We start from the raw sequence: 115,343 nt of genomic DNA on the forward strand, positions 1-115,343 counted from the left end.
TTCTGGATGCCTACCAGTCAGCATTAGAAGCGTGTTAATTATCATGCCAATTGTTTTACTAACTCTGGCCTGATAGATTGCAAAATATCCAAGGCTCCCTGATAGCTCCCGATCCATTGATCCATTTCCGGATGCGTCAAAACCACGGGCATCCGGTTATGGATTTCCTGCATGGACTCATTTGGCGCAGTCGTAAGAATAACAAATCGACGATCACCATCAAAGTCATTATAAAGACCGGCCATGTATAAAGCACTTTCTCCTGGCAGATTAAATTGATACTTTGTTTTCTGACCATGATGTGACCACTCGAAAAATCCGCAAGAAGGAATGATGCAGCGTCTTGTTTCGAAGCTTTTACGAAACATCGGTTTTTCGGGCGCGGTTTCCCCGCGAGCATTAATAATAACACCTTTGCTGCGAAAATCAGGAAACCCCCACTTTACAGCATGCGGCGTAAGTTTTCCATCTTCCTGCAGCAACACAGGTGCGCTATTGGTCGGAAAAATTTCTCCGGTTTTTATCACCGGATTGTTTTTCTGAACCTCTTCAATAATTTCGCGAATTTCGGCCATCTCGGGATCGGAAAAAAGGACATACCGCCCACACATCCTTATCACCCCTGTATTTATTCTTCCCTATTTAGCATCAACAAACCACTTATCTTCTTCGAGCCAAATAAAACGTTCTTTACCTTGTATTCGACAGAGATAGCGGATACCTGTACCACCTGCCTTGAGTGATGCTGCCTGACGCACATCCAACACTTTGTCAATTTCAAAGAGCTGCTCTGCTGACCAGCGCACGGCCAATGGAATAATCTGGCCGTCCTGAGTGTACCGAACAATCATGTCAACATAATGCTTCATAGCATACCTCAAAAAAATCCGACTGGGTGAATTGTGTGCTCACGCTTGGGGTCAAAACCGGACAGTTCCGTATCTTGTAACAAAATCGCAGGACGCACAGCATTGGTACCAAAGCGCTTTTTCAAGCCATCCACAGTGGTGTCAAGTCGTTCCCTCCGTAGCTGCTCTTGCCCTGCACCAAACAGATCCATCTGCAGCGGCGCCACATCGCTTACCAGATCGGATATGCTGATTCCCAGGCTACGGATAGGCCGCTGCCAATGATAGTGCTGCATAAACAGTTCCATTCCCGCTTGGGCGATTTCGGCGGTAATGTTAGTGTACTGGCTTGAAGTGTGCTGCCGGACAAAACTCATGAGCTGATTATCGCGGACGCTGATGCTTATGGTTCGCCCCTTATAGCCGTGTTCTCGCAGCCGACGGGCAACACTGTCGGCCAGCACATATACGATGATTTTAACATCTTCATTGTTGAGCAAATCACGCGGCGTGGTGGTGCTGTTTCCGATGCTCTTTACATCATCGTGATCCTCATATCGAGCGACTGGCGTACTATCAAAGCCATTTGCAAACGAGTATAACACGCTGCCCCATTTACCGAACCAACCTTTAAGTGTTTTTTCCGGTGTGTTGGCCAGGTCACCTATTGTGCGCTTACAATAAGATTCCAGTTTTCGTTGTGTGGCTCGACCGACATACAGTAAATCTCCAACCGGCAGCGGCCAGGCAATTTGCTTGTAGTTATCCCGGCGGATCTCCGTAACTGCATCGGGCTTTTTATAGTCAGATCCCAGCTTTGCAAAAATTTTATTATAAGATACACCGATGCTCACAGTGATTCCAAGCTCACTCTTGATCCGCTGGCTGATCTCCTGCGCAAGTAGCGCGCCGTTGGCATCCTTTGCTGTAACCTGGACCCAACATTCATCCAAGCCAAACGGCTCCACTCGATCTGAGTAATCTAAATAGATCTTGTGACAAAGCTTTGAAAAACGCTGGTACAATTCAAAGTGTGGAGGGACAATCACTAAGTCTGGACACTTCTGCCGAGCTTGCCAGAGAGCCTCGCCTGTCTTAATGTTGTACTTTTTGGCCAGCTCATTTTTGGCCAAAATGATGCCGTGACGCTGCTCCACGTCCCCACCTACCGCTACCGGCTTATCCCGTATTTCAGGCCGGTGCAGACATTCCACCGATGCGTAAAAAGAGTTGCAGTCTGAATGCAAAATTGTTCGTTCCATTCTAACACCACCAAACACTTGTTCTATATATTATGGAACAAGTGTTCTATATATGCAAGAGGAAATTAAAGGCATCTGATTCGTTTTTTGAATCAGGTGCCTTTTTTGTTACATCGAAAGGAGGAATCTACACGGAAATCAAGAAAGTTGTTGTTACACCCAACCAGCTATTGTCTTTAGCACAATGCAGCCAGCGCATGACAGGCTATGTCACACCAGATGATACGCTACTGATCGTGCGCTTATCCAGCACTGACGGTACGCCGATAAATCTGTATTTGGACAGGCGCTGCATCTGCTCCCGGGATCCACCGTAGATTGAGGCGTTACCTACTGTATTCAAAATCATTTTAAAGGAGAATTGAAATGAAAAACAAAATCAGTTTGGCATTCCGTAAAACAGTTGGATTATTAAAAAGCGAAAAGGGTGCATCCGCAATTGAAATTGCCGGTGCAGCAATCATTGCAATTGTATTGGCTATGATTATTTTAAACGCATACACCGGAATCTTTTCCGACACGATAATTCCTGGCATCAAGTCAAAAATCGCCGAAATGTTTGCTGTCAAATGACACAGATAATTAGGATTTTCAGGACATCCAGATCCACAGAAAGGATTCTTCTTTTCGCTCTCTTATTGCTCTGCACGGGTATTCTTTTGAAGATGCAGACGGAAACATGGATGCTGTTTAAGGGTGTTCTGTTTACTATCAGTCTGCTAATTATCAGCTTTACTGATTTCAAGCTACAAATTATCCCTAATATTTTATTGATTCCAGTTATCTGCTCCGGCTTTATCGGTGTAACATGGAATTCAGTTGCAGGATTGCTTTTCCCTTCTGCTTTGTTTTTGATGATGGCTTATTTCAAAAACGGCATTGGTGGCGGGGATATAAAGCTGATGTCAGCCTGCGGTTTTGCTTTGGGCATATACGGCGCGATACTCGCGGCGCTTATAGGTCTACTCTTATTTCTCATCGTACATCTACCAACATATCTGAAACACAAGAATAAAGTTTATGCGCTTGCACCCTGCCTTAGTGTAGGGTGCTTTGTCGTATTTAACATGATCGGAGGCTAAAATGAAAAAGTTTTTTAAAGACAGAAAGGTGCTGGGCAGTGTCTGCATCGTACTGGCATTAATCCTTTCTTTTGTAGTTGCTCCTGCGTTCAGCAACATTAAAAGTAAACAGACCGAGATTGTCCGGGTAAAAAGTCAGATCGAAGAAAACACGCTGATTACGAAGGACATGGTAGAAACCGTAAAAGTGGGAGGATATAACCTGCCGAGTAATACTGTGACTGATCCGAGTACCGTAATTGGCAAATATGCTCTGGCCACGTTAATGCCCGGTGACAGCATTCTGGATACAAAAATTGCTGCTGAATCCCCAAATGCTTATCTGTCCCAGCTCGACGGGAAACAGGTAGCAGTTTCGATTTCCATCAAAAGTTTTGCATCGGGTATGTCCGGAAAGCTACGTGCTGGGGATATTATTTCACTTTCCGTTGCCGACTACGGTGACTTAAAACAAACCCTGATGCCGGAGGAGCTGCGATATGTGCGACTGATTGCAGCCACCAACAACACCGGTGTGGATAGATCTGCCGATCAAAAAGATACCAGTTCAGACGATATGCCGTCCACTCTAACGGTAATAGTGACGCCGAAACAGGAACTAAAGCTTGTGGAATATGAGAACCAAGGGAAACTTCATGCTGCCTTAGTTTATCGAGGATCTGAGGCAAACGCACAGAAGTTTCTTGAATTGCAGAGCGAATATTTAAATGGAGGTACAGTAAGCAATGCAGGATAATCGTTTGATTGCAATTTGGGGAAGTGTAGCCAGTGGCAAAACCACTTTGACCATAAAAATTGCGAAAGAACTGGCTGCACTGAAAAAGAATGTCTTAGTAATCTATTGCGATAACGAAACTCCAATGTTACCGCTATTGCTTCCGGTGGAAGAAAGAGTTTCTACACTTGGAGATGTGCTATCTTTACCAGAACCGACCGTAAATGATCTTTTGAAGCATTGCCACGTCTACGGCGGCAGCGGCTATCTCAGTATCTTAGGGTATAAGCTTGGAGATAACCTGATTACCTACCATGAGTACCTTGATCCGGAAATCAGATTCTTCTACCGGCTTTGTCGTCAAATACCGGACATTGACTATATTTTGGTAGATTGTTCACACCACACCAGCGAAATACTTACAGCCACAGCGCTGGAGATTGCCGATCAGGTGTTACAAGTTTCCACCGCTACACTGAAGAGTGCCGTGTACAACGAATCACAAAAGAGGTTGCTGCAGGGGGCCAGGTACCATTACAAGCAGCATTTGCAAATCTTGAATGATGTATTCCCAAAACAGGATACCTATTCCTTTCGGGAAGCCTTGGGAGGTGCAGACTATATCTTCCCTCACTGCCCCGCCATTACTCAACAGACCGAAGAAAAAAAATTGCTTGATGCTGTTTATGGCAAAGAGGGAAAAGTTTTTCAGTCAGCTATGAATGATTTGATCAAGGAGGCCTTTCAGAAATGAGTAGAAATCTATTCCAAACCCAGCAAAAATGCCTCAGTTTTGCGGAGGTCTTTAACCATACACAAAACTTCATGTTTCAGAAGTATAAGGAGCTACTCTCCGGTGATGCAGAAAAGAGCAAGAATCAACTGGAGGCATATACCAAGCAATACCTGACGGAACAAGGATATGAGGTAGAAGGATACAGCTTTGATGATCTGGTCGACAAGTTAATCGATGAAATGACTGGGTTTTCTTTTCTCTCTCAATATCTGGATTTTCGAATTAAAGATGTGGAAGAAATTAATATCAACTCATGGAATGACATCAAGGTCACTTTCAGTGATGGACGGGTGGAACCGGCAGTAGGAAGATTTTATTCGCCTAATCATGCTCTAAATACTGTTCGTCGATTACTGAGCAGATCGAGAATCGTTTTAGATGACAAAACGCCTTGCGTTCGAGGACATCTGAATAAGAAAATTCGTATTACCGTAAACGGATTTGGAGTCATTGACGAAGATGTTGGCGTAACGGCATCTATTCGATTCATCAACCCTCAGAAGCTAGGTAAAGAAGATTTTATCAGCTTCGGCACAGCCACAGAAGAAATGCTAGATTTTCTCAGCATTCTGTATCGGTATGGTATTTCCATGTGCTTGGCCGGACCAACAGGCACTGGAAAAACCACCATCATGAGCTGGATCATGTCTACCATTCCCAATGACAAGCGACTCTACACTGTAGAAAACGGTACAAGAGAGTTTGACTTGCCCAAAAAGGATGATGATGGCAATGTTATAAATAATGTAATTCACACCTGCACCCGTTACTCCGACGATCCTGCTCTTAGCATCACACAGCAGATGTTGCTGGAGCAAGGGCTTACATTTAATCCAGACTACTTCTGCTTAGCCGAAATGAAAGGCTCAGAAGCCTATGAAACACAGGAAGCCGCCCGCACCGGTCATGCTGTCATTTCCACAGTACACGCTATCAGCTGCGATAAAATATACGACCGTATTCTTGATCTGTGCAGCTTAAAAGGAAATCTCAGCGATAAATTGTTGTCTCGTTTTGTTGTGGACGCTTTTCCCATCACCTTTTTCATCAAAAAAATGGAGGATAATGTTAGAAGGATAACCGAAGTTTGCGAATGCTCTATAGATAGCGACGGCACTCGAAAATTAAACCGACTGTATCAATATCACACACTCCACAATGATATTGTAGACGGCAAAACTGTTATTACCGGAAAATTTGAGCGTGTAGGTGTTATCTCTACAAAGCTGCAGCAAACGCTTCGGGATAACGGAATACCCGAAGCGCTCCTGCAAAACTTCATTGGTGGAGGTGAGCATACTTGACATTCTTATTCACATTGGGTTTTTTACTGTTAATTGCAGGCGTTTTCTTACTTCTCCAGTTATCGCCTTTGGATTTAGTAGATCAAGTAAACACTTTTATGGCTAAAAGAAAAACCAAATTGAAAAAAAGTGTCGCACTTAGCAAAAAGCCAGTTAAACTTCGAGGAATTAGAAGAATTGTGAAGGAAGCTCAAGATGTACTGGCACAGGAAAATGATAAACAGAAATGGCCAAAATTAGTTCTTGCCTCTATGGGGCTTGCGGCGCTAGGACTTTTAATTTCCAGTGCGTTGAATAACGCCTTTCTTGCACCGGTGCTGGCAGGCGGCTTAGGTTTGATGCCATTTCTTCTGATTTCGTTCTCCTATATACGCAAGAAAAAAGGGTTGAATGCTGCATTGGAAACAGCCCTTTCCACGATCACATCTTCATATTTGCGTACAGAATCCATTGTGACAGCCGTTCGCGAAAATATAGATCACTTGGATCCGATTATCCGCCCAACCTTTGAAAGATTTATGGTACAAGCAGATCTCATCAGTTCCGATCTGATGGCAGGATTGGAAACCATGAAGCGAGGGATCGACAGTCCTGTTTTTCACGAATGGATTGATGCTATGAAGCTGTGCCAGAAGGACAGAAACCTAAAATCTACATTATTGCCAATTGTCAATAAGATGTCCGATATGCGTGTGGTATCCGGCGAGCTTAATATTCTTCTATATCAGCCTCTAAAAGTATACGTAATAATGGCTCTGTTCTTGGTTTTAGAGATTCCTTTCCTTCGCGTTTTGAATGAAGAATGGTATCTGCTGCTGATGAACACCGTCGCAGGCAAAATTGTTATAACCATCGACGTGGTCATTTTATTGGTGTCTTTCGTAAACGTCATACGCAGCACTAGGCCCATTGAATACAGGAGGTAACAATATGCTGATTTATATTTTGTGCTTTTGTTTTCTATCAAGCGGCATTTACCTGCTGCTGTGCGATATGTTACACATTCCGACGTTGGCCAGCTCTCAAGCAGCAATGGAAATTGCCAGAGGCGGTAAAGCAAAAGTTTGGAAAACCGACACTTTATTGATGGCATTGGCCTCCAAACTCAGCCCGTATATTAAACTAAACCCTCAGCAAAAGAAAAACCTGGCAGCCTCGCTGCTATATGCCGGAATCAATATGCAGCCAGAAACATACTTGGCAAATGCGATTATTAAGTTGCTGCTAAAAATGTTACTGCTGATCCCGTTTACCGTAACACTTCCGGCTATGGATCTGGTTGTTATCTGGTGGGCTGTGAACAGTTTTTTTGCAGACATTGGATCTGCACAAAAAATGGTCAAAGAGAAAAGAGAACAAATTGAACGTGAACTGCCAAGGTTCGTGGAAACAATTGAACAACAGCTGCATTCGAACCGCAATATCTTAGTTATACTGATCGGGTATAAAAGCATCGCCGGAGAAGCGTTTCGAAATGAGTTGGAGTTGACAATTGCCGATATGCAGTCAGGTATTCCTGAGCAAGCTCTGGTGCGTATGGAAGCACGAGTAAACAGTATCATGATGAGCGAAATCGTTCGAGGCCTGTTAGCCGTAATGCGCGGGGATAATGGGGTCATGCACTTTTCTATGTTGGCTATTGATTTTAAAAAGCAAGAACGACAGCAGCTGAATATGATTGCAGTGAAACGACCTGATGGTTTAAAAGTATTCAATTATCTGGTTCTGGCTGGTTTCTTTATTACGCTGGTTGTTCCTATCGCAATGTATTTAATGGATCTATTACATCAAATGGCGGGGTGAAAAATGAGAAAGGCAAAAGACATATTGACTTCCTCTCGCGGAAGTATTTTATTTGAATCTCCTGTTATGGTGGTATTAGTCGTTATGGTTCTGATGCTGTTTTTGACTGTAGCTCCAGCCTTCATCGACAAGCAGCAGCTCGATGTCTACGCATCAGAGTTGAAGCGCACCGCCGAGCTATCTGGACAAGTTGGAGAAGAAACCTCTGAAATGGAAAGTAAGCTGAATGATCGTACCGGTCTGGAGCCGAAAGTTTCTTGGTCTAAGACTGGTAAAATCCAGCTTGGCGAGGAAATCATTGTGACATGTACGATTCAAAAGGATCTTGGTTTCGGCAACCTAGGCTCTTTTCCAGTTACCTTACAGTCTCGACAAACAGGAAGATCGGAGGTCTATTGGAAATGAAAAGACTCCGAATTATCCTTAAAAGTCATAACGGCAGCTCTGTCTTTTTGACGGCTGCCGTTATTTTCTCCTTACTGATTGCTTCGTCCGCAGGATTCGAATTTCTGCGTCTACAGGTCATTGCATATGGCACACGCAATGCAATGGAATCCGTTGTAACGCAGTCCTGCACAGCCAACTATGATAGGCTGTTTAACGGTCTGCGTGAGGGATATAGCGGAGCTTATCAGCTCACCGGATCTGACTGGTCGGAAAACGTAGATGATCAATCTATCTATGGATTTGTGAATGACCAGCTGGGGACTAAGTACAGCGGCGGTGAATATACCAAATCGATCAGCAGTGGCTATGAATATAAAATAACCGGTTTGAAGATCAAGATGACAAACACTCCATTCACCTCTAGCGGAAGCGATCAACAATTTACCGGCATTGCTTCCTATACCGTCATTATACCGATGTCTTTTGGTTGGCAACAAAGCCCACCCTTAGAAATACCCATAGAGGTAAAAGCTGGCTATCAGTCTAAATTCTAGAAACACCTGTAAGATTTCATCTTACAGGTGTTTCTATGTTAAGGAGAGAAAACATGAAAAGAGATCGAAAAACCTCGTTCATTTTGACTCTGATGTTATTATTTATGTTCTCGATTTTTGGTGGAGGCACCATTCTTAATGCTTTAGGTATCATTCAAATACCACTATTCTCTTCATCTGAAAATACAACTGTTTCGTCAGATACAATTAATAACAATAATTCCGAATCACCGGGAATAAACATTCCGACTGGTATTCGGATTTATGATCCTCAAAGTCCTGTATCTTCTCAAATCGGTGATCCCGATACCGAAAGCTCGATTTCAGGAGATATCAGGGATACAAGCACTGAAAAAGATTATTCCTATGTCGCGGAGCTTGCCGGTGGTACTGGTACTTCCGGTAGCTCTTCGGCAGATACGTCTTCTATAACCGGACAGGAAGCCGGGAACTCTTCGAGCAGCTCGGCTCCTGCTCCGGCTGACCCTGGCACCAGCAGCGGAAGTGCTTCTGATAATTCCAGTTCCAGCAGTTCAAGTTCTGGTGGAACGGTCATTCCCGGAAACCGGCCAAAACCATCCGGTGGGGGCGGTTCTCACGCCGTTGATGTGCAATCTATTGTACTTGATCAAAGTGATGTTACCATCAATCGCAAAAACACATTACAGCTTACAGCAACTATTGCCCCTCAGAACGCAACAACCAAAACGGTAACCTGGACAACATCAAACAAAGATGTGGCCGATGTTGACAGCAGCGGCAAGGTAACCGGCATTGGAGCCGGTACTGTCACGATCACGGCCACAGCAGGTCAAAAGTCAGCTACATGCCAAGTTACCGTGGTAGTGCTGATGGACGGCATCAGTTTAAACCACACGGAGCTGTCAATCGACAAGGGCAGCACCGAGCAGCTCACGGCCAAGATCACCCCGGAGGATACTACGGATGATAAGACCATTACGTGGACATCCTCAGATTCCGAAATTGTAAGCGTGGATGATGCTGGCAAGGTAACGGCTTTAAAGCCTGGTAAAGCAACGGTTAAGGCTTCGGCAGTCGGCGCTTCGGCCAGCTGCGAAGTCACGGTTTTGTCACCGATGACCGGCATCGAGCTGGACAAATCCACTCTTACTCTTAATCGCAACACCACGGATAAGCTGACAATCAGCTTTTTACCGGATGATACTACATCAGGTCGGGAAGTTGCATGGAGCAGCAGCGCTCCCGAAGTGGCCAACGTTGACCAGCAGGGCAATGTTGTAGGTTACAGCATTGGTACGACAACTGTAACAGCCCGCTGCGGAGAATTCACGGCCACATGCAACGTGACGGTGAATGCCTTAATTGATGGTGTTTATTTAGACCAGTCAGAAATGACACTTGATCGCGGCACTGATGGCCAACTCAAAGCTTCTATCGTTCCTCTGGACACGACGGAGGATAAAACAGTGACCTGGTCTTCCAATGATCCAAACGTGGCCGCAGTAGACGATAGCGGAAAGGTGACCGGTGTAAAGATCGGTTCGGCCACCATTACGGCTAAGGTTGGTGAGCATACCGCATCGTGCAAAATTAATGTTGTGGCGCTGATTCACAGCATCGCCCTGGATAAAACAGAGCTTACCCTCGACCGTGGTACCGGCGATCAGCTAACAGTCAACATCGACCCGCCTGATACTACTGAGGATAAGACGGTTACATGGTCTTCCACTGATCCCGACGTGGCTACGGTGGACAGCTCTGGAATAGTGTTCGGTGTGAAAATCGGTACAGCAACTATCACAGCTAAGGTAGGGACGCATACTGCATCGTGCAGTGTTACTGTTGTAGCTTTGATTCACAGCATCGCCCTGGATAAAACAGAGCTTACCCTTGACCGTGGTACCGGCGATCAGCTAACAGTCAACATCGACCCGCCTGATACTACTGAGGATAAAACGATTACTTGGACATCAAGCAATCCCGACGTTGCCATTGTAGACGCAGCCGGTAAGGTGACCGGGGTTAAGATTGGCTCGGCCACCATCACCGCACAGGTGGGGACGCATACCGCCAGATGCACAATAAATGTTGTGGCTTTGATTCACAACATTGCACTGGATAAAACCGAGCTGACCCTTAATCGAGGCACTACCGGGCAGCTAATAGTAGGCATCGATCCGCCGGATACCACCGAAAATAAAACAGTAACCTGGTCTTCGAGTGATCCGACTGTTGCCACCGTGGATGCATCCGGTAAGGTGACGGCTGTGCAGATCGGTTCGGCTACCATTACGGCCACTGTCGGAACTCATGCTTGCAGCTGCAATATTAATGTTGTGGCACTGATCAAAAGCATTGCACTGGATCAATCCGCTCTGATAGTTGATCGAGGTACCAGTAACTTAATTGCAGTTCTATATGACCCCGCAGACACCACCGAAGATAAAACCGTTGCCTGGTCTTCCAGCGATCCGGACGTGGCCACGGTCGACAGCACCGGCAAAGTTACCGGGGTTAAAATCGGTACAGCTACTATCACGGCTAAGGTAGGGACGCATACTGCATCGTGCAGTGTTACTGTTGTAGCTTTGATTCACAGCATCACGCTTGATAAAACAGAGCTTACCCTTGACCGTGGTACCGGCGATCAGCTAACAGTCAACATCGACCCGCCCGATACCACCGAGGATAAGACTGTTGTTTGGTCTTCCAGCGATCCGAGCGTAGCCACCGTGGACAGCTCCGGCAAAGTTACCGGGGTTAAAATCGGCTCGGCTATTATCACAGCCAAGGTCGGCGCACATACAGCATTGTGCAATGTTAATGTAGTAGCCTTGATTCACAATATTTCGTTGGATAAGAGCTATCTCAATCCTGATAAAGGTGCTACCGATCAGCTGACAGTTTCTTTTGATCCCGTTGATACGACAGAAAGCAAGGTGGTCATCTGGACATCCAGTAATCCGGCCATTGCCACCGTAGACGCGACAGGCAAAGTTACTGCGGGCATTTCACAGGTAGGTGAAACCATCATCACCGCTCGAGTTGGTACACATACCGCAACGTGTGTAGTTGGCGTAGGCGTAAAATTCACAGTCACGACAGAAGAGAAGTGGACATCTTCCGGAATGGACATGAGGTTCTATGGGGACGGTTCTGGTAGATTTGCAGCATGGGAGAACGACAAAAAAGAAAAACATGGGTACGGCGAATTAAAAATCACTTTCTCCAGAGCCATTACAATTCCTACTAACAACCAAGATATTACAATTACATTGCGAGAATACGATGAAGATGGTTCTGCTAGCTCAGGCGGGCATGTCAATTTGTATTATCCTGGAACGAATACCAGCTCGTTTTCGTTATCTAATAATACAAGATCATGGAGGACAACAGCGAAGGACACAACTTATGTTCACTTGCATTTCTCTTCGACGGTAAGGGCAAACAGCAAAGAATCCGGGTATGTTGGTGTTACTTGGCAACCCGGTGATCTTGTTATCTTTGGCATTCCTATCACCAGCTCTTCTGGCTATTTAGATTTATAAGGAGGCAGAAAAATGTTAAATGTTGCTGTTCTTATGGGGCGGCTGGTCGATACTCCAGAGCTACGGCATACACCTCAAGATTTGGCTGTGACGAGCTTTACACTTGCTGTTGATCGGCCGAAATTTTCGGGCAAAGATTCTCAAGCTGATTTTATCGATTTTGTTGCCTGGCGCTCGACGGCAGAATTCATTTGCAAATATTTTCGTAAAGGGCAACTAATCGCCGTTGAAGGATTGATTCAGACGCGAATCTATCGCGATCGAGACGGAAATAAAAGGAAGGCCTTTGAAATACTGGTAGATAATGCCCACTTCACAGGAGAACAAAAGGAAAAGGATTCGGCAACAACGCCGAATCCTTCTCCTGACTTTTTAGATGATGATGGAGGAATTCCAGATGGCAAGTGATGAAAAATACAAAGAAATCACCGACAAATTATTGGACGGCGTCACAGAAGTTTTTCATGGCGATCGATTCAAGCAGTACCTCCAAACCATGTCTAAATTTCATTCCTATTCGTTTCGAAACAGCTTGTTGATTCATTTGCAGATGCCCGAAGCGAAAAGGGTTGCGGGATTCGAGTCTTGGAAAAAACTCAATCGGTATGTTAAAAGAGGTCAAAAGGGAATTGCGATCTTTGCCCCGTACCTTATCAAGAAAAAAATTCAGCTGGAGAGTGAGAATCCTGCAAAAGAAGGAGAGGAAACAGAGCAGTCTGTAGTGAAATTTAAGATCGCTTACGTATGGGATGTATCGCAGACCGAAGGCGATCCCCTTCCCTCTTTTTGTAATGAATTGACCGGCAAGATAGATCGTTTTGATCAGATTTTTTCTATGCTGAAAGATATCTCCCCTTACAATATCTGCTTCGAACAGATACCTGGAAATACAAAAGGCTATTGCAACTCAGAGAACAAAAAAATTGCGATTAAGATCAGTATGAGCGATGAACAGACGATAAAAACTCTGATTCACGAAATTGCACACTCGTTGCTTCATGAAGATTCTAAAAAATCCAGAGAGCAGGAAGAGGTGGAAGCTGAAAGCGTCGCTTTCATTATTTCTGACTTTCTAGGGGTAGATACATCAAGCTACAGTTTTGATTATGTTGCTATCTGGAGCAGCAAGATGGAAGCCTCAGAACTTCAAGATATTCTGGCAAACATCCAGCAGCAGGCCAGCGCAATTGTAAGTCAGCTTTCAGAAAAATTTGAAGCTTTAGCTCAAGAAAAAGAAAAGGTGGAACCGATCACAGAATGCGGACTCGATGAAAAATTGCACCAGGCGGAGCAGAAAATCGCCAGAAGCAATCAGCAGCAGGAGGTTATGAAATATGGAAAAAATCTATTTCAATGACGAGGAACTCGCGATTCTTGAATCAATTTCTGATTTAAGCGATGAGGAAAAGTTGAAAACTTTGGAATCCTCGTTGCGCGACGAAAATGAAAATACCAATCAGACCGCGCTGCGGCATCTCATTCTAAAGCTTTCGCGGCGTAGCCAAAAATAGGTAGGGTTTCCCTACGGGCGAGCACTGCATGTGGCTATCCACATGCCAATTTTGCAAAATCTTCCGTTCCGGAGTTTTTGCAAAATCGCTCGTTAGGGTGTCCCCTAAAACCCCTTAATAATTATCCTTAGAATAAAATGATGAAGCAGGAGGCGCAACAGTTGGAAAAAAACCGAGTCAGGAAGCGGTCTATGATGATCCGCTTTACAGATGACGAGTTACAATTTCTCAAAGAGAAGATGGAGGATGCCGGTTTCTCTAACAATAGAGAAGCATATCTTCGAAAAATGGCACTGGATGGATACGTCATCAAGCAGGATTTTGCAGGTCTATCCGATGTTGTTTATCAACTATCTCGCATCGGCAACAACCTGAACCAGATGACTCGAATTGCAAACACACACGGAGATATTGAATTGTCCGAGTTGAAAGAAATTAAGAAGGGCATCGATCAAATATGGCAACTACTTACATCGAAGGCATAGCAATTCGACCAGGGCGAACCGCCTTGCAAACGGCCTTTGACTCCATTTCCTATATTACTAATCCGCAAAAAACTCGCGATGGTAAATGGGTAACAGGATATAAATGTTCACCGGACAGCGCTCATTACGAAATACTTATGCAGCACCGGCTATCCGAACAGATCACAGGCAGAAGCGTCATTCAAGATTATCAAGGTAAAAAAAAGTCTTATATGCTTATGACCATGCGCCAGTCATTTGCACCCGGTGAAGTAAATGAAAAAACTGCTCACGAACTAGGGTGCAGATTGGCAGAGCAATTTCTTGGGGGCAAATATCAATATGTTGTTGCAACACATATCAATACGCGTTGTATCCACAATCATATCATTTTTAATATTGTTGGGGACGATTATAAAAAATTCCATCAAACAAAATTCACACCGAAACGGTTGGCCGAATGCAGTGATTCTCTTTGTGATGCTTACGGCCTATCTGTTGTGGTTCCCTCTCAGTCGCGCAGCAAAAGAACATATACAAATACCAAGGTTACACCGTTCCGCACAATTCTTAAAAATGACATTGATCGTTGCGTTCAAGCTGCGAAAAGTTATGAAGAGTTTCTTACCCTGCTGGAGCAGGACTATTATGTGAAAAGCTCTGGTAAATACCTCACTGTACGCAATCGTACAAATGGTCAGCAACGGAATATTCGTGTTTACACTTTAGGAGGAGATTACAAAGAAAGCAGTATTAAAAAGAGAATTGTCGATGAATATGGTTTTGCTGAAATCGGAAGTACTTCCGCTATTCCACAAGCTTGTCAGGAAGAAACTCTGATCGAAAACATTTCTTATTCTCAGCGGCTTAGAAACATTCAGTCAATGTTTCAAGCCTCTGGTGTTCTTTCCGATTATGATGTTCGTAATTATGGGGATATACAGCAAAACATTCAGTCTCTTTATGATTTTGCTGCTGCTGCCAAAAACAAAATATTTCAGGCAGAAAGTGAATTGGACAAGGCTGAACAACTACTCAACGCTATGAATATTTTGGAAAAATATGATGATGTTGCACGAGAGTACGAGCAAGCTTTACTGAAAGACCGATTCTATCAAACTCACAGAAATGAGCTTGACTTATATTTAAATGCCGAGGAAATACTGTCCGGTATTCCCATCACGACTGAATCGAAATGGGATTTGGAGCAGTCTGTGAAAGAGAGCAGAAAGGAACTGGATGATCTGCAAAGTAAATATTTTGACCTGCAAGATAAGCTGGAACAAATCAACAGCGCAAAGCGAGTGATTGATAAAGTCCATCGAGAAAAAGGAGGATATGATTATGGTCGGTGATGAACTTAGTGAAAAGATGGTTGTCTACTCTTTTCGAACTTCCGGTAAACTTACCGGTAAAATGCTTAAAGCTTTTTTCAGGGCTTTAAAGAAAAAGGGTGAAAAGATTATTAATAACCGAACACCCAATCAGATTAAAATGGATCGGCTTTCTCAAGACGGTAACATTCAGGTGCAGGGAATGGAGGTCAGCAAGGAGCAGCTGGCCGGCTTCGATCAATACGCAAAAAAATATGGTTTGGAGTATTCTCTCATTCAAGAGCAGAACGATCCAAACCATTATTTTTTTGTGTTTCGAGCTAAAGACATTTCAAAGGTAGAAATGGCAGCCGAAGATTTTTTGAAAGACAAGACGATAGATCGCGGCGATCTGAATGAGCGTTTTGAAAAAGCTCATGAAGCAGCTCTTCAATTTAACAAGGCACAGGAAAAGGAAAAATCCCGTGTTAAATCTCGTGGAAAAACAAAGGAGGTAGCAAGGTAGTGCAGACATGGAAAGAAAAATGGCTTCAACTGATTATCAATTTTTGGTTAATCTTTTTTATCTGCTTTCTATCAGCTCGTTTGGTGTTAAAACAATTTAATATGTTCGACGAAATAATCACCGCAGAGATTTCTGCGGTGATTTCTTTTATCATGCTTTTGCCACACATTATAAATGGAAAAAAGAAACGTGAATACGCTAACAAAGAGCATGGTTCTTCCCGTTGGGGAAGAAAGGCTGATATAAAGCCGTTAATAGACAAAGACTTCTTCAAAAATATCATCTTATCGGCAACCGAATACCTATCCATGAACATGCGGCAAACAATGCTGAATTGTCATGTGTTTATCATCGGCGGCTCGGGCGCTGGTAAATCCCGATTTTATGCGAAGCCCAACATTATGCAAATGAATGCCAGCTACGTTGTTACGGATCCCAGCGGTGAGCATTTACATGATGAGGGAAAAATGCTGGAACAGAATGGCTATAAAGTGAAGGTGTTTAATGTTGTGGATATGGCCAGAAGCATGCACTTCAATCCTTTAAACTATTTTGTGGAAACGGAAGACATTCTGCGATTCGTAGAACTTTTAATTGCCAATACCAATGGCGGCAATGGTTCTGCAAACAACTCAGCGCGTGATCCTTTCTGGACTAACGCTGAAAAGCTCTGGCTGATGGCTCATATCTCTTTCGTGCAGGAAACCTGCCTGGAGCATGAAAAGACTCTAAATTCCGTGGTGTTCCTTTTGAACCACTCCGAAGTCAAAGAAGAAGATGAGTCCTACAAATCGGCCGTAGATATTCTTTTCGAGGAGCTGGAACAAAAAAATCCTGACAGTTTTTCAGTAAAGCAATATAAAAAGTATAAGCTTGCCGCAGGTAAGACCGCAAAATCCATTTTGATTAGCGTCGGTGTCCGTTTGTCATGCTTCGATATTCCTAAGGTATCTGCACTTGTTGCAGATGACGAAATGGTACTAGACAGAATGGGCGATGAAAAAACCGCCCTTTTTCTGATAATCAATGACAAGGACCCTACCTACAATTTCTTGGTTGCCATCCTTCTGGATGTTCTGTTTAATACCCTTTGCCGACGGGCAACAAAACAGCCAGATATACACTTGAAAATACCTGTGCGATGCATCCTCGATGAGATTGCCAACATCGGGTATTTTCCAAACCTGCACATTTTAGTGGCTGTCTTAAGAAAGCACTGGATTTCGTTGGAATTCCTGTTTCAAAATGTTAATCAGGCAAAGGCTCTCTATAAAGATCACTGGGCGACAATTGAAGGAAACTGCGACACCACGGTATTCCTGGGCGGCAAGGGTGAGGACACCACAAAATATGTTTCCAAGGATCTGCTGGGTTCGGCTACGATTGATACCGTTTCATATGGCGGCAGCGGCGCTTCGGGGAGCATGGGTCTGAACAGTTATAATTCCACGGAGCAGAAAGCCGGAAGGTTTCTTTTGGACGAAACTGAGGTGTCCAGACTCGACAAAGATAGCTGCATTGTCAGCATCCGTGGTCTTCCTCCGTTCAAAAGCGCAAAGTATGATCCCCGGCAGCATCCGAATTACAAGCAGCTGGCAGATTACGATGAAGCGAACGCTTATGTATTTCATAGAGGACTTGATCTTCAACACGCCAGCATTCAATACTATACTGTCGATTTACAGGAGGAATAAAGTATGCAAAGCACAACAATTTTAACTCTCTTACGGATTTTTCTGATTGTCATGGGCGCTTTCTCGGTGATATGGGGAATCAACGATATGTTCGGCGATGGCCAACAGAGCAGCGTCGGTACCAAAAAAATTGTAGGCGGCATTGCCTTTGCAGCCATCTCCGGTTTCATTATGACCTGGGCGATCAAAGAGGTAGGTGCTGCGGAAGCACAGGCAGGCATCGGAGCCGTGCTGATGTCTCCCCTATTCAGCCCTTTTCTCAACCTGTAAGGTAGGTGAGTACCTTTGAATGATATTCTGCGCGACAGTATAGCAAACATCTTTTCAGGAATCTCTAAAAATCTGGTTGACATCACTCACCAGGTTACAATGTCGCCATCAGAGGCTTTCGGTGCTTCCTTTTGGACAACTCTATTGAATCTTGGAACCACCATTGTTATGCCCTTTGCAATTGCCATTCTCTCCTACTTTATGGCAGCAGAACTCTATCAAGTTTACTGCAAGGCAAATGGAGAAATGGATTTGCAGCTGGTTTCGACGACTGTATTCAAATTTATTCTCCCCTTTCTCCTGATCAACAGGACATACGATTTGCTCAAAATTCTATTTATACAAATAAACGGAGTGATTGTTCAAATTGGAGATAAAGTCGGATTGGCAGCACAAAACGGTTCTGACGAATATGTTACTTGGTATAACCAAATTAGCGGGATGTCTTTTCTCGACAAGATGGCATATTTGCTTCAGCTTCTCCCCCTTGCATTTATCATGAAAGGAATGGGCGTTGTCATAATGGTAATTGTATATGGCCGCCTTTTTGAAATCATGCTGTACTGGATTTTTGCTCCCATTCCTTTTGCCACTCTAATTCATAGTGAGTTTAGCCAAATCGGGAAGAACTTTATAAAACTGTTTGCAGCCGTCCTCTTGCAGGGCGGCTTTATCATTTTGTGTGTTGTCTTGTACACCCAGCTGATTCAAACCGTCGCAATTAAAGCAGATATGGAGGGGGCTTGGCAGATGATTGGATATTCTCTGCTTTTGATCTTCATGCTTACTAAAACCGGGACAATGTCCAAAAAACTTTTAGCGACCTATTAGGAGGTTTCTATGATTGTAAAGATACCCGAGGATGTCTACAAATATGAGAACAAAGTATGGGGGAATTTTTCTGGCAGAATGCTAATTTTCATTCTAGCAGCTCTCGCAATTATTTTTGTGGTTTTTGCTGCAATATTCTGGCCCACCGGCAGTATTGATCTTGCCGGTGGAGTTTCGACAACCTGTGGCCTGATTGTAATGTGGTTTGGCATCTACAGCAAAGATGGCCAGCATCTGGAACGGATACTGAAATACAAGTACCAAGCAAAGCACAAATACTTGCAAAAGCGAAAGTTTTCCATGAAAAATCTATATGAAATCATTCAAGGCAATCAAAAGGAGTGGAGAAACGCAAATGATCAGCTTGAAAGACTTGAAAAAGAAGCCTCAGAAGAAAGTAAAAAAGCAAATGGCAAGAAAATCTCTGCCCTGGGAAAAAAGAGACACTGCTCAAAATAGCATCCCTTTTGATGTTATATTTGATAACGGAATCTGCTTTCTTGGAAATGGCCGATACAGCGCCACTTTTTCATTTGAAGATACCAATTACAGCAATACACAGGAATCCTCTCGAATCGAAACCTTTGAAAAATACTGTGATTTTCTAAACGCATTTGATGACACAATGCAGTTTCAGATTCACATTCTAACTAAACAGCTTTCACGCACGAACGTTGACCTATACATCAGTTCCCCGAAAGGGGCCTCCAATGATTTACGGCAATGTGTGGACGAATACAACCAAATGCTCACTAGCAGGATGAATGGAAACAACTCTTACGTTCAGCAGAAGTACATCACCATTACCATTCAGGATGATGATATTTCTAACGCAGTTGTTCGCTTTGACCGCATTGACAGTGAAATCCTGCAACAACTGCGTATGCTTGGCTGCGCGACCAAACGTCTGAACAAGCTGGAGCGACTGTCCCTTTTGAGAGAAGTCTATCGTCCGGACGATACATCTGCCTTAAGCTTTCAGCAAATGGCTGCAAGTGGAGTCATAGACAAGGACATCATTGCTCCGTATTCTATGGATACCAGCCACGACGACTACATTCAACTAGGGGATTATTATACACAAACTTTTTTTCTGGCAGAACTACCGCAGGATTTGTCTGATGAGCTGGTAAAAGAGATTACTACCATCGATAACAGCATTTTGCTTACCATTAATGTGCTACCCCAAAACCCCAGAGAATCCATTGATGAAGTTCGAACAAGGTTACGTCATCTGGAAAAAGAAAAGGAGGACAACCGCAGCCGACAGCTCACGTATGGAATTCTAATCCCGGAACCGCCACGGGATTTAAAAAAGGCCATCGAGAACACAGAATCTTTTTTGTCTGATCTGGAAACCAGAAATGAGAAAATGTTTCTGGCTAACGTTCTGATTCATATTCGGGCAAAATCGCTGCAGGAGCTTTCTGTTATCGCAGAAAACATCGACAGCAAGGTTTATAAAAACGGATGCACACTGCGGCCCTTTACCTTTGCCCAGGAAGATGGTTTCAATTCCGTTCTTCCTTTAGGGCGCAATGATACTTTTATAAAAAGAATTTTCACCACTTCTTCGCTGGCCGTATTCATTCCTTTCAATGTGGTGGAAATTGTTCACACTGGTGGACTATTTTACGGAAAAAACAAGCTCAGTAATAATGTGATCATTATGAATCGAAAGCTGTACAACAATGCTCATGGCTTCTATTTTGGCGCATCCGGCTCCGGAAAATCCATGGGCGCTAAGATGGAAGTTTGGGAGTGCTTTTTTAGGACTAAGGATGACATTCTCATCATTGATCCGGATGGCGAATTCACAAAGGTAGTAGAACTGCTGGGCGGCCAGGTGATTGAAGTATCCAACAACTCTAAGACCAAATTTAACCCATTCGACATCAATGAGTTTTATGGCGGCGAGGATGAACCAAATCCAATTCCCTTCAAATCTGATTTTATTATTTCCCTTATCGAAGTTACCCTGAACTACAGTAACGGAATTCCAGACATTACGCGCTCCATTATTGACCGCTGCGTTCGTAATATTTACAAAAATTATCAAGGCGAGCCTTGTTTGGAAAATATTCCGACATTCATGGATTTCTATGAGAACCTGAAAAAGCAGCCGGAGAAGGAGGCACGGGATTTGGTCAGCGCTTTGGAAATATACATTGTCGGTACCCTGAACATTTTTGCCGGAAAAACCAATATCGACGTTAACAACAGAGTACTGTGCTTTAACACGAAGAAGCTGGGCAAGCAGCTGAAAACAATGGGTATGACCATTATTCAGGATTTCTGCTGGAACCTGATTACCAAGAATCAGGCGCTGAATCAAACCACCTGGCTTTGGAATGACGAAATTCATCACAGCCTGAAGAATCCAAGCACGGGTGACTGGCTAATCAACACCTGGAAGCGCGGCAGAAAGTACGGTCTGATTGCCACCGGCATGACACAGGAGGTGCGGGATGTCTGCCGAAGCGAAGAAGCAAAGGCCCTGCTTTCCAACTCAGAATTTGTCATGCTTTTCCGACAAAAAAATGATATGATCGGCGACGTTGCACAGGTCATGAACTTGTCAGATCAGCAAATACACAAGTTACTGACCTGTGACAAAGGCACCGGCTTGTTTAAGGCCGGAAACAGCATCGTCGAATTCAATAACGTGATTGAGCAAGGCAAGCTTTTTGAAGTATTCATGACCGATGTCGGAAAACCACAGGCCGGGTGATAGATGATGCTGGATAAGGAAGTCATCAAACATACCCGCAACGGCATTCAAAAGCAAAATCTTACGACCGGTGCCACAAAAATGCTTACACAGAGTGACTTTGCAAAGGAAATTCATTACCAGCGCCCCGGTACGACTGAATACACCCACACAAAAACGCCGGTGCCGACTGATAAACGAGTTCATCCAGCATATCAGCGCCCCAGCAAACCACAATCTTTCAAATCGACAGCTGTCTCTCCCTCTGCATTACGCGCCGGTGACAAAACAAAAGCTTCTGCCGCCGCAGCTCCACCCGTCACTGCTTTACCGCGCACCGGCGGACAGATAAAAGGCACCGCAATTATCCGCTATCCACAATCATCCATATCCACGCAAATTGCACTTCAGCAAGCACCTTATATTTCTATTCCCTACCTGCAACGCTTTCAGAATGCCAATGGCCGAAAATCCATTCAAAGATTTGGACGCTATGTTGTCAGGGATACCGCCAGAGAATTAAAAGAGAGTGACAGTATCGGCCTGCAGGCAGTCGGTGAGTATACGCAGGATGTGCAGAGCGCAGTTCAAGCCTACCGGGATATTCACCGATTTTATAAGAGTAGATCCTATCGCGTCAAATCCAAGACAGCAGTTTCAAATGAAATCCAGATAACAGCTGCAAGAAATTCAGCTGTATTAAGGGCTGCCCGGGTAAAGGCCAGAAGTATTCTTCCGCAGGTTCAAAGCTCTTCTGTCCATAGCAATATTATTAAGGTTATATTGCAGGGCGTGAAAGAAGTTTTAGTCGGCCCTGGTACAAAGTTGTTTCTAATTGGAGGTTTACTGGTAATATTGTCAGTTATGCTTCTGAATCAAGCTGTCGGTGCCTTTGTCAACTCTTTTGTCGGTTCTACCATTGATCACCCAGAGCTGACTGAATACGTAGCACAGCTGGATCAGGATTTTCAGCAGGAAATAAACGATGAGAAAGAAAAGTACAGCGATAAGCCAAATACGACTGTCAAAATTGAATGGAATGGATTTGTGGACACGGATGCAAACGTACTGGCGATCCTGGCCACAAAAGACTGGACTGTTCTTGATTTGACTGAGGAAAATAAAGCAGCACTGAAAAAATATCATTCCATACTTAATACCTATACCGTCGAGAAGAAAAGTAATACGGAGCAGAAGGTAACTGAAGACGCAAAGGTTAAGGAGGAAAGTTCACGCGAAATAACGATTCGTGTACACATTTATACAGCAGAAGAAATCATTGATTCTTTGGGCTTTACTGAAACGGAAAAGAATCATATGCTCGAAATGCTTGATGTATTAACGCAGATTTCCGATCCATCTTCGCCAACTACCGGTATTATTGTTACGGATGGCGATGGTTTATTCATCTGGCCGACTCCAGGGGTAATAACAATCACCAGCCCATTTGGAGAACGCTGGGGTAAGATGCACAAAGGCATCGACATCTCCGGTTATGAAGCATACGGTAAGGCAATTGTTGCTACCGCTGACGGTGTTGTTACCCAGGCCGTTCACAGCGGCTGGGGCGGCGGGTATGGCTTATGTGTCTATATTGACCACGGCAACGGTTACTCATCACGGTATGGCCATTGCAGTAAAATTCTGGTCAACAAGGGAGATCGTGTCCAAAAAGGACAAATCATTGCTTACATTGGTTCTAGTGGAGATTCTACTGGCCCTCATCTTCATTTCGAGATTCGAAAGAATGGTGTTCCGATAAATCCACAACAGTTTTTTAAAAAGTAGGCAGGTAGGGTATAATCCTTTCCTGCCTACAATAATTTCAGGAGGTTAATATGAGCGAACGAATTGAAAAGTTGAAACAATCGATTCAAAACGATCGGGATCGGCTGCAAAAGTTGCAACAGCATCTTAAAGAGAAAGAAGATAAGTTGCAGGAATTAGAACAATCTGAACTGCTCTGCAACTTAAACAGCATTGTTGTTGAAGGATTTGACGCCACTGAAATCATTCAGGCAATCAAAAACAAAGATACTGAGCGCCTGTATGCTTTAATCAATCATCAAAAGGAGGAAGAAAAATGAATGTTTTAGAGGCACTGTCAAAATCAGGTTATGAAGTTAATAGCATTGGAAGTGATGTCTTCCCTGCCGCGCTGGTATTCGAAGGAAATCCATGCGGGTTTATCCTACCGGATCTCTCCGTAAGCCTGATTCCAGAGCATGAAGCAAAACGCCCTGCTCTGGATCAGGTAATCTTGCACGCTGTCAACATTCAGGGATTGGAAGAAATCGGCGGCGAAGCAAAGCTCTCCCAATATGAAAATACCGTTCTGACCGTAGTCTATGATTTCTACGACAATCGAGAGATCTATCACATCAGCGCTCTGGAAGAGGATGGTCAGCTGGTATTAATGGAAACCTGCTACGAAAAGGTTGAGGCTACGCAAAAATTCGCAGCCCGTTCCGGCCTTGTCGGCAATATGCCCACTTCCGCATATCAGAAGACTCGAATTCAGCGCTTTATGGACATTATTCGGAAACGCGGATATTCCTCAATCGCTGCCAGTCAAAAAGACTCTTTCCGCGCGTATGACATAACCGATACGGACGGAAAGATCGTAGGATACATTGGAAAAAATGATTTTGTCACCATCACAAGCGATGACCGGAGACATAACAATGATTTGCGCAGCGCTTACCAGCAGACCAGTAACCAAACACCTGCATTTCCTGCTTTTTTTGATAAATTGAAAGAGCTGTTAAAGGAAATTGGCCTGGCACTGAAAGTTTCCTTCACTCCCTCCGGTCGGCACTACGCGATCCAGGACCAGCACGTTCAGGTTGCCACTGTGAATGAAAAACAAGAAGTCACCTATACTCAGCAGGCCACGGAATCCCATAAGCGTAAGATCAATGCAGCCGTTATGCAGGCTCAGGAAGAGTATACGAGCGATACCAGTAGAGATCAGGAGCAGCACCAAGAAGTTCATTATCTTTCTCCTTTGGTTGATGAGAGCAAAGAAATCGGAAGCGCTTCCGATTTTGTAGAGAACAGAGAGGAAAGGAACGACCGTAAGATCGAGCCTGAATTAACTGTTTCTGAAATAAAAGAATTGGCCACGGCAGTTCTTTCAGATAAGGCCCTAAGTTCTCAGCTCAACAAAGATCTGCTGGGAAAAATCGCTTCGCTCTCTCAAAAACAGAATTCAATCGTAACAGATACATTCTCTCCTACCCCAAATCAGGAACTCTTAATACAGGATTTCACCGAATACATTGATCTGCTGCAAACACTGGATGGTTTTAACCCGGAAGAAAAAGAAAATCTACAACAGGAGATCATTGCAAAATTCGGCACCGACTCTCTGGATGAATTTATGGCCAACATGAAATCAGGAAAATACGACGGGTCGGAAACCATCGAGAGTAGATTGGAACAATCGCAGAAGCAAGCAGCTGTGCAGAACTCCGGCAGGGACAAGCAGCAGCGTGAACAGGGAAAGGAAATGGTGGAATAAATGGAAAAGTTGGTTTCTTATCTGGAAACATTAGGCTACACCGTGGAAGAGCAAGGTAAAATCCAGAGATTCCTAATTGTCTTTTACCAGGGACTTCCCGTAGGATTCATTCTCCCAGATTTCTCTGTTCGTCTGGTAACTGATGCGGATGGAGTGCAAAAAGAATCTCTCGGAAAAATCGTTGCTTTCTTTCAGGAGCATAACAACCTGCCCTCCGTTGGCTCTGGTGAATTCATGATTCTTAATTATCGCGGCAGCCAGCTCACCGTGTTTTTTAATCCGAAACATCAAAGGATGCAATATGCCTCCTATACTGTTTCTCCCGAAACTGGTGAAATTCAAAGAAATCTCTATATGAACTACGATACTGCTATTCACCATTTTGTTGAACAAACCCATATGATTAATTTGCATGAGCTTCATTCACTTCCTCAGAAAACCCTAGGTGAACGATTTAGCGAATGGCTGCTGCAATACCTGTTGAAAAAATCCCAAGAGAAACTGGAACAGAAGTAATCTGTTCCAGTTTCTTCTTTTCTGAAAGGATGTGTTCATTATATGGCTACCAAAAAACAGCGACTTTATGTAGACATGGATGGAACCCTAGCAGTATTCTCTCCCATTCTCGAAATGGAAACTCTATATGAAAAAGGATACTTCTTAAATCTCTCTCCGCAAACCAACGTCGTTGAAGCTATCCGGGTAATCATTCGTGATTACCCGGATATAGAAGTGAATATCCTTTCGGCTTATCTCACTGATAGCCACTACGCATTACAAGAAAAAAACGCCTGGCTTGATCAGTATTTGCCCGAAATCGATCAGGCCCACCGGACTTTTTTGCCATGTGGAAGCGATAAAAAGGATTACATCGAGGGAGGTGTAAGGCCAAATGATTTTCTTCTGGACGACTACACTAAGAATCTTACCGACTGGCAGCCACCGGCAAAAGGGATCAAACTACTAAACGATATCAATCACACCCGGGGAACCTGGGCATTTGACCGCCTTAGATTTGACAAATCCCCCACCGTTCTTGCAGAAAACATAGTTGATATTATGCGCCATGGAATAGAGATTTGTGATGATGCCCCAAAAAGAAGGTCTGTCCAGGTAGAGCATAGCTCAGCCTCATTACAGAATCGGTACAGCGAGGCTCTTCAAAATTCGTCACCATCCAGAACATCACCCACCCGAGATAAGGAGCGATAAGAAAGGAAGTGAAAACATGTCAGTTAGCAGAAGCGGAGAATTGTATTATACGGATGAAGAAAAAGAAGCTGCTTTAAATAACAACAATGCGTTGCAATACGCCTTATCCAGAGGTTACCACTTGGTACGTACCGGCAATGAGTTCCACCTAAAAGAGCATGACAGCATGGTTTTTAAGGCTGATGGCCGCTGGTACTGGAATTCTCAATCACTCAAAGGAAGAGCACTGGATTTTATTCAGCACTATGAGAACAGGGAGTACAAAGAGGCCATCTGCATTCTCGCTGGTACGATCAATCAATCTGCTCCAATAGGACCTGTAAAACACGTTGAGTTTCCCGTTGAAGAAAAGAAAGAGATGATCCTACCCGAAAGAGCAGAAAAATACAATTCTCTTTTTTTCTACTTGTGCAAATTTAGAGGATTGGATGAGTTGCTTGTAAAACGAATGGTTGCAGAGCGTAAAGTGTACCAAGCAATTACGTACAACAAAATCAAAATTGCCGGTTACGACAAAGACGGCCACGCCCAGTATAAAGTAAAAGAAAAGTTCAAAGATGAGCTTCAAAACATCCCAGCGGAAACGACATCTCTCAGCATCGACGGCAAGCCAGGCTCCCCTATCTTTCAAGAAAAATGCCTGACATCGGACTCCATTCAACAATTGATAAAGGAGAAAAAGATTTTCAAATTCAACGTCGTGTGCATGGTAGGATATGGAGAAAATGGAAAGGCAAAATACGCTTCGATTCGATCTATGAATACTAAGGAGGGTTCGAAGTCTCTAAAAGTGGATGTTGAAGGCTCCGATAAAAGCTACCCATTTCTTATTGAGGGATCTCCGGATTCAAATACCGTTTGCGTCCTTGAAAGTCCAATTGAGGGGATGAGCTACTGGAGCGTGTGCCAGGAAACAAAAAGTGATCGCCAGGATTGCTACATGCTTGGCCTTGGCGGGGCTTCCGTATTACAGGCTCTTGATCGATTTCTTAAAGATCACCCACAAATAGATACAATAGTCAGCGGCTTAAATAATGATGATGAACAGTCTGGTCATAGAATAAATGCTGGTCTGAACGGTACAAATCGCATTATTGAAAAATACAGTAAGCAGTACACGATTATCGTTCATAAGCCACATTTAAACGACTGGAACAACGTACTGACAAATTACCGGCAGCACCTGCAGAAAAAAATGACATTACGCCAACCTGAAAAACAGATAGTTAATAATCGTAGCATAAAAGCACCTGCAATCGCACTATAAATTTCATCAGGAGAAGAATATGCAAAGCAAAATACAATCTTATTTCCAATTATCCGAACAAACTCTTCAAAACGTCTGCTCAAGCAAACGTAACTGGACAAGCTTTCTTTCAACTATCGCACAGCTATACAAATACTCTTTCGATGAGCAACTGTTGATCTATGCCCAAAGGCCAGAGGCAACAGCCTGCGCGGATTTCAAGCTATGGAACGAAACCATGCACCGTTACATCCGGCGCGGTGCAAAGGGAATCGCACTAATTGACGCCTCTGGAGATAAACCCAAAATTCGGTATGTCTTTGACATTTCGGATACTATTAGCAGACACCATTCTCATCCTTTTCTGCTTTGGGGCTATCGCTCGGAACATGAGGAAATGGTCAGAGATTCTCTTATCCACGAATTTAAAATACCTGATAAAATCAATTTTACTGAATTCATAGAAAAAGTTGCAGGGCAAGTGGTGGAAGAATATTGGCAGGAATACCGGACGGATCTTCTCCAAATCATTGACGATAATGTCGAGGAAGGATATAATAGAGATCAATATAAGTCAAGCTTTCGAAATATAGCTGCTGCAAGCGTTTCTTATGTGATTTTATCTCGTTGCAGCTTAAATCCAGTTGACTATTTTGAAGGCAACGAAAACTGGAGTATTTTTGATTCTATTACGCCAGAGATTTCGACCGCACTTGGCACGGTATTAAGTAACGCCAGCGAAAAAATTCTTAGACAAATTGAAACTACAATTAAAGTATATGATCGCAATCTTATCTCTGAAAGGAGCGCTACACATGGAGAGCAATCTGAAATACAACCGGAACGGGGACTATCTGATTCCCAACTTGGCAATCACAGAGCCAGCAGAGAGCCTTGGCAAATACGGGAGAATGCGAAAGAATTACCTGAAAGAGCATCGTCCGGTGTTGTACAACAGTCTACTTCTGAGCGAGAAACTGTATCCGCACCTCTTGGAGATCGATCAAACAGCGACGGCGCGAATGGAACGTATGATGCCCGAACTGATGAAGTCAGAGGGCGTGACAGAGAGTATGAAAGCATCCAATCCGATGCGTTGGGTCGGACTGATGAACAACTTGAAGGCGCAAGCCGAGGAAACGATCCTGACGGAGCTTATTCACAGCTAAGTTTCTTCCCTACAGTACAAGAACAAATTCAAAGAATTGACGAAGCGGAGAGCAACCAGCTCTCCGCTTTTTCTATGTCTATTTACCCCTCTTCTCAGCACCACAACATTAGCCAAGCTGACATTGACTCTGTCCTCCAGGAATGGAACGGCGACATTAAGAGTAAGCATGCTGTTGTTCGTTATATGCAGGTACATCCCCACAACAAGGATGCCACTGCATTCTTACGCGCAGAGTTTGGCGATAACCTACCGGCTTTTCCGGTAACCATGGGCAATTCGATAACAGATCTATCCTGGGCAAAAGTAAAGCGACGCATAGCACAGTTAATTCAAGACGATCGTTTCTATACACAGGAAGAATATGATAATTACGATAGTATTGATCCGGTGGCTATTCGCGAGCGTCTGGCACAGTCCGGCATCGTAGACGGTAGGATCGTCGACGAAGAAAAGCTAAACCTTGATCCTTTTATTCGACAGGTAACCTCCGATGTGGAGCGAATTTCTCAGCAAAAACATGCTGAATTCCCCGATTTAAGCGGTCAGACGATCATTCGTAACGGAGATACAATTACCATCGGTGACACAGAAAGCGCCCATGAGATAGAAGTTACTATCCCAGATAAAGAATGGAAACTAATCGAGCAGAGTATCCCTAATTCGTCCTCAACCTGCAATCATCTGGTCCCAAATCAACAGACGACTGATCAGGTAGTAGGCCGCGATCTTATTGAGAAAAGTATTCCTCGAGATGATCGCGACGATGCTTTGATAACATCGGAGCAGGCCCCACTCAAAAACTTTAGAATCACTGACGATCATTTAGGCAATGGTGGTGCAAAGACCAAATATCGAAACAATCTCGCAGCTATTCGGACTCTTCGAGCTATTGAAGCTGAAGGCCGCGCAGCAACGTCAGAGGAACAGGAGATTCTCTCCCGTTATGTCGGCTGGGGCGGCATCCCGCAAGCCTTTGATAGTAATAACCCTAATTGGACAAAAGAGTTCATTGAACTTCACAATATACTTCATCGTGAAGAATATGAATCAGCAAGAGCTTCCACTCTAAATGCACACTATACCAGCCCCACCGTTATCAAGGCCATCTATGAAGCAGTAGGAAATATGGGCTTTGAAACCGGCAACATTCTGGAGCCAGCCTGCGGCGTAGGCAATTTTTTCGGCCTGCTTCCGGAAGAAATGGCAGCCTCTAATCTATACGGCGTTGAACTTGACAGTATCACAGGGCGAATTGCAAACCAGCTATACCCGGATGCGAATATTACTATTGCTGGTTTTGAAACCACTGATCGACGTGACTTTTTCGATCTCGCAGTGGGCAACGTACCGTTCGGCAACTATAAAGTGATTGACCGGGCATATGATAAACTTGGGTTTCCCATTCATGACTATTTCTTTGCAAAGACACTTGATCAGGTACGCCCTGGTGGCTTGATCGTTTTCATTACCAGTCATTATACGATGGACAAGAAATCCCCTGAGGTGCGGCGCTACATCGCTCAGCGTGCTGAACTGCTAGGTGCTATACGGCTCCCAAGCAGTGCATTTAAGGCCAACGCTGGTACGGAAGTCTCTACAGACATTCTTTTCCTGCAGAAGCGCAATCGTCCTCTCGATATTGACACAGACTGGATTCATTTGGGACTGACTCAGGATAACATCCCCGTTAACAGCTACTTTGCTGATCACCCTGAGATGGTATTGGGAACCATTAAATGGGATAACAAAATGTACGGCGACAAAAAGGAAACGACCTGCGAACCAATCCCAGACTCAAATTTAACGGAACAGCTTCATGTTGCCGTTTCTTATATCCAAGGAAAAATTACCGAAGCAGAATTACCGGAGCTTAGTGAGAGTACAGAAGCTGATGATTCCATACCGGCAAATCCTGACGTTAAAAACTATTCCTACACAATCGTAAAAGGCAATGTGTATTACCGAGAGAATAGCCTTATGGTTCGTCCTAATCTCAACGAGACGGCAAAAGAACGCATATGTGGGATGGTGGAGCTGCGCAACTGCGTGTATCAGCTCATAAATCTCCAATTGGATGAACACGCCACAGATGACGAGATCCTCAAAAAACAAGCCGAGTTAAACCAGCTCTATGATGCCTTCTACGCTCAACACGGTCTTATCAATGACCGGAGCAATCGCCTTGCGTTTTCAGACGATTCATCCTATTATCTCCTCTGCTCACTAGAGATACTGGACGATGACGGCCATCTGAAACGCAAGGCGGATATGTTCACCAAACGTACCATAAAGCAGCACACTGTCGTGACAAGTGTTGACACCGCCAGCGAAGCCCTTGCAGTTTCTATCGGTGAACGCGCGAAAGTAGATTTGCCTTTTATGGCGGAGCTATCAGGCAAGACTGAAGAGCAGGTTATTTCCGATCTCACCGGCGTAATCTTCAAAGATCCTGTTAAGGAGATCTGGCAAACATCTGATGAGTACCTATCCGGTAATGTCCGACAAAAGCTCCGGGAGGCTCACCGTGAGGCGGATCGTGATCCTGCGTTCAAAGTCAACGTAGAAGCATTGGAAAAAGCACAGCCCAGGAATTTAGACGCTTCAGAAATAGGAGTCAGGCTCGGCGCAACATGGATTGATAAAGCGTATATTCAGCAATTCATGGAGGAGACCTTCAATATACCTTTCTATTTGCGCAACAATATTCAGGTCAAATATGTAGAATATACCGCCGAATGGCGGATTACCAGCAAAACTCAGATTTCTCACAATGATGTAGCTGCCTACACCACCTACGGTACGGATAGGGCAAATGCCTATCGTATTTTGGAAGACAGCCTGAACCTGCGCGATGTCCGTATTTACGACACTGTAGAGGACGCCGACGGCAAGGAACGCCGTGTCCTCAATTCCAAGGAAACGACCCTCGCATCACAGAAACAACAGGCCATCCGGGATGCTTTCCGCGACTGGATCTGGAAAGACCCAGAACGTCGTCAAGCTCTTGTTTATCAATACAATGAGGTTATGAACAGCACACGCCCGCGTGAATACGACGGCAGCCACATTACCTTCTCCGGAATGAATCCAGAAATCACTTTGCGCAAACATCAGAAAAACGCCGTCGCCCATGTACTTTATGGCGGTAATACGATGCTTGCGCATGAAGTAGGTGCGGGCAAAACTTTTGAGATGGTAGCTGCATGTATGGAAAGCAAACGCCTCGGACTTTCGCAGAAGAGCATTTTTGTTGTTCCTAACCATCTGACGGAACAGTGGGCATCTGAGTTTCTTCGTCTGTATCCATCTGCAAATTTACTAGTGACAAAGAAAAAGGATTTTGAAACCCATAATCGCAAGAAGTTCTGTGCCCGCATCGTCACCGGCGATTACGATGCCGTAATTATCGGACACACCCAATTTGAAAAAATCCCAATCAGTCCGGAACGGCAGAAACAATTATTACAAGATCAGATTTTTGAGATCACCGAGGGAATTTCCGAGGTACAAGCAAGCGGCGGCGAACAATTTACAATTAAGCAATTAGAACGTACCCGCAAAGGACTGGAGGCGCGACTGCAAAAGCTGCAAGCCGACAATCGTAAGGACGATGTTATTTCCTTTGAGCAGCTCGGCTGTGATCGAATGTTTGTAGATGAGTCGGACAATTACAAAAACCTTTTTCTTTACACAAAAATGCGAAATGTCGCCGGGCTTTCCACTACAGATGCGCAGAAGTCATCGGATATGTTTTCCAAGTGCCGTTATATGGATGAGCTGACAGGAAACCGAGGTGTGATATTTGCTACCGGCACACCCATTAGCAATTCCATGACCGAACTTTATACCATTCATCGCTACTTACAGTACGATCGCTTGAAAGAATTGCACATGATGCACTTTGACTGCTGGGCCAGCCGATTTGGAGAAACCACCACCGCGTTGGAGCTAGCCCCTGAAGGTACAGGTTACCGTGCGCGAACACGCTTTGCTAAGTTTTTCAACCTTCCGGAGTTAATGAATCTCTTTAAGGAAGTTGCGGACATCAAAACCGCAGATCAGCTTAACCTTCCTACGCCAGAGGTTGAGTATCACACATTCGTATCCAGACCTACAGAACATCAGAAGGAGATAGTCCAAACGCTCTCTGAGCGAGCCACAGAGGTTCATTTTGGAAATGTTGATCCATCCATAGATAATATGCTGAAAATCACATCAGACGGACGCAAGCTGGGTCTCGACCAGCGAATCATCAACGATATGCTTCCGGATGAGCCAGAAACGAAAGTCAACAGCTGCGTAGACAACATCATTCACTTCTGGCGAGAAGGACAGGCCGACAAACTGACACAGCTTGTTTTCTGCGATATCTCTACGCCAAAGGCAACACCTGCGAAGCAATTAAGAGAGATAGCAAACACAAGTCAAGATAACCCGGAGCTACACGCTCTAGAAATTTCAATCCCTTTGCCCAAACCTGAACCAGCATTTAATGTTTATGATGACATCAAAAAGAAATTAGTTACAAAAAGTATTCCCATTGAGCAAATTGCATTTATTCACGATGCAAAGACCGACATTCAAAAAAAAGAGCTGTTTGGAAAAGTACGCAGCGGTCAGGTACGCATCCTGATCGGCAGCACTGCCAAAATGGGGGCCGGAACCAACGTGCAGGATCGCCTAATAGCCATACACGACCTTGACTGCCCGTGGCGACCGCGCGACCTCATACAGCGGCAGGGCCGCATAGTGAGGCAGGGTAATATGAATAAAAAAGTCCATATCTGCCGTTACGTCACCGAAGGAACATTTGATGCCTACCTTTGGCAAACCGTAGAAAATAAACAGAAATTCATATCACAAATTATGTCCAGCAAAAGCCCTGTACGTTCCTGTGAAGATGTAGATGAAGCAGCGTTGTCTTTCGCGGAGATTAAAGCCCTGTGCGCTGGAGACCCCCGCATTAAAGAACGTATGGATTTGGATGTGGAAGTTTCTCGGCTGAAGATCATGAAGGCCGATCACCAGAGCAAGCATTTCCGAATGGAGGATTATCTGCTGAAACACTTCCCCGAGCAAATCAAGCAAAACCAGGGCCTTATTCAAGGCCTGAAAGCGGATATGAACACTCTGACCGCACACCCACACCCCAAAGATAGTTTTGCAGGTATGGAGGTACAGGGCTGTGTAATGAGCGACAAAGAAAACGCTGGCAACGCACTGCTTGATATCTGCAAGGAAATCAAAGGGCGTGACCCGGTGCAGATTGGCAGCTATCGCGGATTTACAATGCTTCTTTCTTATGATGCTTTCGAAAATGCCTATACTTTAGTTCTGAAAGGTAATATAACACACCGTGCGGTACTGGGCAAGGACAGTCGAGGCAACATTATTCGCATTGATAATGTTCTTTCCGATATGCCTAAAAGATTACAAGAAGCCCAGTTGCAACTTGATAACCTCAATGCACAAGTTGAGGCAACACAGTTAGAGGTAGATAAACCATTTCCCCAAGAAGAAGCCTTACGAGCAAAGAGTGTACGACTTATTGAGCTTAATTCTTTACTTGCATTGGATACTCGGTCTAATACTGATAGCTATTTTTCGCCACAAAACAATTCGATACGTGAGGAAGCAAATCCATCTAATTTATCTTCACGGCTGAATCGTGCCGAAAAAGAAACGGCCTCTTCCACAATGATCTCTAAGCAACGAGAAACAGAACGTATATAATTCAAAATAATAATCAACCGGAAGGACTGAATGCCTTCCGGTTGATTTATTTTAAGGAGGAAATATATTATGAGCAATTTCTATTTGTGTAATTCTGCTGCGTTACAACTGAATCTATCTAAAATGGCATTTAAGGTATTCAGTTTCCTGTCTATGGGTGCAAATAATCAGACACGTTCTTGCTTTCATAGTAAAGGCACAATTGCAAAAGGCTGTGAGATAAGCCATTCCAGTGTTGTAAGGGCTACAAGAGAATTGTGCGATAAAGGGCTACTAGAGATTCAGCGCAGATTTCGACCAAATGGCAGGCAAACATCAAACCGTTACATATTTCTGGATAATCCTCAAACAACCATGGGCGCAGAAACCAGCTGTAACAGCGCAAATGCATCAGACGACAACTTTGATGCGAATACAGAAAAAGTGTCTTCTAAGGCTTCTGAGGGCAAACCTCGCCTGTTCCACTGCCCTTCATCTATCTTTAAAATCAACCTGTCCCCTGCGGAACTAAAAGTTTACAGCTTCCTACTATATCGTGCCGGCAAAGCAATGAAATGTAAACCCTCTAAAAAAATCATAGCTACTTCATGTAGTACCAGCTTATCTACCATCTCTCGCGCTATAAAGGCTTTAGAGAGAAAAGGTGTTTTAATTATTCACAAGCAAACGCGCCGTAATCTGTTTGGAAATAATGGAACCAGCGTGAATTTATATCACCTGAAAGCGCCTGTAAACGCTCGTGCCAAAGCCCCCTGCTCAAGCTCATTTAGAAGGGTTATTTGCGCCCTTTTATCTTCTTTGACACCCTCGCTGATGTCACAGATGACACCCCAAGGAACTAAGTACAGAATGAAGGTAACGTATACCCTAAGAAATAAAGAGATTAGCTCTCAGGTAGCTAAGAGGAATACAATACATAAACATTCACTTCGTGAAAGTCACAGAAGTCTAGCTGCAAAAAGGCTACGTGAAAAAAGCTCACAATATCCTAAAAGTCCGTCAGTCCGTCCTTCAGAACTACCATCAACGTGTGTGCATTTTCTTGCCAAGTGGTTGAATTCAATTCATAAAGGAAAAAAAAGAGAAAAGATTGGTAGGTAAAGGTCATAAAGAAAGCAAATCGCATATTCATTACGTCCTTCGCTAGTTTTGGAAATATTTAGAGAGGCAAAATACGAAAAAGACAGAAGATAGATACTTCTACCGTCTGTCTTTTCATGCTCATAATATTTCTTTCATTAGTTTTTATAATGAATTGGCTTGAATGCGGACTTTAAGCTGCTTTGTTTTGTTTTCAATTTCGCGTATGACGGCAATGAATTCCTCATCGCTTTTTCCTGTCGGATCGTCCAATCCCCAATCCTCCTTATGTTTACAGGGTAGATAGGGACACTCGACATTACATCCCATCGTAACAACGAGATCAATCGGTGGAAGTTCTGAAAGAAGCTTTGAATGTTGAGTCTTTTCCATGTCGATTCCGTAAAGCTGCTTTATCAGGCGAACCGCATCCTGATTGATTTGCGGTTTTGTCTCTGTTCCCGCCGAATAACTTTCAAAAACATCATCGGCAAGATGTTTGCCCAACGCTTCTGCAATTTGGCTACGGCAAGAATTGTGGACACAGATAAATGCGACTTTTACCATTTTTACCTCCTTAAAGCGTTAGCAGGCGATCATCCTTTATTTCCTCGGCGCTCCACGCAATCAGCGCAAATTTGCCGTTAGCATGTTCATCAATACGATTGAGCCATTCTACTTCATTTGCCGCTTTTGCCGCCAGCATAGGATTGGTAGTGTTCGTACCGTAAAGGGATTGATTAACCACCCACCATTTTGCGGCAATCCCCGCCCGCTTTAAATCGTCCTCCAAACGCAACGCCTCATAAAAGGGGGTCGCTTCAGGGAGGGTTACAATGATAACCTCGGTTTCATCGGATTTCAGCCGGGGTAACAAACTCTTAACCGATTCGGGTATTTCCCCCTTGGTGCGTTCGATTTCGTGGTTGTAGCTCTGCGTAGATTCCAGTAAAAGGAGAGTGTGACCCGTGGGTGCGGTGTCTATTACCACTACTTGATCGTCAGCCTTTTCCACCACCTCCGCAAAGGCACGGAACACGGCGATTTCCTGTGTGCAGGGAGAACGCAGATCCTCCTCCACATAAGCAATATCCCCATCGCTCATACCTGAAGCATGGGCTTTGGCAAGCACCTCGGATTGATACTTTTTCAGTTCTTCAGCCTCGTCAATGTGGCTCATAGAAACACCGCTTGCTTCATCCAGCACAAATTTAAGGTGCGCTGCTGGATCAGTGGTAGTAAGGTGGACTTTTTTTCCGCGCTTTGCAAGGCCCAGCGCAACAGCAGCGGCAACGGTTGTTTTGCCTACACCGCCCTTTCCCATTGTGAAAATAACACGCTTGTCGTCTGCCGCCAGTTCGTCTATCACGTTGTTTAGAGAGGGTACGTGGATTGCGTTTAACTTTTCCGTGTGTACTGTTACGTGGTCAGTATTTAACAAGGCGCGCACATTGGAAAGCCCAGTGACATTATAGGCCCGCAGGGGAACCATGTGAAGTGGAAGCGTCTGTAAGCCTTCGGGAATCGCAGCAAGAGCAGTCTGTTGCTTTTCGTACAGACTGGAGGATAAGGTGTCATTGTGTTCCGTCAGTACGCCGTTGACAACCAGCATTTGATTATCAACGCCCAACGCAGAAAGCTCGCCGGAGGCCCGTTCTGCCTCCTTGAACGGCGCAGTTTCGGGACGAGTTACAAGAACTAGAGTAGTCAGGTTTTCGTCTGCCAGCGTTTCCACGGCCTGCTTGTAAATCGCTTTCTTGCTGTCTAGGCCGGAAAGCTGGCCCAGGCAGGATGCACCGTGTGTGCTTTCGCTGATGAAATCGCTCCATGCGGACGGAAGCTGAAGCATCCGCAGGGTGTGTCCCGTAGGGGCCGTGTCGAAAATAATATGATCGTATTCCTGCTGTACCTTACCGTCTGTAATAAAACCGGAAAACTCATTGAACGCCGCAATCTCTACGGTACAAGAGCCGGAAAGCTGTTCTTCCATATTGGCAATAACAGACTCAGGCAGTTTACCGCGATAAGGGCCGATTACGCTATCTCGATATTCGGCGGCCGCCTGTATTGGGTCAAGATTCGCCACAACCAAATTGGGAACATCAGGAATTGGTGTTCCTTTGTTTGTCAGTTTCATCGAAAATACATCTTGCAAGTTAGACGCCGGGTCGGTACTTATCAGCAATACCCGCTTTCCGCTGTCCGCAATCGATACGGCGGTGGCACAGGCGATGCTGGTTTTACCAACACCGCCCTTCCCGGTAAAAAAGAGGTACTTTGTCAAAGGAATCATCAAGGGATCAAAAAGTTCCATCAGCAGCAGCCTCCCTTGCAATCGCAGCCGCCAGACTTCTTCCTGGTGATTTTCACTTTTGTAGACTTACTCTGTTTTGCCAACATACCTTCAGGAAGATCTAGCAGCTTCATAAATTCTTCGTTGGTAGGGTATCTGCCTGTTATCACAATTTCGCCATCTACGACTATAACTGGCAATTCATCCACACCGTTAATGTTAATGAACTCGTTCACCGCTTTGTTGTTTATAAACTCCTGGGGCGAATTGGAGAGATTATACCGCTCAATTTCGATGCCCTTTTTCTTGAGTGTGTTCAGGATAGTCGAAATCCTGAGAAGTTCAGGGTCGACACCCACTCCGCAGAGACCTGTTGAGCAGCACATGGCTGGCTCGTAAATAAACATTTTTTTCATAATAAATCGCTCCTTATTTAATAGATTAGTTAAAAATGGTTACTTGTTACTGTTGGTTTCTTTTGAAATTCCACTCTTGTTGAAATACTTTTTCTTGAAAAGAAGAGCTACATTTACAAGAGAAATCATGACCGGCACTTCAATCAGCGGGCCAATAACTGCAGCAAACGCTTGGTCGGATGAAATACCGAAAACAGCCACCGCGACTGCAATGGCAAGTTCAAAATTATTACTTGCAGCTGTAAAGGAAAGTGTGATGGTTTGCTCATAGTTGACTCCCTGCTTGTAGGACATATAAAAGCTTACCAGAAACATAATCGCAAAATATAGTAAAAGGGGAATCGCTATCCTTACAACATGAAGCGGCAAGGCAACAATAAACTGTCCTTTTAATACAAACATGACGACGATCGTATACAGCAGTGCTATTAAAGCAAGCGGTGAAATCTTTGGAATAAATACTTTTTCATACCAGTCTTCGTTTTTAACCTTTAATAAAATAAATCTTGTTAAAAAACCTGCCGCAAAAGGAATACCGAGGTATGTTAAAACACTCTTTGCCACATCCCAAATTGAAATATTGATGATCTGGCCTCCCCACGACAATCCCAACCATTTTGGCAGGATGGTAACAAATAAATAGATGTACACGGAATATAGCAGAATCTGAAATATCGAATTCAGAGCTACCAAAGCAGCACAATACTCGTTATCACCTTTTGCAAGCGTGTTCCAGACAATAACCATTGCGATGCAACGAGCAAGACCAATGATAATCAGACCTATTGCATAATTTGGCATATCAGGCAACAACAAGACGGCAAGGATAAACATCAATATAGGGCCAACGATCCAGTTTTGAATCAGGGAAAGTGCAAGCACTTTCTTATTCTTCGCAACCCGGCCGATTTTTTCGAACTTTATTTTAGCTAGTGGAGGATACATCATGACAATTAAGCCGATTGCGATTGGCCAAGATATTGTGCCGGTACTCATGCCCTCCAAAGTTTTTGCAATGCCGGGAAATAAGAATCCGACTAAAATCCCGACTCCCATTGCAAGGAAAATCCATAGTGTAAGAAATCGATCAAGAAAAGATAATTTTGCTTCGCCTTCTATATTCATTTATAACCCCTCCTAAAAGTGATCATTACCATTTTTTCTCCTTTAATGTGGTTTTTTATTGCAATCGCACAGTCCCTGCACTTTACATTTTTGATATGCTTCATAGTCCGTGGAATAGGTTTCAAGCTCTTTGAGCTTGTGTTTTAAATATTCCCACAGCTCTTTATTTTCCTGAATAAAACCTTTGCTTATTCTGTAATACGTCCATTGTGCATCTTTATAGCTCTCCAGAATTCCGCACTTTTTTAATGCTGTCAAATGACGAGAAGCATTCGATTGTGTCATTCTTAAGCACGATTCTATCTCACAGACACACAGTTCATCCTCTAAAATTATCGATAGAATCCGTAACCTGCTTTCTTCAGACAATGCCTTAAAAATATCTATCATTATTTCATCTCCTCAAATATGCAAATGAAATAAGTATTTATATTATTTGCATACGTTATAATTATTGATCCAATTTTGCTTCAACTGTTTTCAATCTTTCATTAATGCTTTTTAACTCTTTCATAATATCTCTCAACAAAATATCTTTTCTTTTTTCTTCTTCCAGTCTTTCCTGCTCGATACGCATTGAAATCCCATAATAATCACTAACATAATCTGCCACTGTTATCCCTCCTTCCTTCGAAAATCAATTTGCTAATTATTTAAGTAATATATCTTCAAAATTCACAACTCTTATATTTTTATATGCGCATATACGCATATTATGCTTAAAAAAACTATCTGTTACTGCACTCGTTATTCTTTGTGTGTGTTTTTATATTGTTTATGACCGCCGGATAGATTGAATACTTTTTTATAACCTTTCCCTATCAAAATATTCTGTGCAGCATTGCCTGTAACACCTTTATTGCAATAGGTAACTGCAATCGCGTCCGGGTCAAGTTCATCGGCTGCATCCCTGAGTTTGGAATGGGGAATACTCTGTGCATTGTCAATGTGTCCCTTGTCATATTGCCCTGCCACACGTGCATCAATCAGGTTATATGTTTCTCCTGATTCCATTAATGCATCCAGTTCCTTTGCAGTTATCAGTGGACGGCCACCCTGAATGGCATTGTCCAGTATCATTCCGGTATACATCACAGGATCTTTTGTGGTAGAGAAAGGAGGCGCATAAGCAAGATCAAGATGGAACAAATCTTTTACCTGTGCCTTAAAAGTTATAGCCGTTGCAAATATATCGATACGTTTATCAACCCCAGTAGAACCGATAATCTGCACACCTAAAAGTCTGCCGCTGTTCTTATCAGCGATTCCCTTGATTACCATTTCCTTGCCGCCCATATATTCCGGTTTATCCGGTTTGATATTATGGCATACAACAACTTCATACCCCTGTTCCGTTGCTTCCCGTTCGGAGAGCCCTGTCTGGGCAACCGTTAAATCAAAGATTTTAAATATACCAGTACCAAGCACTCCGCGGAATTCAAGTCTGCCTCCAGTGACGCTGTCACCGGCAATCCGGCCGGTCTTGTTGGCAGTGGACCCAAGTGGCCGATATACTGGTTTTCCTGTTACAACATGAAATTGCTCGATACAGTCACCACAGGCATAGATATCCTTCTGGCTGGTTTCCATTCTGGTGTTCACCCGGATTGCGCCGGAAACACCAAGCCCAATTCCGGCTGTTGCCGCCAACTCCGTGTTGGGACGCACTCCGGTGGATACAAGAACTATATCAGCTTTGATTTCTTTTCCGTCTGATAAAATTACGCTTTTGGCTGTGATTTCAGCAATTGAAACGCTGGTCAACACAGAAACGCCATTCTTTGCAATGTGATTCTGAACATAAATGGCCATATCGGCATCCAGTCCCGGCGTGACCTGCGGCAATCTCTCCAGCAGGGTTACTTCTATGCCAAGCCCCTTGAGATTCTCACAAACCTCAAGACCGATAAAGCCTGTGCCGATGATGGCTGCTGACTGTGGTCGATTCGTGTCAATAAAGGCTTTTATGTGATTCATATCATTAATGTTGCGCAAGGTGAAAACATGTCGGCTGTCCGCGCCCTTTATTGGTGGAATGGTCGCCCTGGCTCCAGTGGCTATCACAAGTTTGTCGTAATGATCGTTGAATATATCCTCGGTAATAAGGTTTTTAATTGTTATGGTCTTAACATCTGGTGAGATGGAAAGAACCTCGTGTCGGGTATGGATATCCACATTGTATTTGCTCTTAAAGAAAGCGGGAGAGCGCGGGGTCAGTTGATCTGCACTTTCAATCTCGTCACCGATATAGTAAGGCATACCGCAACCGGAATAAGAGATAAAACTATCTTTTTCATAAATTACTATTTCCGCATCCTCGTTGTTTCTTTTTGCTTTGGCGGCAGCGGAAGTTCCTGCAGCAACCGCTCCGATTATAACAATTCGCATAAAAATCCTCCTTTTTACAGTAATTTTTCACCACTAAAGAACACCTCGAAATTGTGTAGCAATGTATATTTGGGGGCGAGTTCTTCAGTCGAATTACCTCCGTATACTTCTTTTAGAATTCCGTTTACAATAAGCTCTTGGGGAGGCGCGGTATATTCAACGCCGTTGTAAACCCACACACGGCAGTCCACAGCATCACCGCAGAGGTCTCCACAGTCCTCGCAGACGGATTCCCGCAGCTCCACGGCAATGTCGTTTCCGTTTACACGTATGGTAGGCGAGCTGATAAATTGATATTGGATCGCAAGCTCCTTCGTTGTGGTGTTCACTTTATTTAGCTTGATCTCATACCCTGCTGCGTTCAGTACAACGTCAACACTGGAAACCGGAAACCGCTCTGTCCAGAGCCTTTTCCGTATCTTGACACCTACCACAAATCGTTGTATCCAGATACAAGAAATCAATATTAATCGTCTTTTTCGGCTGGGGCTGCCCACAGCAATTTTCAGAGGAACAACCGCATTTACTCATTTTCAGCACACGCCTTACAACGATTTTCATTTTCCCTGCAAATACAATTTTTCTTATCAGATGTAATATTACAGAAAAATCGTTTTGTTTTATTTATGGTCTCTGCATCCAACGAGTAATACGTCCATTTTCCTTCTTCTCTTCCTTTGACAATCCCGCACTCACAAAGTAGCTTCATATGATGAGATAGAGTGGATTGAGACATATCAAACTTCTCTAATATTTCGCATGCGCAAAGCTCACCACAAGAGAGCATATCTACAATCATAGCTCTTTTGGGATCACCAAGTGCCTTAAATACTTTTGTATATTCCAGATATTTTTCCATGTTGACACCTCAAATTCATTATCTTCGATATGAACATTATATGCACCAAATCGAAAAGTGTCAATATATAATTTAAATAAATGACAAGAGCAAAACTTAGTATTCAAAAAAAACAAGAAGCTTCCGTAAATATCACAAATAATTCACGGGAGCTTCTTGTTTTAGTTCAAAAGGAATATCTTCATTCCTTTATTTCGGAAATACAGCCTAAAAACTCTTCCTAAAAGCGGAAGCACTTCCGCTTTTACCTTTGCGGGCAGTCATTTTTTCGTTCCGCTTCGTTTGCCTCATGGAGTTGGGTGGCTTTTGCCTGAGCCTTTTCAAAACGCTCCGCCATAGTTCCCGATTCAATGGGCTGCTCTTCCACCAAATTCAGCTGCTGTAGGTATTGTGTGTAGACAGACTCCAGCCTGTCAAAATCACAGCAATTCTTTTTTAAAAGAGCATCCGACCCGTCTTTGACGGTTTGGTATATGTACAGAGCCTTTTTCACAATCTTATGGGAATTTTTATTGCAAAAATCAAGTTCTTCCATGAGAAGTCTTTTATACCGATACTCTTCCTTGGAAAAGTCCTTTACTCTTACCAGTTGATCCGGAATCGGAAACATGAAGGAAAGTCTGACGCTGCTAATAATTTTTCCCGAAGCACTTTTAATCAGGATATTTGTCTTTTGCTGCTTTGTAAAAGAGGAAACTGGTGCAAAATATTTCATCCCATTTATATCAAAAAGCACACCACAGACAAACTTATCATTTGTATCATAGGAAATGTTCGGGATTTTCCCCTCATGCTTTTGTAGAAACTTGACGTATTCTTTGTCAACTTCATAAAACTTAAACTTGCTCATACACCCTCCAATACGAAAAGAAAGGTACGGTCAAGTTTCCTCAACCGTACCTTTCCCATTAAAAGTCACTCTTTACGGTGGTGAAACACCTTGCATAAACGAGCCACACTTAACGGCGGTGGAACACCTTGCATAAACGAGCCACGTTTAACGGCGGTGGGACGCCCTGTAAGAGGTAGAATACTACCCTATATTATTATAATACTCATTCCGTGAAAATATGTCAAGCTGTCCAGATGTTTAAAAAGCGGAAGTGCTTCCGCTTTATCACCCGATAGCTTACATCAAATATTAATAACGAATAGTATTACCCGATGATATTCATGGAAGATATATAAGGAGGAACTGAAATAATGCACATTACTCTAAACGAATGGTTGGACACTTGGATTGAAGCCTATATAAAAAACAGCAAATCAGAAAATACATATCGCTGCTATAAGGATTCAATCCGCAGAATCAGAGAGGCCAAAGCTCCATTTTTAGATAATGACATGAGGGATATTACCGAAATTGAGATGCAGGCGTTCATTAACTTTCTTGGGAAAAAGTATTCAAAATCAACGCTGAATCATGCTCGTGTGGTATTCGATCAAGCATTTGCAACTGCAATAGTAAACAGCTATTGTGAAAGAAATCCAATTCATAAACTTACACTGCCTATTGATGCAGATGAAAAAGAGATTCGCGCACTCACTTTGCAAGAACAGGAAATAGTGGAAGAAATTGCAAAAACTGATCCTTTAGGTCATATAGTGTTGTTTTTTCTAAATACCGGCCTTCGTATGCAGGAGCTATGCAATTTACAATGGGACGATTATAATAAAAAGGCTAACTATATTATCGTTCGAAAAAGTAAAACAAAAGCAGGAATTCGCCTTGTGCCTCTCATCGAAGAAGCTAAACAAATACTGGACGCCCAGCCACACTATAATAGATTTATTTTTAATAACACTCGCAAACAACCGATCACAGAAAACGCATTGAAAAAGCTGTATCTTAGACTACGCACAAAAACAGGAATAGACTTTATCACCAATCATGTATATAGACACAGCTTCGCTACGAGGTTAGTTGAGAAAGGCTGCGAATACAAGGCTCTCTCTTCCCTTATGGGACACACTGATGTCAGCTTTACATTACGTCGATATGCTACATCAAATATTGATTTTCTCCGTCAGCAGATTAACCTGCTTCATAAATAAACTATCCAATATACAAAAACTATCCAATATACAATTTATTTAGTATTAGCCCTTAATTTAGAATATACCTCTTTCAGTACTTTTGCATGCTTATGTCCCAGATCAGAAGTTTGAGAATAATGTTCTATCATATCACTAAGATTATGAGCAGCTTTTAACGGACGATTTCTACGTTCAATATATCCGTTCTCAATATAGTAATTACTGGTTACAAAGGCCCTTTCATGGGTCAGTAAAAACTCCATGATTTGCAGCAACTTCTTAATATTCCTAGTGACCATTTTAAAACAGTCCGCGGTAAAAGCATAATTATTGATTAAAGAATTATGCAAAGCCTTTGTTAATTCAGGATCAATTTCACATGAATAACCATCAAAAACAGCTTCAAATACTTCTTGATCGTTAATATCTACAGGAACAAAATCCTTTATTATAAAAGGCTTCTCAAATACTACTCTTGTGTATACAACTTTCTTCCCAACGGATGTGGCCGCCCTTTGCAGAGCTGTCCAACTGACCGGATATTGTTGTGCAAGCACTCCATAAAAATCGAAGTGGCCATCCTCTTTTGCCGCTTTAGAAAGCTCTTCAAAATTCAAAGCATTAAAGTATGATATTGCTTTCCCGGTAATTTCCTTAACTTGACCGTCACTTAGTGACGAAGATAATCCTGCTTGTCCGAAATTATCACTCTGTGCTGTCTCAAGTGGGCTGTTCCGAATAGTTGCAACGACAAAGCACTTGATGTCCAATTTTCCGGCTGGCTCATAAAACAGTCCCTCTTCATATCCGAGTAAAAGAAGAGCTTTTCGAAAAGATATATCTGACCAATGTTGAATACAGGAATAAATTTGAGTTTTAATTGTATTAATGATTTGCTTGGTGAAATTACTTGAAACTCCGTATTCGTTTAACATAACGGTCAATATGTTATAAAGATAATGTTCTATTGCCTCAACTGCCATAATTGTCATCCTTTCGAACTAATACGACAATTATGGCATAAAAACAGATGAACTTCAACTTAAAACCTGAATGTCCGTTGATATGTACTTGTACCTTCTCGAATGTATACAGCTGCCCCGAAGACAGGTATAGGATTCTCATCAAGTTGAACAATATCTTTTTTACCTAATTCAATCTGTTTTTTCTCGGTAACAGAAAATAAGCGAATAAAAGGGAGATCAATAGAAAAGAACGTCATGAAAGGCTCAAAATGTTTCGATAGAATTATGTCAAAGTCCCCTCGCTTTGCATCTTGCAGCATATCGGAAATCACTGGGTCATTTAAATTTATTCGGTCTGAACCAATATAAAGATAAGAGGTAAACACTGCGATCCCGTGTATATTAGCATAGCGTTCTAACAGATTCTGCTGATGTTGTAATTCTTGTTCCACATTTTCTCTCGAACACAGCTGATTGATATAACAAAATAGCGCCGCCCTGTATTTGTCCATTTCTACACACCCTGACTATTTGTAATCTATTCATTTTATGCTGATAGGTATGAAAATATAGCAGCAACTTTTAAGGCATCTCATAACCGCTATTGTTATAGCGAATTATAGATAAAGCCTCCATGATAGATATATAAAGATACTCTTAATGGCGCAAAATCACAGAAACTTTGATTCCGACGCTTTTGGGTAGACTTCCAGCGGATCTGATTTTTAGTTACCATCTGTTTTCGTCTTAAAATTGGTATAAAAGCGGAAGTACTTCCGCTTTTATACCAATTGATGTGAATGATAGCATATTATTGCCGATATATTGATTGGGAGGGCTAAAAATGGATATGGACTATTATGAAATACTTGGCATTAACAAAAATGCTACACAACAAGAAATTAAAAGAGCTTATCGATCTTTGGCCAAAAAATATCATCCTGATTTAAACGATGCACAAAATGCAAATGCTTTTTTTAGGCTCATTCAAGATGCCTACGAAAATCTAAGTGACACGGAATCAAGAAGTCAATATGACATTGCGCAAAGGAGCCAATCACCATTCAATTCTCAATCAGATATTAAAACTAGTACTGTGAATGAAAAAAAAAATGAAAAAACACCTACAAATCAAACTTGGCTTACAAAAGTTTTAAAAATACTAATAAGATTGCTTCTATTACCATTTTATCCTATTGTAAAGCTGCTATTTCTATTGCTAGTAATGTTATTAGGTATAACAAACTTTTTATCAAAAGTTATAGTAGCACTATCAGCAATAAACTTATCCCTATTTTTCTATATGGTAATCTGGCAAAAAGAAATTGTTAATTTGATTAGCAATGATATTTTTCATAAAGAGATTAACATGATAATTATATTGGGAATTGGCATAGGAATTTCTGTAATAATTGCATTATTAGGATGCACTTTACCGACTGTTTGTGAATGGAGTTCAGATAAGCTGAGTGATTTACATAAGAATATTGAAAAGCTCATATTTCCAAACCGAATTTATCTATAAAAACAATGTTAGTTGAAGCGCAGAGAACACTTCTTGCTTCCGTAATTAAAAAAATTAATGAATGTTGGTAATATTTAAAAGAGATAAAAGCGGAAGCACTTCCGCTTTTATCTCTTTTAATAAATCTAGTTTTTCGGTAGCTATTTAGTGAAAGTAAAAATATATTCTTGCAAATTTCCAAATGCTGGTATATAATCGCTATGTGGATAAAAAAAGACATCCACAGGTGACCAACTGCTACCAACAGTTAGCCACCATGCGCCATAAGGGTTTCAAGGACCGCTTATGACTTGTGAATGCCGTTTGTGCGCTGCTATTCTAGCACGCATAATGGATACATGTCAAGGTCTGTACCCTTTCTTGAGCGTTGAGGGTGCAGACTTTCTTTTTTCAAGTTTTTGTTTCGCACTCTTTTTGAGGTACAAGCTATAGAAGCCTGCGGAGGCTGCCGATCTGGGTCTGCTACGTTAGAGTCAAACCAATCGGAATTATAGTTCGTTCTCAGAGTACCTTGACAATACTAATAAGCCAAGACCAACATTTGAACTAGCACTTCAAATGCTCGTGTCAACTTATTGAAATAGCTTGCGGGAATGGATACAAAAATTATATCAGTACGGCCTTGGCCTACCTCTGATTTTTGAAATACGTGGAGGAACACATTCGCACAAAAGCTGGTGTGCCACAGGAACGGGTTCCTATAAGGTAAGCATTCTACAAGATCCACTGCTGTGAAGTAGAGGATTCATCGTAGAATTATATCCTTAAAATCTTTGAGAATATAATTCTACGATGAATAAAGAAATTTTATCATACGCTTATGTATTTATTATGTCTAAATATATAAGCATATGATAACAAGGGCATTGCTGCCTTTGTTATCTGCTTTGGTGGAGGAGGGTGGATTCGAACCACCGAAACGTAACGTAACAGATTTACAGTCTGCCCCCTTTGGCCACTCGGGAACTCCTCCATATTTACTTTTATCTCAAACAGTTCGCGGTACTTGTCCGGTTCAGCCGAACGCCGAAGCGTGGAGCTGGTGGACGGATTCGAACCCCCGACCTGCTGATTACAAATCAGCTGCTCTACCAACTGAGCTACACCAGCGTTTCAGAAATTGAACGCTTGAATAATATATCACTTTTAAATTATTTTGTCAACACATTTCCCCTCAAAAGTTACTATTTTTCGGAGAAAGGTTCCTCCCCAGTGTCTATACGTGGCTACATCATCTACCAGAAGGCGTGCGGCCTCCAGCTTTACGTGCATTTCGGCAACCATCTCCTGTACGGAATACAGAGCGGCAATGGGCTTGCCAAATGCGCTATGTCTGAGAAGCACTGGGGCGGGGGCCCACACCGATTACGCCGTTCTCACCATGAAACATCAGGTGCACGCTCTCCGGCAAATAGTTGGATGCCTGCGTGGGCATTTCAAAGCCAAGGTTTACAAGCTGGCCGTCTTTTAACTTTGCACCCGCTTGGGGGATGGGGGCAAGCGCCTCATCCTACTCATCACTTTGTTTCCAAGCTTAGACACAATAAGTCCCTCCTTTTTTAAATATGTCACATCGTAATATTGTTTTGATACGAATGTTCCTATCAAGCCTATTGATGTGGGACAGTGTCCGCAGGACACTACGGGAAACAAAAAAGGAGGCCCCGAACCGGGCCCCCTGAAAAAATGCAATGGAATTCTTATTTAATTTGGTATTTATTGAGCTTTCGATAGAACGCGGAACGGGAAATTCCAAGTTCTGCCGCTGCATGAATACGATTTGAGGGGATATTGGCAATTGATACAGACTGCTTTCATGCCAACTCTTTTCACAAGATATTTTATTATGAATTCATTACTCGATCGATATACAATTCATATGACATGACAAAAATCCGGAACACCATCGCGTATATACAAACGATCAAGATAGCCAAATCAGAATTGCAGCCAAGTGACCACATAAACAAGAGCAAGGACAAAGGCAGTGCGCTATTTATACCTGATTACAAAATAGTGATTGGTATTATTATATCGGACAATTATGATTGAAATCAACAAACATATGGGCAAAGAAAACCCTATGATTGCCCGCCAACAGCGCCCCATTTTACGAAACCAAAGAGAGGCTCTAATGTCAACACTGAATAACACGACAGCATCTACTTAAAAAACATATCAACTCTGGCTTTTATATTGGATTATTTACTATAAATTTACATCAGGGTTATCCGCAAGCCACATTTTTAGTGTGCGGCAGAAGGAATTCGGGATGATTGGTAATCACAGCTGAAATCCCATAAGAAATCAGGCGCTGTGCCGCGTCTTTGTCATCGACCGTCCATGCAAAGATTCCCACATCGAACTGCATCAGTTCCTCTATGTTTTCTGCGGTAAGGAACAAATACTGTGGGTTCAGGTCATCCGCGCCGCAGCGCCGCACATATTCACCCGCACCAACCAGCCAGTCGCTGGTTAAAAGGCCGCAGCGTACCTTCGGCAGCAATTGTTTACACAGGTACATGGACTGATGATTGAACGAAGAAAACTGAACACGATCTTCCAAACGATGAGATAGAACAAGATCAATGACCTTTTCTTCCATCCCTTCATAACGGAAAATACCGTTTTTCAACTCAATGTCCGTCAGGATCTCTTTCCCCTTGATAAAATTGCAATACTCCTCTAAAGTTGGAATTCGACATACTCCCTGCTGTGCGTCAAAGCCGGATCCGGCATCAAAGGTTTGAAGCTCCGCACAGGTGTAATCCTTTACAAAGCCCCGCCGCCCTGTGGTGCGGAACAGGGTTTCGTCGTGAATCACCATGGGGATGCCGTCGCTGCTCAGCTGAACATCCAGCTCGATGCCGTCGCAGCCCAGCTTGACTGCGTTTTGAAATGCCAGCATGGTATTTTCGGGGTATTGTGAACTCAGGCCCCGGTGGGCAATGATTTTCGTCGTCACAATGAATTCTTCCTTTCTTGGCACGCCTAACTGAAGAGAACTGCGTAAGGCAGACGGCTGCCCTGCCGGTTGACTTCTGACAGGCGGATTGATACAATAAAATAAATACAAATTGGAAATTAACGTGTGTTTCAGATGCGGCTTTGCCGGAAGGATTTTATGAAAATCTATTTTTCAGAATTATGCTTGCTGGGTAACAATGTATTCTCAAACGTGGATCAAATGATTGCAGCAGGGGCAGACGGAATTGAACTGATGATGGACGGCCCGGGCTGGGACAGATTTGACGTGCGGATGGATGAATTCGCGCGGGAGCTGCATTCCAGAAAGGCAGTGTATTCTGTTCATACGCCGGTGTGGGACATCAACCTGACGAGTGAAAACCATTTTGTTCGACAGGCGGCAATTCAGTCACTGCAATATTCCATTGAACTATCCGCAAAACTGGGCGCTGAACACGTTGTGGTTCATCCGGGTTTTTGCATGAGCAGCTGTTTTGACAAAGAGACCGCAAAGGAACGGGCCCGCGAAGCGCTCTGGGAACTGCTCGATTTTAACAAAGACTACGGAATGAAGCTGCTGGTAGAAAACGTTGGCGACAAAAACACATCTTTGTTCACACAGGAGGAATATGCCGCATTTCTGGACGAGTTTCCCCCGGAAGCGGGATATCTGGTGGATGTTGGTCATGCGTGTTTGAACGGATGGGATATTCCCGCGCTGCTTTTTGCGGTAAAGGATCGCCTGCTTGCCGTTCATCTGCACGATAACGACGGAATCAGCGACCAGCACCTGCCCATGCATCAGGGAGTCATTCCGTGGGAACCGGTTTTTTCTGTTTTGCAATCGGCCCGACCAGACCTGCACCTTGTTCTGGAATATCGAAACGGTACGCCGCTGCCGCAGCTGGCACAGGATGCCGCCGCGCTGGGCAACCTGGTTTCGCCGCGCGGCGAAACCGTTTCTGACTTATAAAACGGTATCCTGCTGAAAAATCAGCTGCTGCCGCTGCGCGTCCAAAAAAGCCGGAACACCGATCGGCAGAATCGCATTCCTGTCCCCATGGCCAAAATCATCGCAAAAAATGGTAGGCAGCGCATGGCATGCGGCGAACCGCTGCAGCAGCGCAATCAAATCCGGATTTTGCGGTTCGGAATAATGCCCGAACAACAGGCCGGTCACCTGCTGAAAAAATTGGCTTTGCTCGATATGCGCCAAATACCTTGCCACAGCGGCTGGCTGATGAAAGCGAATGTGGTCTTCCAAAAACAGAAGGTAGTGTTTGTCGGGAGAGATCGGCAAATATGCTCCATCCGTCAGCAAGGCGAAATTTTCCAGGTATCCGCCGATCAGGATTCCTTCTGCCTGACCGTTCCATATGGTTTTCCAAGGCCCGCCCTCGAGAAAGGGGCGGGCCTTTCCCATAAAGAACATCTCTTCAAAGCATTTGCGGTTATAAGAGGTCAGGGCGTGGAAGGTACCCGGTGAAGCGCCGTAATAGGTAATCAGGCCCGTTTTCGCGTAAATGGGGTTCAGCAGGGTGGTGCTGTCGCTGTAACTGCAAATGATTTTTGCGTTTTGCCGGATTAGATCATAGGGCATCAGCGGCAGCAGCTCATGACACACTTCGCCTCCACCGAACAAAATCATCTGAATATCAGCTCTGCACAGCATTGTCTGAAAATCGTCCGCACGTTCCTGCGCACTGGCAGCATATCCCCAGGTGGTGCGAAACAGAGAAGGGGCGAATTCTGTTTTCAGCCCCAAAGTCTCGAGCCCGCGGCAGGTCTTTTGAATCCACTCTTCTCCTGCGACACCCGCAGGGGAAATCAGTCCGACGGTGTCCCCGGTTTGTAATCGTTTCGGCAGCACAGCACAGCATCCTTTCTACTGTTCATTTATTCTGATTCCACGTTCGTTTCTCGTGAATTCTATTTTTTCAATGAAATCAATTCACCGTAAAACAAAGGGAGAAGCTTGCCCAGCTCCTCCCTTATTGTGTGCTTTCGTGCTTTATTTCAGGAGTTCATCGCACTTTTTCTTTGCTTCATCCAAAGTGGACTGAATGTCTGCGTCTGTCGTCATGATTTTATCCATCGCATCCAGATACTGGTGGGTGATTCCTTCTTCATATCCTTTTGCCATGGGCCGGCCGCTGGCATACTGAAGCTGATCAAACGCCACCTTCATCTGGGGAGTTTTCTGATACAGCTTTTCCAGTGTACTGTTATTGGCAAGGCTTTTGCGGGTTGGCAGATAGCCGGTTGTAATATGAGAAGCCAAGGCGGAATCGGGGCTGGTCATAAATTGGATGAATTCTTCCGCCGCTTCTTTTTCTGCTCCCTGCAGACGGCTTGTCATAACCAGATTGGCGCCGCCGGTGGGAACCTTGTTCTGTGTTTTTTTCGGAATAAAGGCTGTGCCGATTTCATAGCCCTTTTCTTTTGCAATCTGCAGCGTGTTAGCCAACCCACCGGTGGAGCCGCACCACATCGCAATTTTTTGGTTCACGCTGTCTGTATCCAAAGAATCCGCACCGTTCGCACCGCTGTAATATTTAAAGTTGCCGTCCTTAATGCCGGAACGGAAGAACTGCTGCATTTCTACTCCCTGAGGCGAATTGAAGGTGAATTCGGTCTGCTTGTCATTCGTCGTATCTCCGCCGTTACTGCGGATAAAGGCCTCGGAATACCATTCGTCCGAAACAAAGCCGTATCCCTTAGCGCCGATTTTTTCCATCGCCTTCGACATAGACATCAGATCATCCCAGGTGACGGGCCCTTTTTCAGGATCAAGTCCGGCTTTTTGAAACATGGTCTTATTATAATAAAGGATTGGGGTGCTTCTTAAGTACGGAATGGCATACAGCTTACCGTCTACATAGCTGTTTTCCATGAGGCCGGGGTAGAAATCGTCAATATCACTTTGCGTAATCGTTCCATCGAGCGGCTGGAGAATACCGTCTTTTGCAAACTGTACAGTGGAGCCGATTTCCATGACCGCCACCGCGGGCTCTACCTTACCCACAAAGGCACTTTGCAGCTTGGCATTCATGTCGCTGTAGCTTCCTTGAAATTCGGCGGTAACATGAATCCCTTTCTCTTTTCCGATGGTGTCATTGAACTTCTGAGTCAGATCTTTGTTGTTTTTTGCAACCATATCCTGGTAGCAATACCAGTATTTCAGCTCAATCGTGCCGGTAGAACCGGTACTGTTGGCCGCAGCGGAGGGAGCTGCGGTGGAGGCACAACCGGCAAGCGGCGCTGCCAGCATTAAAAGAGCTGCCGCAAGGGCGCCGAATTTACTTTGTCTTTTCATAATGAATTCTCCTTTTTCACATCGGGTATGATACGGTTCTTATGGCAATCCGCTTTGCCGGGCGTTTGGCGAAGCAGCAATTGTTTTTGCGTAGGGGTGTGTCTCATTTATCCCCCATGTAGGTAAAGGCCTTGATGATATGCTTGTGTGCAAACAGGTAGATCACAATAATCGGAATGGAAATCAGCACGTTGCCCGCCATCAGCAGGTGATACGGTGTGCCGCTCTCCGCGTTGGTCATCGTAACGATACCCATCGGCAGTGTGCGCACGGTATCGTTCGTTGTTAAAACCAGCGGCCAAAAGTAATCGTTCCATTTGCCGATAAAGGTGAGCAGGGCCAGTGTTACAAGAACCGGGCGGGACAGTGGAAGGAAAATTTTCCATATGATTTTCAATTCACTGGCCTTATCCAGCCGGGCTGCCTCCAGCAGCTCTTTGGGAACCTGATTGAACCTTTGCCGCAGCAGGAAGATACCAAATGCGCTCCCGGCAAACGGCAGAATCAGCGAGGCGTAGGTATTAATCATGTTAAACTGTGAGAATAGGATGAAAAGCGGCATGAAAACCAGCTGTGCCGGAATCATCATCGTAATCAGCGTGAGCCCAAACAAAAGCGGCTTCCCCTTAAAATCATACTGAGAAAAGGCATAAGCTGCCGGTATTGTGGTAAACATTTGCAAAACGACCACGGCGATGGTGGTGATGCAGGAATTTATGAGATAGTGCCCAAACGGAATCACCTCTATGACGTGCAAAAAGTTTTCCCACTGCGGGTTTGCCGGAAAGAGGGCGGGCGGAAAGGTCATGGTTTCGCCGAGCGTTTTAAAGGCGGTGGAAAGCATCCAGTAAAAAGGGAAGAAGAACACGAGAAGCAAAATGAGATTACAGATTGTTTTGCCTATGTTAGAAAAGATCTTCATTTTCTTTCCCCCTTTTACTGATAATGCACTCTTTTAGAGAGCAGCACAAAATATACAATGGTGAACAACGTCATGATAATCATCAAAACCACGCCGATGGTAGAGGCGTACCCGATCCTGTAAAACTTAAAACCGTATTGGTACAGAGAAAATACAATGGTGTCGGTTGAGTTTTGGGGTCCGCCCCGTGTTAAAATTTGGATGGTTTCAAATACATTGAACGAAGCGATGGTTTCTACAATGGTGAGAAAGAAAAGTGTAGGGGAAATCATGGGGAGCGTGACCTTCGTTAGTTTTCTCCACCAGCTTGCACGGTCGAGCGCGGCTGCTTCATATAAATTTTCGGGAACACTTTGAAGCGCCGCCAGCAGAATCATAGCGTCGTAGCCGACGCTTTTCCAAACGCAGATCAAAATAACAGATAACATGGCATATTGGGGGCTGCCCAGCCAGTTGATGCCCGGTATGTGCAGTGCTTCCAGTGCCGCGTTCAGCAGTCCGTAATCCGGATTCATCAGCCACATCCACAGCAGAGAAATTGACGCGAGCGAGATGATATACGGCGCAAAAATCACGCTCTGCATGATGCGGTTGACAAGAGTGTTCTTCTTTAGGTATAGGGCAATCAGCAGACCGAGTCCAATATCCCCCAACACGGAAAAGACTGTAAACACCGCTGTATTCAGCAGGGTCTGACGAAAATCCTCGTCATAAAACAGCTTCTGGTAGTTTGCAAGGCCAATAAAGTCCTTTTCCGGCGAGATCATGTTCCAGTCAAAAAGGCTGAGCTGTACCATACTCATAACCGGATAAATGGAAAACAAGAGGAAGGCTGCCATCGCCGGAGCAATCAGCAAATATGGCTTACCGATGGAAAGGAATTTTTTCTTCATCGCGCTATTCCTCCACCCGCTGCCCGTCGGAATCAAACAAATGCATACTGTGCCGGTCGATTGAGAGTGTTACGGAAGAATCCGGAGCCAGTTCCTCTTCATTGAAGGTCTTAAAGGTAATGATGCCGAACGGGCTGAGCAGTCGGTAAATGATCTCGCTGCCCATCAATTCGCGAGTGAGCACCTTACCGGAGACAGTCAGAGAATTTTGCGGTTGTTCCCCATCCGCCACGGGGAGCGCCCGGGAAGGACGGAACCCGATTTTATGGACTTTTTCCGGCAGCTGCGCCGTAAGATAAGGAGCAACATCTTTTCTGCAAAACAGATTCATTGTCGGCGAGCCGATAAACTGGGCGGTAAACACATTGGCGGGCTTCTGGTACACCTCAAACGGGGTGTCTGCCTGCTGAATCACCCCGCGGTCCAATAACACCACGTTGGTGGCCATGGACATTGCCTCCGTCTGGTCGTGGGTCACATACACAAAGGTGGCAGAAAGCTTTCTATGCAGGTCAATCAGTTCTGAACGCATCTGCCCGCGCAGCTTGGCATCCAGATTGGAAAGCGGCTCATCCATTAAAAACACCTTTGGATTTTTCACCATAGCCCGTGCCAGCGCAACGCGCTGCCGCTGTCCGCCGGAAAGCTGTGCCGGCTTTCGGTCAAGATATTCCGCCAGACCTACCGTTTCGCAGATTTCTGTGATGCGGTGCTCCCGCTCTTTTTTGGGGATTTTATTATTGATGAGGCCAAACTCAATATTCCCCTTAACGGTCATGGTGGGATACAGCGCATAGTTCTGGAACACCATTGCAATATCTCTGTCGCCGGGCTTTACCTCGTTGACCACTTTTCCGTCAATCAGCATTTCCCCCGCAGTGAGCGGCTCCAGACCCGCAATCATACGCAAAATCGTTGATTTTCCGCATCCGCTGGGTCCAACCAATACCGTAAAGCTTCCGTCTTCAATCCGAAGATCCAGATTTTGGATCACGGTATTGCGTTTGTCATACGTTTTGGTTACATCTTTCAGCACAATTTCTGACATTCCGTTTCCCCCTTGTCCCGCGCCGGTTTCCAGAAATACGGCTGCGGTCCTGCTATGTGTTTTCGCCTTGATCTTTTCAAACGATAAGGACGAAAACAGGCAATGGCACTGTTAATTATTACTAAATGCTCGCTAATAATATTTGAAAACGGTTTTATTATATCGGCATTCCAACCCTTGAGAAAGCAAACTCTCTTAAATATTGCTTTAAAAATAGGTAAAATGCCCGATTTTGCATTGATTTTACGAAATTAGCCCATATAATAGACTTATTAATAATTAACAGATCGGGTGCTAAATATGAAAAAAATAAAACCGACTACTTCTGACGTCGCGCTGCTAGCGGGCGTTTCTCAATCGGCAGTTTCTATGATTCTAAACCATCCCACTCATCCCCGCTTTTCGCCGGAAACAGTAAAACGAGTGCTGGAGGCCGCAAAGGAACTGGGCTACGAGCCTCGCTCGCGGATAATCAGGCAGTCCGGGCGTTTTCACACCAAAACACTTTTAATTCTTTGTCCGGTGATTTCTAACCCTTATTATTCCTCGCTGGTTCAGGCAGCAGAGCAGGAAGCAGAAAAAGAAGGCTTTTTTACCGTAGTGTGCAATACCTATCGTTCTGCTCATCGCGAGCAAAAAATTCTTTCTGAGTTTCAGGGCGGGACGATTTGCGGCGTCGTGTTTGCCTCCATTCCACAATCTCGGGAACTCGTAGAAAAAATCAATCAGGAAATCCCCGTGGTTGTGATCGGTGACCGCAATACCTCCATTGCTGTCGACACCGTTGAAATTGACAGTATCCTTTCCGGTAAACTAACTGCAGAGCATCTTCTCTCACTTGGGCATCGGAATGCTGCGTTTCTCTCCACAACGCTTAACGAGCAGAATGCCGTACGCGTGAACCGTCTGGAGGGTTTTCAGCAGGCGTTCCAAAAAGCCGGGGGCCAGGTTCACATTTTTTCACAGGAGGTTACCTCGGAAGATGACCTGCAAAATTTGATGATTGAGCATTCCATCGGCTTTTCTCTGGCACAGCAGGCAATGCGGGAACCAACCATCACCGCACTGGTTGCCGTAAACGACATGGTTGCCTACGGAGTCGTATCCGCCGTCAAAGAAGCTGGATTTTCGATTCCCGAGGATTATAGTGTCTGTGGATTTGATAATATCTTTCCGTCGCAGTATACCGGTATTTCTTTAACGACTGTGGAACATTGCATTCTGGAAAAAGGGCGCAATGCCGTTCAGATTCTGGCGGAACGAATTTCTGCGAAACAGGATCTTCCGGTCAGTATCAAAAGGCTGGAATATCGTCCCCGTCTGATTGTGAGGAACTCCACTGGTGCACCCCGTACGGGTTGAGTGAATCATAGAAACTTTGGGAATATTGACAAGCAAAATTAGTGCAAGAGAAGATACCGGAAAAGTGTGCGCAGCAGTCACGGTTCTCATCAAAATGACAACAGCCGGGCAGACAGGATCTGTCCACTCCGGCTGTTAAAAACACCAACTGCAAGGTTTTTCCCTGCAATTGGTGTTTTTGTGTGTTGGCTTTGTTCAATGGGCAATTAAAGGTACTTTGAAAAATCCTGCTTGGCGAACCCATTGTACACGCCCCAAGGCATAATCAAATCGACCCACATATGGTGCCGGTTAAAATATTTGAGGGCCGCATTGGTCAAATCAATAAACTGCTCCAGGTTTTCCAAGCTGTCCAGCGCATCTAAATACATACGCAGCATTTCAGATGCCATCGGCACACCGGTGAACACAAAAAATTTCTGCTTATAATCCAGAAGCTTTTTGCTGAAAGCAATTAAAGTAGCCAAATCAACAGACGCCTCTTTTGCTGTTTCTGTAAGGTAAAAGAGCACTTCATCGCAGAGCGTTCTCAGCTCAGAATCCGCATACAGCATGGTGGTGACATACTGACCATACACGTTCGTGTCGCCGGGGACAATGCCCTGACTCAAATTATAAACATCCTGCGGCATTTTTTCCCAAATGGCCAAACGGCGCTCTTCAAAGGTATCAATCGCAATTTTCCAATCCATCATTGGTTCCCTCCTTATTCTACTTCTCCCACAATGGTCATCATACTGCCCTGTTTTAGCCAGTTGCGAATGCCCACGACCTGCATTGCCTCTGCGCCCTCAATAACACGCCCGATCCGACTGATGGGAAGCGGCTCGTCCGTTCCAATTCCATACAGAAAGCACAGCTGGTTGCGCGGCGGATAATAAGCAAGATCAAACATTTTTAAATCCCCGCCGCGGCAGGTATTTTCAAAACCGCATGCATACGGCAGCGTACCAAAGAACAGCTGTCCATTCAGCTTAGCATGTTGAATAATGGCCCTCTGCCCCGGATGATTCAAAATCATATTGCAGATAACAGGTGCATCATCCACATACAGTTCCGCTACAAGCCGGACATCGTCGATCATAATCTCAATTTTCTTGTTTGGCATAATACGATTTCCTTTCCATTTGTGGTATTCGGTGAATACGGCATTCACAAGCTATTTTTATGCTTCATAGTGTAGATGCGTTTTATAAATAAATCAAATGAATGATTATTATATATGTCATTCTAAAATTGAATGCTTATTAAATTTCTCTTACTTGCACTGCATTTTGAACACAGGTCAGCAAAGTCCCATCCATCAGAATCTTTTCACACTGGTTGATTTCATCATACAATGGGCGGTCATCCTCAAGCGGCGGGCAGATCTTTCGTACAGCGGCATAAGCGGCAGCTGTTCCCTTACCTAATCCACGGTTTTCACCCAGATCAATCGCCTGACACGCACACATCAATTCCATTGCAAGAACACGGCGTACATTCTGCAGGATTTCTTTTGCCTGACGTGCGGCAATGGTTCCCATGCTGACATGATCTTCCTGATTTGCGGAGGAAGGAATGGAATCTACACTGGCGGGATGCGCCAGAACTTTATTTTCTGAAACCAGCGCCGCAGCGGAATACTGCACAATCATAAAACCGGAATTTAAACCTCCGTTTTTCACAAGGAACGCGGGGAACCCGCCGATAGAGGGATTCACCAGACGTTCCAGCCTGCGCTCAGCAATATTTGCCAGCTCTGAAAGAGCAATGCTCAAAAAGTCAAAGCTGATCGCCATAGGCTGCCCATGAAAATTGCCGCCGGAAATTCCCTCGCAGGTGTCTTTCAGAATAATGGGATTATCTGTAACAGAGTTCATTTCAATTTCTGTTTTTCCCTCCACATAATGGAAAGCATCCCAGCTCGCGCCATGCACCTGAGGAACACAGCGAAGTGAATAACCGTCTTGAACACGGATTTCCCCCTGTCGAGTCACGTTCCGGCTGTTTTCCAGCAAGCGGCAAAGGGCACGCGCAGTTTGAAGCTGTCCTTCATGAGGGCGTATCTGATGGATTCTGGGATCCAGTGCATCAATGACGGCATGGTTGGCCTCAAAGCTCATTGCCGCCGCAATATTTGCAATATCCAAAAGCTGTATGGCATCGTATACCGTAAGAGCGCCGGTCGCTGTCATGGCCTGCGTTCCGTTAATGAGGGCCAATCCCTCTTTTGCCATCAGCTCTACAACCGGGATACCGGCTCGGTTCATTGCCTCCTGTCCATCCAGCAATTTTCCCTTGTATTCCGCTTTACCCAGCCCGATCATCGGCAGCACCATATGCGCAAGAGGTGCCAGGTCTCCGCTTGCCCCCAGAGAACCCTTCTGCGGAATCTGCGGGGTGACACCCTTGTTCAGCATAGCTACCAGCGTTTGTACCACACAAAGCCGGATACCGGAAAAACCGTTGGCAAGGCTGTTCACACGAAGAAGCATCATTCCGCGAGCAATATCTCTGGAAAACGGTTCCCCGGAGCCAACCGCATGTGTGATAATCAGATTTCGCTGTAAGGTAAGGCATTCGTCCGGCGAGATGCCCACATCACTGAATTTGCCGAATCCGGTGGTAACCCCGTACACCACAGCCTTTTGCTCTACCAGCTCATCAACTACACGACGTGACTCATTGATATTTTGCTTTGCTTCCAAAGACAGCTCTACCCACCTATTTTCTCTGCACACTGCGGCAAAGGCTTCTAAACTCAAGTTCTGACCCGTAATGACCACTTTATCCATGTTTTAAAAACCCTCCTATAAGAAACAGACAATTCCGTAGATTGCCGTTTCTGAAATTGTTCTCCATTATATAACGTTTTTTCATCATTACAACATTATTCATTAATGTTTTGCATGCAGTTTGTTTATGGGCCCCATAAAAGGATTTCAGTGCAAGGAAACATTTGGGCAGGATACAGAATTCCCTAATTGTCAAAATCGCGGTAAACATAAGATTTGCATTTTAATTTATAACGCAAAAAGCACAAAAATGAAGGGTGATTTCGTGTGGATTAAGAAATTGACTGGAAAAATCAGGCTGAGAATCGTGCAAATATGTACAGAAAAGCAATCTCGCCTCTGTTGACAAAGAACGAAAACGGTATTATAATGCACACCAATAAGAAGCGGCAAGGATGGCGTTTTTATCACGCAATCCTTGCCGCTTTTTATTGTTTTTATTCAGCCAAAGCCGTTGTGTGCGGAATCAGTTGTTTTGTAAGATTGATAAAGCTCTTTGCCGCAGGTGATGCGTGCTTTGCGGAGCGAATCGCAATGCCGAGCGTTCTGGAGTAAGCGTGAGTCAGCGGTTTCGTTACAATGTTGGCATAGGGAGATACAATGGCAAGGTAAGGAAACAGCGTGACTCCCAACCCGTTCCCAATCATTGAGAGCATGGTCATATCTCCCTTGATGCGAAACCGAACCTCCGGTGTCAGATGTTCCGCATTCAAAACAGACCATACATCTTCGTCCGCACCTTCATCCGGTATGATAAACGGATAACGGATCAAATCCGCCGGGTCAATACACTCTTCTTTTGCCAACGGATGGTTCTGACCGACCACTGCAAGAATCGGGTCCTCTGCCAAAGGAATAAAATCGTAGTTTGCCGGTGCCGGAGGAGACATAAAGGCCAAATCGATGGAGCCCTCTGCCAACAGCTGATTCAATTCCCCGTGAAAGCCCTCAAAAATCTGGAGCACAATTTTGGGGTGTAATTCTGAAAAAGCGGAAATAACCGCAGGGAGCCACTGGATGGAGGTGCTGCAATAGGTGCCGATCCGCAAAAGCCCGATTTCAATCCCCCGAATTTTGTTCGCAGTTTCCACCAGCGTGTTTTCGCTGCTGACTATCTGCTGCATGTAGTAGACCAGCTGTTTGGCATTTTCGGTAGCATAAACCCCCTCCTTAGACCGGATTAAAAGCGGGAAGCCAACTTCACTTTCCAGCGAAGCAATCATATGGCTTATGCCGGGCTGTGTATATCCAAGCCTGTCTGCCGCTTTTGTCAGGCTTTGTTCTTCTACCGTTGTTAAAAAAGCTTTGTATTTTAATATACTCATTTTTCATCCCCGATTCATTCATAAAATTCATGTTTATTATGGATGCCATTCAATTTTATAATATATCATACACCATAAAGATAGAGTTCGCAAACATTTTTTTACCTGTGGAAAGGGAGTGCTCGTGTGGAGTATCAATTAGAACTAATAAACGTAGCAAAAGTTTACAAGGACTTTTTAGCGGTTGACGATGTAAATCTGCAAATTAAAAAAGGAGAAATCGTATCTTTTCTTGGAGCAAGCGGATGTGGAAAAACAACTACATTGCGCATGATTGCCGGTTTGATTCATCCTACACGCGGTACCATACGCATTCAAGGGGAAGACATGGTACAGGTGCCGCCCTATAAACGGGACATCTCTATGGTATTTCAGAATTATGCGCTGTTCCCCCATTTGACTGTGTATGAAAATATTGTTTACGGACTAAAGACGCGAAAAATCCGCGATAAAAAGGTACTGAAAGAAAAAGCGGAGGAAATCATGAAAATCGTACAGCTCAGCGGTGTGGAAAACCGTTACCCGAAACAGCTTTCCGGCGGGCAGCAGCAGCGCGTTTCGCTTGCGCGAGCCATGGTTGTAAAACCAAAGCTGATGCTGTTTGATGAGCCCTTAAGCAATCTGGACGCAAAATTGCGGGAAAGCACCCGAGTGGAAATACGAAACCTGCTGAAAACAATGGGCGTTACCGCAATCTATGTAACCCACGATCAGGAAGAGGCACTAACCATTTCAGACCGGATCGCGGTGATGAATCAGGGTAAAATTGAGCAGATTACGGAACCGGCCTGCTTATACCAGAAACCGGCAACCAGCTTTATCGCCGGATTTGTCGGCCATGCCAATTTCATCGACGGAGTGGTGCAGTCCGTTCTGAAAGACAAAATTCGTATTACAACGGCAAGCGGAAAACAGGTCTTCGTCAAAAAAGATGCGGAAAGAAGCTTGTCGCCGGGAGCGCAGGTCTCCTGCATCATAAGACCGGAAAATATACAGCTCTGCGAAAAAGAACAGGAAGGCGCAGACAACATATTCCCCGGAAAGATCAAGGCGCGCATCTACCTTGGTTCTACCATTCGGTATATTGTGGACTGCGCCGAGGGGAAAGATTTCGAAGTGGATCTTCATACTAGAGATTCCGGCCACTGCGTGGAAGGCGACACCGTTTTTCTCGCATTTCAGGAAGAAAATCTGGTTCTGGTAGATAGATAAAATGCATTTTCAAAAGGAGAAAAATCAAATGAAAAAGAGAAAAACCATCGCCTATCTGCTCACAGCCGCCATGTTTGGAAGCGTTCTGACCGCCTGCTCATCGGGGGAAACCGGCAAAACAAGCTCCGCTCCGGCGAACTCCTCCACAGAATCCACTGCATCTTCCACAGATTACTCCGGACAGACTCTGGTCGTACAGGTCTGGGGCGGTACTTATGAAGAAACCTTAAGGAACTACGCGATTCCAATGTTTGAAAAACAGACCGGCGCAAAAGTTGAGGTAGTCAGCGGTGCCGCGCCGCTTTCTCAGTTAGCCACAGAGGGGGATAACGCCTCTATTGACGTTTTACATGTCGATTCCAGCGAAGTAACGCAGGGAACCAAAATGGACGTTTTGGAAACATTAGACGCCAGCAAGCTGAAAAATGCACCTGACCTGTATAAAGAAGCTTTTCCATACGATAATGCAGTTGTTACCAACTGGGGTACTTACGGTATTCTTTATCGTAAAGATCTGGTGAAAACAGAACCTACCAGCTGGCTTGATTTGTGGGACAGTGCCTATTCGGGCGGCAAAGTCGGTGTGGTAGATTACAGCATGGGCGGCGGACTTGAATTTGCAGAGGCAATTTCCCGTATTCAGGGCTCGGTGATTTCCGACACAAAGAATTGGGACAAGCTGTTTGCGAAAATGGCGGAGCTGAAACCCAACATCGGCGTGTACGCAAGCCAGCACTCTGACATCGAAAGCGCCATCACCAAAGGGAGCATTCTTCTGTCAGTTGAAACAAATGGCCGCGCAATCAGCCTGATGAAAGAGGGATACGATATTGGCTTCTGCCAGCCGAAGGAAGGCGCCATCGCCATGACCTCGCTGGCAGCAATCAGCAAAGGCTCTACCCATAAAGAGCTGGCTTATCAGTTTGTCGATTGCCTGCTTAGTACAGAAGTACAGAAAGCCTATGCGGAAAACAACTACTATGCGCCCTCCAATTCCAAAACAGAGATTGCAAAAGATCTGCAGAGCTTTATGCCGTATGGGCAGGAGCAGGTTTCGAAGCTGGTCTATATGGACTCTGCCGCGCTGGAACCCGTAAAGGCAGATTTCATCAACCGCTGGAACAGCGATTTTAAATAAGTATTTTTCATTGCGCAAACAGTGTGAAATACCGGAGTAAAAGGAGGATTTTATGGAAAAGGAAAAGGACACCTGGAGCTATGTGAATATTTGGTATTTGTTGATACCGCTTATCTTCATTGCCCTGTTTTTTGTTTTTCCGCTTTTCAAAATGGTGTATATGAGCTTCTTTCAATTTACTGGGGTAAACCAGCCGCTTGGAAGCTTTACACTTGAAAACTACACCAGATTTCTTTCCAACGCAGATTATTGGGTCATTCTGGGAAAAACTCTGGGGCTTAGCTTTTTATCCGGTATTTTATGCACTGTTCTGGGGTATCCGGTCGCATATCATCTGAGCCGGATGCAGGGCCGCACAAAAAGCCTGTTCACCGTGCTGGTGCTGCTGCCGCTGTGGGTCCCGATTACGGTAAGGCTGTTTGGCTTAATGACTCTGATTGAGCGCGGAACCTATTTTGCGGTAGAAGCCGGTTTGGTGTATTGCGGTCTTCCCTATATGATTATTGTCTTAATGGGGCCGATCGGGAATATTGATCGCAGCGTAGAAGAAGCCTCTTATGTTTGCGGAGCAGGCTTTTGGAGCACCTTTTTCCGTGTGACACTTCCGCTTACGAGAAAAGGCCTGATTTCTGGCTTTATGCTGGTGTTTGCCCTGAATACGGCGGCATTCGTCGTACCCGTTATGCTGGGAGCAGGGAAAATCATCACCATGACCACACTGCTTTACCAGCAGGCCACCTATATTTACGATTGGGGCTTTGCTTCCGCCATTTCGATGATATTTCTTGTGATTACCATGCTGCTGACAAACTCCGGGGATTACTTTGAAAACTTGATGCAAAAACGCAGGGACAGAAAGGGTGTATGAAATGAAATGGACAAAAGCTATAGGCGTTGCTTTTCGCAGCCTTGTTTACTTCCTTCTGTTAGCGCCGCTGGTTGTCGTCATCTGCACCGCATTCAGTGAAACAAACCGGGTGGTCTTCCCGGGCCGGGGCTTTACCCTGCAATGGTTTGAGCGAGCCTTTACAAACGCTGAATTCACTAAGTCCCTTTTGCTCAGCGTGCAAATCGCCTGTGTCAGCGTTTTTCTGGCCTGCGTACTCGGCACGATGATTAGCTTATGGTTCTGGAAATCCAACAGCCGTGCGAAGAGTCTTTTTCAAATGATATTTCTTTCGCCAATTGTTATTCCAACCATCATCAGCGCCGTGGCATTTTTACAGTATTTTGCGCTGTTCCGCGGAGTATTCACAGATTACTGGAAGCTCTGCCTCACCTATGCTGTGATTGAGCTGCCCTATGTCATCCGCACGGTAACCGCAAATCTGGCCGGGCTGGATACCAGTTTTGAGGAAGCCTCTGTGGTATTGGGCGCGTCTCCTTTCAAAACTCTGTTTCAGGTTACGCTGCCCTGCATCCGACAAGGGATTATCGGAGGAGCTATTTTCTCTTTTGTTGTCGCGTTTGACGAATGCGTCATTATTATGTTCATGAAGAGTGCGAAAACCGTGACCTTTCCGCTAAGACTGTATTCATATATTACAGAATCCTTTACCCCGTTGATCTCGGCCTACTCCACCCTGTTTATCATTGCTGCCGCAGCGGTGCTTTATCTGGTAGAACGCAAAATCGGGGTTAGCAGGCTTTACTAAACCAACCACCAAATCAGCAAGTGTAAGATCAAATGGATCACCTCGTCTGAATATCTAGTACCGATCAAAAGTGGGAGCGGCGCAGCAATATGCTGTGCCGCTCCCACTTTTGCATGCCCAGTCTGCCGCAGTACCAACAAAGCGAGCCGCCCATTCCTTGGAATATTTTGCTATTGACGGTTTCCTACGCTTCACTCATACCAGGATTAAACCAATATTTCAATTAAAGGAAGAAAAAGCATGGATCAGAATATTGAATCTCAAATTATTTCTGCCTTTCTGGTTACCAGAAAAAAAGAACGGGCGAAATATGAACTTCAAAATGAAAAGAAGCGCAGACATTTCATATGGGAGATATCCGGCTGCAGCTATTATGACGAGAAATATGCACAGCGGATTCTGCAACCTGTTTCTTCCTACCAAACTATTTATAATCTATTGAAAAAGAATGGTGCTCCAGATACTTGCTATGTATTATGTGCAGATAAAAATTTCGATGGTCTTACGCTCCCTTTAGATGTTGCCTTAAAGCATGTTGTTTTTAATGGGCCTGCTTTGATTTCATGTAACCATGGAAGATGGGCTTATTTAGAGGATGGACCCACCATCGGGGCTGCAAACAGATATTTGCTCATTCGTACTCCAACATTAAAGTAAAGTGATTCAAACTGCGAAATTACTAAATTACCAAATCTTATTTTTGCCATGTGTGGTCTCGGGGTATTCCTCATTCCACACATGGCTTTCGTTTTGTCCAGAACTAGCCAAAAGCGACATAAAGGAGTTTACACAAACGTCACTTTGCATCCGGAACGAAAAGCACAACAGAGTTAACATGCACACAGTTCCAGAGAAGAAATAAAAGCTGTGTGGAGGTGGCAAAAATGGACTTGCGGAATCAGCATTTCGGAATTGAAATTGAGTTTCCTTTCCGTCATAGCACTGAAAAACCGCGGAGCGGGTCTGTTTTTCTCACAAAACAAATCAGCTCCGGGTTTTTCATGCAATAGAATCAATTCTGCCGTAGCGGTGAACATCCGTCACACGCGGACATCTCAAAAAAGCAACATTTCCTGAGACACCTCCCGTTTCGTTTAACGATGACTTTTTGAAATAATACGGGAACTAAACAGTGCAACCAGCGGGATACTCAGGATCATACCAAAGTTGGCGGTGACCGCCTGTATGATTTCGACTCCGATCAAATCCGTATTGATTAACTGGGAAAAAGGGATGCCATAAGAAAAAATCAATATCATAAGATTTAAAGAGGAACCGAAAAAGGCCAGAATCAGCGTATTCGCCATTGTTCCCATTGCGTCGCGGCCAACGTTCATTCCCGAACGAAACAAATCCGTTGGCCTCAACGCAGGATTAAGCTGGTGAAATTCATGGACCGAAGACGCAATGGAAATTGAAATATCCATTGCAGCACCCAAAGCTGAAATGATAATTCCGGCAACCAGTAACCCCTGGACTTGGACAGGATGGCTATCTGCCTGCAACAGCAGGGATTCTGCCTCTTGCATATTGTATCCGTTTAAAGAAGCGGCCAGGCCTGCTAATTCGGCGAACACGGCGGAGCACCCCACACCGCAAACCGTTCCAAGCATGGCGGAAATTGTTTTTCTGTTAATCCCATCCAGCAGAATAAAGCAGACCACCGTGGTCAGGACGGCGATCAGAACAGCTGACAGAATGGGAGAAATGCCGCTCAATATCATCGGGAGCATGAGGAAGATCATGCTCCCCAGAGTAAACACAAGGCCCAGCATGGATTTGATTCCTTTTTTTCCACCGATCAGGCAGAGCGTCAGCAGAAAAATCGCCGCCAGGGAAAGCAGCGGGACATTTCGATCGTAGTTATAAACAGACGCGGTATAGCTGCCGTTGATTTGGGTATCCACACGCACGATGATACGCATCCCTTGCCTGGCATAAATATTGTGCAGGGCGCTCAGGTAATTTGGGATGTCCATCGTTTCGCCCTTGTGGGGCCCTTCCGAAATTTGAATCCGCAGCAGCTGCTCTCCCAGCATCCTTCCGCCGGAAGCCGGATCGGAAGAAGTATTGTCGCTGAGAATTTTCGTCACTTTTGCAGAAACATATTGGGCATTGGCTCCCTGACTATTTTCGGAGGCTCGGCCAATCTGCCCGACCAACAGAATTGCCCCGGCCACCAAAAACAGACAGGCCAACCATACGGCAATTTTACGCGGTGCGATTTTCTTTAATTTCTTGAATAATCCAAACAGAAAATTATTCTGTTGTTTTTGGTCCATGAAGGCTTCACCATCTTTTCAAACAAATAAGGGAACCGCCCATCTTCCAACGCGGCGGGCGGTTCCCATTTCAACTCAGATTCCGAAAACGAGAATTATTTGTGCCGTTACAAACCCATTGTCTTCAAACGGTTACACAATGGTTGCGGCTTTGTTGCCGACAAATTTCTGATGCAGCCCCGCTGCCGCATTCAGCTTTACAGAGGAATGCCCGATTACAGTTCCGCCGCCATCCAGAATTTCCACCAGGATGTAAAGGTCATTGACAGGCTTAATCACAGAAATGGTGTAGGTACCATCCGGATTTGTCTTAATCGTCACAAAACCATCGCGGGAGGCTCTGACGCGCAGAGTATGGTTCGCAGGGCCTGTAAAAGAGCTTACTCCCAAGCGGCAGAAACTGCCGGGAACAACCGCCACTTCTTTTGTATCGACCACCAGCGCAACATTTTTTGCTCCCGTCGTCTTGCCATCCCAAACGCCGTTGGGGTTCACCGTATCATTGAGGGTACCGTCCGCAGCCTTTTGGGCAATTTCCGCCGCAGTCAGCGCCCTTGTATCCGAACGCGGCTGGGCGCTCACAATCACGATGGAATTCCCCTGAGGATCGTTTCGCACACTCACAATCGGCTTGTTCTCAAGCGGCTGATTGTTCGCAGATTTGTCTTTGCCGGGCTTTTCCTTGGGGTCATCATCGTCATCATCGTCACGATCGTTATCGGATCCCCCGGAATTCCCCAGCGCCCGAATCTCGTTGCGATCCCTCACCCGCAGGCAAACGCCCTCCGGGTCAGTATAGACAAGGCCGACGACACTCACGGCGGCACCGTCTTTGACCACCTGACTCAGATCCACATTCGGGCTGATGTAGCCATTGATCAGAATGCGGATGCTGTTCCCGCCGGACGTTACCGAAAAGTTCTGCACCGCGCCGCTCAGCAGCTTAATGTTGGAAACCGTGCCCTGCGCTTTCACCAGCCTGCCGCCGTATTGCTCATAGTTTAATGCATCCGCAATTGTAACGGGGGTCGGCGCAAGCGGTTTTTCCGCAGAATCAAGTACGGTGTAGCCTTCCACTCCGGAACCAATTTTCAGTTCCTTGTCTCCCTGGTAAGCGTCAACATGGCCAACCACGCGCAGCTTTTGCCCTACCTTAATTCCGCTGCCGTTGGGAATCGGGTAGACATTAATGCCGCCGGTTTTGTCCTGCAAATAAACGGTATCGGTAAAGGCATTCGGCTGTTCGGAACCGGCCGTTACCGTTCCCTCAACCGCATACACATCACCCATCTGTCCATTCTTTCTCACGTCTGCAATCGCACTGGTTTTAATCTTCACCTTGACCGAATCCAGAAGATTTTTGACGATGGTGTAGTTTGCATACTGAAGATCTCCGTAATTGTCAAGCTCGGCCTTTACCTCAAAGTCGGAGAAAAACACGGTTCCCGCCACAAGAACGGTTCCGGCTCCAATCGTCTCAGAAACCAGAGCACAGACCTCTCCTTTTTTCTTTACCGCCGTCGCCTCATCATAAGCGGTGCTGGCTCCCAACACGGGTTTTCCGGATTCATACTTTCCGTCCGACGACTTAGAGTTAATAGAATAGGTAGAATCGAATCCATTGACAAGCTTCTGCGCACCCTGCCCCGGCGTTACCGAGCAGCCGCTGTAGAAGCTGTATTTCTGCTCCGGGTCCACTCCCTTCAGATACGGGGAATCGGAATTGAAATTCTGGAAGTACACGCGATATGAGCTTCCTCCGTTATTTTCCTGATCCAAAACCTCGTCGTTGGAAATCGCGGATTTTGCTCCGATGCCTTCCAGCAGCGTGTTGATCTGCGTGCTGGAGGTATACGGGTCTGCGGAGCCATCCTGATAATCTGCAAGACCGCAGACGGCAACCAGACCGCCTCCCTGAACATACTCCTTCACCATCGCAATAAAATCCTCACCAAAGGTCTGCGCGGTATAGGAATCCCCGGCCTTGCTGGTGCCGCTTGTTTTTGCCGGCGCGCTGATGAGAAGCAGCTGGGTATCCTTCAGCATATCCGGCGTAATTTTCTTCTTTTCCACCCGCACCTGCGTTCCGTCATCAGAAGCAATTTTAGTCAGATTATTGATGTTCTGGCTGTAGTAGCCAGTCACATAATCGTTGTAATGGGTGCCGTCTACAAGAACTTTCGTCACGGCAGAGGGATCCGCAACCTGAAGTGTGAGCACAGCGGTAAACGTGCGTTCCACACCGTTCAGCTTCGCCTTCAGAACAACGTCCATCGTAACGCTGCCGGCGGTTTGCGGCGTGTAAGAAAAGGTGTCGCTGTTCGTCCCCAGAGAAGCAACTGCCGCGCCCTTATCCAAGCCGTCGCCCCCAATGGAACGGATCACTTTTTGATCCACTTTGTATTCGAGAGAGGTCACCGTCATCTCATAGTCTTCGTTATTGTACAGGTTCGCGGTGATATTGACAGATTCCCCTTTGACCGGCAGGGTAGTGTCCGCCGTTACAGCAGCTATTCCCGCCTTGTCCACAGCTCCGGTCCAGACCGGGGCCGTAACAGCAATGTCTTTGTCTGCCTGTGTGATACGAAGATAGTAGTAGGAGTAGTTATTGGGCAAAGCAAACTCCACGGTGTCGCGGTTAGATTCCACCTGCCGTGTAGCGGCAACGCGCCCACCATTCACGATTACCTCTACCTTACCGATTTTGGCATCCGTAGGGTCGGACAGTTCCGCGCGGATATTAAGGGGTTCTCCCTTATCCACACTGATTTCACTGCCCATAACCGCGCCGTTCACGGTATAGCGGATGCTCAGGTCGTTATCTTCCGTAGAATAAACGCGGCAGTTCTGCATGGCGTCATACAGGCTTCCCTCCGTCAGATCGGGGGCAAGGACAACGCTGCGCGCCGTATTGGAGTCGCCCCAGTTCCCCTTATGGTTATCCTGGTTGTTGGCCGGCGCAACATGCCAGCCCTTGTCGAGCGCGCGAGTGTAATACTCATAAGACGGGAAGTAGCCCGCTCCGCGAATCGGCCCTTCCCCGTTTCCAACCTCAATCAGGTTGATGAGCTTGTCATAGGTCTGGCTATAATTCGCAAAGTCATAAAAGTCGCCAAACTGAGTGCCGGGGTGGTTAAACTGGGAAATGGAATTGGGAACCTTGGTCAGCGCCTCATAATAAGCTTTCAGCCCTACCGGATTGGAGGCGGACTGAGATTTATTATAAAAATCCGGATTCTGGCGATCCTCGAATCCAGGGGTGTTAAAGGTATTGATATGTCCGGAGCCGTCGCTCCATGTCATTTCGTAGCCATAAATGCCGAGGAAACCGGAATCGGGGTCGTCCGGGTTATCCGCATTCTTTACCTTTTTACCAGTGATCGCAGCGGCGGCTGTGCGCCCTTTCTGCCATTCCTCACTTTTGGAGCCATCTAAAATGGTATTCGTGTGTGATTTTGCTTCGTCCGCAGTCTCAAAGTAATTAGAATGATCCGTCACCGCGAGAAAGTCCAGGTTTTTCACCTGAGAAGCGTGATCGAACGCGGTCTCCACGCTCCCCACACCGTCGGAAATATCCGTGTGGGAGTGAAGCTGTCCGAAATAAACATGGTACTCTCCCTCGAATTTTTCCCTATAGGTAAATACGCTTTTTTCACTCGGGTCCATATCGTCCGCTTTCGCATAGGCCGTAATACTGGCCGGCAGCGACGTCAGCTCAATCGGGGCGCTGTAAACCAGGTACTCTGTGTCCTGCGCAGAAGGATTGAGAGTATAATAAATCCTCGCACCATTTGTACCGCTGGAAAGCGTGATCTTATCGCCTGCTTTTGCGTTGGAATTGCTGCCGGGATTCGCCGTAACTTTCGCGGTCTTGGGTGTTACGGGTATGGTTCTTATATTGGTTACACCGTCCGCACTGAGAAGCTGGAGCGTGTAGGAACCGCCGTAGCCCTCCAGAATACCGGAAACGTCGGCGGTGTCTCCGTCTTTCAGTTTTGCCGCAAGCTTGGCGTAATCATCGCCGCGGCGGCTGTCCAGCTTGGCGGAAAGCGTTTTTCCGTCCTGTGTCAGCGTAAAGTTCGCATTTTGATAGCTGTCTGAGGTCAGTTTGGAAATTTGAGCTCCGGTCACCTTAACCAGCATACCGCCGACCTGATCCAGACCGGTTCCGGAAAGGTCTGTCACTTCTTTCGGTTCGGGGACTGCACTGCTGCCGACAATTTTTAACGCATTGCTGTCGCTCAGCACCAATTCAAACTTTCCCGAATACTCATCCGTTCTTCCGGTCGCCTGTACCTTATCCCCGGGTTTGATGCCGGCATCCTTTAAAGCGCTGTCGCCAAAAAGCATCAGGCCTCCGGTTTCATCCTGAATATAAAGCCCCAAGCTTTTGTTGGCGGAAGCATATTCATGCATTTCAATACCGGTTAGGGTTGCCTGCTTGCCTTTGCCTGCCGCTCTTGCATCCGCAATCGTATTGATTTCTTTCTCCACCTTATAAGTAACGGTTCTGGAGGAATCTTCCTGACCGCTCAGCCAGGCCTTAATCGTCGTTGTTTCATTGATAACGATCGGCTCTGAATAAGTATGTTCCGTGCTGTCCCCATTTATTGTGTAAAGAATATCTTCTTGTTCCTCGGTGGACAGTTCCACCCTTGTTCCAGCCGGCACATAACCCTGTGCGTTCGGCTCATGGTCGGGAGTGAAGATAATTGCGTCTTCTTCCGGAGCAGGAGATTCATCATTTGTCAAGCCCGTAACTGAGATATGATTGATGTAGCAGACTCCACTGCTCGTCGAGGAGTCATCATTTGGCATAAAGCGAATGCCGATGGTGCCGTCCGCAAGACTCAGCTGTGTACTTTCATTGCCAAATGTCACCGCCTGAGGATTCCCTGAGGTAGTTGGTATGGAGAACACACCGTTTGAAACATCCGCATAAATGCTTCCGTCCGTGGTGCTCTGCACTTTCCATTGCAGAGCTGCTTTTGAGGAACGGCGAAAGCTTGCAGAAACCCGCAGGTCAGTACAGTCGCCGGCCTCCGGCAAATCAATCTGCCAATACTTTTCACCGGGAGTGCCGTCAAAACCGTTGGCAGCAAGAAAATATGAGGGGCTGGTCCCCCAGCTGCCCGTGGCATTTGTTGTTAGAACGGCAGTGCTCTTTTGCACCCCTGTATCCGCCGGAATTTCTGCCTCATCGGGCTTTTCCGTCGGGTTGGCGGTAATGTTCCAGCTTGCCAGTACTTCTTGTGTTTGTCCAGCCTGCGCCTGAAAAATCGGAAGCCCGGTAAACACACTCAGCAACATAGAAACGGCAAGCATGAGCGAAATAGATTTTCGCGAGTGTTTCTTCACGTTTTTGTCCCTTCCTTTCCGCAATCGCCTTTTATAAAGTCTCTCTTCGGCCCAGCCACCGTTGTTTGGAGCACCAAACAGCCTGCAACAGGTTTCTCTGTGAGATCCGTCTCTTTGCAGCCGATGACCATCGATTCCATATTTTACCATTTTATTTCCAGCGCCTGATTAGAAAAGAAAGAAAATCTTTTAAAAAATTGATAAGAATTTGATTAAGTCCGACGCATTTTCAAAATCCGTGAGTTTTGAAACATCTAAATTTTAGTTGTTTCAATTCCTACTGACTCGATAATATTGTTCTTTTTTTATAGCCATTATTTGAATTTTATGAATCCACACAATTCGGGGCCGTTTGCCGCCAGCATTTCATTGCCTGTCGGTATGGGAAAGGCCCCCGACCGCAGTGATATTACCCTGCGATTGGGGGTCTTTCCATAGATCAGGAGGAATCAGAAATGAAAAAAACGGAATGGGCAATCTTAATTATTTTGGCCGTAATAGGCGGCCGGGCCGTGCTTTCGCAGATAATGCTTGTCGAGCAGCTCCTGCTGCATGGGCTTGATATCTGGCACCAGAGCCAGATCGTGCCAGGCCATAAAGGCGACCTCTTCCATAACAACGGCGTTGTGCACCGCCTCCATCGGAGAAGCTCCCCACGCAAACGGCCCGTGGCTGGCCACTAAGACGCCGGGTACTTCACCCGGATCGCGCCCCAGAAAGGTTTCTGCGATGACTTTGCCTGTTTCCAGCTCATAGCGGTCTTTGATTTCCTCCCGCGTCATCGTGCGCGTACAGGGAATTTCGCCATAGAAATAATCGCCCTGCGTAGTGCCCAGCGCGGGGATGCCCCGTTTGGCCTGTGCGAAAATGGTTGCCCACCGGCTGTGCGTGTGCACGATTCCGCCAATGTGGGGAAAGCTTCGGTACAGCTCCAGATGCGTGGGCGCGTCGGAGGAAGGGCGAAGAGCGCCCTCCAGAATTTCGCCGTTGGCAAGGCGCATGACCACCATATCCTCCGGTTTTAACGCGTCATATTCCACCCCGCTGGGCTTAATCACCATCAAACCCGCCCTGCGGTCAACTCCGCTGACATTGCCCCAGGTGAAAGTGACCAGTTTGTAGGCCGGCAGCAGCAGGTTTGCCGCGCAAACCTGCTGTTTTAATTGTTCCAGCATTTTATCCACCCCAGAAAAGGGCATGCCGCCCTTCAATTAATGAAGATGTTCTCATTTTTCTTTTGTGCGCCACACAGAATCCATGAGCAGAAGCTTTTCCTCCAACTCCTCCGGCACGGTGTCCTTTGTAATGTGCACGAACTCAATGTCCATAATCCGTGCAAAATCACGCAGTTGATCCGCCGTTACATCATAGCTCAGGGTGGTGTGGTGTGCGCCGCCCGCGATAATCCAGCACTGCGCGCCGGTTCTTAAATCCGGCATTGGCTTCCACATGACGCGCGCTACCGGAAGATTCGGCATGGTCTGCGTCGGCTGAATGCACTCAATGTCCTGCGCCAGCAGGCGGAAACGCCCCCCCATGTCGATGAGACAGGCGACAACAGCCTTGCCTGGGCGGCCCTCAAACACAAGCCTTGCCGGCGGCTCTTTCCCCCCGATGCCGAGGGGGTGCACTTCGATTCTGGGGCGGTTTGAAGCGACGCTTGGGCATACCTCGAGCATATGGGAACCGAGCGAAAGCTCCTTGCCGCGGGTCAAATCGTAGGTGTAATCCTCCATAAAGGTGGCGCCGCCGCCGAGCCCTTCGCCGATCACCTTCAAAATGCGCGTCATAGCGGCGGCCTTCCAATCGCCTTCCCCGCCGTAGCCGTAGCCCTGCTCCATCAGCCTCTGCGACGCAAGGCCGGGCAGCTGGCGCATCCCGTACAGATCCTCAAATGTATTGGAGAACGCGGTGCAGCCCTCCCGCTCCAGCATTTGCCGCATGGCAATCTCCTCTCGCGCCTGATACCGTACGGCATCCAAAGCATCAGTGGTGACGACATATTTTTCCTCGTACTCCCGCAAAAGCGCGTCTATCTCCGCCGGAGCAACGGCGTCGATCCGCTCCGCCAGCTCGCCGACCGGCCAGGTGTTTACCTGCCAGCCGAACTTGATCTGCGCTTCCACCTTATCGCCCTCAGTAACGGCCACGCTGCGCATATTGTCACCGAAGCGCATCACGCGAAGGCCGCGGCTTTCCTGCACGCCGGCCGCGGCACGCATCCAGCCGGCAATGCTCTGCTGAACCTCCTCATCCTGCCAGTACCCCACCACCACCTTGCGGGGAATGCGCATGCGTGCGCCAATAAACCCGTGCTCCCGGTCGCCGTGGGCGCTCTGGTGCAGGTTCATGTAATCCATATCGATTTCTTCATTCGGAATGGTACGGTTGAATTGTGTATGAAAATGCAGCCACGGCTTTTGCAGCATGCCAAGGCCGTTAATCCACATCTTGGAAGGGCTGAATGTATGGCAAAAGGTGATGATACCCGCGCAGGTATCGTCGTAGTTGGCCTCCTTGATGACCTTGACCGCTCCATCATTTGTTTTAATGATATCCTTGTATTCAATTTGGCAGGGCAGAGCTCCGCTTTGGTTCAGACTTTCCACCATAGTGCGGCAGTCGCTTTCCACCTGGGCCAGCGTTTCGGGCCCGTATAAAAACTGACTGCCTGCCACAAACCAGAACCGATATTCCTTCAGCTTCATAAAAAATCCCTCATTTCTCCAGAGCGACGGGGCGCTCTTTCAGTGTACTGTGAATGGTATGGCTCTCTTTTCGCGCGGATGCGAAAAAGCAAAGGTGGCAATTCCTCTATTTTTTCAGATTTTGCACTGCGGCGCGCTCAATGGGCAGCCCCGCGCGGTAACGCTCCATAAACGCCGCAAAGCCCGCTTCGTCTTTGGGGTTCGGAAGGACGCGCTCGCTTTCTATGGAGGAAAATACCTGCTTTGCAAGAAAATCCTCCAATGTGCGGCCGTTTCCTTTTTCGCGCAGGTAGGCGGCCAGCAGCGCAATTCCCCACGCGCCGCCCTCCCCGGCGGTCTGCATGACGGCCACGGGAGTGTTCAGGGCGGCGGCCAGCAGGGCCTGCCCCGCCCCCTTTGTTTTAAACAGCCCGCCGTGCCCCAGCAGAGTAGTTACGCCAACCTGTTCTACTCTGAGCAAATCCATGCCGATCTTCAGTGTGGCGACCGCCGCATACAGCAGAGTACGGGCAAAGTTTTGAAAGGTCAACTCACTGTCCGGCATGCGCACAAACAAGGGGCGGCCCTGCTCCATGCCGGTGATCGGCTCGCCGGAATAGTAATTGTAAGCCAGCAGCCCGGCGCAGTCCGGCGCCCCCTTGAGCGCCTCGTTATAAAACGCGTCGTACAGCTCGGGCTTTCCCTTTGGAACCCCCAGCGCCGCCAGCGCCTGCGAAAGCACGCGAACCCACGCATCCAGATCGGACGTGCAGCTGTTGCAGTGTACCATCGCCGCCGGTCTGCCGGAGGGCGTTGCAACCATGTCGATTTCAGGGTACACGCGCGACAGCGGGCGCTCGAGGACGATCATGGCGAAAATAGAGGTTCCCGCGGAGAGGTTCCCGGTTTTTTCCGCAACGCTGTTGGTTGCCGTCATTCCGGTTCCCGCGTCGCCCTCGGGCGGGCAGAGGGGGATGCCGGGCAAAAGCCGTCCGCTTGGGTCGAGCAGCAAGGCCCCCTCGGGAGTCAGCGCGCCTGCCGGCTCACCGGCTCGCAGCACCCGGGGGAGCAGGCCGCGCAGCGGCCGGGAAAAGCCGCTTTTTGACGCCAGCGCTTCAAACCGCCTGATTCTTTCTTCGTCGTAGTCTCCCGTTTCACTGTCAATCGGGAATACACCGGAGGCGTCCCCGACACCAAGCACCTTTTCTCCGGTCAGCTGCCAGTGAACGTAGCCCGCCAGCGTGGTGAGAAAGGCGACGCGGTCTATGTGGGCCTCCCCCTCCAGAATCGCCTGGTACAGGTGAGCGACGCTCCAACGCTGCGGAATATTGAACTGAAGCTCCCCAGTTAGAATGGAGGCGGCCCGTTCGGTGGTCACATTGCGCCAGGTGCGGAACGGAACCAGCTGGTTACCGTTTTCATCGAAGGCCAGGTAGCCGTGCATCATGGCGGAAACGCCAAGCGCGCCCGTCGTCGTCAGCGGTATTCCGTAGCGCTCCCGCACCTGCGCGGAAAGGCTGGAAAAGCTGGCCTGCAGCCCCGTCCACACGTCTTTTAGGCGATAGGTCCAAACACCGTTTTCAAACCGGTTCTGCCAGTCGAACCCGCCGGACGCCAGAGGGGCGTAGTCCGGCCCGATTAATACCGCTTTCATGCGGGTGGAGCCAAGCTCTATGCCGAGCGTTGTGTTCCCTTCGGCGATCCACCGCTGGGGGGATTGCCCGGCGCAGGAAATTTGTTTCATAGGATTCCTCCTCAAGAGCGCGGGCCTGTGGCCGCCGCAGGGAAAAGCAGACCCGGCAGGCGGCAGGCCGGCATAAACTCAGTGTGGCGCGTTCTTTTTCTTGTGTGAAAAAATAATGCTTTGCAGAACGATAAAGAAACAGAGCAGCGACGACAGGGCAATGCGCACCCACCAGCTGGAGAGTGTGCCCTGCGTGGTGATCAGGCTCGAAATGGTGCCCTTGATCAACACGCCGAACAGGGTGCCAACGGGGTTGCCCACGCCGCCCGAAAGCAGTGTTCCGCCGATGACGGAAGCGGAGATCGCGTCCATTTCAAGGCCCTTTGCCTGCTCCACAAAGCCGGCACAGCTGTTGAGGGTGAACAAAAAGCCGCCCAGCCCCACCAGAAAGCCGTTGAGCAGGTATGCCTGGAATTTGGTGCGGCGCACATTCAGCCCCATCATTAAAGAGCTTTGCTGGCTGCCGCCAATGGCGTAAACCCTGCGCCCGAATTTGGTGTATTTCAGCGCCACGGCAATCACAACCAGCGCCGCGAGCGCGATAATGACGGTGGGGTAAATATATGCGGGCTGAAAAACGCCCCGTTTGTTATGTGTGCCGATCGGCAGATAAATTTTATAGTTGGCCCACGCAAGAAAGGTTTCGTTTTTAATTGAAATCATCTGTGTGCTGACGACGGCCGTCATGCCGCGGCCAAAAAACAGCCCGGCCAGCGTAACGATAAACGGCTGAATGTCCAGATACGAGATCAGGTAGCCCTGCACAAGGCCGAAGGCGAGCCCGATGAGCAGGGAGACGGCGAGCGCGGTGCAGGCGCCGGACCCGGCAACCTCCATCAGGTAGGCGGAGGCCATGGCCACAAGGGCCGTGACCGAACCGACCGAAATATCTATGCCGCCGGTGATCATGACAAGCGTCAGGCCCAGCGAGATCACGATCAGGCCCGCGTTGGAGATAAACAGGTTCAGAAACATCTGCGGCTTGGCAAAGCCCGCGTCGGCAAAAACAATCATTCCCGCCGCGTACATCAGCACAAACAGGCCGATGGTGACCGCCAGAAGAAAGCCGGTGTCGTTGAAACGGAGCTTCTTTTTCACGATGCGGCTCCCTCCTTTCGGCTTGCGGCGGTGTTCTGCCGCAGCTTTGCCCGAAGGTCGCGGAATTTCTGCTGGAACACGGGGCTTTGCAGCACCACGATGAGAATGACCACAATGGCTTTGTATACCGGCAGCTGGTCGGAAGAAATCATCATCGCGTACAGCGTGGTGGTCAGCGCCTGAATGGTGTAAGCGCCGATCACGGAACCCATCAGGCTGAATTTGCCGCCGGAAAGCAGGTTTCCCCCCAGAGCGACCGCCAAAATCGCGTCCATTTCCAGATTCAGGCCGATATTGTTCGCGTCTGCGGAATAGATGCGGCTCGAGGCCACAAACCCGGCAAGGCCCGCCAGAAGGCCGCAGATGACGTAGGTGATGAATTTGATTCGGGTCGCGTTCAGGCCGACGATGCGCGCCGCGCTGCTGTTGATTCCGACGCTCTCCACATACAGGCCGAGCGCCGTGAATTTGAGCACGAGCATCACCAGAATCACGGTGCCCGCGGCAAAGAAAATAGGGGTGGGAATCGGGCAGCCGGGGATGTAGCTGCCGTAAAGCTTATATTCCTCCACGCGGATGTAGGTGATTTGCCCGCGGGTGATCAGCTGGGCGATTCCGCGCCCGGCGGTAAACAGAATCAGTGTTGCCACCATGGGCTGAATGTTCAGCCGCGCTACCAGAAGGCCGTTGAAGGCGCCGCACAGCATGGATACCAGAAGCGCCGCGGCCACCGCCAGGAGCAGCGGATTTTGGAACGCGGTGATGGAAACCTCTCCGCCCGAAAGGATCTGGCAGCAGACGGCGGCAGACACCGCCATCACCGCGCCGACGCTGATATCCTGCCCGCCGGAGGCAGCCGTGACAAACGTCATGCCGATGGCCAGAATCACCAGCTCGGAGGCCCGGTTGACGACATCCACCACATAGCCGTACAAAATGCCGTTGCTGTAAGATACCTCAAAAAAATCCGGCGTCTTGATCACGTTGGCCAACAGGACTACGGCAAGGAACACGATGGGTAAAAACAGGTGGTGCCCGGTTATTCGGCGCAGGGTATCAGACCCCTTTGCCCCTTTATTGTTCATTGTCCGATCCCCCCCCTGCGATGGTGTGCATGATTTTTTCCTGCGACAGGTCGCCGCCGGTCAGCTCGCCGACCTTTTCGTGGTCGCGCATGACGATCATGCGCGAGCAGGTGCGCAGCATTTCTTCGATCTCAGAGGAAATGAAGGCGATGCTCATTCCCTGCTCCGACAGCTGAAGCATCAGCTTTTGAATCTCCGTTTTGGTGCCGATGTCGATGCCGCGCGTCGGTTCGTCCAAAATCAGGAATTCGGGGTTCGTCAGAAGCCACCGCCCGATGATCACCTTTTGCTGGTTCCCGCCGGAAAGGCTTTTGATCGACGTTTCGCGCCCGGCGGTTTTAATCTGAAGCAGACCGATGTATTTGTCGGCGAAATTCTCCATCTCCCTGCGGCCCATGGGGTGAAAAATTCCCTTTTTGGTTTGCAGGGCAATAATGATGTTCTCCCGCACCGACAGATCGGCAAAGATACCGTCGCGCTTTCTGTCCTCCGGCAGATAGGCCATGCCGTGCATCATCGCTTGAAGCGGCGTATCGATTTTGACGGGTTTGCCCCTCAGCTTCAGGGTGCCGCCGTCGGGCCGGTCGGCCCCGTAGAGGGTGCGAACCAGCTCACTGCGCCCCGAGCCCAGCAGCCCGGTAAACCCGACCACCTCGCCCGGGTAGCAGCAAAGATTGAACGGCTTTACGCGCCCCTGGCAGTACAGGCCCTGCGCCTCGAGCAAGGGGGCCTGCTGCCGGGAATCCCGCTCGGTTTCCTTCATGGATTTGATCTGGGCCAGGTCGTCGAAATCCTTCCCCAGCATTTTGGCTACCAGCTGCAGGCGCGGCAGCTCGGCTGTGAGGAATTCCCCCACCAGCTCACCGTTGCGCAGCACGGTAATCCGGTCGCACACGGCGTACACCTGCTCCAGAAAATGCGTTACGAAAATAATTCCCACGCCCTGCTCTTTCAGGCGGCGCATCAGTTCAAACAGCTTTTCTACCTCGTCGTCGTCGAGCGAAGAGGTCGGTTCATCCAGAATCAACACCTTGCACCGCATATCCACCGCGCGGGCAATTGCAATCATCTGCTGAATCGCAATGGAGCAGTCACCCAGCTGGCGGGTGGGCTCTACCGCAACCTCCAGGCGTTCCAGCAGCTCGCCGGAGCGACGGTACATTTCTTTCCAGTCGATCAACCCCCTTTTGCGCGGCTCCCGGTCAATGAACAGGTTTTCCGCCACAGTCAGGTTCGGGCACAGATTGATTTCCTGGTACACGGTGCTGATTCCCCTGCGCAGCGCCTCCTGCGGGGAACGAATCATGGCCGGCTCCCCGCCGTCCAGGCAAACCTCGCCGCGGTCCATGGCGTACACGCCGGTCAGCACCTTGATGAGGGTGGATTTTCCCGCACCGTTTTCACCCATCAGGGCATGGATTTCGCCTTTGCGCAGGGTAAAGTCTACGTTTTGCAGCGCCTTTACACCCGGAAAAAGCTTTGTGATTCCTCGCATTGTCAAAACAATGTTTTCTTCCATGGGTCGCCACCTGCTTTCGGAATATAAAAGGACAAAGAAGTGGCGCGCAGCTCCGGAACATTACCCGGATGCTCCGCACCACCTGAAGTTTCTCTTTGCCAGAAAAATTTGCGGTTAAAATCAATAGGCGCGCGCGTCGATGACGGCCTGTGTGATGGTGTTGGCGTCGAACGCGGTTTCATCCACATAAGCGAGCTTCTGCGGGGTTTTGCCGGCCTTCAGCTCTTTGATGATCGATTCCACGCGGGGGCCGTGCAGCGGGTTACATTCCACGTTATAGTTGATTTTGCCCTTGAGAGTGGCTTCGAGCCCGGCTTTTGTGGAGTCGAAGGAGATGACGGTAATGTCGCCGCCCTTTCCGGCCTTTTTGCCGGCGGCCTCAATTGCGTCGATCGCGCCGAACGCCATATTGTCGTTCTCGCAGTAAACAACATCGATCTTATCGTTCTGCTTCAGAAGGCTCTCCATAACCTCCTGGCCCTTGGCCTGGGTGAATTCTCCGGTCTGCTGGGCGACCAGCTTCCAGCCGGGATTCGCCTTCACGCCGGCCTCAAGGCCTTCGGTACGGCCGATCTGAGCAGAAGAGCCGATGGTGCCCTGAAGATGTACGATATGGAGCTCCTTCTTATCTTTCAGGTTATCCTGCATCCACTTTACGGCGGTGTCACCTTCCTTGCGGAAGTCGGAACCGACCCAGCAGGTGAACAGGCTGTCGTCGGAAACATCGATCATGCGGTCTACGATGATCACGGGAATTCCGGCGTCCTTCGCCTCTTTCAGAACGGTATCCCAGCCGGTTTCGGTAACGGGGGCCAGAACGATGTAATCCACTTCCTGCTGAATAAAATTGCGGATCGCGGTGATCTGATTTTCCTGCTTTTGCTGTGCGTCGTCAAAAATGAGCTTGTAGCCGTTGGCCTCGGTAAAGGTTTCTTTCATGGAGGCGGTGTTGGCCGTGCGCCAATCTGATTCTGCGCCCACCTGCGAAAAGCCGACGACGGTCATATCGCCGGAATCGCCGCCGGCCGCCTTACCAGCCGTTGAATTTGCCGGAGCAGCCGCGGAGCTGTTGGCGGCGGAGCCGCTGCAGGCCGCAAAGCTCAAAGCCATTGTCATAGCCAGAAGAACAGATAACAACTTTTTCATACATTTTCTCCTCCTAAATTGTTTTGAGAAAGAACCGCGAATTGGAATGACCGTTTCTCTGTTGCTGTTGCTTGCATTATACACAGCAAAATCGGGAAAGGCCATGGATATTTTTATGTGTTTTGTTTTATTTCTTTGGATTATCCGAAATATTTTTGGAAAAGTTGATTTTTTTCTTATTCCAGTTGATTCTGTTTCGGAATTCTCACAAAAACGGTGGTTCCCGCATTTTTTTCGCTCCGGAAGGTCAGCCCGTAAGCCTCGCCGCAATACAGCCGCAGGCGCTGCTGCACGTTGGACAGCCCGAAGCCCTTGAGCCGGTTTTCCCGTATGCGGTTTTGCAGCGCGCCGAGCTGTTCCTCCGACATGCCAATCCCGTTGTCTTCCACGCTGATCACAATGTCGCCGCCCTCTTCGCGCCCGCGGATGACAATTCTGCCCCGGGAGCGCTTGTGTTTGATTCCGTGATAGATGGCGTTTTCCACCAGAGGCTGGAGCGTCAGCTTCGGGATGGAGTACGGGAACAGGGACTCGGGCAGATCGATTTCATAATCCATGATATCGCTGTAGCGAATTTGCTGAATTTCGAGGTAGCTGCGAATCTGCTTCTGCTCTGTTTCAATGTTGATCACGTCCTTCCCCTTGCTCAGAGAGTTTCGGAACAGACTGGAAAGACTCGTCACCATCTGGATGACCTCGCGGTTGCGCTGTGTTTCTGCCAGCCAGACGATGGAGTCGAAGGTATTGTACAGAAAATGGGGGTTGATCTGCGCCTGAAGCAGTTCCAGCTCGGTACGACGCAGGGTCATCTGCTCGTTTTTGATGCGGACGAGCAGCGATTGAATCCGCTCGGCCATTTCATTGAAGCAATCGTCCAGCGTCTTGATTTCGATGCTCTTCGTGGGAATGGGCTCCACATGGAATTCCCCGTTGCCAAGGCAGCGCGCCTTTTTGCACAGCCGGTCAATTGGGTCTGTAATGCGCCGGGAAAACCGGAGGGAGGAGAGAACGATCATGAAAGCGATGACGGTTGAAAATGCGATCGTACCCAGAATCGCGGTAAACACGCTCGTGTTAATCTCCTGCTGCAGCTGCGACAACAGCCGGATTTCGTTGTAAATATAATCGTGCATGTACCGCTCGATCAAAGCGGTGATGATGTAAATGTTGTTTTCAAGCTGAACCATGCGGTCGTCGTAGCTCCTGGTCTCGGAGATGGTCACCATGCACTCCTCCAGCCGCTTGCACAGATTCAGCATGGAGTTCAGCCGCCACCGGTCGTCGGACTGCGTGGTGGTTTTCATCAGACGCCGCAGAATTTTTTCGGCCTCCTCCACATCCTCCAGCGGCAGCTCCTGCTTTTGGCTGGGACCGACAACGTAGTAATACATTTCGAGGTCGAGCTTTTTCTTGAATTCATTGTTGAACTCCGCAGCGGTGTTGGCGTTCTGCAAAGATTCCTTGTACTCCTGGTTGAAAAACAGCAGCATGGCAAACAGAAAGGTGATGACGAAAAGAAACCCCAGCACCACGCCTGCCAGCAGCCGCTTGAGCTGGCTTTTCAGGCTGACCGGCTGGCGGTTCAGGTTTGGGAATCCGGCGGGGGCCATTATTTCTCCCCCTTCCCGTTTCGGTAGTCGCGCGGGGACAGTCCGTTCACCTTTTTGAACAGAAAGCTGAAATAATGGGGGTCGTTGTACCCGACCGACCGCGCGATCTCGCTGCTGCTTTTGCCGGTGCAGCGCAGCAGGTCGCGCGCGTTTTTCATGCGGGTTTCCGTCAGGTACTCGACAAAGGTTTTTCCGGTTTGCTGGCTGAAAACGGTGCTGAAATGCGTGGCGCTCACATTGGCCACCCGGGCCACCGTGTTCAGGCCGATCTCCGGGTCGGAGTAATTTTCGTCTATGTATTCCAGCACCTTCCGCATCATTTCACGGTGCCGGTCGGTGACGACGCTGTCGCGGTAGCGGATGGTCTCGCGGAACAGCTCCGACACATAGCTCTGCATATCGGCGAGCGAGCAAATTGCCGTCTCCAGCTTCTGCTGAAGCTGCGGAAAGCGGTCGGGGGCGAGGCCTTCCCGGCCCAGGCCGTCCCAGAAGGCGCTGACGGTGAAGTGAATGTTCAGCAGCACGTAATGGCGGAACAGCGCGGAATTCAGCCCGGCGGAGCCGAAGCTGTTGAAATAATCCTCCGTAAAGGCGTCCGCATCCTCCAGAAGGCCGTTCATCAGGAATTTGCGGATGATCTGCTGATCCATTTTGCTGGCGTCCAAATCGTTGGGGTTAAAGTCCAGCACAGACTTCGTCTGAGCATGCGCCTCTGCAGCCGGGTCGGACGAAAGCGTGCGAAACAGCTTCTTACGGGCCAGGCGGTAGCATTCGGCAAGGCTGCTCAGCCGGGGCACGGGCTGGCCCGTCACCACAGTCCAGCGGGGAGCCTGCTCTGCCGAGCGGCAGATTTGCCCGAGCGCCTTCGCACAGCGCAGCGCGGTTTCTTCGATTCTGTCGTCATCCGCCTTAATCAGGAAGGCGGTCATCTCAATTCCCGCGCCGAACGGGATGATATCCGGCTCCTCCGAAAAGACCCGCTCGATCTGATCCTGAATACTGGCCGAGGAGGCTGTATAGTTGCTGTGCAGCAGATCCTCCTCCAGCATCAGCAGCACCAGATTGTACGTCATAGCCGAAAGGCTGATCCCGATTTTTTCCGCCCGCTCCAGAATCTGCGGAATCGGCGTTTTGCCCGAGACGAGCAGATCAAACAGAGAGCGCCGCGAGGAGGAGAGGTATTCCTGCACCTCCTTGCTGAACTGCGCATGGTACTGCTCGGACTGTACGATCTTATCCTTTTTCTTTTTCAGCTGCAGCAGTACCTCTACCAACTGATCTTTGGAGAGCGGCTTGAGCAGGTATTGGCTGACGCCGATTTCAATCGCCCTTTTGGCATAATTGAAATCATCGTATCCGCTCAGAATGATGATCAGTGTGTCGGGCATATTTTTTTTAATCAAATAGCTCAGAGCAAGTCCGTCCATAAAAGGCATGCGGATATCTGTGATGACAATATCGGGCTTATCCTTTTGAATCAGCGGCCAGGCCAGCTCGCCGTCGGCGGCTTCCCCCACAAATCGAAAGCCGTATTCCTCCCACTCCACCAGATGCTTGATTCCTTCGCGAATCAGCTGTTCATCCTCTACCAGAAACACACGATACATGCAGTGATACCCCCATCAACATTTTCAGTACCGGCAGGCGATTTCTGCGCTTTTGCGCAAATCGAACCGGTACGCGGGCAGGTTTCTTCCGCGAGCTTCGCAAAAGAAACCGTAATTTCCGTTTTTTGGAAATTGTTTTGTTTATAATATACAATAATATTTTATAAAAGTAAATCATAGTACCGCGAAAACACGAGTGGAGTGTTAAATTTGTGATACGACGCGCGGCGCAGGAGAGAACCCTGCTCAGAAAATCGCCTGAGGCATACGAGCGGGGGCAACGACCTTTCGACGCGCGTCCCCGCGCGGAAAACGGCGCGACAAAACGAATTGAAAGCAGCTCTTTGCCTGCTGCGGCGGGCCGGAGGAGTCCCATTCCCCGGTATGTTTGGCGGCTTCGGCCGACCGTGTGAGGATAAAATTTGCCGTGGAATCCTTCGGCTCCGCGGCAGCCCTCGACAAAAGAATACAAAAATACGCCTTGAGCGGGCTTTTAACCACCGCTCAAGGCGCATTTTTTGATTCAGGCTGATTTCTTGTACCGTACTCTTACCGGCACAACTCCCCCTGCGAAATCCATCTCTCAGCTGGAATTCCGCTTTTTCTCTCTGGTCAAATCCAGCACGCTGTCCATCAGGCTCAACAGCTCAAGTTCGCTGCGAAAGGCGCTTTCCTTATCGCCCTCCAGCCAGTGCAGATTTCCCTGCCAGGTAGCAGCATTGCGGTACAGCACATTTACGACGAAGGTTGCCTTTTCCTCTTTCATCCCGGTTCTCTCCCATTTACGCTCCCGATTTTCCCATACCCTTACTACTGCAATCATATAAAATTATATTTCTCTTGTCAAACTCCGTTATTTGCATAATGGTGCGGTGGAGGCCCCGACCAACGAGATCAGGTCGGCGGGGGCAAGCTCCACCTGCGTGCCGATTTTACCGCCGCTGACAATGACGGTGGGCAGCTGCAAGCACGATTCATCGATCACGGTTCGGAACTGCTTCTTCATGCCGATCGGTGAGCACCCGCCGCGGATATACCCCGTAACCTGGTTGATCTCGCTGACATGAATCATCTCCACCGATTTTTCAGAGACCGACTGTGCCGCCGCTTTCAGGTTCAGCTCCCGCTCCACCGGAATGACAAACACATAAAAATTCTTGCTGGCGCCGCGCGTCACAAGCGTTTTGAACACCTGCTCCACCGGCTGATTCAGCTTATGCGCCACAGAGACGCCGTCGATGAGACCGTCCTCGTGAGAATAAAAATAAAACTGATACGGAATCTTTTCCTTATCCAGAATCCGCATCACATTCGTTTTATGTTCCTTTGCCAATTGAATGACTTCCTTTCCAAAATACGGTGCCGCGCCATAGCACCCCACGCGAATGCGGGCAGCCGCGCCGAAGCGGCTGCCCGCACTGCGAAAGGCAGGATTACTCCACAATTTTCCACTTAATGCCCTGGGGGGTATCCTCCAGAACCACATGGCGGGCTTTCAGCTCGTCGCGAATGCGGTCGGCGGTGGCCCAGTCCTTGTTTTTGCGCGCCTCGGTGCGCTGCTGAATCAGTGCCTCAATCTCCTCATCCAGCGACTGATCCTTTCTCTGGTACAGCAGGCCCAGCACATCCGCCAGCTCGTTGTACAGCGCCAAGGCCGCGCTGTACAATTCCTTGCTCTTTTCGCCGGGGATCAGGTTGGTGTTGATCTCGCGGGCCAGGTCAAACAGCACCGAAATCGCGTCGGCCGTGTTCAGGTCGTCGTCCATCGCGGTGATGAAGCGCCGGCGGAACGAATCGAGCGCATCGATCTGCTCCTGCTCACCGTCCTTCAGGCCCTCGGGCGCGTTGTCGCGGGCAAACGTCAGATTGTCGCGGCAGTTATAGAGACGATCCAGAGCGGATTTGCACTGCTCAATGATCTCCACGCTGTAATTGATGGGGCTGCGGTACTGCGACGAAACCATCAAAAAGCGGATCGGCTCATAGCCGTATACGTTCGCGACCTCCCGCACGGTGAAGAAATTGTTCATCGATTTGCTCATCTTATGGTTGTCTACATTGATGTAGCCGTTGTGCATCCAGTAATGGGCAAAGGGAACGCCGTTGCAGCACTCGCTCTGGGCGATCTCGTTTTCGTGGTGAGGGAAGATCAAATCCTGCCCGCCGCAGTGAATATCGATCGTGTCGCCCAAAAAGCGGCGCGCCATGGCGGAGCACTCAATGTGCCAGCCGGGGCGGCCCTTGCCCCATGGGGAATCCCAGCTCGGCTCGCCGGGCTTGGCGGACTTCCACACAGCAAAGTCCATCGCGTCCTCTTTCACCTCGTCCACGCTGATGCGCGCACCGGCCTGCAGGTCATCCAGCGGCTGGTGCGACAGCTTCCCGTATTCATCGAACTTCTTGGTGCGGAAATACACGTCGCCGTTGGGGGCGGCATAGGCGTAGCCCTTTTCCACCAGAGTGCCGATGATTTGCAGGATATCCTCCATGGTTTCGGTCGCCCGCGGATGAACCGTTGCGGGGCGCACATTCAGGCCCTTGGCATCGGTTTTGTATTCCTCAATATATTTGCGCGAAACGGTCAGGTAATCTGTTTGCTCTTCATTTGCCTTGCGGATGATTTTGTCGTCAATATCCGTAAAATTCTGAACGTAGGTCACCTTCAGGCCGCGGTACTCCATATAGCGGCGCAGAACATCAAACACGCAGATCGGTCTGGCGTTGCCGATATGGATAAAATTGTACACGGTGGGGCCGCAGGCATAAATTTTTGCTTCTCCCGCTTTGATCGGGACGAACTCTTCCTTTTGTCTTGTGAGCGTATTATAAATTTTCACAGAAAACCTCCCGCGCAGTTGCGCCGTCATTCTATTTTTATCTTCGTCTTCGGGCCGCCCTTTCATTCACGAATCCTTTTTATTTGTTCGCTCTTTCTGGCAGGATTCCAGGCGGTCCATCAGCAATTCAACCTGCATGCCGAGCGCCGTGCAGACATTCTGCAGATCGGCCATCTCCTGCTCGACGGGGTCGGACACGTTGATCTGATCCAGTTCGTAGGACTTCTCTCCATTGATGCGCACGATCCTTGCCGGTACGCCTACGGCGGTTGCCCCCGGGGGCACCTCGCTGAGCACGACGGCGCCGGCCGCCACACGGGCATTGTCCCCCACCTTAAACGGGCCCAGAATCTTTGCGCCGGAGCCCACCATCACATTGTTGCCGAGGGTTGGGTGGCGCTTGCCGTGATCTTTACCGGTTCCGCCCAGAGTCACCCCCTGGTACAGCGTGCAGTAATCGCCGATCTCGGCCGTTTCGCCGATTACCACGCCCATACCGTGGTCGATAAACAGCCCTTTGCCGATTTTGGCCGCGGGGTGAATCTCCACCCCGGTTTTATGGCGTGCCCGCTGAGAGACATATCTGGCGATCAGCTTCATGTTATGGCGATAAAACCAGTTAGCCAGGCGGTAGGAACGCACAGCCCGAAATCCCGAATACAGCAGAAACACCTCTAACCGGGTTCTGGCTGCGGGATCCCGATCCATAATAGAATCCAGCTCTTGTTTTAAATTTTTGAACATACCCGATTCCTCCATTATGGCGATACAATTTGTAATCACTGACAAAACGGCAATAAAAAACACCTCTCGTCCCCCACAGGGGACGGAGGCGGCAAATTCCGCGGTTCCACTCCGTTTTATCACTCAGAGGCCGTAACGGTGCCTGACCGTGCAGAGATACTGAGCGCGCGTCAAGGCGTCTGTTCCCCCTGCCTGCTTTCCGTGTTGCGGAACACGGGCGCATGTTCGCCGAACTCCCCGCAAAAAGCGCTTGCAGCCGGTGGCGCTTTCTCTCTGTTGCGTTTGTTTCGGGTACTTCTCCCGTTTGCAGCATTTGAATACTATTGTATGCAGCTGTGTCAAATTGTTGCCAAGATTCAGTATACAACAAACCCTTCGGCTTGTAAAGGGCCGGACTTTTGCCATTTTAGCCGTATATTTTTATCTTAAAAGAAATAAAGCTGTATTAAATTAGAGATTTCCTCTTATATTCAATCTCTTCATTCTATTTTAGAAAGAAAACAATCTTCATTTCTTGTTTAAACATATATGGTTAATATGTTTTTGTGTGAAAATCCTGAAAAACTTGCCGAGGAGGCTCTTTTTTTACCACCGTGAGTCTTTTCGTCCATGAAGGGATGAATTTTTTCTTTGCGGCTATACCGCGGGGTTTCTGCCGGCGCAGGGCATGCCCCTCGTGCCAGCAGAATTTATATGGAGAACCCGTAAAATGCAAAATAATGATTATGATGAAAGGTCGTTTTCGCGTGAGAACAGCCCGCACACACGCGACGAATGGAGCGTGAAGCGGATGGTTTCCTCAAGCTGCCCCGCGACACATTGTGCAGGTTTAACCTGCCCTGCCAAAAAATAAGCGCCGTACCCTTTGGGGAACAGCGCTTTCGGCCGGGTGACCGGCATCCGCACGCAAACGGCGCGCGCAGAAGCGGCTCTCTTACAGACAAGAGCGGCAGGGCCAAAGCTGCGATGAACTGCCAACATCGCTTTCGCATGAAATTCGGGGGAATGTTCATGAAGGATCCTTCGGCCCGTACCGGGGCTTGCCTGTAAGGCAACAAAAAAGCGCGTGTTACGGAATCCTCCGAATGGGGATACTTCCATAAACACAGCGCCTGTATCATAAGTGCAATACACAACTCCCGCCTTAGTGGGATTCCCATTTTTGCCACAATCCCCCTATACAAAAGGGGAAAAATGAGTTATACTGTGTCTGCATGGTGCGGCTTTGCCGTTGCTTATGGAGGCTGTTTCTCCGTGGGCAGGGGGCAGGGTGTTCCTAGCACCCCGCTCCTGCTTTGCACTTTAAGTGCCTTACGAGATTATCCTACCATTATTTGGAATTTTTTGCAAGATAAAATACGGATATGAGAAAAATTGTCACATGGGAATAAACCGCGCCGGATTTTCAAAAATCCGGCGCTTTTTTTTGCGGGTTTTCCCCGCAAAAGCAGGCTGTGCCCGAACACGCTTTTCCATCGTGATCAAAAAAAGCTCCCCTCTGTAAAGAAGAAAGCCTTTTCCAATTGGGTTACCCCGCCGTTTTCACAATGTGCCAGTTCTGTTTTAAATAGATCGCTCCGGATACCACAGCAAGAACCGTGGCAATCAGAATCAGCAGCTGCCCCACCAGCATGGCACTCTGCTCCGTGATTCCGAGCGGATACGACGAGAACGCTATGGTCAGCTCTAAGAAATACTGAAGCAGCAGCACAACCAAAATCGCGATGATCTGGCTGACGGTTTTGGCCTTGCCCCAGTTGTTCGCGGCAATCACCTGCCCTTTGTCCGCCGCCACAAGGCGGATGGACGTAACCATGAATTCGCGCGCGATGATCAGCAGCACCATCCAGACATTGGCCAGGTGCAGCTCCACAAAGCAGACCAGCGCGGAGATGACCAGCACCTTATCCGCAAGCGGATCCATGAATTTTCCAAAATCCGTGATCTGGTTATTCTTTCGCGCCAGCATTCCGTCCAGATGGTCGGTATATGACGCCACAGCAAACAGGATCGCCGCAATCAGGTAATGGTGCGGCAGCGCCGGGGCCAGCAATACCGCCACAAAAAACGGGACCAGTATGAGGCGGAACATGGTCAGCTTGTTGGGCAGATTCATAACAGCTCCTCCACTTCCCCAATCAAATCGCATTCAATAAAATTCGTGATTTTCACACGGGCGAACTGCCCGGGGGATGGTTTTTGCTCCTTTGCGAAGAAGAACACCTTGCCGTCAATCTCGGGCGCGTCCTGCTCGCTGCGCCCGAACCAACACTCCGCGTAGCGGTCATAGCCCTCGGTCAGAACCGTGATGGTTTCCCCGATCTCTTTCTGACACTGCTCCTCCATGATGCGCATCTGCTGCTCCATCAGAAGGTCGCGGCGGTGCAGCTTGACCTCTTCATCGATCTGGTTCGGCATTTTTGCCGCGGCGGTGCCTTCCTCCCGCGAATAGGCGAAGCAGCCCATGCGGTGGAACCGGATCTCCTTGACGAACTCGGAAAGCTCCGTGAAATCCTCCTCCGTTTCGCCGGGGAAGCCGGTGATCAGCGTGGTGCGCAGCGTAATGCCCGGCACCCTCCCGCGGATTTTGTGAAGCAGCGCCGTAATGGACTGCCGGTCGCCGCCGCGGTACATGGATTTGAGCATGCGGCCCGACACGTGCTGAAGCGGCAGGTCGATATACTTTACAACCTTTTTCTGCCGGGCCATTGTGTCCAGCAGCTCATCGGTAATATAATCCGGATAACAGTATAGCAGACGAATCCAGCGTAACCCGTCGATTTCGCAGAGCTGGTCGAGCAGCGCCGGCAGCATCAGGCGGCCGTAAAGGTCTTCGCCATAACGGCTGGTATCCTGCGCAATCAGGATCAGCTCCTTCGTACCGTCCGCCGCAAGGCCTTTGGCCTCCTCCACAATGCTTTCCATCGGGCGGCTGCGGTAGCGCCCGCGGATCATGGGAATGGCACAGTAGGCGCAGCGGCTGTCGCAGCCCTCCGCCACCTTGATGTACGAATAATAGCTGGGGGTGGAGTGAACGCGCTCGCCGTACAGCGGCAGGCGGTTCTTCGGCGGAAAGGACTCGGGGTTCTGCCCCCCGAGCGTTTGGCGGATAATGTCGGCAATCTCCGTATTGGCGCCGATGCCGATCACCGCGTCCGCCTCGGGCAGCTCCTTGCGGATCTCCTCACGGTAACGCTCCGCCATACAGCCCGTGACCACAATGGCGCGAATCTGCCCCTCCTGCTTGAGCTTGGCCAGCTCGAGGATTTCGTCGATCGACTCCTGCTTTGCGTCGTCGATAAACCCGCAGGTATTTACGATCGCGACATCGGCCAGCGCCGCGTCGTTCACCAGACAGAAGCCCTCGTTTTTCAGGGTCGCCATCATCATTTCTCCGTCTACCCGGTTTTTTGCGCAGCCCAAGCTGACCATTCCCACTGTTATTGCCATATTTGCTCCTCATCCAATTCTATGGTTTCATCCAGACAGCGCAGCGCCTGCCGAATCTCCGGCAGGCGGTACCCCATCCTTTGCAGGGCGTTCACCGCTCTGCGCCGCTGTTTTTCATCCCTTGCGGCAAGGGGGTATTTCTTTTGCAGCAGCTGCCGGATTTTCTCCTCCGGCGGCGGGGCCAGCTCACCGACGATCTCCTCTGCCAGGGCAGGGTCTACCCCTTTACGGCACAGCTCCAGCCGCGCGCGGGACGACGAAAAGCCCTTTCGCCCCAACAGCTCCCCGGCCAGCTGCCGCCCGCAGGCGGCGTCATCGAGAAGCCCGAGCTCCTCCATGCGGTCGGCGGCCGATTTTGCCGCTTCGGGCGGGAAATCGCGGCGCAGCTTTTCTTCCAGCTCTCTTTTAAAATGTGCCCTGTGCTCCAGCAGATACAGCGCCTTTTCTCTGGCGCGCACCTCATTGGACTGCTGACAAAGGCGGTACAGCTCCTCGTCGGAAAGCGCCGCCCCCACACGCACCCCCTCCCGGTAAAGAACACCGGAATCCAGCTCCATGGCCGGTTCTCCGTCCAGCACCAGCAGGGAAAGGCCCTTTCGATGGGGCCGGATCGCCGTGATCAGCATCAGTCATCCACCAGAATATCGATATTCGCCTTGGAGGATGCTCTGCCGGAAGCCGCGGGCTTTGCCGGCGGAGCCGCAGGCTCGGCCACAACCGGCTTGGCCGCCTCGGACGGCGCGGAGGGAGCCGCCGCCTTTTTGGGCGAGCCGGACGCCTTCGAGGGCAGGCGGTCGGCGTTTTCGCGCAGCTTCTGCTCGATCTCCGCCATGAGCTCGGGATTGCTCTTCAGGAACTCCTTGGAATTGTCGCGGCCCTGGCCCAGGCGGGTTTCACCGTAAGAGAACCATGCACCGCTCTTCTGCACAATGTCGAGCTTGGCGGCAAGATCGAGAATCTCGCCCTCGCGGGAAATGCCCTGGCCGTACATCACGTCAAATTCCGCCTCGCGGAACGGAGGCGCGATTTTATTTTTGACCACCTTGGCGCGCGTGCGCGAGCCGATCTGCTCGGTGCCGTTCTTCAGCGTTTCGGTCTTGCGGATATCGATTCGCACGGAAGCGTAAAACTTGAGAGCGCGGCCGCCGGGCGTTACCTCCGGGCTGCCGTAGATGACGCCGACCTTTTCACGCAGCTGGTTGATAAAAATGGCGACGCAGTTCGATTTGGAAATCGCGCCCGCCAGCTTGCGCAGCGCCTGCGACATCAGCCGGGCCTGCAGGCCGACGTGGGAGTCGCCCATGTCGCCCTCGATTTCCGCACGGGGAACAAGCGCCGCGACCGAGTCCACAACAATCACGTCAATCGCGCCGGAGCGCACGAGCGCCTCGGTAATTTCGAGCGCCTGCTCTCCGGTATCGGGCTGAGAAACGAGGAGCGCGTCCACATCCACGCCGAGCGCGCGGGCGTACACCGGGTCGAGCGCATGCTCCACGTCGATAAACGCGGCATAGCCGCCGTTTTTCTGCCCCTGCGCAATGCAGTGCAGCGCCAGCGTCGTTTTACCGGAGGATTCCGGCCCGTACACCTCTACAATACGCCCTCTGGGCAGGCCGCCGATTCCCAGCGCCATATCCAGAGAAAAAGAACCGGTGGAGATCGCTTCCACCTGCATTGCCTGATTCTGCCCCAGGCGCATCACGGCACCCTTGCCGAACTGCTTTTCAATTTGCGCCAGCGCCGTATCCAGCGCCTTGCTTTTGTCCACTGCCATGGAAAAACTCCTCCGCTCCAAAATTGTAATTACCGACCCGCTGGAAAACGCGCCGCCGCCCATCCGTTAAACAGGGCCGCCGAGCAGGCGCGAGCCCGCAGCAACTCACTCCCCCGCCTTGCACACCGTGCTCCGCGCGGGCGGCACACGCCGTCCGCCGCCGGGAAAAACCTGATTTTATTATACTGTATTCCAAACTCAAAATCAATGGATTCGGCGAAAAAATCGAACGAATGTTTTATATCTCTGCCGCCAAATCCCCCCTGCAAGAGCTTACTCGCGGCGGTACACGCCAGAAACCACGCGGTCGAAGCCGTTAAAATCCGGACGGATTTGAATCCGCGAAAGGCCCGCGCCGCGAAACAGCGCGGAGACCTTCTCCGCCTGCGTTTCCCCAATCTCAACCGCAACGATTCCGCCGGACTTCAAACGCGGCAGCCAGATTTGTGCAATCGCCCGGTAAAAATCGAGGCCGTCGCTGCCGCCGTCGAGCGCGGTGGCCGGCTCTGCCTGCACCTCTTTTTGCAGCAGCGGAAGCTCCGACGCCTCAATATAAGGTGGGTTCGAGATCACTGCGTTGAGGTTCCAAAGCTCCGGCGCGGCATCTTCCCGTGTGATATCGGCCTGTACCGCGAGAACCCGACCGTCACCATAGCGATCCAGATTTTTCTGCAAATAAGAGAACGCCTGCCCGTACCATTCCACGCAGGCCACCCGGGCGTCGCCGCGCAGGCGGGAAAGCCCCAGCCCCACGGCGCCCGTGCCGGCGCACAAATCCGCCACCAGCGGCGCGGGGTGCCCGCCGAGCAGCTCCGCAGCCGTGTAGACCAGCAGCTCCGTTTCCTCGCGCGGAATCAGCACTCCCTCCCCCACGGCAAGGCGCATTCCGAAAAACTCCCATTCCCCCAGAATATACTGCAGGGGGCGGCGGGAGCGCCGTTCTTCAATGGTGCGAAAAAATTCCTTCGCCTGCATGGGCGGAGCCTCTTCCTCCCCCCGCAGCAAAAGGCCCTGGCGATCCATGCCGAAGGCCCGCCGGAACAGGCAGATGGTATCAAAAGCGGGGCTCTCCACGCCCGCGCGCCGCAGCAGGCTTCTGCCCTGCTGATAGGCCTGCTGAAAGGTCATCTTACAATTCGGTCCTCTCCGTTTTCCGGAATGACTTCTTTCATGGCGCTGATCGCCACCTCGATCATGGAATCCTCCGGTTCTTTGGTCGTCAGGCGCTGCATCCACATGCCCGGCGCGGAAATAATGCGGGTAAACAGATTGTCGTATTTGCCGCAGATGCGGATCAGCTCGTAGCCGATCCCCATGAGAAGCGGCACGCACAAAAGCTTTGCCACCGTGCGCACAAAGGGATTGGTAAACGGAATAAAGTACCCGGCGACGATGCCGAGCAGCAGCATGATCACCATAAAGCTGGTGCCGCAGCGCGGATGAAAGCGCTGATGCCTGCGGACATTCTCCACCGTCAGCTCCTCTTCGTTCTCGTAGCAAAAAATGGTTTTATGTTCGGCCCCGTGGTATTGAAACACGCGTTTAATATCCGGCAGGCTGGCGCAGAACGCAATGTAGGCGATGAAGATCGCGATTTTCAAAAAGCCCTCGAACACGGTGCGCCACTCGGCAAAGCCGGGGCCCCACAGGTAGGTTTGTCCCATGTTGAACAGCCACGTGGGCAGCCAGAAGAACAGCCCCACGGCGAGCAGCACACCGAGAACGGCGCTGATCGTCATGATCGCGTTCATCAGCTTGTCTCCAAACACGCGCTGCATCCACTGGTCGAATTTAGAGGGCTGCTCGTCGTCCTCCAGCCCCGATTTTTCCGCCGAAATGCTCAGCGCCCTGTACCCCACGGAAAGCGCGTCGATAAACCCGGCCACGCCGCGCAGAATCGGCAGGCGCAGCAGGCTGTAACGATTGCGCAGGCGGTTGACGGCAATCTCCTGGGTGGAAACGGTGTTGTCGGGCATGCGCACGGCCAGCGCGGTCTTGTGCGGGCCCTGCATCATCACGCCCTCCATCACGGCCTGCCCGCCGATGCTTGTGATCATTTTTGTTTTTTCTCTAGCCATTTTGTTCGGAATTCCTTTCTTCCGTCGCAGGCGCCGGCTTTGCCTCCGGCGCGGACTGCCTGAGCGTTGGTATCGTGATGGTCACGACGGTTCCGACTCCCTCCTGGCTTTCCAGCTCCAGGCGGCCGTCATGCAGGCGCATGATCTCGTCCGCCAGGGCCAGCCCGATTCCGGAGCCCCGCACCGTCTGGTTTGCTTTGTAGAACTTCTTTTTCACGTTGGGAAGGTCCTTTGCGGAGATGCCGCAGCCCGTATCGCTGATCACCACCCGGATTTTTCCGTTTGCTTCTTCCGCGGTAACGGTAACGGTATCCCCTTCTTTGGTATATTTCAGGGCGTTGTCGATGATATTGACAAATACCTGCCGCAGGCGGTTGATGTCGCCCAGCACCGGGGGCAGCAGGGGCGGCTCCTCATACACCAGGAATTTGCCCTCCGCCTTCGCACGGTCGGTAAACAGATATACCGCCTCGCCAAGCTCCGCGAGAATATCGATTTTATCCATCATCAGCGTCATGCGGCCGTTCTGCATGCGGGAGAAATCCAAAAGCTCCTCCACAATGCCCGAAAGCCGCTCCGATTCGCGGATAATGACGCCCATGCCGCGCTCATACGTTTCGCGCTCGGCCTCGTCCATGCCCTGCAGCGTTTCCGCCCAGCCCTTAATCGCCGTGAGCGGCGTGCGCAGCTCGTGCGACACCGAAGAGATAAAGTCGTTCTTCATTTTTTCCGCCGTGCCGAGCTCCACGGCCATTTTGTTAATGGTCTCGCACAGTTCGCCGATCTCGTCGTTCTGGCGGTTCTGAATGCGCGCGTCGAAGTCGCCCTGGGCAATCCGCTTGGCGGTGGCGCTGATCAGCTTGATCGGGTCGACGATCGACTTGATAAAGTACGTGCTGGAAAACACCACGAACAGAATGACGAGAAAGCCCATGATCAGAAGCCCGCCCAGGATGGTGAGAATCTGCCGGTCGGCTTCTTCCAGCGAGACGATATAGCGGATGCTGCCAAGGGGCAAACCGGCCTGACTGCGGATCTGGCGCGTGACGGCCATCACCTTTTCCCCGGAGGAAAGGCGGCCCTGCCAGGTGCCGTAGCCGTCCTTGCTTGCCTGCGCCAGCTGAACGTCCGGCATTATCTGGTCCTGGTCGGGCGGGAAGCCCGTGGAAGTGACGAGAATCCGGCCCGAAGTGCTCAGCACCATCATCTCCATCATCTGCTTGCTGGGCGAGTTTTCCACATAAGCGCGCGCCGCGCCGGAAAACTCCGCCGCCGTTTTACTGTCATACCCGGCAAACACGTTGGTCAATTCGCTCGAGCGCCCGTTGATGGTCTGCTGAATGCCGTTGTACACATAGCTCTGCACGACCAGCGAAAGGCAGAGAATCAGAGCGGCAAGAACAAGCAGGATAATGCCAAGGCTGTTCAGAATCCAGCGCCGGGTAATGCCCCATATCTTCATTTCTCCGCCCTCCTTTCGCGCCGTTTTGTGTCGTCACAAAATCCATTTGAAATTGCGGCAGGCATCTTCCCGCCCCCGCGGCGGAGGAGGTGCGCTGTGCCGATCAATACGGTTTGAAACCAATTTGAGTGACAGGCAGTTCAAAACCTGTTGTTGTATTCGTTGAGCCTGCCGGCTGCAAAACCGGCTTCTACGCTTCCCATTTATAGCCCAGCCCCCAAACGGTTACGATGTGCTTGGGGTTGGACGGTTCATCCTCTATTTTCATCCGCAGACGCCGAATGTTCACGTCCACGATCTTTTCTTCCCCATAATAGGCATCCCCCCACACGTGCTTGAGGATGTCGGAACGATCGAGCGCCTTGCCCGGATTTGAAAAGAAATACTCCATGATCTGGAATTCCACCTGCGTCAGCTCGATGGGGACATTTTCCTTCATCAGCGCGCGGTTTCGCAGGTTCAGCGAGAAGATGCCGGAACGGATTTCTTCGCGGAAGTTGTTGCCGGTGCGCATTTCCGCCAGCGCCACCCGGCGGTACACCGCATCTACGCGGGCCACCAGCTCGCTGGGGGAAAACGGCTTTGTCACGTAGTCGTCCGCACCCATCATCAGGCCGCTCACCTTATCCATCTCCTGCGTTTTGGCGGTGAGCAGAATGATGCCGATGGAGCCGCTCTTCTGACGCAGCTCGCGGCAAACCGCGAGGCCGTCGTGCTGCCCGGGCATCATAATATCGAGAATGGCGACGTCGAACATGCCGTTTTCGCGCTCGTACAGCTCCAGCGCCTGATCCCCGTTTTCCGCCTCAACCACCTCGTAGCCCGCGCGTTTGAGATTGATCACAACAAACTCGCGGATGGTCTGTTCATCCTCCGCGACCAGTATTCTCTTCATTCGTCAGGTTCCTCCTCTGCCAATTTTATTCCTGCGGCGCGATCAGCCGGAAGCTGTTCGTAATGTCGTTGATGTTCAGGGCCATCGGGTCGTCCGGCTGAAGGATGGAGGCCGCATAAACGACGCCGTTTCTTTCCTTCAGCTTATAAAAGCCCTTCGTGACCGCCCCGGCGTTCCATTCCTGTTCGGTGAACTCCTGCAGCTTGAGCAGGCCCGTACTCACCGCGCCCGCGGCGGCATTGTTCACCGTGCCGGCCGCGGCCCCGGCAGCCGGCAGCCATTTGTAAAAGGTCAGGGAGCGCGCCTCACGGTCCACCTTTACGGTAACCTTGACCTTGCCGCGCCACATCTCGGGAATCATAAACCAATAGCCGCTCTTCTGGTTGATGACCATACTCATCACCGGCTGCAGAATATTGTTCACGCTGTCGTACCGGTACCAGTTCGTCATGGCGCAAGCTTCATCCGGCAGGGGCGACGAATACCCCGGCAGCGGGTTGACAATGGGGATTTCGATCAGCGTGTCGCCGTTGATGTCGCGCGAGGTCACGCTCGTACTGCGCTGCGTGTAGTTGGCCGTCTGCGTGCCCGAATCCAAAAAGGGAGATTGCAGCAGCTTTTTCTTGGAGTCCCAGAACAGCACCTCCGTCACGTAATTGCCGCCGGCCTTTACCCCGTCGAGCACAATGCCGTACTGCGAGGAATTGATCATTCCCGCCGTGACCGCCGCGTATTTCGTCACGCCGATATCCAGATGCGCCGAGCCGATGGTCTCCACCATATTATCCGTCACGCGCAGCAGGCGCGCGATGGCCGGCTGCTCCGCCGTGGAAACGGAGGCCGTAAAGATTTCGTCGTAGGTATCCCCGTCGAAATCGCGCACTTCTATTTCATTATAAGGCTGGTTATAAGAAAGCTCCGTCATTTTGCCGTCGTGGTAAGAATAGATGCTGACCGACGAGGTCTGGTTCAAAACATTGCCCCAGCCGACGATTACGTCGTCCACACCGTCGCGGTTCACATCGCCAAAGCACACCTTATCCACCTGAGTGGCGGGGTTATTGAAGGAGCCGACCTCCGCCCAGATTTCGGACCCGCCGCGGATAAAGGAAATGGTCAGACCGCCCTTCTGGTCGGGATTCTGGTACAGCGCTATGGCGTCCTCCGCCCCGTCGCCGGTTAAATCCCACATTAAAATGGCCGAGCGGTAGTCCCCTCGGCTGGGGTAGCTCAGATTCAGCTGATCGTTCGTTTTTTTCTCCAGCACCTTGTGAATCTGCTCCTTGTTGCCGGTCGCGCGCGGCGGACGCATCAGGGTCTGAGGATCCAGGCTGACCGAAGAGCAGCCGGAGCACAGTACAGCCAGAGCCAGCACGGCAGCGATCACCTGTTTCCTCATTTCTTTTCACGTCCTTTCCCTTTCGCACAGGTTCGGTCTGCGCCTTTATTTATCATTATCAATAGAAATCTATTGTTTGAATCATTCTCTAAGCGAAAAAGCTTTCCAGCGGGTGCCCCCGCGTGGGGGGTGCCCCTTCGTGACGGGGTGGAATTTCTATTTCTCATTTTAGGTGTGAGGGCAAAAATGTTGTTTTTTCCTTTGCGGCTATCCCGCGGGGCGCCCGCTAGCGCGGGCCTGCCCCTTGTGCCGTGGCGGGAGCGTCTGCGCCCGGAAAAGACGGTACCTGTATTTACAAAATTATAGATTATTATAGCATGATGCCAAAGAAAAAAACAGTCCCCTTTCTCATATTGGCTGCGCAAAACGGGCGATGGAAAAAGTTTTTGATCGAATTCAATTTGCAATTGACTTTTTCCCCGGTTTTGCATATAATACATATGAACAGTTATTCATATGTTCATATGATCAAAGGAGAATTAGATGATGGCAGACAAAACAGAAGAGCTCGAATCGTGCGAAATCGCGGGGATTCACCCCGAATCGATTCAAAAGGCAAAGGAACAGATGCCCTGTGAGGATCACCTGTTTGATCTGGCGGATTTCTTCCGCATTTTTGCAGATTCCACAAGGGTAAAAATCGTATGTGCCCTGCTTTCGACGGAGCTTTGCGTCTGCGACATTGCGGAGCTGCTCGAGCTTTCGCAGTCGGCAATTTCGCATCAGCTGCGCGTGCTCAAGCAGGCCCGGCTGGTAAAATCCCGCAGGGCGGGCAAGGTAATCTACTATTCGCTGGACGACGAACACATAGAGGGCATTTTGAGTTTGGGCCTGAGTCACATCAAAGAAAAATAATCACAGAAACAGAAGGGTGGGAATGAATCGATGGCCGCCAAGGAATTTGTCGTGGAGAACCTGGGATGCGCCCACTGCGCGGCGGAAATTGAACACGAGGTCGGCAGGCTGGACGGTATTTCGCGGGCTTCGCTCGATTTTGTTTCAAAAACGCTGCGGGTAGAGCTTTCAGACGAAAACCGCTTCCCCGAGCTTGCCGGCAGAATGCAGGAGATTGCACAAAGCCACGAGCCCGACATCCGGCTGACCGAACGCCGGGCCGCACAGGCCGGTGAACGGATTTTATACCTGAAGGGGCTGGACTGCGCGGACTGCGCGGCAAAAATTGAACGCGAGATTCAAAAGCTGGACGGCATCCGCGAAGCGCAGGTGAGCTTCGCCGCACAGCGCGTGATTCTCAAAGCCGGCGACCGGGAGAAGCTGCCGACGCTGACCCGCGAGGCCGTTCGCATCATTGGAGAGATGGAACCGGACGTTACGGTCTCTTTCCGCGAGGAGGAAACCGGCGGGGAGGAGGACGAGAGCAGAAAACGCGTTTCGCGCATTCTTCTCGCGGTAGGCGTAGTGCTGTTTGCTGCGGCAATGGCGATCCCCCTGCCGCAGCTCCCGTCATTCCTTCTCTTTCTGGCCGCCTACCTTCTGATCGGCGGCGAGATTCTTCTCGTTGCCCTGCGCAACATTCAGCGCGGACAGATCTTTGATGAAAACTTTTTAATGTCGATTGCGACCATCGGCGCGTTCGCCATCGGGGAATTTCCGGAGGGCGTGGCCGTCATGCTGTTCTACCGCGTGGGCGAGCTGTTTCAGGATATGGCGGTCAACCGCTCGCGCAACTCGATTAAGGCGCTGATGGACATTCGCCCCGATTTTGCCAATTTGAAGCTGGGTGACGAGGTTCGCCGCGTTTCGCCCGAAGAGGTGGGCATTGGTGACCTGATTCTGGTTAAGACCGGCGAAAAAATACCGCTGGACGGCATGGTGGTGCAGGGCGTCTCCTCCCTCGACACCTCCGCTTTGACGGGGGAATCCCTGCCGAGGGATGTGCAGCCCGGCAGCGAGGTGCTCTCCGGCTCCATCAACCAGAGCGGCCTGCTCACGATTCAGGTACAAAAGGAATTTGGGGACTCCACCGCCTCCCGGATTCTGGAACTGGTGCAGAACGCCAGCGGCAAAAAGGCCCCCACTGAAAACTTCATTACCAAGTTTGCCCGTTATTACACCCCGGCCGTTGTGTTTGCCGCCCTTGCTCTGGCGGTGATCCCACCGATGGTGATCCCCGGCGCGGAGTTCCACACCTGGATTTACCGTGCGCTGGCGTTTTTGGTGGTATCCTGCCCCTGCGCGCTTGTAATTTCGATCCCCCTGAGCTTCTTCGGCGGAATCGGCGCCGCGTCCCGCCAGGGAATCCTGATTAAGGGCAGCAACTACCTGGAAGCGCTGAACGGCCTCGACACGGTCGTATTCGATAAAACCGGCACCCTGACCAAGGGCAGCTTCACCGTGGCGGAAATTCTGCCCGAAAAAATGGAACAAGCGGAGCTGCTGCGCTACGCCGCACTGGCGGAAAGCGTCTCTACCCACCCGATCGCCCAATCGATTGTAAGGGCATACGGCCGGCCCGTTGACGAGGGCCAGGCGCTGGAGCACACTGAAATCGCCGGGCACGGCATCCGCGCCGTCATCGACGGAAAAACCGTGCTGGCGGGGAACAGCCGCCTGATGGAATCCGAAAACATCCGGTTTTCACCTGTTTCGGCCCCCGGCTCCCTGGTTTACCTGGCGGTGGACGGCGAATACGCCGGCTGCCTGGTGATCTCTGATGAAATCAAGCCCGACAGCCGAAACGCCGTGGAAGCGCTCCGGCAGGCGGGAGTGCACACCGTCGCCATGCTGACCGGCGACAGCCGGGCCGTAGCCGAAAGCGTTGCCGTGGCCATCGGCATCGACACCGTCTACTCCGAGCTTCTGCCCGACCAGAAAGTGGAGCGCGTGGAGCTTTTAGACAATCAAAAGTCCCCCGGCGGCAAGCTGGCGTTCGTCGGCGACGGCATTAACGACGCCCCCGTGCTGGCCCGCGCCGATATCGGCATCGCCATGGGCGGCATCGGCTCCGACGCCGCGATCGAAGCCGCAGATATCGTGCTGATGACCGACGAGCTGTCGAAGCTGCCCGCCGCGGTGAGAATCGCGAAAAAAACGCGCCGCATCGTCTGGCAGAACATCTGGTTCGCGCTGGGCGTGAAGGCCGTCATCCTGATTCTGGCCGCCGCCGGAATCGCCACCATGTGGGCCGCCGTGTTCGGCGACGTGGGCGTCGCGCTGATCGCCGTTTTAAATGCCATGCGCGCTCTAAAAACAAAATAAACGCGCGAGCGCCCCGCTTTTACAACTTAACCTTGATTTTGATTCCTTTCCCCCGCCTTTTGTGGGGAAAGGAATCCTCTGTTTTAGGGCAAACCGGCCAATTAAGACCGGCCGCCTGCGCAAAGGCGAACGCTGTGTTTCCTCTTTTTTCCGCGCGGAATTTTACCCGAACTTTGCCAAAGGAATAAAATTTTGATTACCTGTCATAATCAGGATATAATAACTCCACGGCATAAGGCGTATTGCCAGTTGGGTAGATTTTGGTTGGCTTATGCCGAATTTAATGGTATAATAGCAATGTTTTGGACTAAAAGACCGCAAACGCAAACTGCCACTGAACGCCTGCCAGGCCGCCGCGGTGCATGTTCGCCAAGGCCAAACCAAGCGGGAAAGGGGGATGGAAGGATGCAAAGCTCGTCTTCCAACTTAAACAAAACTGACGACCCCAAAAAAGAAAAGCAAAAAAAATGGTTTACCACCATCACGCTGATTCTTTCCATTGGCGTCATTCTCTATTTTTTGTTCACGACCGACGGTGTGGACGCATTGATGGAGATTTCAAAAAACATTCGCCTGCGGTGGCTGGAGATCGCCCTGCTCGCAATATTTGCCCGCTACGCGATCGAGGGCTACGTGCTGTACCTGCTGTCGCGTCATCTGGATCCCTCCTGGACCTTCCGCAAATCCTTCACCGTGGGAATGGTCGGCTTTCTGTACAGCGCGCTCACGCCCTTTTCCGCCGGCGAACCGATGGAGATCTACACGATGGATCGGATGGGAATGAGTGCCGGAGCCTCCAGCGCGGTCATCGCCCTGAAATCCCTCATCTACCAGATCGTTATGATGGTTTACAGCCTGTTTTTTATTGCCACGGAATTTTCCTATTTTCGGGCTGTACTGGACAATATTGCCCTGGTCATCCTGCTGACGCTGGTCATCAACATGACGATTATCGGCGTAACGCTGATCGTGATGTTCAACACCCGCCTGACGCAGAAGCTGCTGCGCTTTCTCATGATGGTGCTGCTGCGCATGAAATGGTGCCGCCACCCGAAGCGCCTGTACCGCAAAATCCGCAATCAGCTGTACGCGTTCCACGACGGCGCGGCTCTGATGGGCCGCTCCACCGCGCTGTATGTAAAGGCAGGCCTGCTCACGCTGGTGCAGATCACCTGCGCGAGCATTGTCCCCTACCTGATTCACCGCAGCTTCAACCTGCACGGCGCACCCTTCTATACCATGATGGCAGCGGATACCTTCGTCACCATGGCCGCGGCGTTTGTTCCCCTGCCGGGCTCCTCCGGCGGCGCGGAGGGCGGCTTCTACCTGTTCTTCCACGATATGTTCGGTTCCGCGATCTGGCCCGCGATTCTTTTGTGGCGCGTTCTCGCATATTACAGCAGCATCGTGTTCGGCTACCTGACCACCTGGGTGGCCGCGAAAAAAAACTGGATGTAACGGCCCGAAAATGCAAAGCCGTATCCCCTGTTCCTCCCCGCTTTGCGGGCAGACAGGGGGTTTTTTTACCCCCGCGCTCCCCGGCTCGCCGCCCTTTTTGAGGGAATCTGGCAAAGAAAGGCTTTTCTCACTGCGAAATCTATGCTATACTAGTTAAGTAACCTAACCTTTTTTCAGAGATTCCGGATCGGTCTTTTCTGCTCCCAGGCCCGCCGACCCTTTTTTCTTTCGCCGGCGGCCATTAAGACCCGGTCTAATATAGATGCGAAAGGAAGTAAGGAATGAGAGACACTTTAATCGACTCACTGAAGGAATCCACGCAGTCTGTTCTGCCCATCTGCGCCATTGTTCTTGCCTTCTCATTTGTACTGCCCTTAACCACCGTAGCTTTGTTTCTGACCGGTGCGGTGCTTCTGGTAATCGGCCTGAGTGTGTTTACCCTCGGCTCCGACATGGCGATGATCCCTATGGGCGAGGCCATTGGCTCAGAGCTGACGCGCTCCAAAAAAATCGGCTGGATCGCGGGCGGCGGATTTTTGATCGGCGTGGTCGTCACGATCGCGGAGCCGGATCTGCAGGTGCTCACGAAGCAGGTGCCCGCCGTACCCGACGAGGTTCTGGTGGGGGCCGTCGCGCTCGGCGCGGGCTTCTTTCTGCTGCTGGCGCTGCTGCGCATCGTGTTTCAGATTCATCTGGCGCACCTGTTTATCGTTTCGTACATTCTGGTTTTTCTCGTGGCGGGAATTTTCTCCCCGGATTATCTGGCGGTGGCCTTTGATTCCGGCGGCGTGACCACCGGCCCCATCACCGTACCGTTCATACTGGCGCTCGGCATGGGCGTTTCCACTGTTCTTTCCGGAAAGAACAGCGAAGAAGACAGCTTCGGCCTGTGCGCGCTCTGCTCCATCGGCCCCATTCTGGCCGTGCTGATCATGGGCATTTTTTACGACTCCTCCTCTTCCGGCTTTGCGTTTGAATCCCCGGCGGAGCTGGAAAGTCTTTCGCAGATTCCGCTGCTGTATTCCGTACAGTTCGTTCAATCGCTCACGGAGGTCGTTGAGGTGCTCCTGCCGATTCTAACCATTTTTATTCTGCTGCAAATTCTTCGGCTGCGCCTTTCGCGCACCAGACTGATCAAAATACTCGTGGGCATTATCTATACCATACTGGGCCTGTCGGTGTTTCTCACCGGCGTCAACGTCGGCTTTATGCCCGTTGGCCGTTTTCTGGGCGGGCACATCGCCAGGTCTTCTCACAACTGGATTCTGATTCCGCTCGCCGCCGTGCTGGGGTTCTTTATTGTTGCGGCGGAGCCCGCGGTACACGTTCTGAACAAGCAGGTGGAGGACATCACCAGCGGCGCGATTTCGCAGCGTGTCATGCAGATCGGACTTTCCGTCGGCGTCAGCCTGGCGGTATGCCTTTCGATGATTCGGATTATATATCAGCTCGACATCTGGTACTTTCTGCTGCCAGGCTATGCTATCGCTCTGCTGCAAACGCGTTTTACCCCCAAGGTATTTACCGCGATCGCATTTGATTCCGGCGGGGTGGCCGCCGGCACAATGGCCGCGGCGTTCCTGCTCCCGTTTGGCGTAGGCGTGTGCGAGGCGCTGGGCGGCAATGTCATGACCGATGCGTTCGGCATGATCGCCATGATCGCCACGCTGCCCCTGATCACGATTCAGGCAATCGGCATTCTGTTCCAGTACAAGAGCCGCCGGGCCGCCGCTCTGGAGCCGCAGGTGACCGACGCTTCGGACGCCCTGATCATCGATATCGACATCGACGGCGGGGAGCCGGATTCTCAGCCGGGCGAGGCGGCCGCCGAACCGCAGGAGGAAGCGATTCCCGGCGCACCGGAGAGCGCCCTGCCCGAGCCGCAGGGGGAAGCGGCCGAACCGCCGGAGCCGGATGCCGAAAAAGAGCAGTCCCCCTCTCCGCAGGATACCGTTTGATTGTTTAGGAGGTTCTCATGGAGCAAGCATTTGAGCACAGCATGATACTGGTGATTGCAAACCAGGGATTTTCCGCCGAAATTATGGAGGCCGCCAAAGCGGCCGGAGCGACCGGCGGAACGGTGGTGCACGCCACGGGCTCGGGACTGGAAAATCTGGAGACCTTTTTCGGAATGACGTTAAAGCCTGAAAAAGAGCTGATTATGATTCTGACGCAGCAATCCCTGCGGAAGGGGATCATGCAGGCCGTGATGAAAGCACACGGCTCCGGAACCGACGCGGACGCGTTCGTATTTTCCCTGCCAGTGGATCAGGTCGTAGGGCTTACTTCCCAAAAAAGCCATAAAGACCGCAGTGTGTAAGCATTGAAAAGATGCTGTTGTCCTTAACAAGAGGACAGCAGCATCTTTTTTCTTTCATCCCAAAAATTTTACCGTCAAAGGGTCTGTTTATGGATTTTCCATCCCTTTTTTTCATGATACAATAGTAGAGCATCTTGGAAAAACCCGGTAAAATTCGGCGAGAAAGGGATTACGCATGAAACAGAAAGTGAATTTGCAACTAAGGCTCATCAATCACACACTAAACACCATTGTAAAAAACCAAATTTTGCTGTATCTCAAAATGGAGGAGCAGGACAAACAGCTCCGGCAGCTCTCCGTCCTGGTGCGTCAAGCCGAAAGAAATCACCTGGGAGAGTCAAAGTAAAAGCAAATTCCCCGGCAGGCGACGCCTGCCGGGGAAACGCTACTTTAAATTAGCTCGTTTTTAAAGCTGTTCCCAAACTCCATTCTCTCCGCGCCGGATGTGCCCGTACCCGAAGCCAAACGGAATTTATCCAGCTCGCGGTACAGCAGCTGGGCCTGCGAAGAAAGTTCTTCACTCGACGCGGAGCTTTCTTCCGCCGCCGCTGCGTTGGACTGTACCACGCTCGAAATCTGCTCCAGCCCCTGCGTAATGCGGGAGAGCTCCTGGGCCTGTTCGACGCAGGCCTTTTCTATTTCGCCGACTGCCGAGGAGATGGCGTTTGTCTTTTCCACACTGTTGTCCACCATTTCAGAAACCGTCTGCGTCAGTCTGGCGCCCTCCGAAATGGCCGAAATCGCACTTGCGATCAGGCCGCCGGTTTCTTTTACCGCCTGCGCCGTTTTAGAGGCGAGCGAGCCCACCTCTGCCGCTACAACGGCAAAGCCCTTGCCGGCCGAACCGGCTCTGGCCGCCTCAATAGAAGCGTTCAGGGCCAGAATATTCGTCTGCTGGGCAATCGATTCGATCAGGCTCGTAATTTCCCCGATTTTGGAAGAGGTCTCCTTCACCTGATCCATCGCCGTATTCAGCTTCTCCATCTGATCCTTGGTGCGGCTCATATCCTGCGACACAAGGTCCACCTGGCCCGATACCTCCTGCGCGCCGGCGGCGTTCTGGTTGGCGGCCGCCTCCACCTTTTCAACGGATTCCGCCAGCCGCTCCACCGAGCTGGACTGCTCGGAAGCACCCGATGCCAGCGATTGGGCGCTGGAAGAAACCTGATCCGCACCGGCGTTCACCTGCTCCGCCGAAAGGCTGATGGTGCGCAGCGTTTCGTTCAGCGAATTGTAAATGAGCGTCAGAGACTCGCTGATCGGCTGAAAATCCCCCAAATACTCATAGCTGACCGTCGCGCGCATATCTCCCTTCGAGATATGTTCCAGATGCATTGTCACGTCGCTGATCATGCCAGCCATGTTTTCAATGAGCGTTTTGCAGGCGAGGGTCAGCCGCCCCGTCTCATCCTCAAGCTCCACAAGCTCTGCGGGCGGCGTGTGCACATCGCCCTGCGAAAGCAGGGTCAGGCGCTCAGTAACCGATTCGATCGGCTTCGTCAGCCTGGCGGACCAGCGCAGCATGAAGACCAGGTTCAGCACCCCCACGACCAGGCTGACAACGACCAGAATGATTCCGTCTCTGCGCTGCTCCTGGCGGTTATGCGCCATGCTCGTCTCAATATCGTCAAAATAGTTCCCCGTGCTGATGTACCACCCATACGGCTGGAACAGCTCGGTATACGCTCTTTTTTTGAACACGCCGTCTTTCCCCGGCTTTGTGAAGAAGTACTCCGTAAAGGCTCCACCCTTGTCGCCAGCGGCAATCAGATTGCGAATATAATAAATGCCCTGCTTGTCCTGCAGGTCATAGCGCATCTGGCCCTCATATTCCTGATTCATATGCACCGCGCACATGCCGTTCTTTTCGTCCGCCCACAAATAGCCTTCCCCATTATTGTAGCGGGTGTCGCGCACGATCATTTCCGCAATCTGGCGGGCCTGCTGTTCGGTGAGCTCGCCGGACTTGCGCCGCTCCTCATTCGCCTGCAAAGCACTGATGACGGTTTCCACCGCATTTTTCGCCTGATTGTCAAACGCAGCCTGCTGCTGATCGTTTACCGCGCCGAACGCGCCGTCCAAAAAGAAAAAGGAAAGCCCCGACAGCACCACGACAATTTCAAGCAGCAGAACACCGACAAACCGCACAATCCTATGCTTGAGCTGCATGGTTCTTTTTTGACCGAATATCTGTTTTTTCAAATTGATCCCTCACCTTTTTTGTCCCGCCGTTTTCTCAGGTAAAAAGCAGGAAGGGCTGCAAAATAATAGTGATAACAAGAAATGTTATCGCCATTATTTCACAGCATTCCCAGTCTATTTTAACGGAAGGGCCCTCTTTCTCCTGTTTTTATGAAAACTGGAGACCGGAGGAAGAAAGGCCGCCCCAAAACCCAGAAAACGCAAGACCAGAATTATTTTATGCAATTAAATATTTCTTTCCTTATCTATTATCGTTGCTTTACTTTGATTTTTTAGATCAATCAGATAAAAAAATAATAAAATTTATTATAATTTATTTTTCATTCTTTGGAGGAACCATGAGGCCGCGCATTGCTCCAACAACCGCACGGCTCCATCCCAAAAACAAACCGGCAAAATGCCCTCGGCCTGCTAAGAGCGTGAGGAAGCAAAGGATACCAAAAAAGCGGCCCGCCGTCTGTATTAAAACAGGCGGCAGACCGCTTTTGTACATATAGAAAAACCGGTAGCTCGAGTACACGAGAAAACAGCGAGGTGCCCGTTCCGGTTCAAAAGAGCCGGCGCTGTTCCGCGGTTTCACCGAAAGGGGCGCGGGCTGCCCCGCTCACCACGGCATGATATGCGCCCCCACGAACGCCCAGACCACCGTGAATACGACGACGGTGCCGACCGCGATCCAGCAGCCCTGGAGCATCTCCTTGAGGTTGTTGCAGCCCGCGATGCCCATTTGGCCGTTCATGTTGCTGCAGGGATACGTGGAGCCGGTCAGCCGGGTCGCGCACAGAATGGAGATGGCGAACATGCTCATCGGCAGACCGGTCGCCTGCGCCGCACCGAGGAACATGCCAGCAATGATCTTGATCTCCGCGACCGCAGCCGCTTCGATTCCAAAGCCGCCCACCACGGAGGAGATCAGCATAACCGCCGTCGGGCTGTTCTGGGAGAAGCTGCCGAGCAGATTGCCCAGCGCCGTGAATCCGCCGCCCGCCGTAACCATTTGCAGCAATACGTCGATGGTGATGAAAATGATGAACATGCCAGCCTGGGACTGAACGCCCTTCACCGTTGCGCTGATGATGTGCTCCGCGTGCATTCTGGCGCACAGGGATACCACCGCAATCAGAATCATCATGACGACCAGCGCATAGGAGGTGCCCTGCCGCGTGAGGATACCGTACACCACCAGCGCGAGGAAGCTCACCAGGAACACAACCGTACTGATGGTCTCCTGCTTGGTCACTACGATTTCATCCAGATTTTTCATGTCGTCGGAAAGGGTGTAGCTCTCCTGCCCCTCGGTACGCTTCTGCGCGCGCAGGGCGCCCACCCACGCTCCGCCAATGAAAATAATGGCAAAGGGAAGCGCGGCTCCCAGCATCAGCTGGCCGTATGTAAGGCCGGTTACTTCCATGGTAATCAGCGTAACACCTGTCAGCGGCCCCAAAACCAGGCCCATCTCTCCGGAAATTTTAAAGAGAATCGCAACCACCGTGGGGGTAATCCCCAGCGAGGCCATCACCGGGATCATGATCGGCGCGATCACCGCGTTGCCGCCGCCGAGCGTGCCGAGCAAGCCGCAGATGACAATGGAACAGATGATGAGCACCAGCTTCGCTTTTGTCTGCGTGTTCACACCGATCCGCTTGACGATCCAGTAAACCAGCGTATGCGTTACATGCGCCTCCGTCATCACCTGACCAAGTCCGGCGCCTGCCATGATGATGATACCGATCAGTGCCGTACTGCTGGACATGGCGGCTTCAAAGGATTTTGACACCGCCTTCAGATCCAGCCCGTTGAGAAAAACACCCGCGGTAATGCCGAGAATAATGGCCCAGGTATTGTTTTTCCCCCGCAAAGACAGCACGATGTAGATCAGCAGCGGAATCAGGGCAAGGAGCGGAAACGACTTCACGATTGCCCAGCTTCCAAGTTCCATAAAAACTCCTCCTAACAGAATAAATATTTAGCGATTCTTCGCAAACAAACACTAAAGCAATTTGCGTGCCAACACCGAAAAGCCCCGGAAGAAGCGAAAAAAAGCGAATCGCCATGCGATCCTGCTGGTAAAAACATTTCATTTGGAATGATTTGTTTGGAATAATGTATTGCAACGAAAAGATTTTCTTGCACAATTTGACCAGATTCGATAGAAAAAACGCCGGATTGGTGTTGGCATCGGATTTGCTAGTATTTTTAGGAAGAGCCTTAAAAGCGGTTCTTGATCATAGAGATACGGGAGGAAATAGAATGAAAGAAAAAGACATCCTGCGCTTGAAGGCGTTATACGAAAAGCTGCAGAACTACATGGATCACCCCTGGATGTTGAAGCACCGGCCGTTTCATGTTGTCGGCGACGTCTATTTTGTGGGGAACAATTATGTGTCGAGCTTTCTGATCGACGGCGGAAAGGACGGCCTGCTGCTGATCGACTGCGCGTTTCAGGAAACCGCCTATTTGTTATTTGACAGCATCCGCGCACTTGGCTTTGACCCGGCCAATATTCGCAGGCTGTTTTTATCCCACGGGCATGTGGACCACTGCGGAGCCGCCCGGCTGGTGCAGGAATACAGCGGCTGTGAGGTGTTTCTCGGCGAGCGCGACCACTTCTTTTTCACCGAACGCCCCGACCTGATTTTATTTGAAAAGCATGTTCCGCGCTTTCGCATCCATCATTTTTACGAATACGACAGGCCGATCGTCTGGGGCAACACATCGATCACTCCCGTGCTGACGCCCGGCCACACACCCGGCACCACCTCCTTCCTGATCCACACCCCCTACCGGGGCGATTCCGTTACCTGCGCCATGCACGGCGGAATTGGAATCAACGGCCTTTCGCGGGAGGAACTGACGGAAAACCGCCTGCCCCTGAGCCTGCAGCAGGAATTCCTGAATTCGCTGGAGCGCATGAAGAAAGAGAAGGTAGAGGTTATTCTGGCCTCCCACGCACATCAGTACAACATGCTGGAGCGCGCCGCCGAAGACGACGGAACCGGCGCGGCTTTTCTGGACGACGGAACCGGCTGGAGCGGCATGATGGAAAAACACATAGCGCTTGTGAAAGAGCTGATGGAAGAATAAAAGGAACCGGGCTGCGGCGAGCAGCCCGGTTCCTTTTATTCCTGTTCCGGTTCGATATCCTTAAGCCTGCGCCACAGCGTGGTGGTGCTAATGCCCAGCTCCGCCGCGGTTTTACGCTTATTGCCGAAGTTCCTTCTCAGCACCGCCAGCAGGCGCTCCCGCTCCGCCTCCCGCGTCTGCGGCGCGGGAAGGTCGTCTTGCAAATCCAGCGCGTTTCTCACCAGCACCTCGTCGATTACCGCCTTGTTGGAGATCGCGCAGACCCTCTCAGCGAAGTTGTCGAGCTCGCGCACGTTGCCCGGCCACTCCTGCGTTTCGAGCAGGCGGCGCGCCTGTGGCGTAAACTCGGCCGAATCGAGCCCGTTCTGCCGCAGCAAAATCCGCAGAATCGGCAGGATATCCGCCCGGCGGCTGCGCAGGGGCGGCAGAGAGAGCGTCAGCACGCACAGGCGGTAGTATAAGTCCCTGCGAAAGCGCCCTCTCTCCACCTCCTGCTTTAAATCCCGGTTGGTTGCGGCAATGATGCGCACGTCTACAGAAATAACCCGGTCGTCGCCCACGCGGGTCACCTCCTTTTCCTGAAGGACGCGCAGCAGGCGGGACTGCACCTTCAAAGGAATTTCCCCAATCTCGTCCAAAAACAGGGTGCCCTTGTGGGCCAGTTCAAAATAGCCCGCGCGGCCATCGGCGCGCGCGCCGGTAAAGGCGCCCTTCACGTAGCCGAACAGCTCGCTTTCCAGCAGGCTTTCGGGAATCGCCGCACAGTTGATCGCCACAAAGGGATCGTTTCTGCGCGCGCTGCTGTTGTGGACGCTCTGGGCAAACAGCTCCTTGCCGGTGCCCGTCTCCCCAAAGATCAGCACCGTACTATTTGTTTTGGCGTACAGCTCCGCTTTCTTTTTGGTCTGCGCCATAACGGCGCTGTCGCCGCCGATATCGTCAAAGCTGTGCTTGGCGTAATACCCGCTCTGAATCAGGTTTTTCTGAATCCGCTTCTCCATGTCGCGGATGTGATCCGTCTCGTGCAGAATCAGAACCGCGCCCACGGGTGCTTCGTCCACCTGAATGAACTCGGAGTTGAGCATCAGATTCCCGCCGGGACAGGAGACGACGTGATTTGTGATCTTTCGGCCCTCGCGCAGCAGCCGCAGCGTTTTTTCGTCCGGCAGCACCTGCTCGAGCGGCGGGTATTTTTCCCCGGTGCTCTGGAGCCTTAACAGCCGCCTTGCCACCGGGTTGCACTGAATGATCTGCTGATCCTGCCCAACCGCCAGAACCCCCTCCGAAACGCCGTTCAGAACCGCCTGCACCATTTTATACCGGTGTTCCTGCTCCTGGTAAATGCGCAGGTGATACTGGGCCTTTTCCACCGCGTCGATATACGCCTCCCGGTCGATATCCACATGCACAAACGGAACCCCCAGGCGTCCGGCGGCACGGGCCACACCGCCGCCGCCCACAACCACCTGAATCCCCCGGCGAAGCACTTTCTTCACCTCGCCCTCAATATACTCCTCGCAATCGCTGGCCGTGGTTTTGCCAAACTCCACAATCGCCAGGTTTTCCCGCAGCTTTGAGCGGTACTTGTCGAAATTCTTGCGGTTTTTATACCACCCCAAAAGCGCCACTTTATCCGACATTTCATACGCCTTTTCAATGGGCTCGAGAAAATCCAGAAAATCGTACTGCAAATCAACGATTGGAAGCGTGTGAACCTGCTTGATCAAATCCGGCACGCCGCCGCGGGCGATCATCACCCGCACGCCCTCCTGCATCTGCCGGCGCACATTTTCATGAATCCGGTCTATTTTGGTGTAAACCACCTTTACCGGATACCCGCACTGTGCAAAAATCCGCTTGGCATGCTCTATGTGCTCCTCGTACATGGTGATGTAACAGATTTCCGAAACCATTGCCGCTCCCCCTTTTGCCGCGAAAATTATCTGAACGCTTTGCTTTTTTCTTTACCGCAATACTTGTTTATTATAGCACATATCATGCCAACACAAACGCGCAAAGCATTCCCTGTCGGTTTTATGGGGCACCGCCCAAAGAAACCCGCATGGCCTGCGCAGCGCGCAGCCGAAGGCCCGGTTTGCGCCGCTTTTCTAAAAAACCGGCCCGGGCTTGTCAATCGGGGGCGGGCAGGTTACAATAAGGGACAGAGAAAGTAAGGTGATACCATGTACCGGATTCTGATCGTGGAAGACAATGCAGGGATTGCGGCCGCGATGAAAAAGCATATTGAAGCATGGGGACTGGAAGCGATGTGCGTCGAGGATTTTCAGAATGTGCTCACGGCGTTTTCCGAATACGGCCCGCACCTGGTTCTGCTGGATATTTCGCTGCCCTTTTTCAACGGCTACCACTGGTGCAGCGAAATCCGCAGGGTGTCGAAGGTTCCCATTGTCTTTATCTCCTCGGCCTCCGAAAACATGAACATTGTTATGGCGATGAACATGGGCGGCGACGATTTTATTGCCAAGCCCTTTGATTT

105 protein-coding genes and 2 tRNA genes (2 of these 107 only partly in view) are annotated in these 115,343 nt (G+C 49.0%); 48 read left to right on the top strand and 59 right to left on the bottom strand.

Annotated features, from left to right (window positions below; all coding sequences use genetic code 11):
* Window positions 1-38 carry the 3' end of a SpoVG family protein gene (locus tag G340_RS0104425; RefSeq protein ID WP_020072453.1) on the top strand. Its footprint begins 247 nt before the window's first position, so the window shows 38 of its 285 coding nt (coding positions 248-285); its start codon lies off the left edge, out of view; its stop codon occupies window positions 36-38.
* Between the two features lie 3 nt (window positions 39-41).
* Here the strand turns inward: G340_RS0104425 and G340_RS0104430 are convergent, their stop codons facing one another.
* Genes G340_RS0104430 through G340_RS0104440 form a run of 3 tightly spaced genes read right to left on the bottom strand, consistent with a single transcriptional unit; the run spans window position 42 to window position 2,110 of the window.
* Window positions 42-611, bottom strand: coding sequence for an SOS response-associated peptidase (locus G340_RS0104430; protein WP_020072454.1), 570 nt, complete (start codon window positions 609-611; stop codon window positions 42-44).
* Window positions 612-638: 27 nt separating this feature from the next.
* Window positions 639-869, bottom strand: coding sequence for a hypothetical protein (locus tag G340_RS0104435; RefSeq protein ID WP_020072455.1), 231 nt, complete (start codon window positions 867-869; stop codon window positions 639-641).
* Window positions 870-877: 8 nt separating this feature from the next.
* Complete coding sequence (locus G340_RS0104440; protein WP_020072456.1) at window positions 878-2,110, bottom strand: Y-family DNA polymerase; 1,233 nt, start codon at window positions 2,108-2,110, stop codon at window positions 878-880.
* Between the two features lie 366 nt (window positions 2,111-2,476).
* Between G340_RS0104440 and G340_RS0104445 the strand changes: the two genes are divergently transcribed.
* The 29 genes from G340_RS0104445 (at window position 2,477) to G340_RS17410 (ending at window position 35,586) form a co-directional block, all read left to right on the top strand.
* Complete coding sequence (locus G340_RS0104445; RefSeq protein WP_020072457.1) at window positions 2,477-2,683, top strand: DUF6133 family protein; 207 nt, start codon at window positions 2,477-2,479, stop codon at window positions 2,681-2,683.
* A 110-nt stretch (window positions 2,684-2,793) separates the two neighbouring features.
* Complete coding sequence (locus tag G340_RS0104450) at window positions 2,794-3,192, top strand: prepilin peptidase (protein ID WP_177309641.1); 399 nt, start codon at window positions 2,794-2,796, stop codon at window positions 3,190-3,192.
* A gap of 1 nt (window position 3,193) precedes the next feature.
* Window positions 3,194-3,928 (top strand): Flp pilus assembly protein CpaB, encoded by a 735-nt coding sequence (gene cpaB, locus G340_RS16350; RefSeq protein ID WP_020072459.1) that lies wholly within the window; start codon window positions 3,194-3,196, stop codon window positions 3,926-3,928.
* Window positions 3,918-4,661 carry a ParA family protein gene (locus tag G340_RS0104460; RefSeq protein ID WP_020072460.1) on the top strand — a complete coding sequence of 248 codons (744 nt, stop codon included), beginning with the start codon at window positions 3,918-3,920 and terminating at the stop codon, window positions 4,659-4,661. The genes cpaB and G340_RS0104460 overlap by 11 nt, the downstream gene beginning before the upstream one ends.
* Window positions 4,658-6,007 (top strand): ATPase, T2SS/T4P/T4SS family, encoded by a 1,350-nt coding sequence (locus tag G340_RS0104465; protein WP_020072461.1) that lies wholly within the window; start codon window positions 4,658-4,660, stop codon window positions 6,005-6,007. The genes G340_RS0104460 and G340_RS0104465 overlap by 4 nt, the downstream gene beginning before the upstream one ends.
* Entirely contained in the window at window positions 6,004-6,933 is a 930-nt protein-coding gene (locus tag G340_RS0104470; RefSeq protein WP_020072462.1) for a type II secretion system F family protein, read from the top strand. Before G340_RS0104465 ends, G340_RS0104470 begins: the two co-directional genes overlap by 4 nt.
* A gap of 4 nt (window positions 6,934-6,937) precedes the next feature.
* Entirely contained in the window at window positions 6,938-7,810 is an 873-nt protein-coding gene (locus G340_RS0104475) for a hypothetical protein (protein WP_020072463.1), read from the top strand.
* A 3-nt stretch (window positions 7,811-7,813) separates the two neighbouring features.
* Complete coding sequence (locus tag G340_RS0104480) at window positions 7,814-8,215, top strand: DUF4320 family protein (RefSeq protein WP_020072464.1); 402 nt, start codon at window positions 7,814-7,816, stop codon at window positions 8,213-8,215.
* Window positions 8,212-8,751, top strand: coding sequence for a hypothetical protein (locus G340_RS0104485; RefSeq protein ID WP_020072465.1), 540 nt, complete (start codon window positions 8,212-8,214; stop codon window positions 8,749-8,751). The genes G340_RS0104480 and G340_RS0104485 overlap by 4 nt, the downstream gene beginning before the upstream one ends.
* 53 nt (window positions 8,752-8,804) lie before the next feature.
* On the top strand, window positions 8,805-12,281 hold the full coding sequence (locus G340_RS17195) for an Ig-like domain-containing protein (protein WP_177309642.1): 3,477 nt from the start codon (window positions 8,805-8,807) through the stop codon (window positions 12,279-12,281).
* A gap of 12 nt (window positions 12,282-12,293) precedes the next feature.
* Window positions 12,294-12,689 (top strand): single-stranded DNA-binding protein, encoded by a 396-nt coding sequence (locus G340_RS16365; protein WP_020072466.1) that lies wholly within the window; start codon window positions 12,294-12,296, stop codon window positions 12,687-12,689.
* The gene (locus G340_RS0104505) at window positions 12,679-13,638 is read left to right on the top strand and encodes an ArdC-like ssDNA-binding domain-containing protein (RefSeq protein ID WP_020072467.1); all 960 of its coding nucleotides are present in this window, start codon (window positions 12,679-12,681) and stop codon (window positions 13,636-13,638) included. Before G340_RS16365 ends, G340_RS0104505 begins: the two co-directional genes overlap by 11 nt.
* Window positions 13,616-13,792 (top strand): hypothetical protein, encoded by a 177-nt coding sequence (locus tag G340_RS17800; protein ID WP_020072468.1) that lies wholly within the window; start codon window positions 13,616-13,618, stop codon window positions 13,790-13,792. Before G340_RS0104505 ends, G340_RS17800 begins: the two co-directional genes overlap by 23 nt.
* Before the next feature lie 140 nt (window positions 13,793-13,932).
* The gene (locus G340_RS0104515; protein ID WP_407635355.1) at window positions 13,933-14,277 is read left to right on the top strand and encodes a MobC family plasmid mobilization relaxosome protein; all 345 of its coding nucleotides are present in this window, start codon (window positions 13,933-13,935) and stop codon (window positions 14,275-14,277) included.
* Window positions 14,250-15,611, top strand: coding sequence for a relaxase/mobilization nuclease domain-containing protein (locus G340_RS0104520; RefSeq protein WP_020072470.1), 1,362 nt, complete (start codon window positions 14,250-14,252; stop codon window positions 15,609-15,611). The genes G340_RS0104515 and G340_RS0104520 overlap by 28 nt, the downstream gene beginning before the upstream one ends.
* Window positions 15,601-16,095 carry a DUF3801 domain-containing protein gene (locus G340_RS0104525; RefSeq protein ID WP_020072471.1) on the top strand — a complete coding sequence of 165 codons (495 nt, stop codon included), beginning with the start codon at window positions 15,601-15,603 and terminating at the stop codon, window positions 16,093-16,095. The genes G340_RS0104520 and G340_RS0104525 overlap by 11 nt, the downstream gene beginning before the upstream one ends.
* A complete protein-coding gene (locus G340_RS16370; protein ID WP_020072472.1) occupies window positions 16,095-17,789 on the top strand; it encodes a VirD4-like conjugal transfer protein, CD1115 family in 1,695 nt (564 codons plus the stop codon). Before G340_RS0104525 ends, G340_RS16370 begins: the two co-directional genes overlap by 1 nt.
* 3 nt (window positions 17,790-17,792) lie before the next feature.
* Complete coding sequence (locus G340_RS0104535) at window positions 17,793-18,059, top strand: hypothetical protein (protein ID WP_020072473.1); 267 nt, start codon at window positions 17,793-17,795, stop codon at window positions 18,057-18,059.
* A 15-nt stretch (window positions 18,060-18,074) separates the two neighbouring features.
* On the top strand, window positions 18,075-18,890 hold the full coding sequence (locus G340_RS17200; RefSeq protein ID WP_020072474.1) for a VirB6/TrbL-like conjugal transfer protein, CD1112 family: 816 nt from the start codon (window positions 18,075-18,077) through the stop codon (window positions 18,888-18,890).
* A gap of 9 nt (window positions 18,891-18,899) precedes the next feature.
* Entirely contained in the window at window positions 18,900-19,349 is a 450-nt protein-coding gene (locus tag G340_RS0104545; RefSeq protein WP_020072475.1) for a PrgI family protein, read from the top strand.
* On the top strand, window positions 19,300-21,621 hold the full coding sequence (locus G340_RS0104550) for a VirB4-like conjugal transfer ATPase, CD1110 family (RefSeq protein WP_177309643.1): 2,322 nt from the start codon (window positions 19,300-19,302) through the stop codon (window positions 21,619-21,621). Before G340_RS0104545 ends, G340_RS0104550 begins: the two co-directional genes overlap by 50 nt.
* A 6-nt stretch (window positions 21,622-21,627) precedes the next feature.
* Window positions 21,628-23,388 carry a M23 family metallopeptidase gene (locus G340_RS18390; RefSeq protein WP_020072477.1) on the top strand — a complete coding sequence of 587 codons (1,761 nt, stop codon included), beginning with the start codon at window positions 21,628-21,630 and terminating at the stop codon, window positions 23,386-23,388.
* Between the two features lie 50 nt (window positions 23,389-23,438).
* Window positions 23,439-23,687, top strand: a complete 249-nt coding sequence (locus G340_RS0104560; RefSeq protein ID WP_020072478.1) for a hypothetical protein — start codon at window positions 23,439-23,441, stop codon at window positions 23,685-23,687.
* The gene (locus G340_RS0104565; protein WP_020072479.1) at window positions 23,684-25,123 is read left to right on the top strand and encodes a hypothetical protein; all 1,440 of its coding nucleotides are present in this window, start codon (window positions 23,684-23,686) and stop codon (window positions 25,121-25,123) included. The genes G340_RS0104560 and G340_RS0104565 overlap by 4 nt, the downstream gene beginning before the upstream one ends.
* Complete coding sequence (locus G340_RS0104570) at window positions 25,124-25,639, top strand: hypothetical protein (protein ID WP_020072480.1); 516 nt, start codon at window positions 25,124-25,126, stop codon at window positions 25,637-25,639.
* Window positions 25,640-25,681: 42 nt separating this feature from the next.
* Complete coding sequence (locus tag G340_RS16385; protein WP_020072481.1) at window positions 25,682-26,335, top strand: 5' nucleotidase, NT5C type; 654 nt, start codon at window positions 25,682-25,684, stop codon at window positions 26,333-26,335.
* A 16-nt stretch (window positions 26,336-26,351) separates the two neighbouring features.
* A complete protein-coding gene (locus G340_RS0104580; RefSeq protein WP_020072482.1) occupies window positions 26,352-27,602 on the top strand; it encodes a toprim domain-containing protein in 1,251 nt (416 codons plus the stop codon).
* A 19-nt stretch (window positions 27,603-27,621) separates the two neighbouring features.
* The gene (locus G340_RS0104595; protein ID WP_154653095.1) at window positions 27,622-34,485 is read left to right on the top strand and encodes an SNF2-related protein; all 6,864 of its coding nucleotides are present in this window, start codon (window positions 27,622-27,624) and stop codon (window positions 34,483-34,485) included.
* 69 nt (window positions 34,486-34,554) lie between these two features.
* Window positions 34,555-35,586 (top strand): helix-turn-helix domain-containing protein, encoded by a 1,032-nt coding sequence (locus G340_RS17410; RefSeq protein WP_081626929.1) that lies wholly within the window; start codon window positions 34,555-34,557, stop codon window positions 35,584-35,586.
* A gap of 144 nt (window positions 35,587-35,730) precedes the next feature.
* Here the strand turns inward: G340_RS17410 and G340_RS0104605 are convergent, their stop codons facing one another.
* The 10 genes from G340_RS0104605 to G340_RS16395 form a co-directional block, all read right to left on the bottom strand.
* Complete coding sequence (locus G340_RS0104605; RefSeq protein WP_020072487.1) at window positions 35,731-36,132, bottom strand: arsenate reductase ArsC; 402 nt, start codon at window positions 36,130-36,132, stop codon at window positions 35,731-35,733.
* Window positions 36,133-36,142: 10 nt separating this feature from the next.
* Window positions 36,143-37,879, bottom strand: coding sequence for an arsenical pump-driving ATPase (arsA, locus tag G340_RS0104610; protein ID WP_020072488.1), 1,737 nt, complete (start codon window positions 37,877-37,879; stop codon window positions 36,143-36,145).
* Window positions 37,879-38,274 carry an arsenite efflux transporter metallochaperone ArsD gene (arsD, locus tag G340_RS0104615; protein WP_020072489.1) on the bottom strand — a complete coding sequence of 132 codons (396 nt, stop codon included), beginning with the start codon at window positions 38,272-38,274 and terminating at the stop codon, window positions 37,879-37,881. Before arsD ends, arsA begins: the two co-directional genes overlap by 1 nt.
* Window positions 38,275-38,313: 39 nt before the next feature.
* Window positions 38,314-39,399: an ACR3 family arsenite efflux transporter gene (gene arsB / locus G340_RS0104620; protein ID WP_020072490.1), complete on the bottom strand. Its 1,086-nt coding sequence runs from the start codon at window positions 39,397-39,399 to the stop codon at window positions 38,314-38,316.
* A gap of 42 nt (window positions 39,400-39,441) precedes the next feature.
* Window positions 39,442-39,789: an ArsR/SmtB family transcription factor gene (locus G340_RS0104625; RefSeq protein WP_020072491.1), complete on the bottom strand. Its 348-nt coding sequence runs from the start codon at window positions 39,787-39,789 to the stop codon at window positions 39,442-39,444.
* A 61-nt stretch (window positions 39,790-39,850) separates the two neighbouring features.
* Complete coding sequence (locus G340_RS17805; protein WP_020072492.1) at window positions 39,851-40,012, bottom strand: hypothetical protein; 162 nt, start codon at window positions 40,010-40,012, stop codon at window positions 39,851-39,853.
* 134 nt (window positions 40,013-40,146) lie between these two features.
* A complete protein-coding gene (locus G340_RS0104635) occupies window positions 40,147-41,787 on the bottom strand; it encodes an FAD-dependent oxidoreductase (RefSeq protein WP_020072493.1) in 1,641 nt (546 codons plus the stop codon).
* A 14-nt stretch (window positions 41,788-41,801) separates the two neighbouring features.
* On the bottom strand, window positions 41,802-42,221 hold the full coding sequence (locus G340_RS17065; RefSeq protein ID WP_326522320.1) for a DUF2703 domain-containing protein: 420 nt from the start codon (window positions 42,219-42,221) through the stop codon (window positions 41,802-41,804).
* 89 nt (window positions 42,222-42,310) lie between these two features.
* Entirely contained in the window at window positions 42,311-42,646 is a 336-nt protein-coding gene (locus G340_RS17415) for an ArsR/SmtB family transcription factor (protein WP_081626930.1), read from the bottom strand.
* A gap of 244 nt (window positions 42,647-42,890) precedes the next feature.
* Window positions 42,891-43,496 carry a type III toxin-antitoxin system ToxN/AbiQ family toxin gene (locus G340_RS16395; RefSeq protein WP_020072494.1) on the bottom strand — a complete coding sequence of 202 codons (606 nt, stop codon included), beginning with the start codon at window positions 43,494-43,496 and terminating at the stop codon, window positions 42,891-42,893.
* 353 nt (window positions 43,497-43,849) lie between these two features.
* Between G340_RS16395 and G340_RS0104650 the strand changes: the two genes are divergently transcribed.
* On the top strand, window positions 43,850-44,701 hold the full coding sequence (locus tag G340_RS0104650; protein ID WP_020072495.1) for a tyrosine-type recombinase/integrase: 852 nt from the start codon (window positions 43,850-43,852) through the stop codon (window positions 44,699-44,701).
* A 35-nt stretch (window positions 44,702-44,736) separates the two neighbouring features.
* On the opposite strand, the gene G340_RS0104655 is transcribed toward G340_RS0104650, so the two are convergent.
* Window positions 44,737-45,666 carry a hypothetical protein gene (locus tag G340_RS0104655; protein ID WP_020072496.1) on the bottom strand — a complete coding sequence of 310 codons (930 nt, stop codon included), beginning with the start codon at window positions 45,664-45,666 and terminating at the stop codon, window positions 44,737-44,739.
* A gap of 59 nt (window positions 45,667-45,725) precedes the next feature.
* Window positions 45,726-46,160, bottom strand: a complete 435-nt coding sequence (locus G340_RS0104660) for a recombinase family protein (protein ID WP_020072497.1) — start codon at window positions 46,158-46,160, stop codon at window positions 45,726-45,728.
* A 332-nt stretch (window positions 46,161-46,492) separates the two neighbouring features.
* On the opposite strand from G340_RS0104660, the gene G340_RS17210 reads away from it, so the two are divergent.
* Window positions 46,493-47,173 carry a J domain-containing protein gene (locus G340_RS17210; protein WP_020072498.1) on the top strand — a complete coding sequence of 227 codons (681 nt, stop codon included), beginning with the start codon at window positions 46,493-46,495 and terminating at the stop codon, window positions 47,171-47,173.
* A gap of 888 nt (window positions 47,174-48,061) precedes the next feature.
* Here G340_RS17210 and G340_RS0104670 read toward each other — a convergent pair.
* The 6 genes from G340_RS0104670 to G340_RS16405 form a co-directional block, all read right to left on the bottom strand.
* A tRNA-Tyr gene (locus tag G340_RS0104670) sits at window positions 48,062-48,146 on the bottom strand.
* 61 nt (window positions 48,147-48,207) lie between these two features.
* Window positions 48,208-48,283, bottom strand: a tRNA-Thr gene (locus tag G340_RS0104675).
* 36 nt (window positions 48,284-48,319) lie between these two features.
* Window positions 48,320-48,535 (bottom strand): acyl-CoA dehydrogenase family protein, encoded by a 216-nt coding sequence (locus G340_RS17420; protein WP_081626931.1) that lies wholly within the window; start codon window positions 48,533-48,535, stop codon window positions 48,320-48,322.
* Window positions 48,501-48,665, bottom strand: a complete 165-nt coding sequence (locus G340_RS18400; RefSeq protein WP_326522334.1) for a CoA-transferase — start codon at window positions 48,663-48,665, stop codon at window positions 48,501-48,503. The genes G340_RS17420 and G340_RS18400 overlap by 35 nt, the downstream gene beginning before the upstream one ends.
* Before the next feature lie 208 nt (window positions 48,666-48,873).
* A complete protein-coding gene (locus G340_RS18570; protein WP_081626937.1) occupies window positions 48,874-48,972 on the bottom strand; it encodes a helix-turn-helix domain-containing protein in 99 nt (32 codons plus the stop codon).
* Between the two features lie 428 nt (window positions 48,973-49,400).
* Window positions 49,401-50,138 carry a glycerophosphodiester phosphodiesterase gene (locus G340_RS16405; protein WP_020072502.1) on the bottom strand — a complete coding sequence of 246 codons (738 nt, stop codon included), beginning with the start codon at window positions 50,136-50,138 and terminating at the stop codon, window positions 49,401-49,403.
* A 222-nt stretch (window positions 50,139-50,360) separates the two neighbouring features.
* Here G340_RS16405 and G340_RS16410 point away from each other — a divergent pair, with 222 nt between their 5' ends.
* Window positions 50,361-51,113, top strand: a complete 753-nt coding sequence (locus G340_RS16410) for a sugar phosphate isomerase/epimerase family protein (RefSeq protein ID WP_177309644.1) — start codon at window positions 50,361-50,363, stop codon at window positions 51,111-51,113.
* Here the strand turns inward: G340_RS16410 and G340_RS0104705 are convergent.
* From G340_RS0104705 to G340_RS0104725, 5 genes are all read right to left on the bottom strand, one after another.
* Window positions 51,108-52,010, bottom strand: coding sequence for a S66 peptidase family protein (locus G340_RS0104705; protein WP_020072504.1), 903 nt, complete (start codon window positions 52,008-52,010; stop codon window positions 51,108-51,110). The two genes, G340_RS16410 and G340_RS0104705, sit on opposite strands and share 6 nt — an antisense overlap.
* A gap of 141 nt (window positions 52,011-52,151) precedes the next feature.
* Window positions 52,152-53,456 (bottom strand): ABC transporter substrate-binding protein, encoded by a 1,305-nt coding sequence (locus tag G340_RS0104710; protein WP_020072505.1) that lies wholly within the window; start codon window positions 53,454-53,456, stop codon window positions 52,152-52,154.
* 103 nt (window positions 53,457-53,559) lie between these two features.
* Complete coding sequence (locus G340_RS0104715) at window positions 53,560-54,378, bottom strand: carbohydrate ABC transporter permease (protein ID WP_020072506.1); 819 nt, start codon at window positions 54,376-54,378, stop codon at window positions 53,560-53,562.
* Between the two features lie 14 nt (window positions 54,379-54,392).
* Window positions 54,393-55,271, bottom strand: a complete 879-nt coding sequence (locus tag G340_RS0104720) for a carbohydrate ABC transporter permease (RefSeq protein WP_020072507.1) — start codon at window positions 55,269-55,271, stop codon at window positions 54,393-54,395.
* Between the two features lie 4 nt (window positions 55,272-55,275).
* A complete protein-coding gene (locus G340_RS0104725) occupies window positions 55,276-56,319 on the bottom strand; it encodes an ABC transporter ATP-binding protein (RefSeq protein WP_020072508.1) in 1,044 nt (347 codons plus the stop codon).
* A gap of 300 nt (window positions 56,320-56,619) precedes the next feature.
* On the opposite strand from G340_RS0104725, the gene G340_RS0104730 reads away from it, so the two are divergent.
* Window positions 56,620-57,681, top strand: coding sequence for a LacI family DNA-binding transcriptional regulator (locus G340_RS0104730; protein ID WP_027103863.1), 1,062 nt, complete (start codon window positions 56,620-56,622; stop codon window positions 57,679-57,681).
* 206 nt (window positions 57,682-57,887) lie between these two features.
* Here the strand turns inward: G340_RS0104730 and G340_RS0104735 are convergent, their stop codons facing one another.
* From G340_RS0104735 to G340_RS0104750, 4 genes are all read right to left on the bottom strand, one after another.
* Entirely contained in the window at window positions 57,888-58,373 is a 486-nt protein-coding gene (locus G340_RS0104735; protein ID WP_027103864.1) for a cucumopine synthase-related protein, read from the bottom strand.
* 14 nt (window positions 58,374-58,387) lie between these two features.
* Complete coding sequence (locus G340_RS0104740) at window positions 58,388-58,837, bottom strand: cyclophilin-like fold protein (RefSeq protein WP_326522321.1); 450 nt, start codon at window positions 58,835-58,837, stop codon at window positions 58,388-58,390.
* Between the two features lie 91 nt (window positions 58,838-58,928).
* A complete protein-coding gene (gene hutH, locus G340_RS0104745; protein ID WP_020072512.1) occupies window positions 58,929-60,458 on the bottom strand; it encodes a histidine ammonia-lyase in 1,530 nt (509 codons plus the stop codon).
* A gap of 437 nt (window positions 60,459-60,895) precedes the next feature.
* Window positions 60,896-61,783, bottom strand: coding sequence for a LysR family transcriptional regulator (locus G340_RS0104750; RefSeq protein WP_020072513.1), 888 nt, complete (start codon window positions 61,781-61,783; stop codon window positions 60,896-60,898).
* A gap of 126 nt (window positions 61,784-61,909) precedes the next feature.
* Between G340_RS0104750 and G340_RS0104755 the strand changes: the two genes are divergently transcribed.
* The 5 genes from G340_RS0104755 to G340_RS0104775 all read left to right on the top strand — a co-directional run bounded on the left by G340_RS0104755 (window position 61,910) and on the right by G340_RS0104775 (window position 66,445).
* A complete protein-coding gene (locus tag G340_RS0104755; protein ID WP_027103865.1) occupies window positions 61,910-62,995 on the top strand; it encodes an ABC transporter ATP-binding protein in 1,086 nt (361 codons plus the stop codon).
* A 28-nt stretch (window positions 62,996-63,023) separates the two neighbouring features.
* The gene (locus tag G340_RS0104760; RefSeq protein WP_027103866.1) at window positions 63,024-64,133 is read left to right on the top strand and encodes an ABC transporter substrate-binding protein; all 1,110 of its coding nucleotides are present in this window, start codon (window positions 63,024-63,026) and stop codon (window positions 64,131-64,133) included.
* Between the two features lie 52 nt (window positions 64,134-64,185).
* The gene (locus G340_RS0104765; protein WP_020072516.1) at window positions 64,186-65,001 is read left to right on the top strand and encodes an ABC transporter permease; all 816 of its coding nucleotides are present in this window, start codon (window positions 64,186-64,188) and stop codon (window positions 64,999-65,001) included.
* A 1-nt stretch (window position 65,002) separates the two neighbouring features.
* Window positions 65,003-65,788 carry an ABC transporter permease gene (locus G340_RS0104770; protein WP_020072517.1) on the top strand — a complete coding sequence of 262 codons (786 nt, stop codon included), beginning with the start codon at window positions 65,003-65,005 and terminating at the stop codon, window positions 65,786-65,788.
* Between the two features lie 240 nt (window positions 65,789-66,028).
* A complete protein-coding gene (locus G340_RS0104775; RefSeq protein WP_020072518.1) occupies window positions 66,029-66,445 on the top strand; it encodes a hypothetical protein in 417 nt (138 codons plus the stop codon).
* 437 nt (window positions 66,446-66,882) lie between these two features.
* On the opposite strand, the gene G340_RS0104785 is transcribed toward G340_RS0104775, so the two are convergent.
* The 26 genes from G340_RS0104785 to G340_RS0104915 form a co-directional block, all read right to left on the bottom strand.
* The gene (locus G340_RS0104785) at window positions 66,883-68,070 is read right to left on the bottom strand and encodes a YibE/F family protein (protein WP_020072520.1); all 1,188 of its coding nucleotides are present in this window, start codon (window positions 68,068-68,070) and stop codon (window positions 66,883-66,885) included.
* 132 nt (window positions 68,071-68,202) lie between these two features.
* Window positions 68,203-73,428 carry a CehA/McbA family metallohydrolase gene (locus tag G340_RS17215; RefSeq protein ID WP_020072521.1) on the bottom strand — a complete coding sequence of 1,742 codons (5,226 nt, stop codon included), beginning with the start codon at window positions 73,426-73,428 and terminating at the stop codon, window positions 68,203-68,205.
* A 479-nt stretch (window positions 73,429-73,907) separates the two neighbouring features.
* Window positions 73,908-74,603 (bottom strand): L-ribulose-5-phosphate 4-epimerase, encoded by a 696-nt coding sequence (locus G340_RS0104800; protein WP_027103867.1) that lies wholly within the window; start codon window positions 74,601-74,603, stop codon window positions 73,908-73,910.
* Between the two features lie 51 nt (window positions 74,604-74,654).
* Complete coding sequence (araA, locus tag G340_RS0104805; RefSeq protein ID WP_020072524.1) at window positions 74,655-76,136, bottom strand: L-arabinose isomerase; 1,482 nt, start codon at window positions 76,134-76,136, stop codon at window positions 74,655-74,657.
* Between the two features lie 106 nt (window positions 76,137-76,242).
* Window positions 76,243-77,859 carry a xylulokinase gene (locus tag G340_RS0104810; protein WP_020072525.1) on the bottom strand — a complete coding sequence of 539 codons (1,617 nt, stop codon included), beginning with the start codon at window positions 77,857-77,859 and terminating at the stop codon, window positions 76,243-76,245.
* Between the two features lie 78 nt (window positions 77,860-77,937).
* On the bottom strand, window positions 77,938-78,957 hold the full coding sequence (locus tag G340_RS0104815) for an ABC transporter permease subunit (protein WP_020072526.1): 1,020 nt from the start codon (window positions 78,955-78,957) through the stop codon (window positions 77,938-77,940).
* On the bottom strand, window positions 78,954-80,042 hold the full coding sequence (locus G340_RS0104820; protein WP_020072527.1) for an ABC transporter permease: 1,089 nt from the start codon (window positions 80,040-80,042) through the stop codon (window positions 78,954-78,956). Before G340_RS0104820 ends, G340_RS0104815 begins: the two co-directional genes overlap by 4 nt.
* On the bottom strand, window positions 80,032-81,561 hold the full coding sequence (locus G340_RS0104825) for a sugar ABC transporter ATP-binding protein (RefSeq protein ID WP_020072528.1): 1,530 nt from the start codon (window positions 81,559-81,561) through the stop codon (window positions 80,032-80,034). Before G340_RS0104825 ends, G340_RS0104820 begins: the two co-directional genes overlap by 11 nt.
* Before the next feature lie 120 nt (window positions 81,562-81,681).
* Window positions 81,682-82,707 carry an ABC transporter substrate-binding protein gene (locus tag G340_RS0104830; RefSeq protein ID WP_020072529.1) on the bottom strand — a complete coding sequence of 342 codons (1,026 nt, stop codon included), beginning with the start codon at window positions 82,705-82,707 and terminating at the stop codon, window positions 81,682-81,684.
* A gap of 176 nt (window positions 82,708-82,883) precedes the next feature.
* Window positions 82,884-84,317: a sensor histidine kinase gene (locus G340_RS0104835; RefSeq protein ID WP_020072530.1), complete on the bottom strand. Its 1,434-nt coding sequence runs from the start codon at window positions 84,315-84,317 to the stop codon at window positions 82,884-82,886.
* Window positions 84,317-85,924: a response regulator gene (locus G340_RS0104840; protein ID WP_020072531.1), complete on the bottom strand. Its 1,608-nt coding sequence runs from the start codon at window positions 85,922-85,924 to the stop codon at window positions 84,317-84,319. The genes G340_RS0104835 and G340_RS0104840 overlap by 1 nt, the downstream gene beginning before the upstream one ends.
* A gap of 246 nt (window positions 85,925-86,170) precedes the next feature.
* The gene (locus G340_RS18195; protein WP_020072532.1) at window positions 86,171-86,425 is read right to left on the bottom strand and encodes a hypothetical protein; all 255 of its coding nucleotides are present in this window, start codon (window positions 86,423-86,425) and stop codon (window positions 86,171-86,173) included.
* Between the two features lie 82 nt (window positions 86,426-86,507).
* The gene (locus G340_RS0104850; RefSeq protein ID WP_326522322.1) at window positions 86,508-86,747 is read right to left on the bottom strand and encodes a hypothetical protein; all 240 of its coding nucleotides are present in this window, start codon (window positions 86,745-86,747) and stop codon (window positions 86,508-86,510) included.
* Between the two features lie 30 nt (window positions 86,748-86,777).
* Complete coding sequence (gene ybaK, locus G340_RS0104855) at window positions 86,778-87,257, bottom strand: Cys-tRNA(Pro) deacylase (RefSeq protein WP_020072534.1); 480 nt, start codon at window positions 87,255-87,257, stop codon at window positions 86,778-86,780.
* A 100-nt stretch (window positions 87,258-87,357) separates the two neighbouring features.
* Complete coding sequence (cysS, locus tag G340_RS0104860; RefSeq protein ID WP_027103870.1) at window positions 87,358-88,761, bottom strand: cysteine--tRNA ligase; 1,404 nt, start codon at window positions 88,759-88,761, stop codon at window positions 87,358-87,360.
* Between the two features lie 66 nt (window positions 88,762-88,827).
* A complete protein-coding gene (cysE, locus tag G340_RS0104865) occupies window positions 88,828-89,520 on the bottom strand; it encodes a serine O-acetyltransferase (RefSeq protein ID WP_154653096.1) in 693 nt (230 codons plus the stop codon).
* Window positions 89,521-90,228: 708 nt separating this feature from the next.
* Entirely contained in the window at window positions 90,229-90,483 is a 255-nt protein-coding gene (locus G340_RS17810; protein WP_177309646.1) for a hypothetical protein, read from the bottom strand.
* Between the two features lie 550 nt (window positions 90,484-91,033).
* Window positions 91,034-91,621 (bottom strand): CDP-diacylglycerol--glycerol-3-phosphate 3-phosphatidyltransferase, encoded by a 588-nt coding sequence (pgsA, locus tag G340_RS0104875; protein WP_020072538.1) that lies wholly within the window; start codon window positions 91,619-91,621, stop codon window positions 91,034-91,036.
* The gene (rimO, locus tag G340_RS0104880; protein ID WP_020072539.1) at window positions 91,618-92,955 is read right to left on the bottom strand and encodes a 30S ribosomal protein S12 methylthiotransferase RimO; all 1,338 of its coding nucleotides are present in this window, start codon (window positions 92,953-92,955) and stop codon (window positions 91,618-91,620) included. The genes pgsA and rimO overlap by 4 nt, the downstream gene beginning before the upstream one ends.
* Window positions 92,946-93,581, bottom strand: a complete 636-nt coding sequence (locus tag G340_RS0104885; protein ID WP_020072540.1) for a regulatory protein RecX — start codon at window positions 93,579-93,581, stop codon at window positions 92,946-92,948. The genes rimO and G340_RS0104885 overlap by 10 nt, the downstream gene beginning before the upstream one ends.
* Window positions 93,581-94,729 carry a recombinase RecA gene (gene recA / locus G340_RS16420; protein WP_154653098.1) on the bottom strand — a complete coding sequence of 383 codons (1,149 nt, stop codon included), beginning with the start codon at window positions 94,727-94,729 and terminating at the stop codon, window positions 93,581-93,583. Before recA ends, G340_RS0104885 begins: the two co-directional genes overlap by 1 nt.
* Before the next feature lie 273 nt (window positions 94,730-95,002).
* Entirely contained in the window at window positions 95,003-95,857 is an 855-nt protein-coding gene (gene prmC, locus G340_RS0104895; protein ID WP_020072542.1) for a peptide chain release factor N(5)-glutamine methyltransferase, read from the bottom strand.
* Entirely contained in the window at window positions 95,854-96,807 is a 954-nt protein-coding gene (locus tag G340_RS0104900; protein WP_020072543.1) for a DUF1385 domain-containing protein, read from the bottom strand. Before G340_RS0104900 ends, prmC begins: the two co-directional genes overlap by 4 nt.
* Window positions 96,800-98,269, bottom strand: a complete 1,470-nt coding sequence (locus tag G340_RS0104905) for a sensor histidine kinase (protein ID WP_020072544.1) — start codon at window positions 98,267-98,269, stop codon at window positions 96,800-96,802. The genes G340_RS0104900 and G340_RS0104905 overlap by 8 nt, the downstream gene beginning before the upstream one ends.
* A 190-nt stretch (window positions 98,270-98,459) precedes the next feature.
* Entirely contained in the window at window positions 98,460-99,164 is a 705-nt protein-coding gene (locus tag G340_RS0104910; RefSeq protein ID WP_020072545.1) for a response regulator transcription factor, read from the bottom strand.
* Between the two features lie 25 nt (window positions 99,165-99,189).
* A complete protein-coding gene (locus G340_RS0104915) occupies window positions 99,190-100,563 on the bottom strand; it encodes an FG-GAP repeat domain-containing protein (RefSeq protein ID WP_020072546.1) in 1,374 nt (457 codons plus the stop codon).
* 486 nt (window positions 100,564-101,049) lie between these two features.
* On the opposite strand from G340_RS0104915, the gene G340_RS0104920 reads away from it, so the two are divergent.
* The 6 genes from G340_RS0104920 (at window position 101,050) to G340_RS18200 (ending at window position 107,906) form a co-directional block, all read left to right on the top strand.
* On the top strand, window positions 101,050-101,418 hold the full coding sequence (locus G340_RS0104920) for an ArsR/SmtB family transcription factor (protein ID WP_020072547.1): 369 nt from the start codon (window positions 101,050-101,052) through the stop codon (window positions 101,416-101,418).
* A gap of 30 nt (window positions 101,419-101,448) precedes the next feature.
* On the top strand, window positions 101,449-103,782 hold the full coding sequence (locus tag G340_RS0104925) for a heavy metal translocating P-type ATPase (protein ID WP_020072548.1): 2,334 nt from the start codon (window positions 101,449-101,451) through the stop codon (window positions 103,780-103,782).
* A gap of 405 nt (window positions 103,783-104,187) precedes the next feature.
* Complete coding sequence (locus tag G340_RS0104930; RefSeq protein ID WP_020072549.1) at window positions 104,188-105,240, top strand: lysylphosphatidylglycerol synthase transmembrane domain-containing protein; 1,053 nt, start codon at window positions 104,188-104,190, stop codon at window positions 105,238-105,240.
* A 281-nt stretch (window positions 105,241-105,521) separates the two neighbouring features.
* A complete protein-coding gene (locus G340_RS0104935; protein WP_020072550.1) occupies window positions 105,522-107,198 on the top strand; it encodes a DUF1538 domain-containing protein in 1,677 nt (558 codons plus the stop codon).
* Window positions 107,199-107,215: 17 nt separating this feature from the next.
* Window positions 107,216-107,560, top strand: a complete 345-nt coding sequence (locus G340_RS0104940; protein WP_020072551.1) for a P-II family nitrogen regulator — start codon at window positions 107,216-107,218, stop codon at window positions 107,558-107,560.
* Between the two features lie 175 nt (window positions 107,561-107,735).
* Complete coding sequence (locus G340_RS18200) at window positions 107,736-107,906, top strand: hypothetical protein (RefSeq protein ID WP_020072552.1); 171 nt, start codon at window positions 107,736-107,738, stop codon at window positions 107,904-107,906.
* 44 nt (window positions 107,907-107,950) lie between these two features.
* On the opposite strand, the gene G340_RS0104950 is transcribed toward G340_RS18200, so the two are convergent.
* Entirely contained in the window at window positions 107,951-109,729 is a 1,779-nt protein-coding gene (locus tag G340_RS0104950; RefSeq protein ID WP_326522323.1) for a methyl-accepting chemotaxis protein, read from the bottom strand.
* 101 nt (window positions 109,730-109,830) lie between these two features.
* On the opposite strand from G340_RS0104950, the gene G340_RS17815 reads away from it, so the two are divergent.
* The gene (locus G340_RS17815; protein ID WP_154653100.1) at window positions 109,831-110,259 is read left to right on the top strand and encodes a hypothetical protein; all 429 of its coding nucleotides are present in this window, start codon (window positions 109,831-109,833) and stop codon (window positions 110,257-110,259) included.
* Between the two features lie 107 nt (window positions 110,260-110,366).
* Here G340_RS17815 and G340_RS0104955 read toward each other — a convergent pair whose 3' ends face one another.
* Window positions 110,367-111,701, bottom strand: coding sequence for a TRAP transporter large permease subunit (locus tag G340_RS0104955; RefSeq protein ID WP_020072554.1), 1,335 nt, complete (start codon window positions 111,699-111,701; stop codon window positions 110,367-110,369).
* A 311-nt stretch (window positions 111,702-112,012) separates the two neighbouring features.
* Between G340_RS0104955 and G340_RS0104960 the strand changes: the two genes are divergently transcribed.
* Window positions 112,013-112,846, top strand: coding sequence for an MBL fold metallo-hydrolase (locus tag G340_RS0104960; protein ID WP_020072555.1), 834 nt, complete (start codon window positions 112,013-112,015; stop codon window positions 112,844-112,846).
* Window positions 112,847-112,881: 35 nt separating this feature from the next.
* Here the strand turns inward: G340_RS0104960 and G340_RS0104965 are convergent, their stop codons facing one another.
* Window positions 112,882-114,759 carry a sigma 54-interacting transcriptional regulator gene (locus tag G340_RS0104965; protein WP_020072556.1) on the bottom strand — a complete coding sequence of 626 codons (1,878 nt, stop codon included), beginning with the start codon at window positions 114,757-114,759 and terminating at the stop codon, window positions 112,882-112,884.
* Between the two features lie 270 nt (window positions 114,760-115,029).
* Between G340_RS0104965 and G340_RS0104970 the strand changes: the two genes are divergently transcribed.
* Window positions 115,030-115,343 carry the 5' portion of a response regulator transcription factor gene (locus G340_RS0104970; RefSeq protein WP_020072557.1) on the top strand. The gene runs 358 nt beyond the window's last position, so 314 of the gene's 672 nt are visible here — the first part of the coding sequence; the start codon lies at window positions 115,030-115,032; its stop codon lies off the right edge, out of view.

It is taken from the genome of Faecalispora sporosphaeroides DSM 1294, from assembly GCA_000383295.1.
GTDB classification, from domain to species: domain Bacteria; phylum Bacillota; class Clostridia; order Oscillospirales; family Acutalibacteraceae; genus Faecalispora; species Faecalispora sporosphaeroides.

Coding starts and splice junctions, on each gene's coding strand:
- G340_RS0104430 (WP_020072454.1), bottom strand. CDS start 611: ATGTGTGGGCGGTATGTCCTTTTTTCCGATCCCGAGATGGCCGAAATT.
- cysE (WP_154653096.1), bottom strand. CDS start 89,520: ATGGAGGAATCGGGTATGTTCAAAAATTTAAAACAAGAGCTGGATTCT.
- G340_RS0104515 (WP_407635355.1), top strand. CDS start 13,933: ATGAAGCAGGAGGCGCAACAGTTGGAAAAAAACCGAGTCAGGAAGCGG.
- G340_RS0104655 (WP_020072496.1), bottom strand. CDS start 45,666: ATGGCAGTTGAGGCAATAGAACATTATCTTTATAACATATTGACCGTT.
- G340_RS18390 (WP_020072477.1), top strand. CDS start 21,628: ATGCTGGATAAGGAAGTCATCAAACATACCCGCAACGGCATTCAAAAG.
- G340_RS0104550 (WP_177309643.1), top strand. CDS start 19,300: ATGGCAAGAAAATCTCTGCCCTGGGAAAAAAGAGACACTGCTCAAAAT.
- G340_RS0104935 (WP_020072550.1), top strand. CDS start 105,522: ATGAGAGACACTTTAATCGACTCACTGAAGGAATCCACGCAGTCTGTT.
- G340_RS0104960 (WP_020072555.1), top strand. CDS start 112,013: ATGAAAGAAAAAGACATCCTGCGCTTGAAGGCGTTATACGAAAAGCTG.
- hutH (WP_020072512.1), bottom strand. CDS start 60,458: ATGGATAAAGTGGTCATTACGGGTCAGAACTTGAGTTTAGAAGCCTTT.
- G340_RS0104435 (WP_020072455.1), bottom strand. CDS start 869: ATGAAGCATTATGTTGACATGATTGTTCGGTACACTCAGGACGGCCAG.
- G340_RS0104440 (WP_020072456.1), bottom strand. CDS start 2,110: ATGGAACGAACAATTTTGCATTCAGACTGCAACTCTTTTTACGCATCG.
- G340_RS0104800 (WP_027103867.1), bottom strand. CDS start 74,603: ATGCTGGAACAATTAAAACAGCAGGTTTGCGCGGCAAACCTGCTGCTG.
- G340_RS0104560 (WP_020072478.1), top strand. CDS start 23,439: ATGAGCGAACGAATTGAAAAGTTGAAACAATCGATTCAAAACGATCGG.
- G340_RS0104820 (WP_020072527.1), bottom strand. CDS start 80,042: ATGAACAATAAAGGGGCAAAGGGGTCTGATACCCTGCGCCGAATAACC.
- G340_RS0104930 (WP_020072549.1), top strand. CDS start 104,188: ATGCAAAGCTCGTCTTCCAACTTAAACAAAACTGACGACCCCAAAAAA.
- G340_RS0104920 (WP_020072547.1), top strand. CDS start 101,050: ATGGCAGACAAAACAGAAGAGCTCGAATCGTGCGAAATCGCGGGGATT.
- G340_RS18200 (WP_020072552.1), top strand. CDS start 107,736: ATGAAACAGAAAGTGAATTTGCAACTAAGGCTCATCAATCACACACTA.
- G340_RS16385 (WP_020072481.1), top strand. CDS start 25,682: ATGGCTACCAAAAAACAGCGACTTTATGTAGACATGGATGGAACCCTA.
- G340_RS0104595 (WP_154653095.1), top strand. CDS start 27,622: ATGCAAAGCAAAATACAATCTTATTTCCAATTATCCGAACAAACTCTT.
- arsA (WP_020072488.1), bottom strand. CDS start 37,879: ATGGAACTTTTTGATCCCTTGATGATTCCTTTGACAAAGTACCTCTTT.
- G340_RS0104545 (WP_020072475.1), top strand. CDS start 18,900: ATGATTGTAAAGATACCCGAGGATGTCTACAAATATGAGAACAAAGTA.
- G340_RS0104950 (WP_326522323.1), bottom strand. CDS start 109,729: ATGCAGCTCAAGCATAGGATTGTGCGGTTTGTCGGTGTTCTGCTGCTT.
- G340_RS0104965 (WP_020072556.1), bottom strand. CDS start 114,759: ATGGTTTCGGAAATCTGTTACATCACCATGTACGAGGAGCACATAGAG.
- araA (WP_020072524.1), bottom strand. CDS start 76,136: ATGAAGCTGAAGGAATATCGGTTCTGGTTTGTGGCAGGCAGTCAGTTT.
- G340_RS0104905 (WP_020072544.1), bottom strand. CDS start 98,269: ATGAAGATATGGGGCATTACCCGGCGCTGGATTCTGAACAGCCTTGGC.
- G340_RS0104915 (WP_020072546.1), bottom strand. CDS start 100,563: ATGAGGAAACAGGTGATCGCTGCCGTGCTGGCTCTGGCTGTACTGTGC.
- G340_RS0104720 (WP_020072507.1), bottom strand. CDS start 55,271: ATGAAGAAAAAATTCCTTTCCATCGGTAAGCCATATTTGCTGATTGCT.
- G340_RS0104460 (WP_020072460.1), top strand. CDS start 3,918: ATGCAGGATAATCGTTTGATTGCAATTTGGGGAAGTGTAGCCAGTGGC.
- G340_RS17195 (WP_177309642.1), top strand. CDS start 8,805: ATGAAAAGAGATCGAAAAACCTCGTTCATTTTGACTCTGATGTTATTA.
- G340_RS0104650 (WP_020072495.1), top strand. CDS start 43,850: ATGCACATTACTCTAAACGAATGGTTGGACACTTGGATTGAAGCCTAT.
- cpaB (WP_020072459.1), top strand. CDS start 3,194: ATGAAAAAGTTTTTTAAAGACAGAAAGGTGCTGGGCAGTGTCTGCATC.
- G340_RS0104885 (WP_020072540.1), bottom strand. CDS start 93,581: ATGCTGATCACGGCGATCCGGCCCCATCGAAAGGGCCTTTCCCTGCTG.
- G340_RS0104570 (WP_020072480.1), top strand. CDS start 25,124: ATGGAAAAGTTGGTTTCTTATCTGGAAACATTAGGCTACACCGTGGAA.
- G340_RS0104565 (WP_020072479.1), top strand. CDS start 23,684: ATGAATGTTTTAGAGGCACTGTCAAAATCAGGTTATGAAGTTAATAGC.
- G340_RS17210 (WP_020072498.1), top strand. CDS start 46,493: ATGGATATGGACTATTATGAAATACTTGGCATTAACAAAAATGCTACA.
- G340_RS0104660 (WP_020072497.1), bottom strand. CDS start 46,160: ATGGACAAATACAGGGCGGCGCTATTTTGTTATATCAATCAGCTGTGT.
- G340_RS16395 (WP_020072494.1), bottom strand. CDS start 43,496: ATGAGCAAGTTTAAGTTTTATGAAGTTGACAAAGAATACGTCAAGTTT.
- G340_RS0104450 (WP_177309641.1), top strand. CDS start 2,794: ATGCTGTTTAAGGGTGTTCTGTTTACTATCAGTCTGCTAATTATCAGC.
- pgsA (WP_020072538.1), bottom strand. CDS start 91,621: ATGAATCTGCCCAACAAGCTGACCATGTTCCGCCTCATACTGGTCCCG.
- G340_RS0104830 (WP_020072529.1), bottom strand. CDS start 82,707: ATGAAAAAGTTGTTATCTGTTCTTCTGGCTATGACAATGGCTTTGAGC.
- G340_RS0104900 (WP_020072543.1), bottom strand. CDS start 96,807: ATGGCTAGAGAAAAAACAAAAATGATCACAAGCATCGGCGGGCAGGCC.
- G340_RS0104840 (WP_020072531.1), bottom strand. CDS start 85,924: ATGTATCGTGTGTTTCTGGTAGAGGATGAACAGCTGATTCGCGAAGGA.
- G340_RS16410 (WP_177309644.1), top strand. CDS start 50,361: ATGATTGCAGCAGGGGCAGACGGAATTGAACTGATGATGGACGGCCCG.
- G340_RS0104850 (WP_326522322.1), bottom strand. CDS start 86,747: ATGATTGCAGTAGTAAGGGTATGGGAAAATCGGGAGCGTAAATGGGAG.
- G340_RS0104625 (WP_020072491.1), bottom strand. CDS start 39,789: ATGATAGATATTTTTAAGGCATTGTCTGAAGAAAGCAGGTTACGGATT.
- G340_RS0104765 (WP_020072516.1), top strand. CDS start 64,186: ATGGAAAAGGAAAAGGACACCTGGAGCTATGTGAATATTTGGTATTTG.
- G340_RS0104730 (WP_027103863.1), top strand. CDS start 56,620: ATGAAAAAAATAAAACCGACTACTTCTGACGTCGCGCTGCTAGCGGGC.
- G340_RS0104735 (WP_027103864.1), bottom strand. CDS start 58,373: ATGGATTGGAAAATTGCGATTGATACCTTTGAAGAGCGCCGTTTGGCC.
- G340_RS0104775 (WP_020072518.1), top strand. CDS start 66,029: ATGGATCAGAATATTGAATCTCAAATTATTTCTGCCTTTCTGGTTACC.
- G340_RS0104810 (WP_020072525.1), bottom strand. CDS start 77,859: ATGAAACAAATTTCCTGCGCCGGGCAATCCCCCCAGCGGTGGATCGCC.
- G340_RS0104725 (WP_020072508.1), bottom strand. CDS start 56,319: ATGTCAGAAATTGTGCTGAAAGATGTAACCAAAACGTATGACAAACGC.
- G340_RS0104760 (WP_027103866.1), top strand. CDS start 63,024: ATGAAAAAGAGAAAAACCATCGCCTATCTGCTCACAGCCGCCATGTTT.
- G340_RS17410 (WP_081626929.1), top strand. CDS start 34,555: ATGAGCAATTTCTATTTGTGTAATTCTGCTGCGTTACAACTGAATCTA.
- G340_RS0104940 (WP_020072551.1), top strand. CDS start 107,216: ATGGAGCAAGCATTTGAGCACAGCATGATACTGGTGATTGCAAACCAG.
- recA (WP_154653098.1), bottom strand. CDS start 94,729: ATGGCAGTGGACAAAAGCAAGGCGCTGGATACGGCGCTGGCGCAAATT.
- G340_RS0104835 (WP_020072530.1), bottom strand. CDS start 84,317: ATGGCCCCCGCCGGATTCCCAAACCTGAACCGCCAGCCGGTCAGCCTG.
- prmC (WP_020072542.1), bottom strand. CDS start 95,857: ATGACCTTTCAGCAGGCCTATCAGCAGGGCAGAAGCCTGCTGCGGCGC.
- G340_RS17800 (WP_020072468.1), top strand. CDS start 13,616: ATGGAAAAAATCTATTTCAATGACGAGGAACTCGCGATTCTTGAATCA.
- rimO (WP_020072539.1), bottom strand. CDS start 92,955: ATGGCAATAACAGTGGGAATGGTCAGCTTGGGCTGCGCAAAAAACCGG.
- G340_RS0104715 (WP_020072506.1), bottom strand. CDS start 54,378: ATGAAGATCTTTTCTAACATAGGCAAAACAATCTGTAATCTCATTTTG.
- G340_RS0104770 (WP_020072517.1), top strand. CDS start 65,003: ATGAAATGGACAAAAGCTATAGGCGTTGCTTTTCGCAGCCTTGTTTAC.
- G340_RS0104635 (WP_020072493.1), bottom strand. CDS start 41,787: ATGCGAATTGTTATAATCGGAGCGGTTGCTGCAGGAACTTCCGCTGCC.
- G340_RS0104925 (WP_020072548.1), top strand. CDS start 101,449: ATGGCCGCCAAGGAATTTGTCGTGGAGAACCTGGGATGCGCCCACTGC.
- G340_RS0104480 (WP_020072464.1), top strand. CDS start 7,814: ATGAGAAAGGCAAAAGACATATTGACTTCCTCTCGCGGAAGTATTTTA.
- G340_RS0104485 (WP_020072465.1), top strand. CDS start 8,212: ATGAAAAGACTCCGAATTATCCTTAAAAGTCATAACGGCAGCTCTGTC.
- G340_RS0104605 (WP_020072487.1), bottom strand. CDS start 36,132: ATGGTAAAAGTCGCATTTATCTGTGTCCACAATTCTTGCCGTAGCCAA.
- G340_RS0104525 (WP_020072471.1), top strand. CDS start 15,601: ATGGTCGGTGATGAACTTAGTGAAAAGATGGTTGTCTACTCTTTTCGA.
- G340_RS0104505 (WP_020072467.1), top strand. CDS start 12,679: ATGGCAAGTGATGAAAAATACAAAGAAATCACCGACAAATTATTGGAC.
- G340_RS17415 (WP_081626930.1), bottom strand. CDS start 42,646: ATGGAAAAATATCTGGAATATACAAAAGTATTTAAGGCACTTGGTGAT.
- G340_RS0104580 (WP_020072482.1), top strand. CDS start 26,352: ATGTCAGTTAGCAGAAGCGGAGAATTGTATTATACGGATGAAGAAAAA.
- G340_RS0104825 (WP_020072528.1), bottom strand. CDS start 81,561: ATGGAAGAAAACATTGTTTTGACAATGCGAGGAATCACAAAGCTTTTT.
- G340_RS0104785 (WP_020072520.1), bottom strand. CDS start 68,070: ATGGACCAAAAACAACAGAATAATTTTCTGTTTGGATTATTCAAGAAA.
- G340_RS0104465 (WP_020072461.1), top strand. CDS start 4,658: ATGAGTAGAAATCTATTCCAAACCCAGCAAAAATGCCTCAGTTTTGCG.
- G340_RS0104520 (WP_020072470.1), top strand. CDS start 14,250: ATGGCAACTACTTACATCGAAGGCATAGCAATTCGACCAGGGCGAACC.
- G340_RS0104710 (WP_020072505.1), bottom strand. CDS start 53,456: ATGAAAAGACAAAGTAAATTCGGCGCCCTTGCGGCAGCTCTTTTAATG.
- arsB (WP_020072490.1), bottom strand. CDS start 39,399: ATGAATATAGAAGGCGAAGCAAAATTATCTTTTCTTGATCGATTTCTT.
- arsD (WP_020072489.1), bottom strand. CDS start 38,274: ATGAAAAAAATGTTTATTTACGAGCCAGCCATGTGCTGCTCAACAGGT.
- G340_RS0104535 (WP_020072473.1), top strand. CDS start 17,793: ATGCAAAGCACAACAATTTTAACTCTCTTACGGATTTTTCTGATTGTC.
- G340_RS0104955 (WP_020072554.1), bottom strand. CDS start 111,701: ATGGAACTTGGAAGCTGGGCAATCGTGAAGTCGTTTCCGCTCCTTGCC.
- G340_RS0104750 (WP_020072513.1), bottom strand. CDS start 61,783: ATGAGTATATTAAAATACAAAGCTTTTTTAACAACGGTAGAAGAACAA.
- G340_RS0104445 (WP_020072457.1), top strand. CDS start 2,477: ATGAAAAACAAAATCAGTTTGGCATTCCGTAAAACAGTTGGATTATTA.
- G340_RS0104475 (WP_020072463.1), top strand. CDS start 6,938: ATGCTGATTTATATTTTGTGCTTTTGTTTTCTATCAAGCGGCATTTAC.
- G340_RS16365 (WP_020072466.1), top strand. CDS start 12,294: ATGTTAAATGTTGCTGTTCTTATGGGGCGGCTGGTCGATACTCCAGAG.
- G340_RS0104910 (WP_020072545.1), bottom strand. CDS start 99,164: ATGAAGAGAATACTGGTCGCGGAGGATGAACAGACCATCCGCGAGTTT.